The organism is Peribacillus sp. NPDC101481 (assembly GCF_044767165.1).
Taxonomy (GTDB): Bacteria; Bacillota; Bacilli; order Bacillales; family DSM-1321; genus Peribacillus.
In genome coordinates, this window is sequence record NZ_JBIWNJ010000001.1 from 1,809,365 (window position 1) to 1,897,902 (window position 88,538).

Consider the following 88,538-nt stretch of genomic DNA (forward strand, 5'->3'; position numbering starts at 1 on the left):
AAGTATGGTTAACCCCTCTGTGTTACAAAGCTGGAACCGGGCAATAACATTAACGATTAGAAAACGAAGGATTAATGACAGTGCTAAAATCCACATTAAACTATATCCATAATCTGCCCCGGCAACAGAAGAAGTCACCAGATCCCCGGCTCCAAGCCACGTCAACACGGCAAGGATCCCCGGACCATAGGATGTTTTAAACTTCGTGATGAAATTTGGTTTCTTACTTACGACCTCAGGAACAATCACAGTGGATTCAGCAAGATTTGATTGATTTTTCATGTTATTCACTCCATCCCAAAGAGTATGTATTCGCTTTCATTTTTTCTAAAGCATTAATACTTTGATAACTCTGGACAAACAGTTATTGAAATTATGACAGAGCTTTATGTCATTTCTGAAACTGACATAAAGTTTACGATGCTGTTTATGTTGTCATGCTTCATGTTGAAGTGAATCAAAAATGTTAAAAAAGCTCCCCTTCCATTTAATTGAATGTTTTGACTATTTACATTGAAATTGTAAGACAAATTAAAATGTAAGTCAATCATAATATTTAGAAGTTTTTTTTGACCCTTCGTACTTGTTGATAAATTCAAGTTGTTGCTGATTAGAAAATACAGGATTGTTGTTACTATATAAAAAAGGATAAGTACAGCGTGCGAATAGATTAATGCTATCAGCGGATAATATATAGTGAAGGAGTGAAATATATGCCACAAGATACTAACAATGATCCATTCAATAATGCCGAAAACCTTGATAGAGACCCAACTAATAATCCCACTACTAATAATGATGACAACGATACAATTGACAGACCCGTAATGATTAATGATAGTTTGAACCCCGGATTTCAAAGAGAAGAACGTCCTATGCCTAATGGTAATATCCCAACAATAGAGGGAGTTGCAAACATTAAAGAACGTTTTCCTTCGGACCATGAAAGACTTATGAGCAGAATCAATCTTGGGGATGCACTTATAAATCGGGAAAATACACATTTTGGACGGTTTGAAAGATAACCCACGAGAAAAAAGCTAAAGACCTGTATAGGCTTTAGCTTCCGTTTTTTTAGTTTTGTACAAAAATGAACCTTCCTCTCCAGGCACTCGCTTTCCGAAGGAGTCTCTCACCTTCCGTTCCAATCAACTTTGTTTAATAATTCAGATGGAACACCTTTTATCTACAAATTAAAGAGACCTTCCTATAAAAGGTCCCTCAGAATAATTCTTATTTTTCACAAGCGATCAAATCTTTGTCACGATCGCTTTTTTTATTGGCATCATATAGCGCCTTTGAAACGTGAGGTTTGTATTTCGTTTTTCCTCCTTTATTTTTAACGGAAGATGTACGAGCTACGCCTCCTTTGTAGTCTTTATTCAATGCTGTACAGTTTTTATACGTCTTCACCTTTGTTTTCGCACTGGCAACATCATTCGCGCCAAACGAGAGACCCAATACTAGACCAAAAGATAGTAAAATAGCAAATAATCTTTTCAAAATACGTACTCCCTTTCCTAAATATTAACTATTTACTAATCATAATGTATCATTTCTTTTTTTACAATAACTATATTTCTATAGTTAGAGTTTACTTGAATAAAACCCGCTCTCACTTTATCTAATCCTAAAAAAGACCGCCAATTCGGCGGTCTTCCTCTCATCTTATTATTCCTTCCCTTTCACCTTGTAATGGGCCTCCCCGGGTTCTTTGCAAAAGGTGATTCCGCTTCCCGGTTCGTAATAAAAGGTCTTTTTTCCCAATGAACGTTCATGGAAGGTAGTATGCAGATAGGACGCTTGGTCCCTTTTGAAGGCGAGCTGATTTTTGCTTAATGATACAGGAAGGCAATGTCCATAGCTTGTGTGGACCAGCGTTTCTTTTTCGTTCATTTCCTCCAAGTCACGAATGTGGATGTAGGAAAACCAGATTCCTCCTCTTTTCCGGAATGAGCGGGAGGAGAACCAGACCATTCCCTGCTGGGCGTTTATGCAGACTGGCAGCCTATATTTTCCGCCAAGCACGGATTTGGCTGCTGCTAGTCCGCCATCCAGATTCAACCCAAAGTAGTTTAACGTGTTATTCAGGATTTCCTGGCGCGATTGGGCAACATGGAATGTGTTCTCTCCCTCCACTACCGTGGACATCTCCACACCATTGGAATCGTAACGCTCCATCAATCCCACCGTTTCCTTATTCAATAAATAGTTTTTTCGTATCATCCTTCCATTCACTCCCCATTTCCCTATTCATATTTTTTGGAGTATACTGGATATAGAGGCAGGTATACTCCTGCTCGCAAGCCCTTAGGTGATGTCTTCCAGGACGTACTCACCTAGGGGTTTTTTGATTTCCGTCTATCGTCACTTTCATTTCTTGATATGTCATTCACCTCCATGCGACTATTATCCTATTTTATGATTTTTTTGTAAAATCCAGCTAATTTCACCTCTTTCAAAATTGATTCCCTTTTTTGAATGTATCGCCTGTTTGATTGGCTGACTCTTTACAAAATCCCATTAAAGGTCTATACTTTCGAATTTCCTTTTAAAATCTGCTGTTCTAAATTGCTATTTTCTTGTTAATATGTGTCCATTTAGCGAACAAACAGCCAAAATTCATATAAAAGTGAAATGAAATGACATTTTTGTGAAATTTTAAGAACACAAAAAAAGTCTATCGTGATGATAGACTTTTTTCTTGGTTATTCTGCCATCTTTATTTCAATTGCTAAATTCCGTAGATAATCCAATAAGGGTCTTACTTCCTCTGGAGCTGTTATGTCAGTGAATGAGTAAGACTGCTTCTTCTTTTCATCGGCTATATCCAGCTGGTATGAAAATGCGTCGAACCCTTGCGCTTTAGCTCCTGACATTATACTTTGGCTAGCATTAGGTAAGTCAGCTGTCTTCATTAAGTTCTGCAATTCCTCATTTTTCTCTTTCGGCAATTTCTCTGTATCGATCTGAAAATTCAAGTCGAGGTTGGCAAATCCCCCTATGCAGCTAAATTTGATATGCATGGTAGATGGAGCCTCCTATTCATGGAATATGACTACTCAGGCAGTCCAACCGCTTTAAAAGCATTTTCAATTGTCTTGATGGCTGTTTTCGTAACTTCTCCGCTATCAACAAGTTTTTGCGCTGCCTTGATGACAATTTGCACGAATTGATTGAAATTCGCCGTCGCAAATAGATTCTGCATCGCATTGAACCAGATCAATGCCGCTTTGTCTGTTCCGATTTCCATCGATACTAGATAAAAGGCCTTGTTTGGTATGCCGCTATTGATATGGACACCATGATTATCGCGTTCTCCTTTATAGAAGTTCTTCATATGATCAGGCTGAATATCTTTACCCATTAACTTATTGTCAAATGCCGTACCTGGCGCTTTCATCGAACGGAGGGCCTGCCCTTTCAGTGTTGGTCCCATTATATCAGCTCCGATTAGCCAATCGGCATCACCTGCTGTTTGCTTTAAATGAAATTGTTTTATGGCAACTCCAAACACATCTGAAAGATGTTCGTTCAATGCCCCGGACTGGCCTTCATACTCCAATCCACTTGTGAACTGCGTAACCCCATGTGTCAGTTCATGTCCTATTACATCGAGTGAATTGGCAAAATTGCTAAAAATGACCCCATCGCCATCACCAAATACCATTTCATCTCCGTCCCAATAAGCATTCGTGAATTTATTCCCATAATGAACGTTCAGAATGAGATCAAGGCCTTGGTTATCAATTGAATTACGGTGTAAGACATCCTTGAAATAATCACGCACAACTCCGCTATAATCATATGCAGCGTTAACAACAGGATCTGCACTTGATCGATCTCCTTCTTTTCTTGCCTCATTCTCCCGGAGTTTCGTCCCCCCCCTGCAATCATAAACATGGCGGGCAGATTCACCTTGACGACCAGATCCTGCATCCGTTAAAGCGACAACACCGTCAATATCGTATTCTTTCATAATTCTGCGCCTGCGCACTTGACGGCTTTTCGCTAAACTGATCCGTGCTTCTTCCACTTCATTTTGTGCCAAATTCTCAAGAATATAGTTTGGTACGATGAAACAATGACACTTCAATTTGGAACAATCTCTTTTGTGCATATCCGTCACTCCTTCATGTTTTTTACGATCTATTACGATTTCTTTTTTCAAGAGTGCTGCTTTCTTAATGCTTTTGGCTTCAACAACGGTTCATTAGCAGTTTAAATCCGTTTACATGGTTACCTTGATGCTCTTCCTATTTTCAACACATTTCTATAGATTACTTTCGCCGTAAATACCTCATTTCCCTCCATTCCTTCCTCTGACCCGTTCATTCCTTTTTTCCAGCAGTACTGTTAACTCATCAGGAATGCAACTTCAGGCAGGGGATGCAGTACTTCACCTTTGTTTATTAAATTATTCTGCTCGTGCTGCATATACTGCTTTAAACAAGGAATCTTCCTCAGAACATAAACAACCTTCAAGGGAGGGCATAGCATTGGTAACTTCACAGGGAACTGCTTCAATTAGCTTTCCATTCCCATCTGTTTGGGGTATCCACTCTTCAATAGCTGGCAGGACGATTATTTGGGGCACACTCATCATTGACTCTATTACAAATAATAGGGTGGTTGGTACGGTTAATTTTCGTGGCAGACCCATTCCGATTAATGGATTATGGAATGAAAGCACCAAACAAATCGCATTTGATTCACCCTATGCCACATTCTCTGGCAACTTGACCATAATGGATGATTTCCAGATTAGGATTCGACATTTCATTCTTCAAGGACGTTTTCTTATGAAGCCTCCCTCTCTGCAAGCAGGTGAGTCTGGATCATGGATTGCCACTACTGATATAGCTCTGAATGAATATCCTGTTAGCGGTAATGCCTATTCCGGGCAATTACCTCTTGTTGGAGCTTTTTTAACATCGAATATCCTTCATCAGCATCAGAATTTTTGAGGAAGAACAGTATAGGGTAATCCATTCTGTGTAGAAATGGTGTTTCACATTAGGAATCGTCTCTGTATTTCATAGGGACGATTCTTTTACTTAGAGGAAATTAACAAAAGTCATATTGAACTGAAAGGTTGGCTGAGAATTTAAGGTTACATTGATTTAGGTTCGCAACAAGTTGCTCCCTGGCGTTCAGCTGATCGCAATGCTTCCCCTATTGGGTACCGTTTTGCCTATCTCACTAAGTAGATATTTATAAGAGATAGTTATTTTGGTAGATAAATTATGAATCCATTAACTTAAAATGAGTACAGATGGAATATAGATTGACAGCATTTTCTCAGTACTTCATACTATTGTATTAATAGAAGTGACTGAATATTCGGTTAATTAGGAGGATGAATCAATGAAACCAGCAAAAATGACAATGGATTTACAATTATTAGCAGATGTTCTGAGGGAAAATAATTGTACAAGTTTTATAAACGCAACAGCAGAAAAGGATTTTCAAGTGGCTCAAATGCTTGATGTATTAATATTTGAGGGTAAATGGGAGGGTGGCATATGACTAAGCTCAGAATCCTTTTAACCATTCCTATATTGCTATATGGAATCTACGTATTTGTTGCCATTCAAAACGATAAGGATATTCCGCTTTATTTGCATCTTCTATTCGCACTCTACTTAATGTTGTTTGTACATTATGAAGAAAAAACGGAGGTGAAACCCTGACAGACTTTCAGTTTAATACACAAAGCCTAAAAAAGCCTCAACTCCTTAAAGGAATTGAGGCTTTCACTATTAATCATCTTTCTTCCGTTTCCAATTAGATAATACGAGTTGTAACGATGCCTTCGATTTGTTTGATTTTTTCTTCCAAGCCAGGAATGATATCGCCGTTTACTTCACCGTCAATGTCGATGATCGTATATGCATATCCCCCACGGCTTCTGTTAACCATGTCAGCGATGTTCAGATTAAAGCCAGATACAGCCAGCGTGATTTGCCCAACCATGTTCGGAACGTTTTCGTGGAAAGTTGCCACACGACGGTTTCCTGTATAAGGAATGGACGTGTTCGGGAAATTCACAGAGTTCTTGATATTCCCTGTTTCTAAAAAGCTCTTCAACTGACGAGCTGCCATGATGGCACAGTTTTCCTCTGACTCTAGCGTAGAGGCACCAAGATGCGGAATTGGAACGACATTTTTCATTTTCAACACGTTTTCATTCGGGAAGTCTGTAATGAACTTGCCTACTTTTCCGCTTTCAAGTGCAGCTTGCATATCATCTTCATTCACTAGCTCGCCGCGTGAGAAATTCAAGATATGTACGCCCGGCTTCATGATGCTGAATGTTTCTTGGTTGAACATTCCTCTTGTGTCGTCAGTTAATGGAACGTGTACTGTAATATAATCAGATTCTGCAAACAATTCTTCAATCGTCATGGCGCGCTGTACATTGCGTGACAAGTTCCAAGCTGTATCAACAGAGATGAACGGGTCAAAGCCAATGACATCCATGTCCAAATCAAGCGCATCATTCGCTACAAGTGCACCGATCGCTCCTAAACCGATTACGCCAAGTGTTTTTCCCTTGATTTCTTTACCAACGAATTGTTTCTTTCCTGCTTCAACAAGCTTCGGAATTTGTTCTCCTTCGCCTTCAAGCGTCTTTGTCCAAGCCACACCGGCAAAAAGGTTACGAGATGAAGCCATTAATGTCGTCAGCACCATTTCTTTTACAGCGTTTGCGTTAGCCCCAGGTGTATTGAAAACGACAATTCCCTGCTCGGTGCATTTGTCGACCGGAATATTATTGACTCCAGCCCCTGCCCTTGCGATTGCCTTTAACTGATCGCCGAATTCCATAGTATGCATGTTAAAGCTGCGAAGAACGATTGCATCAGGGTTTTCACTGTCATTATCAACCGTAAAATCCCCTTTGTTGAATACATTCAGTCCGCTTTCGGCAATATTATTTAACGCCTTGATCGTTTTCACTTTTTCTAAAAGAATTGTGCTCATTTTGTTTGCTCCTCTTTTGAATATGATAGTTTTGAAATTTCAAAATACTGACTTTAAACCTTCACTATCTGTTAATATACAGAAAGAGGCAAGGGATAAAATCCCTTACCTCTGCCCAGGCGAACGGCTACGACACTATGTGTTCCCTCACGGTTATCCGTGTTTCGCCAGTTGCACATAGTCTTTTTCATTTATTTCATTCTATCAAACTATTCTGCAATCTTCAATATCAAATTATATGTTTATCCCTTTTTTTGCAGAAGTCACAACTCACCACGACTGCGAATGCCGGACTCAAGCAGGTTTAATCGCTTTTGCCAAATCTTGTTCACGCCAGTATTCTTCAATTTCCTCCAATGATTTCCCTTTTGTTTCAGGAGTTTTATAGTGTATGAATACGCAAGCTACCACTGATAAGAACGCATAGATGAGAAAGACGTTATTGCCAATGACACTTAACAGTGGCGGGAACGTGTATGAAAAAAGGAAGTTCAATGTGTATTGTAAAAAGGTGATGACTCCCATTCCGATCGCTCTTGCCTGCAATGGCAGCACTTCCGGTATGAATAGCCAGAAGACAGGGCCAAGGCCGATTCCGAATGCGAAGACATATAAGAACACACAAACCATGCTGAAGATCGTATAATCCGAAAATAGTGCCAATCCGATCAGTGGCAGGACCTGACCGCCAATACTGTAGATTAGCAGCGTTTTTCTGCCTAGTTTATCAACGATGAACAACGAGATGGCAGTGGAAACGACCAAGGCCGTCCCGATTCCGAAGTTTGCTATATTGGAACCGCTCCATCCGTTGATTTCAACCCCTTCGAAAATGATCGGGGCAAAGTATACAACGGCATTGATTCCCGTGAAGACTTGGAAGAATGTTAAGATGAAATTCATATTCAATATTTTTTTATATTGGTGCACTAAATGTTTGAATCCTACGCTCTGCTGTTTAAGGGAATGATTGATATCACTTATTTCATCTTCCACTTCTTGCTTCGTTCCCCTTAGTTTCATCAAGACCATCCTTGCACGGTCTACCTTTCCTGCAGCCATGAGCCACCGTGGGCTTTCCGGTGAGATAAGCATTCCAAATGTGAAGATTGCTGCTGGAATGATCCCGATTCCGAGCATGATTCTCCAAGATCCGCTAGCGGAGAAGGAAGCCCCCACTATGTAAGCACTCAATATCCCGACGTTTACACTTAGTTGATATAAAGCGCCGATCAATCCCCTGATTTTAGGAGGAGCCAATTCCACCAAATAAATAAGTGAACACATATTGGCTATTCCGCAGCCGATTCCCAGGATGAACCGCGATGCAATTAAAACGCTTACATTTGTAGCGAAGGCACAACCTATCGACCCGACGATGAATGTGATGCCCGCTCCAATCAGGAGTGATTTCCTTCCAAGCACCTTAGATAGTGAAGTGGAAAGGACGATAGCAGGCAATGCCCCTAATAATAGGAAACTTACTATCAATCCTTGACCCGATGGGCTTAGTCCAAACTCTTCGGTGATGAATGGAATCGCTGGAGAAATGGCACCGGAATCGAAACCATATAATAGTCCGGCCAACCCGCCAAAAACCGCATAAACATACATAATATTCGGAATCTTTTGCAAAGCAATCACTCCTTTTAGTAAATTAAAGTACACCTTTTTTCAATATGAGATTTGCATACTGTGCTCGTTCACTAGTTGCGATAATGGCATAGGCCGCTTTACTTCGTTCGTAAAAGTCCATTCGTTCCATTTTTCCGATTTTGATAGGAATATCGTTCGTTTTTTTCATTATATCTTCATAACTCTTCCAGATTGCAGGGCTTTTTTCATCGCCTTCCACAGGATTCATCAATATGACGGGATGTGTCACATACGTATCGAGTGGAAAGAATGCCAATATCGCTTGCAGGAAGTCGGCCACGCCATGTCCATGGCCGTTGATGATCCGGCTTGAATGACTTGCAGCCGGATAATTCCCGTCTGCAAGTACGATTTCATCACCGTGCCCCATCTCCATCATGATCTTCATCAATTCAGGAGAAAGTATTGGCGGAATTCCTTTAAGCATTCGTCAAAGCCTCTTCGCTTTCAGCGACAAATGTGTTCGTGAGTGATCCCAGTTTTTCGATTTCAACGGTGACCACATCCCCTGGCTGAATATAAACACGCTGTTCGACCGGTAAACCCAATACGACTCCTTCAGGTGTACCTGTCAATATAAGATCGCCCGGTTCCAATGTCATATGCTTGGAAATATAACTGATGATTTCCGCACATGAAAAGATCATATCTGATGTATTGGAATTCTGTCTTAGTTCTTCATTAACATACGTTTTCAATTGCAGGTCGTTTGGATTTCCCACTTCGTCCGCTGTTACCAGGTAAGGGCCAACAGGACTGAAATCATCACAGGTTTTCCCAAGCAGCCATTGCGGCGTCCTCATTTGCAGATCTCTTGCCGACAAATCGTTGACCGTACAATACCCGAAAACATGGGAGAGTGCTGCTTCTTCGGAAACGTTTTTTGTCTTTTTGCCGATCACGATTCCGAGTTCCACTTCATAGTCCAGTTCATTCGTTACGATTGGTATGGCAATCTCACATCCGTGACCCGTTAATGTATTATCAAACTTGTTAAATAAGATTGGCACTTCAGGATACGGTGCATTGGTTTCATCTGCATGTCTTTTGTAATTCAACCCAACACAAATGATTTTATGCGGCTTTGTTACACTGGGACCGAATGTGAGCCCTTTCTCTTCAATTACTTCAGCCATTCCTTCTTTGACAGCTTCATGGACCTTATTTTCAAATTCGTCCCGTTCGGATTGGCTGAAGTTTATCACTTGCATCACATCCGACACGATTTGGTTCCATTCATTCCTCTTCGCCGTTTCTTCGATATCTATTAAATGATCCTCAACTTGAACGGCCAGTTTTTGCTGTTCGTCTTTAATAAAAGTAGCCAATTTCATCGTTTCTTCCCCCTTTTATGCATTTTTCCCAAAAACAACCCCACCATCGATATATAAAGGCGATCCCATCATGAACGCAGACTCATCCGAAGCTAGGAACAGTGCCGCTTTTGCTACATCACTAGGTCTGCCCAAATCGCCGCTCAATTGTCTTTTCTTGATCGTGCCGATGGCAACCTCAGGATCGTCATATGAAGTTTTCAAGTAATTTTCGACGAACGGTGTCAAGATCGTACCCGGCAATAAAGCGTTCACCCGAATATTATAAGGTGCATAATCCACTTGCATCGCTTTCGTTAAAGCCAGTACGGCTCCTTTCGTTGCAGAGTATGCGGCTCGTTTCACGAGACCCATTTCCGCTGCACATGATGACATATTGATAACGACCCCGCTTTTTTGTTCCATCATATAAGGAATCGTGTATTTAGAAGGCAGATAAACCCCCTTCACATTTACGCTCATGATGCGGTCCCACACATCCGGTTCCACTTCGTCCACCCTGCCTACGTTTGAGATTCCGGCATTGTTGAATAATATGTCTATTTTCTTATAGGTTTCGATTATCTGGGAGATTGCGGATTGAACCGCTTCCGGATCCGTTACATCCACCTCATAAAATGCCGCTTTCCCGCCAGCCTCCTCTATTTCAGAAACGGTGCCCTGCCCGTTTTCAGCATGAATATCGGTAATGATGACAAATGCGCCTTCACTAGCAAATAAACGGGCTGATTCCTTCCCGATCCCGCTTCCACCGCCAGTGATGACAGCGATTTTATTTTGCAGTCTCATAACGTTACCTCCTGCTCATGATTCATATGATCTTCAGGCTGCGCCGCTTTCACCGTTAAACCGCCATCCACCATTAACAGATGCCCGTTAATTTGCATGGCTTCATCGGAAGCCAAAAATACGACGGAGTCGCCAATTTGTTTTTCGGTCCCAAGTCTCTTCATCGGATTGGCTTCAATCTCTTTTGCGAGAATTTGCGGATCCTCTAAATATTCCTCACACATATCCGTCGCAACGGTGCTTGGGCCGACAGCATTCACATTGATATTGTATTTGCCTAGCTCAATCGCCAATGCCTTCGTTAAATGCGAGGCGGCTGCTTTCGATGAAATATAGTGGGGAATGACCGGACTCGTGACAAGGACGCTAGCCGTTGATGTAATATTGATGATCTTGCCATATTTATTTTCAATCATTCGCTTCGCCACTCTTTGCGTCGTCAAAAAGATTGATTTCACATTGGTTCGATACGTATCATCCCATGTCTCTTCCGAAAGGCTCAAAAAAGGCTCAAACGGTGCAATACCAGCATTATTCACTAGAATATCCACCGTTCCCAACTCTTTTTCCACTTCATTGATCATGACATCGACATCTTCCTTCACCCCAACGTTCGCTTTCACGACGATCGCTTTGATATGAAACTGGGATTCTACTTTTTCTTTTAAAGCATTCGCTTTTTCAAATGAACCTGGCGATGTATAGTTGATCGCCACATTAGCACCCTCTTCAGCCAATCTCATGACAATCGCTGCACCGATTCCCCGGCTGCCTCCTGTGACAAGTGCTGTTCGATTATTCAATTTACCCATATGAATTCTCCTCCCTTTTCCTATCTGTTTCTAAAGGCTGATGCTGATCCGGCTGATGCTAAATTCCTGATGTCCAAGAATTTCCGCCTTTGTCAGTTCACCTTGGGCTGTTTTAGCAATCGTTTCAAAAATGCGATTTCCTGCATCCTCCGTCGTTTCTTTCCCTTTCATGACTGGGCTTGTATCAATATCGATGTTATCGATCATCTTGATTGCCGTATGTTCATTTCCCGTTATTTTGATGACCGGGATAATCGGGTTTCCTGTCGGTGTCCCTCTTCCTGTCGTAAAGCAGACCATATGTACACCGGCGGCCGCCATGCCTGAAACACACTCGATATCATTCCCCGGGGAATCCATGAAGTAATAGCCATTACCCGGGATCTCTTCCGCAAATGATAAGACATCGTTCAAGGGGGCCGTACCTGCTTTACTAATGCAGCCAAGCGATTTTTCCTCGATGGTCGAGAGCCCTCCCTCAATATTGCCCGGGCTTGGGTTCCCGCCACGCATATCTGCCCCGATGCGTTCCACTTCTTTTTCGAATCTATCAACATATGCATATAGTTTATTGGCCACTTCTTCGCTCACTGCTTTTTGGGCAACAATATGTTCAGCTCCAATGATTTCCGTGGTTTCACCCATTACGATCGTACCGCCCTGTTTCAGTAGCTGATCAGCGGTTTTCCCTAAAGCGGGATTGCTGCACAGACCGGATGTAGCATCAGAACTGCCGCATTTCACACCAACTATCAATTCTGAAATGGGGGCATCCACTTGCGGCACTTTTTCGAGTTCCAGAAATAAACCCTTCGCCACTTCAGTCCCCTTCTTAATCGCGTTTATCGTCCCGCCTGCATCTTGGATATCAAGCCACTCCACCGGTTTTCCCGTTTCTTCTTCGATTTCCCGTTTCAATACTTTGGCATCAATCACCTCACAGCCCAAGCTGATCAACAGAACCGCACCAACGTTCGGGTTTTTCCCCATTCCGCCAAGAAGTTTATGGGTACGTTCTTTGTCATCACCAATCTGGCTGCACCCATGCTGATGCGGAATGGCCACTGATTGCGGTACAGCTTGCTGGATTCTGTTGGCCACATGATTGGCGCAAATGACGGTAGGGATGATCAATAGATGATTACGGATTCCAAATTTGCCATTTGAACGGCGATACCCTTTTATCCTGCTCATTGTGTTTGGTCCCCTTCCGCCTTATCTCCTCTTCCTCTGATTCCCTCAATATTATGTATGTGGACATGTTCACCAGGCTCGATATCCATCGTGGCTGCACCGATTACTTCTCCATATTTGATGACCGTCGCCGATCGCTGAATCGGTTTGATTGCGATTTTATGCCCAAAAGGAATCGAACGCTTTGCTTCCACTTCCATTTTTTGTCCATTGATGACATAGAGTAATATTTCCCCTTCTTTTACATCTTTCAATGAAGTCGCTACATTATCCTGATCAGACATGACGATGCTTGTAACGTCCTGTTCATAAGCTAACTGGCCCATTTCGCTCTCCCCTTTCTTTTAGTTTGTAAAAGGCTTCAGCATTTCCAGAAAATATCCCATCCACTTCAGCTTGTGTTAAAGTTTCCGGTAAATTCCCTTTAATGACCCTCACTGCGTCTTCATAGCCTCCAGCTGATAAACATACAGGCCAATCGCTGCCGAAAAGTAAACGGTCCGGCCCGAATGCCCGAACAATATGTTGTATGTATGGCTTAAAGTCTTCCGCCTTCCACATTGCAGGATCTGCTTGGGTCAATAAACCCGACAGTTTGCACCAAATGTTCGGAAACTGTGACAAAGTATTCATTTCTTCTTGCCATTTGTTTAATTCCCCTGCTGATATATTCGGTTTAGCCATATGGTCGATGATGGCCTTTAGGTTAGGAAGCGTTTTCATCAATGTTAAAACAGATGAAATATGTTTATGATTAATCAACAAATCCACCGGAAGATCATATCGAATTAGCTGTTTCAAATTTTCCACAACTTGTTCCTGTAAAATCCAAGCACTGTCTTCCAGATCCTGCAACATGGGACGTAAACCAACAATTCCCGGTCTTGTCATTAAAGAATCCAATTGCTCCGGGAATGATGGAGCAGATAAGTCAAGCCAGCCCACCACACCATATATCCAGTCATAGCGGTCATACAAGGATAATAGAAATAAAGTCTCTTCATAGGTTGGAGCCGCTTGCACAAGGACGGTCCCCGAAATATCATTCTTATGTATTAAGGGCGATAAATCGTCGGGAAGATAATCCTGATAAAGGACTCCCATATCATTTGTAAGCCAAGAGTAATCACCTCGGTCAATTCTCCAAAAATGCTGATGTGCATCAATCATCAGGCTGACCTCCTCTTGTTATCTTTATGTTACCGGTAACATTAAAATAACAGCAATATTTTAAATTGTCAATAAATTAAACGAAATCTTTTAAACTATCTAAAACGGAATTACCATTTTCAACTCTTGTTAATAAGAAAACTCGCCATTCCCAATTGGAACGGCGAGTTTTTAATCATTTAGAATGTTTCATTCTTTTCATGACAAATAGAAATAGAAAACTAACAAAAATCAGGATGAAAATGATCATGAACGGAATGGTCGTTGTTAAAAGGGTGACCCATCCGCTTGTCTCTGTGTCTGGGATAAACTCAATTGTTCCTATATCATGTTCCCTTATGGCGTTATTCATTCTGTCTAGCGATATTTCACTATTTGTTACAGACGCGATAAAGTATTGATCCTTTTCATACCCTACCAGCCGACCTCTAATTTCATAAACACTATTTTGTGACTCCACCTTTAAAAATGTCACTTTCCCATCCTCTAAAGTTGTAAAAAATTCATCCTCAGTTAATTTCTCAGTCGGTTCTTCGTCATTATAAAAAACTAGCACAACCCCCAAGGTAACCAAGAAGATTAATAAATAAAATACTTTACTAGGGAAATTCCGCATCATCTCATACCTTCTTCCACATTAAACAAACTATAGGAAATAGTAACACACAAAGTTAATTATTAGAAATCAAACTGTGGATACTCTTGGAATATATCAGGCCGATCAGTTGCAAAATGGATAATATTAGTAAAATATAGGGGATATAGCAAACTTAAAAAAGGAGGAACTAATATGCTAATAAGACAGGCATCGGTTGCAGATGCGGAAGGTATTGCAATAGTCCATGTGGATTGCTGGCGAACTACTTATAAAGAAATAATGCCGAGTGATTTTTTAGATAATCTGTCTTATGAGAAAAGGAAAGACATATGGATAAAGAATATTAATAGAGATGGTAATTATGTTTATGTCGCAGAAAATAACAAAGGAAAAATAGTTGGATTTATAGATGGCGGGAAAAGGGATACGAATCAAGTTGAGAATTCCGGTGATTTAACTGCTATATATATCCTCGAAAATTTTCAAAGAATGGGGATAGGTAAGAAACTCATCAAAGAGTTATTTTTAAAATTCGAGGCACTGGGATTTAAGACAATATTCGTTGAGGTGCTTGAAGACAATAAATCTCGATTCTTCTATGAGGCATTTGGTGCTGAATTGCTTAAAACCGAAAAAATCAAAATGGCTGGTGCTGAATTGAATCTATTGGTTTATGTGTGGAAGGATATTAGCCAAGTATTGTTATGAGCGACATGCCACTGGAGAGGCCACTTATTCTTTGGCCAAAAAAAAACTCCTATTATTTTATAGGAGCTCCAGATGATTTCCTGATTACCAATTCCGGCTTTAAATTGATCGTCCGATAGTCGGCAGGACCGACTTCATCCACTCGCTCGATCACTAATTGTGTTCCTAAATATCCGAAGTCGTAAGCGGGCTGTGAAGATACGGTTAAAAAGGGATCGAAATCCGAGAATAATTCTAAGTCGTCAAAGCAAACGACAGAAATGTCTTCAGGTACTTTAATCTGTTTTTCTCGTAAACTTTTTATAATTTTGATGGCAATGAAATTATTGGCGGCAAAAATTGCTGTTGGACGCTCAGAGGGCGGAACATTCATCAATCCGTCAATACCGTTCCATTGCTTTTCCTGTTTGTAATGAGTCTCTATTACGAAAGACTGATCGATGTTCAAATCATTTATTTTCAGCGTTTCAATATACGCCTGATAACGCTCTTTCGAAGTGGAAATCGTTAGCGGACCATGAACCATCGCGATTCGTTCGTGTCCAAAATCGATAAGATGCTGAAGAAGCTTTTTCGTTCCTTCATAGTTATCACCAAGCACCCGATCACATGAAACATCTTGAATTTGCCTATCTATCAATGTAAATGGAATCCTGTTTTTAATTAATTTCTTCAAATTTTTTGTCGATTGATCGCCTGTTGGGGCAATAATGACGCCATCCACCCGTTTTGAAATCAATGCATCGATATATTCACTCTCTTTTTCGTAATCCTCATCGGTATTGCATAAAATGAGCTGATATCCCATTTGATTGGCCTTATCTGCGGCCCCTCTCGCTACTTGGGTGAAAAAAGGGTTGGTGATATCGGTTATGATTAATGAAAGCAGCTTCGTTCTTTTAATATTCAAACTTTGGGCTGCGGAATTCGGTATATAGTTCAACTCTTTAATGACCGCTTCAACTTTTTCCCTTGTCTTTTCACTGATATTTCCTTTATTATTAATAACTCTCGATACAGTCATCGTTGATACATTCGCTTTTTTCGCAATATCGTAAATTGTCGTCACTTTTTGTACCCGCCTTTACATTATCCCTTATATTGTATCATAAGTATAAATGGTTATTTTATACTTTAGCACTTGGAAGATCATGTTGACCCGGATACGGCATTGAACTTCAAAAAAGGCACAGTCCTTCGTGAAGGATTGTGCCTTGCTTTTGGTTTAATTTTGGTTAAATCCGCTTTCGTCCATGTAAAATACTTCCCAAGAATGTCCGTCGATATCCAGAAAACTCCAACCATACATGAAACCATGATCAATGGCTTCGTTAAAAGGCTTTCCGCCAACATCCAGTGCCCTATTCACGATCTCATCGACTTCTTCCTTACTTTTAACGGAAAGGGCGACGATGGCTTCGGTACTCGCTGCAGAATCCGGGATCTCCTTCTTGGTAAACGTTTTAAAGTAGTCTTCCACCAATAACATGACATATATGGACTCGCTGATAACCATGCATGTCGCATTTTCATTGGTCATTTGCTCGTTAAACTCAAAGCCGACCTTTGTGAAAAATTCTACTGAGGCATCCAAATCTTTAACAGGCAAGTTTACAAAGATCTTTTCTGCTTGAACTCCCATCCAATCACCCTCACTTGATTTATTTGTTCACTCACCTACTATTCGCTGCATTTTTCGATTATCCTGCTTGCAGCAGTGATTGCATTCACATTGAACAGATACAACCTTAGTCACGGGGAACATTCTAATTCACCTACTTAAAGTATTTCAAATATTAAACAGGCTGATTCAATTTTAAAACAACCTGGGAGTTTACCTTAAGAAACTTTTAAGAAGTATATCCCTCTCCCCTTGCTACTTCAACATTGGATCGTGCATAAAAATTGAAATTCGTATACCGGATGGTTTCATAACTAAAACACTTCTTCTCTTTTTTGAAATAAAAATTATATAATTCCATGCTTTACTAAAATTAATTACTCTTAAGGAGGCATGCATATGAAAATTAGTATTAAAACATGAAGTATCCGGAAAATTTTCTGATTTCAGTTGTTTTACCAAGATTGATCCCAATCATTTCGTCCTCCAATAGCCATGCCCTATTATGCAAGTAGCGCAAATCCTCGTTTTGCAAATGCAGCACAAGTTCAAAAAATAGATGGGAAACAACATTACCCTATGGGATAGGTGGTTCATAAATGGTTACCATTCAAACATATATATCAAAAAATAGTTATGATGCCATTGTTAATAAACATTTATTTGCTAACGAAGATTTTATCCCAATCCATCACTCAAGCGCTAACCAACTGGGAAATCAACAGTTATTTACTTCAAAAGGAACTTCCTTATACGGCACAGTCATTATATCTTATCAAAATCAATTTCTCTCGAGCTTTTATGATTGGGATGAGGTTGATGGTATTTGGTTTTCAATTTTACAGGCAATGTATGATTGTTTAAATACCGATATTGGCAACTTCGGCTTTTCTGAACGCTCTATGGGTTGGCAAATGCACAGGCTAAAAGAAAAGAATCCTGCTATATTATTCACATGGTACCATGGTTTAGCTAACAAAGAATGGAATGATATTCCTAAGAAATCCACACTAAGATTCCCTGAAAATGTGCTATTGAATAATTTAATAGAAAAGGGAACCAAGTTCTTAAGATTTAGAAATGCTCTATATGATAGCGGTCCAAGCCAAAATATTAACCAGTTAATTAACGATCTTAAATCATTTAATAGTGATTTAGGACATGTGCAATTGGATTAGTGCACTGTGCTGAAGTCTTGCAGCTATATTAAAACAGTCCTTGCCGGCACTCGCCAGCAAGGACTGCTTTTCATGTACTAGAAGGCACCTGAAGTCTAATGGCCTTTTCTTGTTATTTCAAATAAACACTCATAATCTGTGTTTCTTTAATTTTTGCCTGGGTACTATTTGTTTTTTCCAGTTTTTCAACTAGCTCGCCATTCGTGATAACGATCGGAGTTACGATGCTTGGAGCTTTTGATTTTAGAAAATCGATATCAAATGTAACTAGCTTGTCTCCTGCTTTTACATTTTGCCCTTCTGCAACGTGGACTTCAAATCCCTCACCATTAAGGTTAACTGTTTCCAATCCAATATGAATCAACAATTCTATGCCATGCTTTGTGCGTAGGCCTAGCGCATGTCTAGTATGAAAAACCTGGATTACTTCTGCATCGATTGGAGATACGACCAACCCCTCCTCAGGAAGAATTGCTATTCCGTCCCCCATCATTTTACCGGAAAACACCGGATCTGGAACATCCTCAATATTTATTACTTGTCCATTAATAGGAGCAAGCAGTTGTTCGACACTCTCTTTTTTACCGAATAATTTTTTGAACATAATATTTCCACCTTTCCCTTTCGTTCTTGAATCTCACAATCAATAGTTAAATATTTGGTGAATTCCGATAATAGTTTTTGTTATTTTTTCTTTTTCAATTTCCCTTCTGCTTTCTTTTTATTCTCTTCCACTCTAAATATAACAATCTCGGTTATTAATTCATAAGGAATTGGCTTGTTTAGTGGAAACTGAACGGCCCCTTTTGAACATTTATATTCAGATAAAGCAGATTCAAAAGCAGAGATCGCGCTAGGAGTTGGATAGAATCCTATATGTTTTTTATAGGCAGCGAAATGTACCAGATTTCCAAATAAAACAAAGGTAGGCATTTGATAGCTTATCTTTTCTTCTGCATCCGGTGCTGCGTCCTTTATGACTTTTCTTAACGTTTTTAATATCTCCTGAACTTCTTCGGGAAATTGTATAATGTATTCATCAATTGAATGAAATGTATTGGTTCCTTCCATGATTTCTCCTTTCATCAATCCAAACTACAATACACTTATTATAACATTTCCCTCCCCCACCAACCCAAGCACCCGCTAGTTCGCTAACCTATATTAAGGGTCATTTTTTTAAGAACTCTTCCATTCTATTCATTACACCTTCTAGCATGATAATCGTCCTTGAGGTATCGAAAGGTTCAATATCCAATGAATGATTTGCATGTGGGATTTTATCCATGCTTATATTCGTTTTATTTTCAATCGCTTGAATTTTAGCTGGAATATAATGATGATCTTTTTCTCCTATAACTATATGTGCTGAATGATTACTGCTCAATAATCCTTCAAAAACCGAATCGAACTTCAATAGCGGAGTGAGCAGTATCACTTTGGCATTCATAAACCGCTCACTTTTTATGATTCCATTGATGATGGGTATGGTGCCAAGTGATTTGCCTAGAAATACTGTTCCTTTATATTCATGATTTTGAAGTACTTCCGTAATGACGGGATTGATATCATTAACGATCACTTTTGTGATATCTACCAATGGATGCTTGAAAATATCCTGGTCGTAAGCGTAATGAATATGTACGACATCATACTGATTTTGAAGCATGATCATCGTCGAATAATAGAATAACGGCTTCTCATACGTGTACCCCGCACCTGAAAACATAAAACAAACTGCTGGATTTCCGTTTTCAATATGTGTGTATGTAATTTCTTTTTCAATACTATTTATTTTTCTTTGGTTAACCTCCATGATAGATTCCTCCCCTTCTATCGTTTGCTTTTTATATTCATTAGCTACCTGCTGAATTCCTCCTTGATCGATACTATCTAGATAGATTCCAAGAATTAGGTTTCGTTTTTTATCAGGAATAGGTATACTTTAGCTATCAACCTATTTTATGGAAATTATTCTGATGATCGATCAATCCAGCCTTGAAGGAGAGTGTGTAATGAAAATCAAAGCGTTATGTTTCATTCTTGTCCTGCTAGTCACTGGTTCCATGAGTACGATTCATGCAAGTGCAAACGATCAAAAGGTGAAAAAACTGGATATCGGGGAGTCTTTCGATGGTGCGGAAGGTACAATGGTTCTCCAAAACTTAAAAAATGATAAAGTGTTTATCTATGATAAACAGAGAAGTAAGGTACGCTACACTCCAGAATCGACATTTAAAGTGGCGAATGCATTAATCGGCTTACAGACAAAGGCGGTAAGCGATGAATATGAAGTGAAGCGGTGGGATGGTGTAATCAGGGAATTTGAGGATTGGAACAGAGATCATACGCTGGCTTCAGCCATGAGGCATTCAGTGATCTGGTATTATCAAGCAATGGCCCGCGATATCGGGGCGGAAGATATGCAGCAATATGTGAACCTGATAGATTATGGGAATCATGATATCTCCGGGGGGATCGACCAGTTTTGGCTCGACAGCAGCATTAGGATTTCTGCCCGGGAACAAGTCCAATTCATCGAAGACCTTGTAGAAGAAAAACTGCCTATCGATAAGCAGCATATGAGAACCGTTAAGAGAATCATGATCAATGAAGAAGCAGACTCATATGTCCTCCATGGAAAAACCGGGACACGCCTTTCTGATATGGGATTGGGCTGGTATGTGGGTTACATCGAAACGGACAAAGGAAAATGGGCCTTCGCAACGAACATCGACGGCAGCGGCAGCAAAGCCAAAACGATTACGCTGGATGCCCTGAAAGAGTTGGATATCATAGAAGAATAAAAGTTCACGCATGCTCTTAATTCTTGGGCATGCGTTTTGCTTTGTCTAAAAAGATATTTAAAACCATTTTAATACCTACAAATAATCAAGTTGGCATTGAATGCTCTGAAGCCTTTTTTTGGTTTGTCCAATCAAAAAAAAGAAAATTTTCATCTAATATAGTATTGATAATATAGAAAGGGGGATTAATAGTGAAATTAACCGAAATCAAGAAATCTTATGATGTAATCATTCCTTGTGGCAGTGCTTGCACTCCCACTTTGAACCTAAGAAGACTTGGTTTAAGAAGATTCTCTTTGCCTCTTGACTGGGTCTATACTGAGTCATTTGCAGAAGTGGCCAGGCTATTTAAAAATCAGTTCAAGGAATATATGGAATTGAGGAATTTGACTTTAGTAGATGGTTCCGGTACTTATTTTGATGATGACGTGGATATAAATGCTGTAAATACCTATTTGGTCAGAGATAACCATTATAAAGTTACTTCAGTTCACGATTTCCCCATCCTGCCTGATAAAGAATGGTTTGAAACATATCCTTGTTTCAAAGAAAATTTAGATAAAAGAATTGCAAGATTCAATGAAACGATTAACAATAGTGATTCAATCCTATTTGTAAGATGGTCAACAAAATATGACCAAGCCTATTTGTTTCACCAAGAAATGCAGGACATGTTAAAAGAAAAAGAATTTAATGTATTAATATTAGTCCCCTCGGATGATGCTACAAGTATTTCTGAATTAGAATGGAACCTGGAAAATGTTTGTGTTTTAGAAGTTCCTAACCAAATTTGGGATGAGGCCATTTGGGATCATGTTTATAGTGGCATACAATTGAATAGTCTGGATTAATCACTGAGCTAATAACGCTAATGTGTTAACTATTTCAAATTGGACGATTTTAGTTATTGTCTTAAATTTTTCATCGGGTCATCAACGCCTTTTCGCATCCTTATTTAGTTTTTTTAAGCAAATATCGTTTAGGCAATCATAAATCACATTAATCGCCCTTGGTGATGGTGAATTAATTAAAAAGGTTTAAGAGAAAGGCATCTGCCAAAAGCGGATGCCTTTCTCTTCTTTAGGAGTCAAGTTAATCCTATCTCCCGTTTTCTTTTCTGTTTTAATAACGCTGGCTTTTGAACTTGCTGTGAGAGTGCGGTACATTCAGCAAATGAAAACTGTTTACACCCTTTACAACGATTCTCATCCAGTTTGGATAAAGCCATATTAATGGCATCACCCGTACTGGAAAAGAACTGCTCTTCACCAACCAGTTTAGTAAAACCGGTTTTTTCGAGCATTTCTTTAGGTTCCTGTTGAATACCGGAAATCAACACTTGTAGTTTGTGGGACTTGAATCGCTTCACAATGTCTGTGAGAAGTGCTTCTCCCGAAGTATCAATGAATGACACATTGCTCATTCTTAATAGAAGGACTTTTGGTTTAGAACGCATCATATCTTCGATTTCTTCTTGCAGCCTTTCGATTGAACCAAAGAATAAAGGTCCTTCTATCGTATAAATGTTAATCTGCGGGCAGCTTGAACCTTGTTGCACCATTTCTGGTTTAACTAATTTATCAGCTGGATCTGGTAATACCTTTGATAATTTCAATGTACCGCTCATCAGTTTAACGAACGACAGGATGGCTAATAGTAATCCGATCCCTACACCTGTTGTCAGGTCAATCAATACGGTTAACACGAAGGTAACGATCAATACGACCGAGTCCATGGTTTTTGCTTTTAAGATATGCGAAAATTCTTTGCGTTCGCTCATGTTCCAGGCGACAAACATAAGAATGGGGGCCATGCTGGCCAAAGGAATGGCCGAAGCATAAGGAGCCAAACTGACTAACACGAGCAATACCACCAGCCCATGAATCACGCCTGATATGGGGGAGACAGCACCGTTTTTAATATTCGTTGCGGTACGGGCGATGGCACCTGTAGCCGGAATGCCTCCAAATAAAGGCGTAATCATATTGGTCAATCCTTGTCCCATCAGCTCTTTATTGCTGTTATGTTTACTGTTGGTCATGCCGTCTGCAACCACAGCGGATAATAGTGATTCAATTCCTCCTAGCATGGCAATGACCAAAGCAGCCGGAAGGAGTTCAATCACCAAACCGCCAGTGATCTGGGGAAACTGAAACTGGGGCAATGCATTAGGAATGGCGCCATAGGCCGATCCAATTGTCGCTACCTGACCTGGAAAGAATAAGCTGGCGACTAGAGTTGATACAATCAATCCCAGCAATGCTCCAGGGATTTTCGGTAAATATTTTGGAGTTAATATGACGAGAGTTAAACTTATGATAGCTACCAGTACACTATAGATATTCACTGTATTGAAGTTCAATAAGATTTCCTTCATATTTAAAAGAAAGGCCTCTTCTTTTTTTAAGTTACTGAGTCCAAAGAAATTGGCAATCTGGCCAGAGAAGATAATCACAGCAATTCCAGCAGTAAAGCCGATCGTAACTGGACGGGGAATAAACTTGATGAATCTTCCCAGTTTGAGGACACCCATAAGAAATATCATGATACCTGCCACGAAGCCGGCGATTAACAGTTTTTCATATCCGTACTGCATGACCACACCTAACAAGACCGGGACAAAGGCCCCAGTCGGGCCTGCAATTTGATATTTCGATCCACCAAAAAGGGAGACCATGATTCCTGCAATAATTGATGTGTACAGTCCATATTCCGGTCTTACTCCGGAAGCAATGGCAAAAGCCATCGCTAAAGGAATTGCTACTATCCCAACTACGACCCCTGCAACCAGGTCTTTCTGAAAATGGCCTAAGTTATACCCTTCAAGCCTGCTAGAACTCATCATTTTATCGCTCCTTCTTTTATTGAATTTGTATTTCACCCTTGCTATATCCATCTATGATTCGATCCAATTTACCCGTTTCGGGATGGATGACCATACCGTGAACGGCGATGGAATCCGGTAATAATGGATGATTTTTGATCAAACGGACACTATTCGTTACACTCTCCTCAACGCATTGAAAACCCGTCAGCCACTTTGATAAATCAATACCAGAGTTTGTTAGGATATCAATTTGCTCCTGAGTGACTTTCTTCTCCTTTGCAGCATCAAGAAGTGAAGTGGATTGAAGCCCCACCATACCGCATCCGTGATGTCCGATCACACACACTTCCTCCACTTTTAGCTCATAAACAGCGACAAGGATACTGCGCATAATGCTGCCAAAGGGATGAGAAACAATAGCTCCAGCGTTTTTAATGATTTTCGCATCTCCATTTCTTAACCCCATCGCCTTTGGAAGCAATTCCAACAGACGGGTGTCCATGCATGTTATGATGACGATCTTTTTATCTGGATACTTTGTCGTTTGAAACTCTTTATATTTGTTTTGTTCGACAAACGTCTGGTTGTAATCCAGAATGCTAGAAATGACTGACATTATTTATTCTCCTTTCTCGTGTTGAAATATGATGGATATGTTCTATGTACAATAATCCAGATGCCTTTCATAAACGGTCTTATTTGGCTCTGTTTTATCATTTGGTGCTTTATTCCATGTTAGAGATATTAAATTAGAGTTAAATGATAGAAGGATTAGAAAATGGTGAGAATTATTACAGTTCCTTCTCTTTTTTTTTGCATTTTTCTTACTAAAAAAAAGGGTGATGCATAGTTAACTATGCATCACCCTTTTTTATGTTTTATACAATTATTATTCGTGGCCATCTCTATCATCCAATTCATCATCTTCCCATGTGATTGTTTTTACTTCTTTTGTGTAGCCGTCCACTTGGACGACTGCGTCTCGATCGTCCTCTAATTCAACTTCGACCAAATAATAAGGTGTCTGATCTGATGGTTGATAAAATTCTGTATCGTCACCTGTTCCTTTTACATGTTTTTCGGCAATCGCGATTGCTTCGTTTTCTGTAATGATACTATCTGCTACCATTGTCGAGTCAATTATAGCTCCTGTATATGGGTCGAGAATTAATGTGATTTTTTCATTGTTCTTATTTACCACTGCTTTATAATGGGAGTTGTCTTTCTCCTGCACAAAATCAATTTGTTCCAGATCGCCTTGTGAGGAAATACGCGCCTTTATTTCATTTTGGGTTAGTTGCTTTTGGGGTGTTTTTTCTGCCGTTTCTTCTGCTGCATGACCTATGGTTTCTTTTTTTATAGAACGAACTTCACCGCTTTTCGCATCCATACTAATAAGATATACCCCGGTTTCAAGCTGCATTTCAATCTGATATTCTTCACTTTCAGTTTTCGTTGTCTTTATAATGGTTCCAGGATATTTATCCTTTGCTGTCTGGTTCACTTCTTCTTCCGTCAAGCTTTCCGCGGATAACGATGGAGCCCACCATTGAAATCCGAAGAATAATAGCAAACCAAAAACGAGAGTTGATCCAGCTGTTATCAGCACTTTTCCATTCTTCATCATATCACCCATCCAACGTCATTCTGGCTTAATTAAATAAAAGAGTAACGTTCGTTCCCCTGCCTTCAAGACTATCCATTTCAATCCGTACATCAATTGCATCAGCAATTTCCTTTGCCACGGAAAGCCCTAAACCTGATCCGCCTTGCTTTCTGCTTCTTGCTTCATCTACACGATAGAAGCGATCGAACACTTTTGGCAATTCGGCCTGGGGAATTCCATCCCCTCTGTCTTCGATGCGGATATATGCTTCTCTACTAGTTTGTCCTATATAGACTGAGATTTGCTCGTCACTATACTTTCTTGCATTGTCTAAAAAAATAAACAATAGCTGTTTTAACTTTTGCACGTCCGTAAGTGCTTTAATTGCATCGCCACTATAAATCTCCACTGTTCGATTGTACGCATTTTTATATACTTTCGCTAAGTCTGCCATGATATCGGTCAGATTGACGTTTTCCTTCTCTATATTCCATTTTTCCTGATGCTTTGCTAGCAGGAGCATTTGCTCTGTCATCTCTCTCATTCTAATGGCTTCAGAATGAATGGCCTCTATGGATTCATCAAACAACTCAGGACGCTCCAAGCCCTTTCTTTTCAAAAGGCTTGCATAGCTTTCAATGACAGTTAGCGGTGTTTTTAATTCATGTGAGGCATTTGATACGAATTGCTCCTGTTTTTCGAAGTTAGCTTGCAGCAAATCAATCATGTGATTAAAGGTTTTCCCCATTTCCACAAGTTCATCTTTTGCCTTTTCTTCCAGGCTAAGTCGCTTAAATTGGCCGCTTGTTTGAATCTCCTTCATCGTATCAATCATCGATCGAATCGGACGGGCGATGAAGTTACTAAGAATAGTGCTTGATATCAGAACAGGTATCATGGCAATGATGGTTACAGCGATTAATACGATGCGCAGAACAGCGAGCATTTCCTCGGTTGCTGAAATGCTTTTGGTGATTTGAAGATTAACTACACTTCCATCCCCCCAAATGATCGGGTTTGAAACGAATACATACTTGTTCTGATGATAAGTGATGATCGCACTCTTCTCACCGGGATAAAAGCTGCTATTGCGATTGCTTAATTGTTTTTCAGAATTGGATGTAACAGCTGTGCCTTTTCGTTGACCCTCTTTTACAATACCAATCATGCCATCTATAGGCAGATAGGATCGAAGTAAATCACTTGGAGATATATTATTGACATTTTCACTAACATCAAAGGCAATTTTCTCTGTCTCCGCTTTCGCACGATTAAGTTCGTTCACCATCATCAGATTACTGAAAACAAAATAAATGGAAACATTCATCAATAGGAGCAGGAAAATGAATAGCACCGCTGTATATAAATTTATTTTTTTGCGAAGTCTCATTTTGCATCCTTCAGGACGTAGCCAACGCCTCTTACAGTATGGATAAGCGGCGTATCAAAGCCATATTCGAGCTTTTTGCGAACATATCGGATATACACATCCACCACGTTTGTTTCTCCATAGAAATCATACCCCCAAACCGCTTCGAGAATTTGATCCCGGTTTAGCACTTGACGCTTATTCTTCAGTAAATAAAGAAGTAAATCATACTCCTTTGGCGTTAGGTCAATTTCGCTTTCACCTCTAATGACTTCACGTGTTTTGACATTCACCTTTAAATCAGCAGTATTCAGCCATCCATCGTATTCATCTTCCATTGAAGGTGCAGCAGTCCCCATTCTTAAAACCGCACGAATTCGGGCAAGCAATTCCTCAATTTGGAAAGGTTTAGTGATGTAGTCATTCGCACCGCGATCAAGACCGGAAACTTTATCTTCAACCGAGCCCTTTGCAGTTAACAGGATGACAGGGGTGAAATTGTTTTTCGTACGAATTTTCCGAAGCAGCTCAATCCCGCTTATGCCTGGAAGCATCACATCCAATAAGATCAAATCCCACTTTCGTGATCGATACGCTTCAAGGGCTTCCTTTCCGTCCATTGCCTTTCCGACTTGGTAGCCTTCGATTTCAAGCTCCAATTCAAGCAATCTTAAGATTTTTTCTTCGTCCTCTACGATTAGTATTGATTCTTTACTCATTTGGAAGACCTCCTTTTGGGTGGGACTGTCCCCATTTTGTTTCATTCATTTTCAAATTAAATGGATTGGATTATCGGTAAGTATACCTGTTCGTTCAATAAGAAAAAGGCTGCCTCAGCAACCTTCTTTAAAGGAAACTTTCATCAGGTGTATAAATCCGAACAACATAGCCGCCATCATTTTTTGAATCAGACAAGATAAAGGCAGTTTCGGAAAAATAATCTCTTTGGCTATTAAACTTCCCCTCGTCTACTTTTTTGTTATTTTTACGAATGTACAAATTATTGCATGTAAAATTTCAAAAATAAAGACGCTATTGACCCAGTTTTCTCCATAAAAAAAAGAGCTGCCAGAGCAACTCTCATGTTAAAAGCCCTATTTACTTTAAGTATTTTCCACCCCTTAATTTACACGTCTTCACCTAAATTTATATAAGGTATACCGAAGTTATTAAAGAAAAATTCAAGAGAAAAAGGAGGCGTATTCTATATTTTTCTCAGTAAATATAAGAGATATGGAGTGCCTATTAGTGCAACGACAAGTCCAGAAGGAATTTCTTTAGGGGCTAAAACAATTCTTCCTATAAGATCAGCCGAGGTTAAAAGGATTCCTCCAAGAAAAAGACTGACTGGAATAACCTTTCCATGTTCAAATCCAACCATTCTCCTAGCTGCATGAGGTGCTAGTAAACCTATAAACCCGACTGTTCCTACAATAGATACACTGACTGCCCCCATACAAACTCCTAACATAATAGCTAAAAGCCTCGTCATAATAATATTTACTCCCAGTCCCTCAGCAACTTCATCTCCAAAGGAAATCACATCAAATGTTTTAATTAATAAAATGCTCAAAGGAATCGTAATGAGAGCGACAATGCCAGCAAGTTTCAATTCTTCCCAGCCCTTGGCATAGGTGCTTCCCGCTAGCCATGCTAGGGCAGGGGCTACGCCAATATTCGCTTTAACAATCAATATTTGTATAATGGCTGAACCAAATGCAGAAACCGCTACCCCCATTAACGCAAGTAGGATCGGCTGCCATTGAGTTTTCCATGACAGAATTAAAATGATAGTGATTGAAATACTTGAACCAACCATAGCTACAATAGGAAGAAATTGTATATAAACAGCAGGAAATAACACTAGGAAAATTAATGCCCCAGCTCCACCACCAGAAGTGATCCCTAAAACTGAAGGATCAGCTAGAGGATTTCTTAATACAGCTTGTATGAATAATCCACTTGTCGCTAATAGCATCCCAACTAGAAAAGCAGTCAATATCCGCGGAATACGGAATTGCATAACAAACGGTGAGTTAAATGACTTATCAAGCCAGTCTTGAAATGTAAAAAAACTTCCTGCTCCATATGAAACTGAAACTAATATAATCATAATGGTCAATCCAAATAATCCAAACAAGATCCAGCGATATGATATCGGGAGAAGTGAACTGCCGAGACGGCTTTCTCCCCTTGTTTGTCTTTTTCCAGTTTTATAGGCTAAATACATTAACCAAGGGGCACCAATTAAAGCCGTCATGGCCCCAACCGGAATTTCTTGTCCGGGTTGAATCCACATTGCTAATACATCTGCAGCTACAAGAAGGTTGGCTCCCCATAAGAAAGAATGAAGTATTAACAACTTGTGCCCTTGTATCCCCATTAACCGAACTAAATGTGGTGCCATTAAACCGATAAAGCCGATGGGACCGACAACACTAACGGTCACAGCAGAAAGTAAAATAGCCGTGAACCAGGCAAATGCCTTTACACGGTTTACCGATTGTCCTAACGAGGTGGCCAAGTCATCCCCAAGGGATAGGAGATCAAGTGACTTTCCTAGAACTAAAGCTATAATAAAGCCAATCAAAATGAAAAATATTGAAAATTTCACACCAGACCAATCTAGTTGTATAAGAGTTCCAGATCCCCATAAAAACAATCCATTTGTTTCATTTTCAAAAAGGAGCTGTACAGCTCCTGTAATAGAAGAAAAAAGTAAGGCAACAATCATACCTGTAAGAGCGACACGAACTGGCTCCATAACTCTTCCTACTAAAGCTATCAACAGAACAGCAGATAACCCTGCACCGAGAAAGGAAATTACAAAGGGATAATCCCCTATATATTGTGGAAAAAAGACCATAGCGATAACAGTGAGCAAGTAGGCTCCCGAATTAATTCCTAAAGTGCTGGGGGAAGCAAGAGGGTTCTTCGTTAATGTTTGTAAAAGTACACCAGCAACTGCTAATGCTCCCCCGGAAAGTATACCGATAATGACCCTGGGAAGCCTTAGCCCTAGTACTATATTCTGAACGTTTCCTTCATACCAAACCTCTGTCATCAATGTTCGTATCGTATAATCTGCTTGGCCTTGATATAAATGTAAGATACTTAGTACAAACAATAGAAGGAGGCCCCCAATGAAAAGCCAAGGGGAACTCTTTTTTATTGAACTTGCCATTTTATTCTTCCACCAATGCGTTTTCAATTTGATCTACGAGTACTTTTGCAGATAGCGGGCCCCCGAATAACCAAGTATCTTCCCCTAATGAATACGTACGATCTTCTTTAACGAACGCTATGTTTTTCCAAACGTCATTATCCTTTAATTGGTTTTCAAATATATTATCATTATCTTGAACGACATAAATGAAGTTGGCTTCTTCTAAGGCAGGAAGTGCCTCCACATTGACTGTAGAGAAACCATATACTTCAAAGTTTTCATTTTGATAAGCGTTTTGTAACCCTACCTTCTCCAAAATAACTGATGCCATTGAGTTTGGTGTAAATACCCGAAGAACAGGTACTTGATTCGAGCTATAAGCCTGAGTTAACACAAATTGATTTGTTTTTAATTTTTCTGCTTGGATTTTCTCTTTTGTTTCTTTATATTTTTCATTTAATTCATTTAAAATGATATCAGCTTGATCTTCCTTTTGAACTGCTTTTGCAATTGTTTTGAAGGTTGTTACCATTTCATCGTATTGGCTAATGGATTCATCTTGTGGATAAGGTTCAAAGAATATAGTAGGGGCAATTGATTCCAACTCTTTTTTAATTCCCTCATGACGAAACTTTGTTGTAATAATTAGATCCGGTTCCAACTGAGCGATAGCCTCAAGATTCGGTTCTTGTCTGGTGCCCACATCTGTTACATCAGTTGATAGCTCTTCATCGATTTGTACCCATTTGTTATACCCTTCTATATCTGTAACACCAACAGGCTGTATATCAAGAGCTAACAAGTCTTCTACGTATGTCCATTCTAAAACAACAATTTTTTTCGGTTTTGCGTGTAGTTCCGTGTTTCCTAATACATGCTTAATCGTTACTGGTTCATTTTCATTGGATGTTTGCCCATCAGGAGTTGTCCCATCCATTTGTGATTGGTTACAAGCTGCCAAGATAGTTGCAAATGTTACTAACAACAGCACCCTGAGTAATTTCTTCATAATTCATTCCCCCGATTTTTTCAAGAATAGTAGATACCCAATAATGAATAGCATATTACTTCCCATCACTTACTTTTCTCCCTTTGCCATATGGAATGCATAAAGGGGTCCCAAACAATGGATCGACAGTAATCTCACATTCTATTTGAAAAACCGAACGAACCATATCGGCATTTACAATATCTTCTGGTTTTCCTTGAGCAAAAACGTTTCGGTTATGAATCGCTACAATATGTTGAGCATATCGACAGGCTAGATTTAAATCATGAAGAACCATCACGATAGTACGCTGTTCTTTCTCGTTTAATTCAAACAGCAAATCAAGTATTTCGATTTGATGGGTCATGTCTAAATACGTGGTTGGCTCGTCTAAAAGAATGATGTCTGTTTCTTGCGCAAGTGTCATGGCAATCCAGGCTCTTTGTCGTTGTCCCCCGGATAGGGAGTCAACCGAACGATCTGCTAAAGATTTCATTCCTGTAGCTTCCAATGCTTTATTCACTATAATTTCATCTTCTTCCGACCATTGCTTCAGCCAATTATGATAAGGGTATCTCCCTTGCTTTACCAATTGAGTGACAGAAAGTCCTTCCGGAGCAATTGGTCCCTGTGGAAGAATAGCCAAATGTTTGGCAATTTCTTTTGTCGGCCATTTTTCAATATCTTTCCCATCGAGAATAACAGAACCTTCCTTAGGGCGTAATAGACGTGCTAAAGAACGAAGCAAGGTTGATTTACCACAACCATTACTACCTATAAAAACCGTGATTTCCCCATTTGGAATTTGTAAATTTAGTTGGTCAATAATTATTGTTTCTCCATAGGCTAACGTTAATGATCTTGCTTCCAAATGCATGTTATCACTCCTAGTATGGCTTCCGAACTTAATATAATAAATAAAAAAGGAACTCGAATGGTCCTTTTAACAACCTGTCATTACCCATTTTTTCAAGTTGTTATATGTTATGAAGGAGAGTCCTTCATTGCATGGTGACTTGTCCTAATATATGAAAATAAGCACGGCAGCATAGCAACTAGAATCGCTTTCAAGCCTTTTATATGAATTGAAAAACGGGTTTATATGCAATACGGATATACAGTGAAGGTGAATTCCAAAATTGAACGATTGAAGTCGATACTGAAGAAAATAAGGGGGCAAGTATTACACGGTGGTTGGGGTACCACAAATGTTGCTATATGAGGAAGGATTATGCCACGTTTGTTGCATAAGAAAAGGAGCTGCAGATCAGCTCCTGGCAATGAAGTATAGCACTTGTTAGATCAACAAAAAAACTGATTTCGTAGAGAAATCAGTTTTTTATTTTTTACTTCCCCGAGACCAGATTACCACTGGAATCAATAATAAAGATAATGAACCTCCAATAAATGATAATGTTGTATAACTTGAACCGGCCACAATCATTCCTGATAAGGCACCGCCAGAAGCTCCTGATAAGGCTATTAAAACATCCACTGTACCTTGAGTTTTAGCCCGGTTTGAAGTGTCAGTTGAATCAACAATAAGAGCAGTCCCGCTTATTAAACCAAAATTCCATCCTAATCCAAGTAAACAAAGGGCAATAACTAGGAGAATCATAGAATCGCCTGGTGCAATCGCTGATATTAAACCTGCCAGAAGCAGCGTAGCTCCAGAGGCAATAGCCATGGCAGTACGGCCAAACTTATCAACAAGGACACCTGTAACCAGTGAAGGAAGATACATTGCAGCTACATGAAAACCAATAACGAGACCTATTTCACCCAAGTTATGTCCATGATGTCTCATATGAACTGGTGTCATTGTCATAATAGCCACCATTACAATTTGAGTAAGAACCATAATTGTCGCACCAACCATAATACCTCTTTTGTTTTCTATTCGTTCAGTATCAATCGAATACTCAATTCGATTACTTTCCTGGTTGGACGCTTCCATTGTTCTTGCTACAACTAATGGGTCTGGGCGAAGCATAATGAAAAGTACAAGACCTGCTAAGATAAATGCTGCTGCTGATAAAATGAAAGGACCAGCTAGTGATGGAACGCCAATGGAAAGAGCAAAATCCCCCATTACATTCACTAAATTCGGACCTGCAACTGCACCAAATGTTGTAAACACCATAGTAATACTAATAGCAGTAGCGCGTTGTTTATTGTTTGCCAAGTCCGTACCAGCGTAACGAGCTTGTAAATTTGTCGCTGTTCCTGCACCATAAATAAGAAGGGAAGCAAATAAAAGGAAAACGCTATTTATTATAGCTGCGATTATGACCCCTAGCGCTCCAAGTCCCCCTATCATGAAACCAGCTGTTAGACCTGTACGACGACCGTAACGTTGAGAAAGTCTACCTACGATTAAAGCAGCCCCTGCAGACCCTAAAGTAAATAAACCAGAAGGAAGTCCAGCAAATGCATCTGTGCCAAGCATTTGTTGTGCAAGAAGTGCCCCCACCGTAATTCCAGCCGCTAACCCAGCACCGCCAAAAATTTGTGAAATACTTACAATAATTAATGTGCGTTTGTATAACATCTTTTGTTTTTCTTGAGAATCTACATAACTCTGGTTCTTTTGAAAAGCTTTACTGGACATTTGTTAAGACCTCATTTATAATTCTGTAATTTCTTCCAATCATGTACACCTTCCTCTAAACGAAATGCATTAACACCTTCGGATCTTAGAAGTTCAACAGCCTCCACTGACATTAAACAGTAACAACACGACAATAAGAAATCGCTTGTTGAACTGACCTGCCCCGTTAGACTAAGAAGAAACTCAACATAATTGTTTTAACCGATCCATTGTATAAAAAAATCCAGCAGATATATTGCTGGTATAATAGTTTTATTTAATGCTTTCTAATGCTTGCTTAACGTTTGCGAAAGAAGTAATTTCCGACATATTAATTCCGCTTTTTACAACGGTTTTGGCTAATTCAGGGCGTAGCCCTGTTGTAAGGGTTTGTATTCCTAGCAAATCAAGCATTTGTCCTATTTGATGAAGATGACGTGCAATATCTGTATCTATTTTCAATATGCCTGAGAAGTCAACAATCACATAGTTTAACCGTAGTTCAGAAATTTTTGGTACGACTTTTTCCATAATGTAATTCGCCCTATATGAATCTATAATACCAATCAATGGGAGTACCGCAATACCATCTTTAATCATTACAATGGGTGCTGAAAGCTCATCCAGTTCTCTTTGCGTTTTCTCCTTATATTCGTCGGAAAGGCGTTCGAAAGCAAAAATGGTTTCATTAAGGCTTATGTCCAACATATTGTTTATCCTCTTAATAATGAAGGAATGATCTTTTAATGAAAGCTGAAACTCTAAGCTGATTTTCGTAATAATGTCGGTAAAAATGTCCCTCGTTGGCGGATAACGAACAATTATCTCTGAAATTGCCCCTTCGGGAGATACCTGTCCAGCTGCGTTCTTATTACTCCATTCAATGAGTGTCTGTGGCACTCCCTCATCCATGACCAAAAGTGATTCACCTAAAAAATTTATAAATTCCATATACATTTTTATTGCTTGCTCTTTTTCCCACAGTGGAATATCTAATTCCATACTATGCAGAACACCTTCAACAATTTCTTCAGCTATAGATTCTGCATTATCGGTTAGGTGGTTTGAAACATTCAAAACCCAGGTCATATTAGTCCAACACCTTCTTTAAGCGAATAAACTCTTGTAGTAATAATAATCATTTACATCATTGATAGTCAATTGAATTAAAAAACACGGTCGATGTTTCCGACTTAGCTTAATACCAAATTACAAGGACGTATCTCTGCCATTTATATTCCTCATTAAATTTAATCCAATAGTTGAATTTTGATCCTTTTTTTCGTCGGACCTTTTTGTTGAATTTTCATAATGGAAAAGTCTTTAATTTCATTAGTGTTGTTGACGTGGGTTCCGCCACATGCTTGCTCATCAATATCATTTATTTGAACGATTCGAATTTCGTTAATAGAAGCTGGAAGTAAATTAATGACCGTTTTAATAACCCCTTCTTTTTGCTCTGCTTCAGCTCTGCTAATTGTATTCGTGTCAACATTATGGGGTTGGGCCAGTACCTTCTTTATCGTTTGTTCTAATTGATCGAATGGTATTTCTTGTATTATTTCAGGAGAAAAAGACAGCTCTAATCTCGCATGTTCTTTTTCAATTTGACTGCTTGTAGCTAAAGCATTGTAATGTTCATATAAATAACCTGAAATGACATGCAATAATGTGTGATACTGCATATTCTGATACCGCCAAGACCAGTCAATCTGCATTTCTACTGTTTGATCAATGTCCTGTAATGGACGTTCTAGTTCATGAGTAATTTCACCATCTACTTTTTTTACTGCTAATACATTATAGCTTTCATCACCTTGTTTAATGATCCCCCGGTCACAAGGCTGCCCACCGCCGCCAGGATAAAAAATGGTTTGATTGAACACAACAAATCGGTCTTGTATGGAAACAATATTTGCCGAACATTCTTTTAGATAACTATTCTCTACATATAACTCTATCGTGGCCATTTTTTTCTCCTTTAATTGCGTTAATATCCTCTACGAGCATATCAACATGTTCTTTTTTCGTAGCCCAACTGGTACAAAATCTCACAGCACTGTGTGTAGCATCGACTTTTTCCCAGAAGGAGAATGAATACTTTTTGCCTAATTCCAAAATTACATCTTCGGGCAAGATGGGAAACTGCTGATTTGATGTGGAGTCATATCGTAATGAAAATCCATTTTCAACAAATGCTTCTCGAATCATCATTGACATTTCCACGGCATGATTAGAAACTTCATAATATAAGCCATCTTCAAATAGGGTTTCAAACTGGATCCCCAAAAGTCTCCCTTTAGCCAGCATCCCTCCCTTTTGCTTGATGAAATAGCGGAAATCCTTTTTCAGGGCATCATTCATGATGACTGCCGCTTCACCAAACATTGCACCAACTTTCGTTCCCCCTATATAGAACACATCACATAGCCTGGCAACATCCGCCAAGGTTAAATCGCTGTCTTTCGAAGCCAAGCCATACCCTAATCTAGCTCCATCCAATACCAATGGCAAACCACATTCCCGGCAAACTTCACTCAATGCTTCCAATTCGGCTTTACTATAAGTCGTTCCATTTTCTGTAGGGTTAGAAATGTAAACCAAGCCTGGCTGTACCATATGCTCATGAGTAACATCATTCCAGTGAGCATCATATAATTCTTTCACCTGTCCAGCTTGAATTTTTCCATCATCACTCGGCAGAGTAAGCACTTTATGACCAGTGGCTTCAATCGCCCCTGTTTCATGTACCGCGATATGACCGGTAATTGCAGAAACTGCACCTTGATGCGGCCGCAAAATTGAAGCGATAATAGTTGTATTCGTTTGTGTTCCTCCTACTAAAAAGTGTATATCTGCATTTGCAGCATCACACTCTTTTCGAATGTAGGCTCTCGCTTTTTCACAGTGTTCATCCACTCCATATCCAGGTGTTTGTTCTTCATTGGTTTCTATTAACCTTTTCAGAATTCGCTTATGAGCACCTTCTGTATAATCATTTTCAAAACGTATCATCCTATAATCTCCCCAAACTATCCAATTTCTTCTGAATGAACATCATAGAAGCATGGATTTCTTTTATTTCGTTTTCTGATAATCCTTGGAATAACCTCACTAATTGTTCATCAGATCTTTCATTAAGCTGGTCAAAAAGAGTCAACCCTTCAGGAGTCAACCGAATTAGACTAGTTCTGTTGTCCAAGGCCGAATTTTCCTTCATAACCAGTCCATCTTTGCTTAACTTATTAATTATTCTGCTCATATAGCTGCGATCAATTTCCAGTTTATCAACTAAATTGTTCGCTATACACTGCTCCATCAAACCGATTTCTAAAATTACCCGTGCCTCAGTGAAAGAATATCCGGTATCCAAAATATGCTTATCCAATACACCAAGTATATTCGTATAAAATCTATTGAATTGCCGGATATCTGCAATGGTATTTTTATTTATATTCATTATAGACTTCCTTTTTAGTGGACTTTATCCACTAATACTTTATTGTGATTTGTGGACTTTGTCAACATTTTTTATAAATCTTTGAATGATTAATAGATACCCCTAGTTTAACCAATTTCAAAAAATTCACTTTTCCTGATTTAGTTTATATTCTTTAGGCTGATTGTTTCTTCTCGAGGAAGTTACAATACTTTAATTAGAAACACTTGTGCAATTTCCAACTTAAACTCCCCTCCCTCCATTGTTGAAGAAGGACATCCTTTGACCCATAACTTTTATCTATAAAATTAGAGATTATCGAACACGGGATGAGTTAAGGTGCATAAAATGGAATTGTGATATTTAACTATATTTTTTGAAAGGATGTAATATTGTGTATCCTTCTTACACTAACCCACACCAGCTCAAACAAGAGACATTGTCACAGGTTGGCCCTTGGGTACAGTATGGTTTAAACGAAGCTCAAAAAACATCTGTCCCTCATGCAATGATGGAAATTGCAGCTATTGCCTATCTGATGGGTAAAGGATATGATCCAAGGTTGGCGCATCAAATAGTCGAATCATGGGAAGTTAATGAAATGTTTTAACTGCTGTAGCTTTGAAATAAATCTAAATGTCCTCTTTAACGAGCGTAAATAAAAAAATCCATTTTGAGAAAGATGATCAAAATGGATTTTCTTGTGATTCAGTATTCAGTTTGATTATTTGAAGATATGCTTTTTGGTACTTCAACAAACGAGGTCAAAATCAGAGCTGCCTAATTGTTTTCCTTTTTGCTTAAGCTGAAAAAGGAGAAAAAACATCAAATTTGATTAATTCAACTAAAAGGTACTATAGCTTTAATGAGCTGTGACGGTCGCAAATTAGTAACCCATTACTTTGCACAAACAATGAAACCATTTAATGAATTCTCCTTTTCATTCGAATTGTTCATCAGTTCATAATAACCAGTTATCAACGTTTGCATCATGTAAGGAACTTTAATAAATTGTGCACGGATACTATTTGCATAACTTTTTTCCCATTGACCGTCTTGTAAAAATGCTGCATCTACGGTAAGTTGTTTTATCACTTCAAAATTTGCCTGCTGGAGTAGCTGGTGAATTTGAGTTTTATGAAACAAGTTTTGGATATTTCCTTCATTCTTTACGAAGTTTGAGTACAATGCCAAAATGGAAACTGCACAAAAATGGGGACGTTGAGAAATGCAGGTAAAATCGAGGTCCCATTCTGCAAAACATATATGTTCTGCCAATTTACGAATTTTTTTAAAGTATTTCAATAAATCTTCGGGTTGCTTGAAATACCATGAACAATGGGATAATACCGCCACATCAAATGGTATAGGTGATTCAAAAAAATTAAAATTCATTTCAAAATGGAAGTCAATATGCTCTCCTAATGAAGATTCCTTAATACGTTCTGCTGCTTGACCTAATGTTAACGGTGCGCCGTAATCAGGACTAGCAATATCTATTGCGACAACAGATCCGCTTTCCCCTACTGCGTCTGCTATAGCAACGGTTGTATCCCCTTGACCACAACCTATTTCCAATACACGCATTCCTTTATGAATCCCAAATGCCGATACTAATTCCAAACGGTGCTGCAACTGAACTTGTTGTATCAAATCATCTTCAAATAATTGATATTCCGATAAAAAAGATCTTGTTTTTTCGTTCAGTTGAAATGACTTCAAGTATAATTCACCCCACATTTATTGTGTATTGGTTCATCAACAAAGAAAAAGGCTGCCTAAGCAACCTCCTTTATTGAAATTACACTTCAATTTTGCAAAACCAATTTTAACATCTTACATGCTTGCGCTTAAAACCAAGCTTTCCTTTACCGACTTCCTTTTGAATACTTTCGTAAGCATTTAGAAAGCTGCTTTTTTTCTTGTCCCGTTTGACTTCTACGATTCCTATTGCCTTTGCGGTCTCGACTGCCTTTTCATGGAGCGGCAAATATGAAATCCCCACGGTGTATAGAAAATTATTCATAGCGGATTTCGTTCGTTCTGGCGAATCGTGAATCGTATTTTTCACAAGGTCAAGCATATCGGAAATTTTGCTTTCTGAAAATTCAACGTCTTTTCGATTTCCTAAAAGCCAACAATAGCAACTCCAGCCCGCTGACATTCTCAGCTCTTCACCGCTTGCAATCCATTTATCGGAAACTTCTTGTGCAATATCTGACTCTGATAAAGTTACAGCCACTACATAATCGGACAGCATATAAAAATACGCAGCATCCATCCAGCGATCATAATCAGACTCAGTCATGGCTTTTGGGTCTGCAATTATGCCTGCAAAGTACATGGCATCATAGTTACCTGTCGAATAAAGCTCTTCAGCTAAACGCTGATTTATTTTTATTTTCCTTACAATTGGTTTCATGGCGCCTGTAGCCACGCCAAAAAGCGGCTCATGCGCCCCATTGGATATGTACATTTTTTTAGTTCGTTCCTTGCCAAGGGCTTCAAGCTCCTGCATGACCATTTCTAAATTCATCGTTTAGCACTTCCTTTTTTATGGAGTTTTCCCTAATATTTTGCCCATCAATATATATCACCATTATCCTATAACAGACTGCCATTTGTCAGCACCGTCTAAGCACATGAGTGTTACGCAGGAATGCATGTTGGCACTTTGTTAACTTATGGCAAGAATCAATGCCTTCTGTTACATTTGCTTGGGATCAGGGGATTTCCCCTTTGTTTTTATTTAGCTATACTGCCCCTTTAGCTCCATAAAAAAAGAGCTGCCGAAGCAACTCCGTTAATTAAGGTTCAAAAAGCTTTTTTTCCGTACTTTTTCGGTCAATTGTCTTAATTTTTTTAATGAAATAATAATGTTTGTAGAGGGCTAGCACGACCAATAAGATTTTCACTAATAGGATGTCCACATAAAATACAGAAATTACGATGAAGAAATCGGCAATTATATTGATTCTGATTTTCTCTCTTCGGGTCATACCTTTTTTTTGCAGGAATGCTTCAACGTATTTTTCATATAATGAGGTGCTCTTGAACCAGTTTTCAATCGACTTGGAACTTTTAGCAAAGCAAAAAGCAGCAAATAAGTAAAATGGACCGCCCGGCAGAACTGGTAACACAGTTCCTGCAATACCAATCAAAAGAGATATGGATCCAAGAAGAAAAAATAGGATACTTTTTACTTTTTTAATTGTAATCACCTTTTTATTTATATTCTATTCCGTTATTACATAAAGAGGAAGTCTAATTGATTAGTATCTTCCCTTTACCTTCTTGAACTAACCTGACCCCGTTAGTTTCATATGAAACAGGATGCCGCAGCAACCTTTCTTAGTGAAGTGAAGCACCTGTTAGTTGAACAATTATCATCCTATTTTTTACCACAATTCTATCGAACTGCGATACAATAACTTTTTCTTTATTATTTTTTAGATGGAGTATCATTTTCACATAACTAAACCTATATAGATGACAGATCTGATTTACTGCTCTTGCATCTATTACTTCTATATAACGTTTGATGGAGTGTCAAAAAACCCCCTGCCAATCACATAGGAATGTACCCTTTTGTTAGATATACAAATATCATAACAGGAATAAAACTAAAGACCATAAATAAATTGCTAAAGGCTATTAATCTATTGTTTGAAAATGAACCTAATATTACTCCAATTGGGTTAAGAACAAATGTTAGCATCCCGTAAGATACTTCAATTTTAAAGACCAAATAAGGAATCCAAGAAACAATTCCACAGAGTAAAAGCGTAACAGATAGCCAGAGGTATATCTTTGTTTTTGGATTGTCTTGACTCATATTCCAACGCCTTTCAAAAATCAATACCCCAATCTTAACATAGTTTCCAAATAAAGTTACCGGATTTCCCTGCCCCTTTACCTCAATTTGAAAAAGCTGTCTTAAAGACAGCTCTGCTCGTAAACTATTAAACTGATTAATCTTGTTCATCATCAAGTTCAATAAAATAATGGTCCTTACGGTATGACACTGCCTCCATGGTCGCGATCAGGTTTTGCTCATGCAAGACGTCTATTCGATAAAATCCTGTCCGATAGTTTCGTTTGACTTCAGTTGCACGGGCTACTACATTGTCTCCGGGTTTAGCTGATTCAATAAACTGGATGGTTGTCGAAAGTCCTAATGATGTTTTTCCATAGGCATTACAGGCTGCGGAAAAAGCATGATCTGCTACAGCATAAATAACTGCCCCGTGAACAGTTCCATATGCATTTACCATAGTGCTTTGCACTTCTAACGTTGCTTCTGCAAAACCTGCCTCGAATTTTGTTAACTGAATGCCTAACGACTTTGCATACGGATCGTTTTTCACTTGCTCATGAATTTGTTCATAGTGTTTTTCATAAATTTGATATTCATCAATTTGCTTCTTCACCATTACCTGCCCCTTCCAATACCATATAATTGTGACATGAATTGGTTGAGCTGATTATTATCAATTTAAAAAACCAATTGAACCAGCATCATGTAGACAATCGTTCCCCCCGCTATGGAGAGGAGCATCATTTTCTTCCAAAGGTGAAGCAGGGCAACTACAGCCACCCCAATAAATTCAGGGATGCCGTGACTTCCGGATTGTAAGCTCACATCCTTTAAACAATAAATGACCAAAAGCCCAATTACTGCAGATGGCAGCATTTTACCAAGATACTGTACATACTTCGGTGTAGGTTTACCTGATGGGAAAACGATAAAGGGAAGAAATCTTGTAAGCATTGTGCCTAAAACAACCATCGCGATTGTAATGATTTGCTGCGTTAAAGTCATTGTCATATGGTTCTCACCTCAACTTTCTCTAACGGCTTTCTAAGTAAGGTGAGTACCCCCAAAATGGCAAACATGGCAGGGATGATGAAATTGCTTCCGCCAAAAATAATAAGGCAGACAGCTGACAGCCCAAGCCCAGCGAGAGCACTATGATGTTTTTTCTCTTTCATCCATTGTTCAATGAAAATCACTACAAAGAGAGCCGTCATAACAAAATCGAGTCCTTCTGTGTTGAATTTGACAAAAGAGCCAAAAATACCGCCAATCGTTGATCCTATCACCCAATAGCAATGATTGAGCATTGTCACGAAAAACATAAACCAGCCCTTGTCTACATTCTTCGGAACATCAACGGTACAATTGATGGAAAAAGACTCATCGCAAAGCCCAAAAATCAGATACAGCTTTTTCTTACCGGTCCCCCTATACTTATCCAGCATTGATATGCCATAAAACAAATGCCGTGCATTCACCATTAATGTTAGAAAAAGGGCGTTAATCGGATTGAACGCGACAAGCAATAAATTGGCTGCAATAAACTCCATCGATCCTGCAAATATTGTTAGACTCATCAATATCGGGTAAATCGCACTGAACCCTAATGAATTCATAAAGATTCCATAAGCGATGCCTAGAAATAAAAAGCCTGCCAAAATGGGCACTGTGTACGGAAAAGCCGCACGAAATGCAGTTAGCATTTGAGTTCTTTTTTTCATATAATTCACATCCTGATGACTAAATTTATTTAAACTTAACATACAAAATCCGTACAAAAAACAAGTTAATTGTATGGATTACAATTAAAATAAAATTCGCACATTTCATAAAACGGGCGGACTGATAGGCTTATCACCTTGTATTCGTTTAAAGCCAGCTCAAATCCATTAGAGTTCCATACAAAAAATGTTATGATTGTATGGAATATGATAGTAGAGGTGAACTATGCCCGTAAATTCATTTGACAATTATCCAATGTCTTGGAAACCTGATAAGAAAGCATTAAAGCGTCCTTTTTATAAATCTCTTGCTTCATTACTTGAACAAGATATAACAAATGGTTTTATAGCGCCTGGAACCAAGTTGCCCCCACAACGAGAATTGGCGGATTTTCTAGACTTAAACTTCACCACGATTACTCGTTCCTACAAAATATGTGAAGTAAAGGGATTGATATATGCTGTTACGGGAAGCGGAACCTTTGTGGCTCCTAATGCCACTCGTTCCATAACCATTTCCGCGGATAAAGCGGCAAACAGCATTGATCTTGGTTTTGTGGCATCTTTTGAGCAAACCAATGATATTGTTTCAGAAACTTTACAAAAAACTGTGAACAAAAGTTATTTGGAGCATCTGCTGAATTACAACGACCCGACTGGTATTCCACATCAAAAAACAGCTGCTCTAAACTGGATGGAATCTTTCGGCATTCACGCGGATCAAGAGCATATTGCAATCGTTTCCGGTGCCCAAAATGCATTGGCCATAGCCTTGGCAGCTTTGTTTGAGCCTGGTAATAGAATTGCAACCGACTTATACACATATTCAAACTTTATCGAGCTGGCAAAGATGTTTCATATTAAGTTAGTGCCCATTCCCGGAGACCATTATGGAATGCTGCCAGATGAACTTGAAAAGCAGTGTTCTCAAACAAATATTGACGGCATTTTCCTGATGCCCTCTTGCAACAATCCAACTACAGTCATGATGTCAGATTTTCGAAAGCAGGAATTAGCTGCGATCATCCGTAAGCATCGTTTAATTTTGATTGAGGATGATATTCATGCATTTCTGACTGCGGGCATTATCTCCGACTACCGGCAGCCGATGTTCCACTTGCTTCCGGAACAGAGCGTTTATATTTGCGGCACCTCTAAGTCAATATGTTCTGGATTAAGAGTTGCCTATATGGTTTATGGGGAGGCCTTTCGCGAGAAAATTGCCCAAGCCATTTTCAACATTAATGTAAAGACCTCTTCTTTTGATGCAGAGGTTATCACAGAGTTAATCCTATCAGGAAAGGCTCATGAAATTGTTTCCCAAAAGAAACAGCTTGCACAAACTGCAAATGATATTTATTCGGAATATTTTCCTTTAAGAATGGATGTTGGACATCCTCTCAGTCTTTATCGTTGGCTTCCAATTAAAGGACATAACGATGCGTTACAGCTGGAAACGGATTTGAAAAGGCGCGGTATTCGGGTATTCCATTCCAATCGTTTTCAAAGCGGGCAGACCACCCCTGATATGTATTTGCGTATTGCACTTTCTTCCACAAACTCATTCGATGAGTTAAAAATAGGATTAGAAATATTAAAGCAGTATCTAGGCTGATTCAAAAATTGATGATACTTAGATTAAATATAAAAAGCCTGACCAAATAGGGTCAGGCTTTTTTATACTTTTTTAGCAGAAGCCGCCCTTTCCCGCCTTAAAAACAACTACACCCAACAATGATTAAGAGTATAAACAAAACGACTATAAAAGCGAAACCTCCACCAAATCCAAAACCGCGGTCAAAATCATGTTCACAACCTGACATATAGAAACATCTCCTTTTTTTTAAGGAGGAATAAATGGGTAATATCATCTTATGCTCTAATCAGGAAGATGACACCAATAGTCTCCATCTCTGTTCAGAGGATAAAATGTTGGATTTATATGTATTTTCTCATATAGGCCAAAGGTACATATTCAGTTGACATCTAGGAATAAGTTATCCATGTTTAACCTTTGCATTATTATTTGAACTGGACAACATTAATAAACATATGATGGAAAACACAATTTCATTAATTTCAATCCTAAATTATAACGATAAAATGTACTGAAAGAGGAGATGTTTTTTTGTATCCGAATGATTATTATTATCGAGTAAACAACTGGGAACCTATTTTATATGTGTTACATCAAAGTTTATATGCTGAAGAAATGGTATGTGCCATGAGCAGTGAGCTTTTCCATATACCCGAAACCAAAGATTTAAAAGGAAGTCGCGAGATGCATAACCATCTAATCCCTGCTTCATATCACCGTGTAACCGCAGTGGGGTCAGCCCAAAGACTAAAAAATGGCGAGCAACAGCAAACCATTGTAGAAACAATGACAGCTTGTATAATAAACGCTGAAACCCAAGATAAAAAAGTACATGAAGGATTAAAAGTAATGGAGGAAAACGCAGGACCTGAATATATAGCCTTTATTAAAGTGATTATCAAATGGCAAGAACAAGCGGAATCCTATTTAAATCAAGCAAAAGAAGCTTTACGAACTATGGGGGTTTCATTTCCTATTGGAAGTGAACAGCAGAATTATTAATATATTATGATTCTACAAAAATCTTCAAACTAGCAAACAATATAGATTCCAAAGGATATATTCCCCCACCTTTGCTTGACCGAACTGTAAAAAGTTCGGTTTTTTCTGTATAAATGGGTAGTACCAGCGAAGCTGTCACCGCCCGCAATGAAGAAATGTCAAGATTACAATAAGTTATTTAATTTTAAAACTTCAACACATATACCCCCTTCCTGGTTTAGATGGGGGTTTCATTTCTAGCCCTTAACTATCCTGCCCCTTTAGCTCATAAGAAAAGGCTGCCTAAAGACAGCCCCAATCTTAAGCAAAACCCAATTATAAAGTGAATGTCCCACCATGATAACAATAGTAATTTACAGCTTCAAGATCTTTAATCTTTCTTAAGGACTGTTCTGCTTCCTCGACATTTAAACAAAAGTGCGGATTAGCAATGACCAATTCATGATTCTCTTTAACAGCTGCGTCACCTGCTATTACACTTTTTAAACTTGGAAAATATAATGAAATATGCCCTGAAGTATGACCTGGTGTTGCTACTACCCTGCATTCGTTATCTAAAATCAAATCACCATCATGTACCTTTTCATCAATTGAAACATGCTTCAAATTCTTTAATTGTTGTATAAACCATTTACCGAACTCGATTTCTTGATTTGGCATATTTCTCAGCATTTCTTCGGCTTGAACCAATCTCTCTGACTTCATTTCACCACTAATTAATTTTGATTCAATTTCACTGGCTATAATGTTAATCAAAGGATACTTTTCCTTGAAATCATATAAGGAGCCAATATCATAATGAGTAATGATTATATTCTTTAAATTCTTCATTTCATAACCATTTTTTATAATTTCATTTTCAATTAAAGGTAAAAAATTTGGATACCCTGTATCGACCAAAGTTAGTTCGTTCTTCAAAATAATCAAGCTAGGATTAATGTGATTTTTTTGCCCATTAAATACAAATTCAATTGGCAGTTCTATTATCTTCATTTTTCCTCCTCCTCACCTATTAAAGAGGTAATAGTAGCTCTCGTTTTAGTTCATTAAGAAACCCAGCATGGATACAAAGAAAAGAAATAATGAGACAACACCGTACCTCAAAAAACCTCCTTTTCTATCTTTTTGAGGCTCCTCTAATCCTGTAATTAACATCATTACCGCGAGAAACAACATAGAATATGGCATCAACTCAACACTTCCAGTAATTAGCTGATATGCATATAAAGCAACTACAATTATTGCTAAGATGATTTTAACTATTTTCAAGAAATTATTTCCCCTTAAGTACAATTTTTTATTTAATCATACCATTTGACAGCTTTTCATTGTATGAAAAATGGAAATTTCTTCATTAATTACCCCGCTTTTCTGCACGAAAAAGCCGACTGGTTTTTAATAAAACCAGTCGGCTATATGGGCTTTTAATTTATTTGAATGTTACGCATTTACTGCTTTACGGGCCTGACTCCCATGTAATTTTTTCATTGCAAGCCTTGCTATCGGCTGTGCGATCAGTACTTCAACCCAAAATGCGATGAAAAAGTTACGTGGCCACTCATAAAAGAACGTCTGAATCGGCTCCATACTAATTTCTCTCATGCCAATCCAAGATCCGATAACCGTCAGTAAAATGGACAGGATGGTTACGCTGAATAATATCGTGAATAACACTCTTGCATTAAAACCGTCCGTAGGTTCAATAAACTTTGTACGAGTTTATTAACCAGAGGATTTACAACAAGTGTTACTAATAAGATGACACAAATCCATACAAATGGAATTACTCGTAAGGTTTCAAAATACACTTCTTTACTGAATCCAAATTTAAATCCCATAATAAGTGGTGCAATAATGTTGACCGAAAGTATTGATATAATCGCTAAAAATAATAAAAAGTCTTTTCCATTTCGCGGTAATCTTGTTTCATCGTGCATATGATCATCCCCATTAAAAATATTTCAGATGGCAGACGTATCGTGAGACATATATTTTTGGTCAATAAAAAAGACCAATATCTCTACACACTGATATAACAATTTTATCACTTCTATTCAATGAATTTCAATGCTTAATCTTACCTATGCTGCGTCGTTTTCCCCGAAAAGGGCTGCCGCAGCAACCTTACTTACTGCAAACAAATCACGATACAGCAGGACAAGAGTTCATTTGATCTTCAATTAGTTAAAAAGCACAAAATAATATCTGAAATTTCACACTTCTTCTAATGATTCCTAAATGCGAAACCTGTATACTTTTCTCATGTTAGTTTTTATCACATCAATAGTCATATCATATAACACACTATGAATAGGAGTTGAGTGTAAATTGTCTACATATCTAGAAAGCCATGCTTTAGAAGAGGCGGAGTTCCACCATGCTGCGGATTTGGATGAATCTCTGAAGCCGAGATCAAAAGAAGATAGGACGGTTGGCCCGATATCCTATACGTTCATGTGGATCGGGGACGGCGTCAATTTAGGGAATATGACACTTGGGGCAAGCTTGGTCGTAGCGGGAACCGCTACGTTGAATATTCTTCAGACATTTACCGCAGCTGCCATTGCCATCGCTATCATTTCCGTGATTTTCGCTTTAAATGATAGGATTGGATACAGGACCGGTATCCCCTATGTTGTTCAGCTCAGAATGTCCTTCGGGATGAAAGGCTCCATCATATCATCACTTTTGCGTGGTATTCCGGCCATAATCTGGTACGGTTTTCAAAGTTGGATCGGCGGTACTGCCTTAAACGAAATCGTAAAGATCATTACGGGTGGCGCTTTTGATAATACGGTCATTTGCTTTGTCGCGATTCAATTGGTGCAAATTGTACTTTCGCTATATGGCTTCCATGCCATCAAATGGGTGGAAATGCTTGCATCCATTGTTATCATGCTGGCGCTAGTCTATGTATTTGGTATTCTTGTTACATCACATAGCGAGGTCATCGCGGAAAAATGGGTACATGCTGAAGGCTCTTGGGGCTTGCCGTTCTTTGCTTTCATCATGATGTTTTTAGGAAACTACGCGGCTATCTTTTTAAGCGCAGGGGACTATTCAAGAGAGCTTAAGTCTGGCATCAGTGATGCAAAACGAGGATTTTTGTATTTTTCGCCCATTTTACTAGCATACGGCTTCGTACTGACAATCGGTGTAATGCTCGCTTCCGCTACCGGCATTTCCAATCCAGTTAAGGCGTTTGCCATTGTGGTGGATAATCCTTATATCACAGTAGGCGTTTCAGCATTTATCGTCATAGGTGCAATTGCGGTAAATATGGTTGCCAATATTATTCCGCCAACATATGTGATTACTTTGCTTACAAAGTTGAAATATAAGGTTGCCGTTATCATAACCGGAGTTCTTGCCTTTTGCTCATTCCCTTGGGTGCTTGTACAGGATTCTTCGGCGAAGGGCCTTGGTTTATTCATTCTGATTTATTCCGCTTTTTTAGGTCCAATCGTTTCGATTTTATTAGTCGAATACTATATATTAAGAAAGCAAAAAATGAATGTTGCCGATTTGTACAGAGAAGACGGGCCATTTGCAGGATATAATCCATGCGCACTGCTCGCCATGCTTATCGGTGCCGGCGCTGCCTTTATAAAAGTCGAGCTTGCCTGGATCATCGGCGTTATTGTGGCAGGCATCGCCTATATTATTCTGATGAAGTTCGCCTTTAAGGACTCAAGATTCAAAAAGGGGACGATATTCGAGAATGAGTTTTAACTTATTGAAGGGGATACTGCTCAAAATGGCAGTATCCCTTTTTAAGTAAGGTTGATTTCAGGAATTATACATTTGACCATTTTTGTAAGTGAATGTATAGTCTCCTTCTTTTTTCATTAATACCGGCAAGTACTGTGCGACCATCTCAGCAATTCCGAGATTAAGTGGATGAAGTATCCAATCAATGGATTTCCAATCAAGAATGCCTTCCCGCGTTTTTTTCGGTGTTTCATATATTAAATCCTCATCCGCCATATACAAATATACATATATTCCATCCACTTCACCTTCTGGAGTCTCCCAGGTTACCGTTCCTTTAGAAAAAAAAGGCTCCACCTCTATCCCAGTTTCCTCAAATACCTCACGCTGTGCACCTATATCAGGCGTTTCACCTTTCTCGATTTTGCCTCCCACCCCGTTCCAAACACCCATAATTGGAGCTTTCTCCCGGTTAAGCATGAGAAGTTCATTATTCTTCTTTACAAAACAGACTGTATACTTAAACATTTATTAAGAACCCCTTTATCGTTAGTTCGTGCTGTTTACATGTGAGTTTGAGCATATACACGTGAGTTTGAGCGATATACACGTGAGTTTGCGCTGTTTAATCATGAATTTCACTGTTTTACTCGTGAATTTGCGCTATTTACTCGTGAGTTCGAGCTATTTACTTGTGAGTTTCACTGGTTTACTCGTGAGTTTGCGCTATTTACTCGTGAGTTAGATAATTCAAGTTTAACAAATCCCCTTGAATTTTGTATGATAAGAAAGGAAGATTACTAAATGGGAGATGTGATATTTTGAAAAGTCTAGCTGTATTTTGTGGATCGAGCAAAGGTGCATCTGCTGTCTATGTAGAAGAGGCTAAAAAACTGGGTGCGGAATTGGCAAAACGTAAGATTACCCTTGTCTATGGGGGCTCAAGTGTAGGGATCATGGGTGCAGTTGCAGATTCCGTTTTGGAAGCAGGCGGAAATGTAATTGGCGTAATGCCAGATTTTCTAGAAAAAAAGGAAATAGCACATAAGAATTTAACCGAACTGATCGTCGTGGAATCCATGCATGAAAGAAAAGCAAAAATGGCTGAGCTTGCAGATGGGTTCATGGCCTTGCCAGGCGGGCCAGGAACATTGGAAGAATTCTTTGAGATTTTCACTTGGGCTCAGCTTGGTCTTCATCAAAAACCTTGCGGACTCTTAAATATCAATCACTATTATGATCCTTTGGTCGCTTTATTCAACCACATGTCCGACGAACAGTTCCTGCATGAAAAATTCCGTTCCATGGCGCTGGTAGATGTTGAACCAAATGGACTTCTCGACCAATTCATTACATATGAACCGCCAACCGTAAAAACTTTCATTACCGAGAAACAAACCTGATCATTAAAAAACAGCCGGCCAAGATCAATAATGATCTTGGCCGGCTGTGATAAACTGCAGATTAGTTAAATATCCGGTTTAAATAATCTCCATGCCCTTTGATAAGTTACACTTCATGTTCGGATGAAATCCAGAAGAAATGAAATGTCAGCACCGCTTCATCTCCTCCACCCGTCGGCTGATGGTCCCATTCATCAGGAACATTCGATACACTTATTTGATAAAAATATCTATTATGTATGGCACCATCGACGTTCTCCCAAAAATCTTCTGTTATTAATTTCTCCACATGAAAATTTTCCAGACCTGTTTCTTCTTCCATTTCCCTAATCACTGCTTGGTAAGCATCTTCTTGGGGCTTCACTGTTCCCTTGGGTATCTGTATACCGGCTTCCTTAATGGGATGTTGAAAAACCAATACCTGTGTTTCCCCATTATTGATTCTTGTCACATACCCGTAAGCTTTTTTTATCGGTATCACCATCAATCTCCAAAAGCAAAAATGAGCTCTGTCTCGCATACAGTTTCCCCCTCGACAGTAGCCCTTCCTGTTCCTTTACCGATAGGACCTTTCAAGCGAATAATCTCCACTTCTAAACGTAATTGGTCCCCTGGTTTTACTTGCCTTTTAAAACGGCATCCATCGATTCCGGCCAAAAGCCCGATCCGCCCTTTATTTTCTTCTTTTGTAAGCATGACAACAGCACTTACCTGTGCTAATGCCTCCACGATCAACACACCTGGCATCACTGGGTAATCGGGAAAGTGACCAGAAAAAAACTCTTCATTTGCCGTGACGTTTTTAATGGCCACCGCCCTCTTTCCTTCTTCCAGTTCCAAAACTCTATCAACTAAAAGAAATGGATAGCGATGCCTGATAATGTCTTTGATTTCTTGGATATCAATCAATATTAAGTCCCCCATTGCGATGGATTGCTTTCACTTTATTTTACCATCAGCATCACCATTTGGATATTTTTGTATTATAAAAAAGGCTACCTGAGCAACCCTGTTTTCGCTTACAAATCCTTTGATTTTTTTTCCTTCGATTTAGTTAATGGGGACAGAACCATTTCTTCATACCTCTCATATCCCCCTAATAGTTTATGAATCACGCTTATTTTAGGAACAACAAGGTAAACCGCCAATCCTGAAATGGTGCTCAGTATTGCTCCTGCCAGCACATCCGCCGGAAAGTGGACACCTACCCAAATACGGGAAATGCCAACAAGGAAAGCCAGCATGATCCATAACAACCACCATCCTCTTTTGAAAAGCCAAAAAGATACACAAAACGAGAAAAACAAGATGGTATGGTCGCTTGGAAATGAATTATCCACTGCTTTTTCAATTAACTGATTAACATTGGCCAATTCGGCAAATGGCTGATTATTATGATGTAATCTCCCTGCCATTTTCCCCATCACTTCAGCTATTACAAACGTAATCATCCCACAAACAACCATCATCCTACTCTGTTCATTTCGAGTGAACCATATTACGATGACTGCCAAAGCTAATAAAAATACCATGTACTCGGCAATGAAAATGGCAGAAGGGTTTAAATAATCGTACTGTTTCCCTAAGTCATTGATCATTCTGAATACATTGGTATTCAACTCAAAAAAGTCCATTTCATACCCAACCTTCCTCTTTTTCTTACATATTAAAGAGAAAGGAAATATATCGCCATCGTTCTTCCTAACAGTTTAAGCTGCCGTCTTACAATATTGTCACCCGGTTAAAGAAGCTTGGTGGGGTCTTGTATATTTCCTGAACTTTCTATATAATCCAAGAAAAATACGGAGGTTAGTCAAATGAATAATGATAGGAACTCTGTTCTAATTTCATGAAAACCAAGATACGGTTTGGAATGCGATCACGAATGATGAAATCATTTCAAAATGGTATGCCCCGGGTTCAAAATGGAATATTCCTAAGCTCCAGGTTGGAGAGAAGGCAATCTTCGTATTAATGCCTAGTGCACATAACAATCTTAAAGAGAATGAAAGCATCCCAATGAGCTTTACAATCCAAGAGATAATCCCTTGCGAAAGGTTTTCTTATTCTTCGGATTCGGATAAACTCGTTTTCACTTTTGAAATATTCCCAGAATCCGAAGGCACTAGAGTATCCATTAACATGAACGGATATGAACTTAGTTTGGCTAACTTAAAAGCATGTTTAGAAGGAAAAGAACTTCCCTATACCTAATCATTCATTTGAAAGAGAACCTAGTTCATTTCCATGTTTATTAAAAAACGGTGCTATCCCCCTTCGTATATAGCGTCTGAAGGGAGACGGCTGTATTTATAATAGAAGAAATTCGCATAAGGAGGTAAAAAATGCTGCACATACAGAAAAAGTCCGATACTGTCGTCATTGTCATTCACGAAATATATGGACTGAATCAACATATGCAGGGTTATTGTGAGTTATTATCAAAACAAGGTTTTGATGTGATCTGTCCGGATTTGTTAGACCGCGAGATGCCATTTGATTATTCCCAAGAGGATGCTGCTTATCGACATTTCATGGAGAACGTAGGTTTCACGGGTGCTTCATATAAGATAAAGGATATAGTATCGGATATAAAAGATGAATACCAAAAGATTTTCATTCTTGGATTCAGTGCAGGGGCAACTGTAGCTTGGCTGTGCAGTGAGGAAGAGTGTGTCGATGGAATTGTTGGATACTACGGTTCGCGTATTAGGAATTATGCAGAATTGGCGCCACGATGCCCCGCACTGCTATTTTTCCCACTAGAAGAGCCATCATTTAATGTGGACGAGTTAATTTCAGTTTTAGAAAGAACGAATGTCGAGGTTCATAAATTCAACGGAGAACACGGATTCAGTGATCCTTACAATTCAAAATATCATGCAGAATCAGCCCAGGCTGCCGTTAGCAAAATGATGAAATTTTTCATGCAACATTGAGGTTACACATTCAACCTAATGCCGTTTTGTATTGATCCATTGTATCGAACCCGCATCACTATGGGGATGACATTCATTTTGAACCTTTTTATATTCTGTTTCCAATTCTTTTAAGGTTAACTTCATAAGCTGTTCCACAGTCTTATTTACAGTATGGATCATAAGTTTAAAGATTAATTCCTTCCGCCTTTCTTCCACACTCTTCCTCATTTCACCCTCTCCTTTTATTCTGATATTATATGAAATGTATCCTTAGACAGGGGGAATGATCGTCGGATTCCTTCTCTTCGATTTTGCTTATTTTAATATATTCATTCTCTAAATCGGTTAAGGTTAATTCAAAAAGATGGATGTCATTCTTTTTATAAATTCCCTTGTTAATCAACTTGTTTATCAGGAAGTTTCTTTTTTTCTCAATGGCTTTACGTAATAATATCCCCATGCTAAATCCTCCTTTTGATAATCTTTCGACTTGCCCATTCACAAAAAAAAACCGAAGACACCTCTTTACATGAAAGAAAAGTCTCCGGTTTTCCGGTCAATTAACCTATAATCCTTATTAAATTACTTGGTATTATTGTTTTTATAATACTAACTCTGTGATCCGCAGTCAACAATTTTTTTCGTGCATCTTATTTATTTTTGCTTCGCTTCATGAAATGCTGCTTTCACTTTATCCAACAGGTCTTTATCCGTAATCAGTTTATAACCTGTAAGTGCAAGCGCTTTTGCTCCGGTCAGGATGGCTTTGTCTCCAGCAGGAGATTTGGCACAGTCGCGGAATTCATTCGTATGGGCAATCAGCTCATCATGGCCAATTTTTATATAAGGATGTGCTGTCGGCACTACATGGCTTACATTACCTGCATCCGTCGAGCCAAAGCCACTCTCTTTTCGAGGACCCACTGCTTCCCCTAATTGAGAGAGCTCTTCGTTTAACAGTTCATCCAGAACTGGATTAATGACAAAATCGAGTACTTCATTTTGGAAACGTTCAACTTTAACCGTACTTCCTGTGGCAAGTGCTGCCCCTTCGGCAACAGCACGTATTTTATTGGATACCTCTTGGCAAAGTTTCCATGTTGTTGCTCTAATGTAAAATCTGGCTGAAGCATATTCGGGAATGATGTTAGGAGCTTCCCCGCCATTGGTGATGATTCCGTGAATTTTGACCTCGGCCGGGAGCTGCTGACGCAAAGCATTAATGCCATTGAACAGCTGAATCACCGCGTCAAGTGCATTCACGCCTTCTTCAGGTGCAGCTGCTGCATGTGCTGACTTCCCGTAAAAATGAAAATCTAGGGGGTCGACTGCCAGAAATGGACTTGTGACACGCGTTTGCCCGCCAGGATGGATAAGGATTGCCGCATCAACCCCATCAAATAGACCGTGCTTCACAAAGCTGCCTTTTGCGCTTCCATTCGGCCCGCCCTCTTCTGCCGGTGTTCCGAAAACAATCACCTCTCCGCCCGTTTCCTCCAGCACTTGAGCCAAGGAAATGCCCGCTGCAACACTCGTTGTGCCGATGATATTATGGCCGCAAGCATGGCCTAAACCCGGCAATGCATCATACTCGGCTAAAAAGGCAATTGTGGGACCATTCTTTGAAGAGGTTTTTTTGGCGATGAACCCTGTTTCATGCCCGGCAATATTGCGGGTTACTTCAAATCCTTCATTTCGAAGTATTCCGGTTAATGTATCCGAAGCGAAAAACTCTTGATTCCCAATTTCGGGTTTAGCATGAATGGCTTGACTCGTTTCGATATATAATTTGGAATTAAAGTCGATGTGATCTTCAATGATCTGCTGATGCTGCTTCTGCACTAATTCTCTCGCCATATTCTTATCTCCCCTTTTTGGTTTAAGGAACCGGATAGGCATCTTGAATCCATCCGGCATTCCTTCACTCGTTTTGAATCTGAATCATTATTTTTCATTAGCTGGTTTTGTCCAAGCATCCTGGTAATTCACTAATTCATCTACAGAAACATATGCAGGAATGGTGTTTCCTTTAAACGTTTTTTCAATGAACGCTTCCACTTTTTTCGATTGATAAAGCTCCACTAATTTTTGCAGCTCAGGACGATCGGCATTACCCTTTTTAACTGCAATGATATTAATATATGGTTTCGCCGTTTTACTCTCATGGAATAAAGAATCTTTTAAAGTAAGGCCTGCTTCGACGGCAAAGTTATTATTGATGGCTGAAGCATCGGCATCATCCAATAGACGCGGTGTATTGCCGGCAGCAACAGGTTGGATTTTCAAGTTTTTCGGATTTTCCTTAATGATTTCCAATGATCCCGATCCATTGAATTCCTCTTTCAATGTAATCAATCCAGCTTCCTGAAGAAGAAGCAGTGCACGGCCAAAGTTCGTTGCTTCATTCGGAACGGCAATCGTAGCGCCATCCGGAAGATCCTTGAGATCTTTATGTTTTTTCGAATAAAGGCCCATAGGAGCAATGACAGTCGACCCGATGGCCTCTAATTTCAGATTTTGGTCTTGAACGAATTCATCGAAGTATGCGACCGTTTGGAATGAATTGGCATCAATTTCACCTTCACTTAAAGCAAGGTTCGGTTGGATATAATCATTGAAAGTGACCAGTTCAATATTAAGCCCTTCCTCTTTCGCTATGTCGACAATGTATTCCCATGTTCTTGTATCCCCGCTGCTGACACCGACTTTTACTGTTTTCACATCATCCGAACCGCCTGATGCACCTTCTTCTTTCCCGCATGCTGCAGACAAGATGGCCAATGCCAATACTATGATCGTTAATAAGATTTTCTTCATTTCTCCTACCTCCTGTTATTTTTATCTTCTTCTGATTTTTCTTGAAACAAAATTCCCGGTGGATTGCAGTAATTGAACGATGATCACGAGCGCCGCCACTGTGACGATCATCGTCATCGTATCAAACCTTTGATAACCGTAAGCCAAAGCTAAATCTCCGACCCCGCCTGCACCGACGGCACCTGCCATGGCCGTAGATCCAACAAGCCCGATTGTCGCTGTTGTAAATGTAAGGATCAACGAACTAAGTCCCTCAGGAATCAAAAAACGATAAATGATTTGCCATGTCGTCGCCCCCATCGCCTGAGCTGCCTCGATGATCCCTTTGTCCACTTCCAACAGGGAGTTCTCCACAAGCCGGGCGATATAAGGAGCCGCGTAAAAGATTAGCGGAACAATGGCCGCATTCGTTCCGATCGCACTGCCTACAATCATTCTGGTAAACGGAATAAGTGCTACTAGCAAGATGATGAAAGGAACCGACCGCAATATATTGATGATCGGGTTCAATACATTAAAGACCCATTTATTCTCCAGGATATGGCCCTTTCTTGTAATGACAAGCAGGATACCAAGCGGAAGACCAATCAATCCGGAAAATACCAATGAGATGGCTACCATATAAAGTGTGTCACCGAAAGCTGTCGACAGCTGATCTGCCGTTATTTCCATTCCCCAAAGCGTATTACCCATTTATCTGCACCTCCTGGACGAGAATCCCCTCATCTTTAATATACTGATAAGCCTTGTCCACCTCATTTTTATTCCCGGTCACTTCGATGATCAAATTCCCGAAAGGCGTTTCCTGAATTTCAGAAATATTGGCTGATAAAACACTTAAATGAACATCATATTTCTTCGAGATGGTTGAAAGCAAAGGAGTACCCGAAGTAGTCCCAATAAAATTAATTTTCCAAATAATCGGGATATGGGACCCTATGCTTTTTAGGAAACTTTGTGGAATTTCGTCATGTATGACCGTTCTCACGAAGTTTTTTGCAATATCCGTTTGCGGCTTCGCAAAAACTTCGAAAACCGAACCTTGTTCAACGACGCATCCGCCCTCCATGACCGCTACCTTATTGCAAATTTCCCGAATGACAGACATCTCATGAGTGATTAGCAGAATGGTAATATTGTATTCTTTATTGATTTTCTTTAAGAGCTGCAGAACAGCACTCGTTGTTTGCGGATCCAATGCCGAGGTAGCTTCATCACACAATAAGATCGATGGATTGGTAGCCAATGCTCTCGCAATGCCGATCCGCTGCTTTTGACCGCCGGATAATTGTTCCGGATAACTCTTTGCTTTGCTCGATAAGCCAACGAACTCCAACAGCTCGCCTACCCGCTTTTTGATTTCTTTACCAGGGGTTCCCGATAAAATCAGCGGCATGGCGATATTATCAAAAACGGTCTTTGAGTTTAGCAAATTGAAATGCTGAAAGATCATCCCGATTTTTTTCTTTTCTGCCCGCAATTCCTTCGCGCTCAATTTGGTTAAATCCTTGCCCCCAACAATCACCGAACCATCTGAAGGATGTTCAAGCAAATTGACCAACCTGATCAACGTACTCTTCCCGGCCCCGCTATAACCGACTACACCGAATATATCCCCCTTTTCCACTGTCAAATTAATGCCCTTCAAAGCCTCGACAGTCTGTTTCTTTGTTTGATATACCTTTTTAACATTTTGAAACTCAATCATCCAATCTCCCCCCATGTTGTTTATTTGTACGAATTCATTATCCAGAGAGAAGAGCTTTGCAACAACTTCATAATGATAGGGTTAAATTCGAAACTCACGAGTAAATCTGCGAAACTCATGAGTAATTGCACCAAATTTCCTAATAACCATATACATTTTGAATAAACAAAAGAGGCCTCTTCCGTCATCAGACAGAAGAGGCCTCTTTAGACATAAAAAAGAGTAAACTCTTAAATTAATTATCTAAGAAAAGCTCCTTCTTATCTTTCAAACTTTCGTCCGTTGGAATTAGCACAGTATTTTTACAAAAGTAAAAACCCGCTGCCGAGGTATCATAGGGCCAAGTCCCTCCACATCTCTTGATAAGAATTAACGTTATATTTAATTATGTCCTTCACTATATATTCTAATTTCTCTAAAGTCAACCCTATTTTTCATCGGTTAAAATATTTTCACAGTATAGTGATTGACGCTTTTTAATTATATTAATATAGTTAAATTTTATATTCTATAATGATTTGCCCATTCTCCATACTGGGTATATTTCATTTTCTTCCCTTATCTTCATCATGCCTGAATTCTTATATAAGCGAATCGCCCTTTGATTATCCGGAGAAACCCTTAAATGATATTCGGATACATTAAATCGCCCGAAAAAGTTTTCTGCATAGCGAACCAATTCCTTGCCAAGGCCTTTACTGCGGTATCCGGGAATAAGATAAAATAAATCTACATAGCCGATCTCAGTTCCTTCATACGCCCGAATTCGAAGTTCCATTTGCCCAATCGGTACTTGGTCCTTTTCAATGATCACCTGTCCCCCCGGGAATTTGCGGACCCTTTCTTCCATTCGTTGCAGATATGTATTTTCATCTCCAAAACCTGCCTCAGATCCAAAACTTACAACAAAGGAATCTTTCCTGAATTTAACGATAATATCTTTATCTTTGTCCGTATCAATGGTACGAAAGATCAACTTCATCCTCTCCTGTCATTTTAGTGAAATAGTTTTCAAGCAAAAAAAACACATTTCACTTACGGTCTTCATGATATTTCATTATTTACTTTTTCAAGCGTCTTATTTCATTTTCTCTGAAAGGATTTTTCCTTAATCCCTATAGGAATGGCCATAATATTAAATTAAAAACAAATGCAATATTGTTTGGTGAGTTCTAGTAATGGGGATTGGATTGGCACAAACAAATCTATTTAATTTTCGAGTCTAACTTTGCAGGGTAACCCTAAGTGAATGAATGTTCGAGAGGAATTTGTTTATTAAGCTCTAACTCAACTTTTTCCCAAGCATCCTTTTTCCCTTTCATTTACATTCCAATTATAATAGGTAAGTGGAATACATTTACATGATTATCCATTATAAAAATCATTGGAGGTATTGAAGATGAAAGTTGTTGCAATAGTGGGAAGTATCCGTAAAGAGTCTTACAACCTTAAGCTTGCCAAATATATTCAATCTAGATATCAAGATCGGTTCGATCTTGAAATATTGAACATTCGGGATTTACCTTTTTATGATCAAGATATTGAAAATGACCCTCCATCAGTTGTAAAAGAATTTAAAAGCAAAGTGGCCGAAGCAGATGCAGTTTTGTGGGTAACTCCTGAATACAACGGTACGATTCCAGGTGTATTGGGCAATGCAATCGATTGGTTATCACGTGTCGATAAAGTCTTGATCGGCAAACCATCATGGATCATGGGTGCTTCAATGGGGCAATTAGGAACGGTTAAAGCTCAATTGCATTTGCGTGAAATCTTATTCGCAATAGGCATCGCCTCCCCACTCCTTCCAGGGAATGAAGTATATGTTGGTGCAGTGCATGACAAAATCGATAACGAAGGCAGGCTTACACATGAGTCGACTGTCCAGTTTATCGATACGGTCGTCGATAATTTCATTAGCTGGTATAATCATCATACTCGTTAATGCTTAAAAAAAGACTCCCAGCAGGTTTGAGCCTGCTGGGAGTCTTTTTGCATCATTAAACAAAATTCATCCTCTTCCCGCCTGGAATGCAGGGTATTTCGTCATTCCTCCGTCAGCGAATAGAGTGATGCCCGTTACATAACTGGACTCTGAAGATGCCAGCCATGCAGCAACCGCAGCAATTTCTTCAGGCTTTCCGATATACCCCATCGGAATCATGCTTTCAAGATCCTTTTTCTTTTCGGGATCTTCAAGCTTGTCGGCATTAATTGGCGTGGCGATGGCTCCAGGACCAATGCTGTTCACACGGATTCCCTTTGGTGCATATTCAAGAGCCAGTGTCTCCGTAAGCAGCTTCACCCCGCCCTTGCTTGCTGCATAGTGAACGAATAAAGGCCAGGGAATCATCTCATGTACACTGGACATGTTTATAACATTCCCTTTAATGTCGTTCTCGACAAAATACTTGATAGCTTCACGGCAGCCCAAGAAATTTCCCGTTAAGTTGGTATTGATTACCCTATTCCAGTCGCTTAACGGCATCTCGTGAGACGGAACCGGATTTTCAATTCCTGCATTATTGATGAATATATCGAGTTTCCCGAAATTCTTTATCGCTGATTGAACAAGATTAATCACATCTTCTTCAACGGTGACATCGCCTTTTACTGCAATTGCTTCCCCGCCATTTGTTTTGATTTCCTCCATTACACTATCCGCTTCCTCTGATTTAGTGCGATAATTAACCACGACCTTTGCCTTTTCCTTGGCAAAGCGAATGGCCATCGCTTTCCCTAAACCAGTGGATGAACCGGTTATAACAACGACCTTACCTTCTAAATCTGTATACATTTAATCACCCTCCAATTAACTTTTTGCCATCCCGAGCATAATCCCAGCAATGATGATCAAGATAATTCCGATTATGATTCCAATTAGTTGGCGTTTCGTTTTCTTTTCACGTAAAATGATGATCCCGCCGAGAGTTGAGATGACAATGCCCATTTGCGAAAGGGAAAAACTAGTGGCCACTCCCACACGGGGCTGGGATATGAATAAAAACATATTCCCTGCAGCCCATATCAATCCCGGAATGATATTGCGAATCGTATATTTATTAAACGGTTTATGTTTAAAAGTCAATAACAGACCGCCTATCACCATCCCTATCGCTTGAGGGAACAACGCTGACCATCCATCAACATCGAAAAGACGGGCCACGACCACATAAACCAAATAACCGAATGTCGAGATGAGGAGAATAACAATTCCTTTCTTCAAGTTTCCCGATTTGCCCTCTTTTGATTCTTTATCCTCCAGTGAGGTCAAGACGATTCCTATAATAATGAAAACTAATGCCAAGACGCCTAAAATGATCGCTTTCATTGTGGACCATTCGTTAAAAACGATGACCCCGAATAAAGTCGTTGAAATGAGCTGCATTCCAGTAGATATCGGCATCGTTTTGGATACTCCCATTAAATCAATGCTCTTAAGCTGATTAGCTTGTCCAACGGCCCAAAACAATCCAGAGACAACCCCGACTCCAAACACGAGAAATGACAACTTAATATCGGCAAAAATATAAACACCTATTGAAAAAATCAATGCGCCAATGGTTGTACCCAGTGTTTGACTATATGGCCCACCCCCGAGTTTCACATTAAATAAAACGATGCTTCCCCAGAATAGTGCCGGCAAGAGAGCTAATAATATATCCATATTCAACCCCCATATATGTAAGTTCAAAGCTAATAAATTTCATTTTGTCTTCTTTTTAATATGTTCGCTTTATTTGAATTGACCCTTGGTAATTTTATGAAGTATTTTTGCAAAAATAGTGTTCAACACAAAGAAGGCTTCCGATGCTAATAATATCGGGAGCGTTTAGTTGGAGAAAAGACAGCTGTACTGCGGTCTTTCCCTTTATAAGATTATAAAAAAAGCAAACCTTATGCAGGTTTGCTTCCAGTTATAGATATGGAACTTATTTCTTCAAATGATATGGCACTGTCGTTACAACCACATTTCTTTTATAAAGTAAGTAGGCGCGAATCAGTAAACTTGATTGGTTATGAAGTATATTGTGCCAGCCCTTCTTCGGAATGAATTGGGGGATGACCACCGTAACTTTATAATTGGATTCACTCGCCTTATGTTCAACTGTATCCACAAATTTAGTTAGTGGCTGAATGATACTTCTATAATAAGAATTCAGTGTAACGAGCCTGACATCCGGCTGCCACTTTTTCCACTTTTCTCCGAATTTCTTTTCATCTTCTCTTTCAAAAGCAACATAAACGGCAATGACCTGATTTGCTGAGAGCGATTTTGCATAATTTAAAGAGTTCTCAACCACATGAGTTATACCTGCCACAGGTACGATAATGATATTTCCTTCAATTGGTAAGATCGGCTCGCATGTTGTAATCCTTAGTTGGTCACCAACTGCTTCATAATGCTTTTTAATCCGATGAAAAATTAAAATGATGATAGGTAAAAAAATCAAAACAGGCCAAACCTGAGTAAATTTGGTTAAAAAGAATATCATCGTGACGATAAAGCTAATTATGGCACCAATTGAATTTATGGTTAATTTCATCATCCAGCCTTTTGGCTTTTCGCGAACCCATTTAACGATCATGCCAGTCTGGGACAACGTAAATGGAATGAATACCCCTACCGCATAAAGCGGAATGAGATTTTCAGTATGTCCTTCAAATGCGACAATCAAGATGATGGATGCAAGTCCCAGTATGATGATTCCATTGGAATACCCTAATCGGTCCCCTCTGATCGTAAACGCCCTTGGTATGAATTTATCCTTCGCAAGATTTACCGCAAGCAGAGGGAAAGCCGAATAGCCAGTATTGGCCGCAAGTATCAAGATCAGGGCAGTCGTACCTTGAATGAAGAAATACATGAAATTCCGTCCAAAGATCTCTTCAGCAATCTGGGAGACGACAGTTACCTCTGCGCTGGGAACAATGCTTAAATAATAGCCTAAGAATACGATTCCCGAAAATAATACAGCTAGCAATGAACCCATCGCTATTAAAGTTTTCGCAGCATTATTCGGGGCTGGATCTTTAAAGTTCGGGATTGCATTGGAAATTGCTTCTACTCCTGTCAAGGCGGAGCTTCCTGATGCAAATGCTCTTAGCAGTATAAATAAACTGATGCCCGCTACCGGAGTCCCGATTGATGTGTGCAATTCAGGTGAAACTCCTCCTGTTAAAATCTTGTAAATTCCAACACCGATCAAGATGAACAAGGCTAAAACGAATAGGTACACCGGATAGGCCAAAACAGAGGCTGACTCCGTAACCCCCCGAAGGTTCAGGATTGTAAGTAGAATCACGAATATGATGGCAATGACGACATTATAGGAATGCAGGCCAGGAAAAGCGGACGTGATTGCATCTGTACCTGCAGAGACACTTACAGCCACAGTTAATATATAATCTACCAATAAAGATCCTCCAGCTATCAGCCCTGGATTGACTCCTAAATTGTTTTTTGAAACCACATAGGCCCCCCCGCCATGCGGATAAGCGAAAATGATTTGTCTATAAGACAAAATCAAAGCAGCTAAGAGGATCAATACTCCGATCGCGATAGGGATGGAATACCAGAATGCTGCAGCACCGACCGTTATCAGGACGATCAATATTTGCTCCGGCCCATATGCAACCGAAGACAAAGCATCAGAAGATAATATCGCCAAAGCCTTTGTTTTGTTAAGCTTTTGTTCACCAAGTGCATTTGACTTTAAAGGTCTCCCAATCAAGAACCTCTTTATAGAAGATAACATCAAGATTTCACCACCATAGTTAATTTATAAGTTTATGTTACCCAGCTGTAGCAAAAAACTAGACGAAACATAAAAATGCCTACAAGTCATAGCTAAATAGACCTGTAGACATCAATTTTTTTGTCTAACAAGCTCCACCTTCCTTCTCATATAACGCTTACGAGGTTAGCTGTCGGATTCGGACCTAAGAGTAGCCCTACCTTTTTAAAAAGGATTCACCCCTTGGATTGTAAACAATCCCAATAACGGGTCCCCCGCACCATAAGGTTTAAGCGATTTAGAAATATGAAACTGTTGATTATCATACTCCCGTGAAATGGAAATGTAAATGAAAATTTTGCTCAAAAATAAATAATTCTTTGTAAGTGAGGTTTTGTTCTTGGCTTATATAACATAAGTCATGCAATGACATGATTCGAAGGTAGGAAAGGAGGTAAGTAAAGGTCAAAATCCAGGGGCATATGAACAAAAGGTGGTCCGAAAAGGAAAAAAATCACCTTCATGAAGAATGCGATGAATTAACCAGATCTGCCCCAGCTCGGATCGTCATTAAAAGGGTAAACTTGCATTAAATATCAAATTCCGCTTTTATTCCCGTCCAATAGGGGCACTATTCCACTGATTCACCTAATTAGTTCCTTCCTTCTTGAATTGGTCTCAGATTGCTTTTTTTAAAGACAAAGTATTTCTGGCCAATATAGTTAAGCACGGTATAAAAGATTGTTCCTATGAGAACAGCCAAATTTTGTTGTATGGATAAATGGACGGATCCTTCCAGTGATTCCGCAATGGCTTGGCCTATAGAATAAGCGGCGGAATAACAAATCAGGATGACGCATAAGAAACGGGCAACTCCTCGCCGCCATTCTATATCACTTTTAAAGGTAAAAGTCCTGTTCAAAAGAAAACTCGTTACTGCTCCCGTTCCATTGCCGAAAAAGGTGGAGACCCAGTAAGATAATTCAAGAACATTCATAAGAAAAAGCATGATGGAAAGTCCAACCGCTGTATTGACTATCCCAACCAATAAAAAGCGGATAAAGGAGTTAGTGTGTTTTAGATAGTTTCTCAATACTGTTCCGTTCATTATCTAGTTGCTCCCGTTTTTTTAAATCGAGCGGATTAAATAAATCAAGATCAACAATATATTTAGGCCGGCGTTTGGATTCATTATAGATTTTTCCGATATATTCCCCAATCAAGCCGACAGCAATCAACTGCAGTCCGCCGATCAACCATATGGAGGTGATTAATGAGGTCCAACCAGTTTCGGTCTGCCCATAAAACTTTAACCATAAAAAGTAAGACCCAAAGAGTAAGCTAATGAAAAAGGAAAGACATCCTAGCCATAATACAAGCCGGATCGGTGTAACTGAAAAGGAAGTAATGCCATCAAGCGCAAAAGCAACCATCTTCTTAAATGGATATTTCGTTTCCCCAGCCAATCTTTCTTTTCGGTCATAATAAACAGAATCCGTCTTAAACCCAATAAGCGGGACAATCCCCCTTAAAAAGAGATTCGTTTCATCAAATCGTTCCAACTCCGCGATTGCCCTTCTGCTCATCAGCCTGAAATCGGCATGATTATAGACAAGGTTAACCCCCATCTTGTTCATCAATTTATAAAAACCAGTTGCAGATGTCCGTTTAAAAAATGAATCAAGGTCCCTTTTCTGGCGGACACCATATACGATTTCACATCCTTCATTGAATTTCCGAATGAATTCAGGGATGACTTGAATATCATCCTGTAAATCTGCATCAATGGAAATCACACAATCCGAGGCTTCCTTGGCTGTAAACAATCCTGCCAGGAGTGCATTTTGATGTCCTGCATTCCGGGAAAGCTTTAGCCCGCGAACCAATTCATTATTGATCGTTTCCTTATAAATGATCTTCCAAGTTTGATCTTTGCTTCCATCATCAACCAGCAGGACTTTACTTTGACCAGAAACAACGTTTTCTTCGACTAATCCCCTCATCAATCCACAAAGCTGGGAAATGGTATCCTGCAAAACGCTTTCTTCGTTATAACAAGGTACAACAATCGTTACTATCGGTGAATTCATTCTATTCCCCCCTTTTCACATGACTCTGTATAAATGAATTTTCCATTTGCTTCCCTTCTTTGTGAAAACCCCATCTAGCACCAATCCGTTCTCCTTCGCGTTGTTGATTGGGATGGCAGAAAATATATATTTGCCACCTAATCCTTTAAAGGCATCCATATTAAGATCCAAATTTTCCAGCTCTTTCTTCGAGCCTTTCTTGAACATATAATGCTTCCCAAGCTCATCGGTAAATAGGTAACAACGTCCTCCCCATTCATCAAAGTAGATTCTGATGTTTTTATTCTTAGCCAATTCGTTTTCAATTATTTGACGAAATTGATGTTTGTAAGAAAGCGGATAGAAATTGTTATAGCTATCGAGCGTGTAAAATCCATTAAATTGTGCGATTGCAGGATGCAGCCCAATGCTAGCAACACGATACTCTTCCTGTGGAAGGTCAATATGATCTTTTATTTCCTGGAAAAGGCTTTCTGAATAGAACTCTTTAAAAGATGGTTTTTTATTGTAAGTGATTTCTTCATTGAAGCCCATTAAGATCATAATTTGGACGGCGATGAAAAATGAAAGGGTTTTCTTAGCATAATCGCTGTGTTCCCAAATGATTTTTATCGCGAGGGCAAAGCCCAAATAAATCACCATAGGCCTTAAAAAGTGAAATCTGGCAAAATTAAAGGTATCCAGGGTGTGAAACCTTTCCGTCAAAGGAACCCAGCCTTTATAAAACCAGAATGCGTACCATGCTGAGAGTATAAAGTTCAAGCCGAATAAAAATACATATACCTTTTCCTGTCGCCACAGTTTTTTGGTCAGAATGATATAAAGGGCAAATATTGTAATCGGCAGGATGATAAGCGCATGTACAGTCATGACATGCGTATGTCCAAGAACGAAATTTTTGAAAGTGAGCTTGATGACCCAATCGAGCGGCAGCCTTGCGTGAAAATATTCATCTCTGCTATTTGGCTCCGAATCAAAAATGAATGAAGACACCAAACGATACTCCACCAAACCAAAAATGAAGGTCATATACACGATCGAAAGAAGAAACGTTATATTCCACCCTTTTCTCCTGATCACATCCGTTAACCAAAGAAAGCCCATTGCAACAAGGAAAAAGAAAAAACCAAGCACGATGCTTGAATAAAGCGGCAAAAGTGTAAGGACCAAATAATTCTTCCACGAATGGTCCTTGCTGCGAATATTCAAAAAAGCCCAAAGTGCAAGCGGCATCCCAAGTGTACTGAGCATTCCCGACGGCCAAAATGGGGTAAGGGCAAAGGCCAAGGATGTTCCAACCCTGATCCAACCTGATTGGCTTCCTGTAACCAAATGTTTCTTTAATAAGATATACATACCAAAGAATGCAATAAATCTTGTTAATGCCTGGCTTATTGCATATGCAACCATTGTCGGAAAAAGTGCGTAAAGCCACACGATAATACTGAACTCACTGCCAAAGGCATTTCGGGGCAGACCATTCATGATCTGGGGAATTTCGGCATCTATCGCACCGAATAACTCACCGCTTTCTGAAAGGACTTTATACCAGGCAATGTTGGAATCCAAATTATCATGTACGCGAATATGCGCATTTTCTCCAAGGATGAATAAAGGAGAAAGATATAAAACAATGACGAGTAAGGCAAAAAGGATTTGTGTTCTCTCTTGTTTTTCAATTGGCAACATATACACCTCTTGACCAAATTCATATATCCATAATATTTGCTTCAAAGGTAAATCTATTCTTTTTCAGGAATTTATTTTAACCTATTTTGATATAGGTCAACCAATGGCCACATAAAATGAAGGGTAGAACTAAAAGCATATAAAAGAACCTTAAAAAGGGGCTGGGCTATGATAAAGAAAGCGGTGATTCCAGCAGCCGGTTTAGGAACACGATTTTTACCTGCTACGAAAGCTCAACCAAAGGAAATGCTGCCGATTGTCGATAAGCCGACCATTCAATATATTATCGAGGAAGCGGTTCAATCAGGGATTACAGATATTATCATCGTTACGGGTAAAAACAAACGTGCCATTGAAGATCATTTCGATAAATCCATTGAACTGGAAATGCTTCTGCAAATGAAAGGTCAAAATGAGCTGCTTAAGATCGTGGAGAACATTTCCAACATGGTGGATATCCACTATGTAAGACAAAAGGAACCTTTAGGTCTCGGGCATGCAGTATTATGTGCCAAAACTTTTATCGGAAACGAACCTTTTGCCGTCCTGTTAGGGGATGATATCGTGGATAGCCAGGTTCCAGCTTTGAAGCAGTTGATGGAACGGTATAACAAGGTTCAAGCGAGCATTATCGGATGTAAGGAAGTGTCACCTGCCGATGTCTCCAAGTATGGGATCGTAAATTTCCAAGAACGATATGAGGATTTATTTCTGGTAAGAAACTTAGTGGAAAAGCCAAAAGTGGAGGATGCACCATCAACACAGGCGATTATTGGCCGATATATTTTATCACCTGAGATTTTTGAAATCCTTGAAACCGTACAGCCCGACCGGAAGGGGGAGATCCAGCTTACCGAAGCTTTAGACCTTTTGTTAGAAAAGGAACCATTATATTCGTATATCATCGAAGGAAATCGATATGACGTCGGCGATAAATTCGGCTTCCTTCAGGCTTCAATAGATTTCGCAATGAAACGACCTGAACTTCGTGATCAGCTAATAACATATTTAAGGCAGCTGTTCCCTTAATCAAGTATATAACCCACGCCCAATTACCTAGAGGTGATTGGGCTATTTCCACATACCATCATCACTAAACTAGATATAACAGTCTTTTATAAATGCTTCCGTGAAATGTAAATGCAAGTGAAAATGTTGGACAAAGAAAGAATAATTTATTAAAAGTGAGGTTATGTTGATAACGTATACTTCATTATTTATCCAAACAACGATATCCAGAAAGGATTGTACATGCATAAAAAAACTAATAATCCAATAATATCAGATGAATTCCTAGATCAAGTGGTAAAGGAAATCAATGCAGAATTTGGCGGGCCCATTAAAGAAAAAAATGATCGCTTCCAACATAGGGACGATGAAGAAAGAAGGTAAATCCCACATCATCAAATCTAAAGCTTTCATGAAAAACTCTGGCTCTATTCAGCCAGAGTTTTTTTATGGCTTCTTATATAACCTTATTACTCCCATAGAATTATCCGCCCTTTCTTTAACGACTTGTCCAAACCAATTTAACTGATCCTCATAGAATGATTACATGTAATTATTTTAAAGAAAGGGGAAAAACCACATTGAGCCACGCTGATGATGTCTTCCGCACTTCTCCAATGGTTCCAAAAGGAAGGGTGATTTCCGGACATACAAAGGAGTTTCAAGCAGATCCCATTGGTTTTCTGACCCGATTGGCCAAGGAATATGGAGAAGTCGCTAAATTCCGTTTGGGCCCATTCCAAAATGTTTATCACGTTTTAAATCCTGATTTAATAAAACAAATACTCGTAACAAAACAAAAATCCTTCATCAAATCCAAGGACTTCAATGTTTTAAAACCGCTTATCGGTGAAGGTCTGCTTACAAGCGAAAAAGACTTTCATATGCGACAGAGAAGGCTTATCCAACCCTCTTTCAAAAAGAATCATATTAGCCAATACGCCAAGGATATGATTGATACCACAATGGATTATATATCAACTTGGCAACATGATGAAGAACGGATCATAACGAAGGATATGATGGACATCACTCTCGGGATAATCAGCAAGACGATGTTCAGCATGGAATTCAAGGATGGGTATGAAATTGTTGGAAAACCGCTGGAAACCGCTTTGAGAATTACAGTCAAAAGGATGAGAAAGATTTTCCGTATGCCATTATGGGTACCTACCAAAATCAACCGTGAATATAAAAAGGCGATACAAAGACTTGATAAAGTGATTTACGGCATTATTGAAAAACGGAAGAACGACACAGTAAAGCATGAAGACATGCTTGGGATCCTGATGGACGCACGTGATGCCGACGACGGATTGGGTATGACAAGCCATCAGGTCCGTGATGAATTGATGACTATTTTCCTTGCCGGTCATGAAACGACAGCAAATGCTCTTTCCTGGGCACTGTACGCAATTTCGAAGCATCCAGAAATTCAAGTCAAGCTTTTCAGTGAAGTGAATAGCATAATCGGTCACCGGACACCCAAGCCTGAAGACTTCATGAAATTACCATACACTCAAAATATCATTCATGAAACACTTCGCCTGTACCCGCCACTGTATATCCTATCCCGTGATGTGACGGAGGATGTCGTAATAGGAGGATATCGCTTTAAAAAAGGCGATATGATTCTAATAAGTTCTTATGTGATGCAGCATGATCCAGAGTATTTTGATCAACCGGAATCATTTATTCCTGAAAGATTTGAAAATAACTTCATGAAAAGCCTGCCTGCGTTCGCTTACTTTCCGTTTGGCGGAGGGCCGCGGGTTTGTATCGGCAATCATTTTGCGATGATGGAAGCGGTGTTTGTCCTGGCCTGCATTGCAAAGCGGTATAGGATAAAGCTTGCACATGATCATCATGAAGTAACCCCCCTTCCATCCCTTACACTCAGACCTAAGAGTGGACTGCGCATGGTGATAGAAGAAAGAGATTCAGAAGCCTTCGAACCTGGCGCATCCAATTTTTAAAGTGAAAATCTCATATAAACATAACATTTCATTGGTTCGATTACCGCCTATAACAGGCTTGCCTATTCTTTTGGAAAGGAGGGATGAAAAAATGTATATGCTCCATTCACCACGGAAGGGAATCATCCACACTGAATTGCACTATTTAGGGATGGCCTCGCAGGTATATTCCGGTTATTTGGAATTTCTAAGCGAAATTGACCCGATACAAGAAACCGAACACCTACAGCCGCCCCTTCTCCCCTTTTTAAATGAAAACGGATAGTCTCGTTAGCTTCTCCCGCTTCGTACCTTATATTAAAAGAAAAACCGACCTTGAATGGTCGGTTTTTTGTTCAGCAGTATGTTCCATAACCCCAAATCCAAAACCGCCATCACAACCTCATATTTATGGAAGGACTTGAACTGATTACATCATCTTATTCACTACCAACAAAATGTCAGAAATACTGCGATTAAACAGAATTATTTTTCTCTCTTTACAATATGTATTTATTTCATTATAGTGCCTTACGCCGATTTGTTAATTTTTCCTTTGATTTATTTCATAAAATCCAAATACTTTTAGATAATAAAAACTATTCCTGTTTTGCTGATTAGGAATCTATTCCAGTTCACCTGCCTAAATTGACATTTTTCCGATTCATGATATATTGATATAGTACTTTAGTACGTGAAAGCGTTCAATAAAAGAAGAACTTCCTAGTTTTACTTATAGACTATTTTATTAAAAGGAAAGGCATGAATAAAATGGAGAAGACTCATCAAGATTTAAAAAAGGGCCTATTGCCGAGGCATGTCCAGTTCATTGCTCTAGCCGGAATGATAGGAACAGGGATTTTTAAGGGGAGTTCCGATACATTAAATATGGCAGGTCCAAGTGTTGTAATAGCCTATTTAATAGGGGGGCTATTGTTATTTATTGTAATGGCCGCATTAGGAGAGATGGCAACCGCTTTTCCTAATTTGAACGTACAGCATCTCATTAATAAAGCTTTTGGGTTTCAACTATCCTTCATAGTCGGTTGGCTCTATTGGTTTAACTGGATTATCGTGATCATTGTAGAGATAGTCGCAGCCGGAAGCTTTCTACAATATTGGTTTCCTACAGTACCATTATGGCTGTTAAGTATACTTTGCGCTTCAGTAATTATAGGAATTAATTTGTTTCAAGTAAAATACTATGGAGAACTCGAATTTTGGTTCGCAGGAATTAAAATAATAACCTTGATTGCCTTTATTATTTTAGGAGCTTTGATCATGCTAGGACTTTTTCCTAGTACTGCTTCATTTTCTAATTACACGGAACATGGTGGTTTTTTCCCAAAAGGAATTGACGGAATGTTAAGTGCACTTTTAGTGGTAATGTTTTCATATGGTGGCGCAGAATTAATTGGTGTAGCCGTTACGGAAACAAAAGATAGTCAGCGAGTCATACCAAAAATCATTAAAGGAACAGTATGGCGGGTGATTCTTTTCTATGTCTTGCCGATATTTATTATTTGCGGGGTAATACCTTGGAACCAAGTAAGCACTGAGGTAAGTCCATTCGTTCAGGTTTTCAGCTTATCGGGTCTTCCCGGAGCCGCCGATATCATGAATTTCGTTCTTTTAACCGCTGTCTTATCAGCTGCAAATTCAGGTATATACGCTACTTCAAGGACACTGTTCACTCTTTCCCATAATGGGGAAGCGCCTAAGGCATTTTTAAAAACAACAAAAAAGGGTATCCCGCTTAATGGTATATTTTTAACTACATTATGCATATTGGCTGGTGTGTTTTTATCCTATTTGTACCCCGACCTGATTTTAAGCTACCTTATGGCCATTCCTGGATTCACAGTTTTATTATTATGGATCAGTATTTGTTCAGCGCAATTGAAGCTGCGTAAGCAATACATTGGCAAACCAGGTTTCCGGGTAAAATGGTACCCATATACAACTATATTAGCCATCACGGCATTAAGCATTATCTTTTTGGCATTTATCTTTAATAAGCAAAACATCATTGGGACTACAGTATGTCTTGTCACGTTAGTGATATTTATCCTTCTTTCCTTTATTGTCAAACAAAAAAAATAGAAATATTATCCTCCCTGACTTTAATGGGGATTTCAGACTGAAGGCAAACTCGAAGAAAGTCGAGTTTGCCTTCAGTCTTTTTAGTGCTAGTACAATTTGAACGTCGATTGGAATGTTTTTTTAAAACTATGGACCAACTGGCGGTTCCATCAATTGAAATGGTCTCACCCCTCACAATGATTTTAAACAAACTTGGGTTACGAGTTTTGGATGAAACCCACTTGGATTGAAGAATTTTGAATAACTGGCTAGTCGAGACCCCGCTAGATGCTTGCTTTGATGAGGCATGGCAAGCAGTCGGCTGAAAGGGAGCGGATTTCTGAAATTTTTTTCTGAAGAATAAAAGGAAACAAATTTGGATTTAAAATACTCGTTTGCTCCATTTTCAACATACATATGTTAAAATAGCCAATGACCCAATCATCCTACAAATTAGAGGTGTTATCTTGTCTATATCTAAAACAAATCGCTTATCACTTGTAGAGCAAGTGGTTTCCCAAATCGAATCGTTAATCGAATCAGGTGAATGGAAAATTGGAAATCAAATTCCCCCTGAAATGGACTTGATCCAACAGTTCGATGTAAGCAGAAATACATTAAGGGAAGCTGTACGATCACTTGTTTATGCAGGGCTATTAGTAACGAAACAAGGAAAGGGGACATTCGTAAGGTCATCAAGTGCCTTGGGGGCAGCATTTGAAAGAAGGATCCAGCAGTCAAGTTTATTAGAAACGTTAGAGGTCCGTCATGCCCTTGAAAGAGAGGGAGCTCAGTTAGCGGCATTAAGACGTAATCAAGAAGATATAGAACAATTGCGGTTTCATATATCAGCATGCAGTAAAGCTGCCGAAGCAAGGGATATCAAGGCTTACGAAGAAGCCGATATAAAGTTGCATAAATCGATTATGGTTTCATCACATAATGATTTATTGATTGATTTGTACGAACATATGGAACACTCCCTGCATGAATCCATCCATCAGATAGTAGAGATGAGTTCTGATGAGAACTTTCATTTGAACATTCATTGCAAACTTGTAGATGCCATCATCGAACAAGATGTGAACCGGGCAATCGAAACAGTGAATGAATACATTGCACAATTCAAAAAATCTATAGAGTAAGTAAGGAGGAGACTATGGGCATTCATCAAGCGGTAAATCAACTAGAACAAACAAAAATGGATATTAAACCCAGAGTTGGACTACTCATCATCGGAATCATTCTTCTGGGGGCAAATCTGAGGGCTCCCTTAACTTCGGTTGGCCCCCTTGTCACTTCGATCCGAGATAACTTGGGGATATCCAATACATTATCAGGTTCATTAACGACATTGCCTTTGCTTTCCTTTGCTTTATTATCACCGTTTGCACCTAGGATAGCACGGCGTTTTGGAATGGGGCTTACGCTTTTCCTTTCCTTGATATTACTAACAATCGGAATTGTTATCCGCTCAGTTGGCGGAGTGCCGACATTGTTCATTGGGACCATTTTAATCGGGTTAGCCATTGCAATCGGCAATGTATTGTTACCAAGTCTGATTAAACATAACTTTGCCAGGAACATCGGTTTGATGACAGGAACCTATGCTGTTTCCATGAATTTATTTGGCGCAATAGGTTCCGGGATCAGCATTCCCCTTGCTTCTTCCTCGGGATTGGGATGGGCTGGGGCCCTTGGATGTTGGGGAATTTTATCGCTTATTACAGTTTTCTTATGGATGCCGCAATTAAGGCGGCCATCCAAGTCAGGGAAGGATGTACAAACGGCACAAAAGGATAAAAAGATTAACTTATGGCGTTCTGGTTTAGCTTGGCAGATAACATTCTTCATGGGTTTGCAATCGTTTATTTTCTATACAGTAATTACCTGGATGCCGGAAATCCTGGAGCAAAAAGGCCTGAACGCTGATGAAGCTGGTTGGATGCTATCCATCATGCAGCTTGCAGTCATCCCAATAACATTCCTTGTGCCAATTTTAGCTGGACGCTTACAAAGTCAGCGTCAGTTAGTGGTCCCGCCTGTCGTCTTCCTTATTGCAGGGATATTCGGCATATTATATGGAAGCACTCTCTTCATACCAGTATGCATGATATTGATTGGGATTGGAGTTGGAACCATATTCAGTTTATCGATGATGTTCTTTAGTCTTCGAACACAAAGCACCCATGAGGCGACGGAATTATCAGGAATGGCTCAATCATTCGGGTACCTCTTAGCTGCCATTGGACCAGTATTATTCGGCTTGCTTCATGACATTACACACAGCTGGACAGTTCCCTTATTGATGTTGGCCGCAATATCGGCACTTATTTTCATTGTTGGAATGCGTGCAGGAAATAATGAATATGTAACTACTCAATAAAGCCAGTAAAGGTTCTAAACGGCCATGGCCCCGGTATTGTACCGGGGCCATTTACATACCAGCCACTGATAGCAGTACGACAGGTTCCTATTTCGTGATTTTAGTTTCGAATAAAGAGAATGGTCTGTGGTATAAATTGAGAAGGAATGTATGGCGTTCTCGCTTCGGTAATTTCGTGGATCCCTTACCTTAAGTAAATTATCAACCTTAAACTCTGTCAGATAAGTAAATTCCACCTTCTCCTTTTGGAGAAAAAAGAAATGACCTAGGCTTAGAAGAGGTAAAATTATTTGCTGCATATTACTGTTCGTTATCAGTGGGGTAAAGTACAAAGTGAATAAATGCCTTAAGACTGATCTCAATCAATGTCTTCTTCAAATGGATATAAAATATTTGGATTTAAACCATACCGATCAATGAAATTCTTTCGAGTGAACATCTTAATTTCTTTTAATTCAGAGGGAGTTGGAAATGAAGAAACTTTATATACAGGAATGTGTTCAATATTAATTAACTGCCCTAAATCTGTGGTTATTAAGATATCAAACCCATTTTTTCTGAAAAGTGAGTCTATATCGGAAAAATCCATAACATAAATATTTAGCTTGTTTCCGAAATGATGTTTCAATACCTCACGAATATAATCTTTCTCTACATATGATCGGCAAATTAATGCAGTCTCTATAACCATTTGGTTTTGTTTTCTTAAAATTGAAGCTTGGACCAACATGAATATCTCTAATACTTCTATATTTTCAAAAGAAATAGCAAATTCATCCGATATGTATTTTGCTATTTCTTCAATGATCACAAATAACTCATTATTCTCAAAATAAGGAACGAATTGCAAAATATTATTTATTCTCGTATCCGTTTTTAACTGTAAGTCAAACGATATCCCACGAAGAGTTTGCGCAAATTCGTACATGAAAATATCATCCTGAGAAACATCCAGCCCAATTTTCTTTGATAGATTACTTAAAAATTGACCTAAAGGCTTACCGCTATCCGAATTAAATTTGGAACGAATGTACCGAAGTTCTTGGGTACGATTTAAAGACATTTCTTCGCTCATAAAATATAAAGAAAAAAATAAAATTTCAGAAATCTGTTTCTCCCTATTTGGACATTTCACCATGAATTTAAATAGTTTCTTTGATATTTCGAATGCTGTGGATGTTTCATTTTCATCTATAACCACTTTTGGGAATGTCACAAAACAATTATGGGTTATTCGAATGTTGGAGATATGAAGGATTATCGCTAGTCTTTGTATGGCACCCATGTGTAAAGAAGTTGAATGTTCCTTCAATAGCTCCAATAAAGTGTCTTGAAACTCCTTAAGATTAAAGGAAGTAATAAAATCATTTAAATTGCCGGACATATACTCTACATACTGCATGATGAATCTTCTAATCTTTATTTCATCCCCAACAATTTTAAACGGACTATTTGATAAATGAACTTCGGCATTTTTTAATACTTCTTCTATTTTTTCTAACTGTCGGTACACTGAGGAGCGACTAATATGCACTTTTTGAGTAATATATTTTATCGTTACTCCATTGTTAAAAAGAATTAATTCTAAGGTTTGAAAATAGGTGTTTTCACTTTTAAGATGAAACCAAAGCTCTTCCAAGGTGCCGTTTTTAGGTTTCATTAACCTTACGCCCTGCACTTCATTCTTATCAATTTTCCATTCAGGTGGAAGATTTGAACTCATATGCAATATATCCCGCCATAATGTGCTTTTCGAATAACCTGTTTTTTTTGATAGCTCCGTTAAACTACACCAGTTATCCTCATAAAATAAATGATACAGCAGTTTTGAATAGCGGTCAGTAAATCGATTCATACAATCACCTTTAACTTTTGATTTTCATATCTTTTCTTACTAAAACTATTAATATATAAGTTGAGTATTAATACCTAATATTAAAAATTCCCTCACTCTTTTTTTAAAAAATAACAGAAAATATACACTACTTACTACCCAAATTTACCATAATTTTATTCCTGCGTCGTTTCATAAGTGGTATGTGAAAATCAATAATTGAAACTTATCTTTGATGTAACAAGCATGACCCGTCGAATACTATCAACAAGCTATGTATAGTTGTAAGGTTTAAAATGTAAATGCAGTTAGTAATATAACCCAAATTAACAATGAAGCATTTCATTTTAGAAACAATTTCTTTTGCTTTATCAATCGTTAAGCAATAATGGTTTTCTTTACAGCATTCATTTGTTCCGGACAAAAAAAAACACCTCATTCTTTTATAGAGGATTTAAGGGAATATACCTTAAAAGAATGCAGTGCTTACTATTTAAATGAGCAACGCCTCAAAAGCAGTGCTCCCATGTAAAAAGTCAGTAAAGAGGTTTATGAAAATGAAAAGTTAAATTCATAGAAGGCATCCATATTGAGGAAGAAAAAATTGTTCATAGGTTTAATACCTACCCCAACAAGGTTCAATAGAATATTGAAGATACATCATCTTTATAAGTTGATTGCATAAGTCAAGAAAAAGACAGTGTTGAATTGCTCGACAGACTGACCAAACGCCAGGGTGGTGTGTCATCTGCATTCTATTCAACAACCGCTCCTCAACAATTTTCATAAGGGGACACCTTTTGTAGATTCTCTACATAAGCCGGGTTAGTCTTTATCAAATGTGATATATGCGCTAATTCGAATTTCTCATGCTTAGCATCAAAGGAAAGAAGCTCGGCTTTTAAATCATTTCTATAGATGTAAATAATTTTATATTCCCTTGATTTATAAATAACTTTATCACCAATCTTCATAAGCACCCTCATTTCTAATGTGGATTTAAAAAGGCTCCCAAAAAATGAAATCATTTTTAAAACGTAAGGATGATATGGGGATTTTCATCCAGGATCTTTCTTTTTTAAAATGATGGTATGCAGTTCTATCGCTTTTATATTTTCAACCAGTCTTTTTCTTATAAGCTCAATCTCTCTGAAATTCAAACCATTTCGGTTATTGGATAAACATACTAAATTGTCGATATCTTGATAAATCTGTTTAAATGTAATTCTCATATTTTGGTTTGCCTCCTTTTCATTGTAAGAAAACGGGCTTTGGTATATCTGCTAAATGTGACTGCATGCAACAGTTCCTTTAATGAATTAACTCGTATCACACGACTAAAGAATCATTGGGCTAATTTGGACGGTTCAAGTACTTCCTTTACAATTTCCACGACCCGCTCTTGTTCTTCAAATGTCATACCCGAACCGGACGGCAAACATAAACCTTGTTCAAATAACATACTTGAAATGCTTTTATCGCCGCTTTCTGTAAAAAATGCTGCATTTTTAAAGACAGGCTGTAAATGTAATGGTTTCCACACTGGTCTGGACTCAATATTTTCTGCTTCTAACGCATTAATCACGTCACTGGATCGTACTCCATTGATTCTGTCGTCTATTGTTAATGCGGTAAGCCAGCGATTCCCCATCGTATCTTTTAATTCAGGCATGAAGGTAATGCCAGGAATGTTCCCTAAAGATTTTTTATAACGATCAAAAATTTCTCTCCGAACTTTAACACGGTCATCCAATACTTCTAATTGGGCACGGCCGATTCCAGCTAGAACATTGCTTAAACGATAGTTATATCCAATCGAGCTATGCTGATAATGAAGCGCTGCATCACGTGCTTGTGTAGATAGGAAGAGAGCCTTATGTAAGTATTCCTCGTTATTTGAAACCAGCATGCCCCCTCCAGAAGTTGTTATGATTTTATTTCCATTAAACGAATAAATCCCTATATCACCAAACGCTCCTGTTTGCTTCCCCTTGTAAGATCCACCAAGGGATTCGGCCGCATCCTCTATTAAAGCAACCTTATATTTCCCGCAAATGCTCTTGATCTCATCTACCTTTGCACTTTGTCCAAATAGGTGGACCAAAATTACAGCTTTTGGAATTCTCCGATTTTTCCTCGCATATTCCAAAGCCAGTTCCAATGCCTTAGGTGACATATTCCATGTATCAGATTCAGAATCTATAAAAACAGGCTTCGCACCTTGATAGATGATAGGATTTGCACTGGCTATAAAAGTTAATGAAGAACAGAATACAGTATCACCAGTGGTGACTCCCAATACTTGCAATGCCAAATGAATGGCCGCAGTTCCTGAACTTACTGCCAACGCTCCCTTAGTGCCCGCATATTTGGCAAATTCGTCTTCCAAAGCTTTTACGTTCGGTCCTAGTGGCGCTATCCAATTTGTCTCGAACGCTTGTCTAATGTACATTTGTTCATTCCCACTCATATGAGGAGGCGAAAGATACAATCTTTTATTCTCCATCCCACACACACTCCTTATTATATTATCCTAGCTGGGGACCCCACAGCGGTAGATGCATCAGAAATGTCTTTAATAACGGTTGACCCGGCACCAACCGTATACCATTCCCCTATCGTTATGCTTGGTATGACCGTAGATCCAGCTCCTATCAAGCTACCAGTTCCTACCTTGACAGCTCCTGTCAGGGTAGCACTTGGTGCTATATGGATATAGTCATCAAGATGGGTATCATGCTCAATGACTGAAGACGTATTAACAATGACGTGATTCCCCACTTTAGCGCCAGCGTTCAAGACGACATTAGGCATAATGACCGTTCCTTTACCTATCGAAACATTTTTACCCACTATAGCAGTTGGATGAATGACTGTCTCATAATCCATTACATCTAAATTCAGTTCGTTTACGATTTTTAATCTTAAATCGTTCCTGCCTATCGCAATAATTACCTTATATTCAAAATGAATAAATAAGCTTCTATAGCTTAAGATGGGGCCAAAATATACATTTCCTTTTCTTTTCAGCACTTCGTATTGATCATCTAAAATAGCCATGAGCCGATATTCACCCATTGCTTCAACAATATCTTGAACAACTTTTGAGTGCCCGCCCGCACCGATTATTACGATTTTCTTCAATTCAAATCACTTCTCACATCATCAAATTTGGGGTTTCCGTTTCCTCGAGATGGTAAACCTTAAATCAATATCATTCATCCCATTATCCAACAAATTTTTGGGTTGTGACATGTCCTTCCTGGGTAATGGCTTCTTGTTTACATACCTTAATCAAGGTAAGGTATAAGATCTTCATATCCAGTAAAAAGGATTGATTTTCAACGTACCAGACATCAAGCTCAAACTTTTTCTCCCACGAGATTGCATTTCGCCCATTCACTTGGGCCCACCCCGTCATTCCAGGCCGGACATCATGCCTCCTTGCTTGTTCGGAAGTATATAATGGGAGATATTCCATTAATAATGGCCGTGGGCCTACAAAACTCACATCGCCTTTCATGACATTAAATAATTGAGGTAATTCATCTAAACTTAATTTTCTAAGCAATTTCCCAAAATCAGTTAATCTCTTCTCATCAGGAATCAAATCCCCTTTTTCATCTTTTTCATCTGTCATCGTTCTGAACTTATACAGATAAAATGGTTTGCCATTAAATCCTGGCCGCTCCTGCTTAAAAATGACAGGCGAACCTAATTTTAAACGGATTAGGATGACGATAAACAGCATAAGAAGTGAACAGGATATAAGCGCCAGACAAGATATCAAAAATTCAAAAGCCCGTTTCATTTTTTCCTCCCAAATCATCATTGTGTATCGTTATCAAGTAACGAGGGAATTCTTCAGATAGCTATACAGAATTCTAGTGATTAATTGAAAATTTCTTCGCATCTATTATTCTTACTTCTCTTTAACATTTTTTAAAAGGTGAATATATTGCCCAATTTCCTTCATTGAAAAACGCAAATCATCAAAATTGTGACACTTGCTTTACTTTTTCTGTTAATTGCTAACATCACCCGGATTTGAGGCATTTTCACGGTATGGGAATTTTGTTATTCTTCCTGTAATTCGCCAAATTCAGCATTCTATCTTTTAACGTTTCTTCGCTCATGTCTTCATATGTTGTGATAATCTCTTTTATCGCTTTCCAATTTACTTCTCTTGGTTTTCCAATATGGATTTGCGGGTAAATCTGATTCAAGTAAACTTCGTCTTCCCCAAGCAATTCTTCGTATAATTTTTCACCTGGCCGGATTCCAGTATAAGTTATTCCAATTTCTTCAACGCTGTAACCTGACAGTTGGATAAGCTTTTTAGCGAAATCGACAATTTTGACCGGTTCGCCCATATCAAGTACGAATACCTCTCCTCCTTTGGCCAGGACCCCTGCCTGGATGACTAATCTTGAAGCTTCCGGAATTGTCATGAAATAGCGAATCATATCCGGATGAGTGACTGTCAAAGGTCCCCCCTTTTTTATTTGTTTTTTAAAGAGTGGGATGACGCTGCCATTGCTGCCAAGGACATTTCCAAATCGGACCGTTACAAATTTAGTATGACTAGACAAACTCTTATACCAGATCATCATCTCGGCCAAACATTTAGAGGCACCCATTATACTTGTCGGATTTACGGCTTTATCTGACGAAACCATGACAAAAATATTAACCATGCCAGCCTCTGATGCCTCGGCAACATTCATCGTGCCTATCATGTTATTTTTCACCGCTTCTTTAGGGTTGGACTCCATAAGCGGTACATGTTTATGGGCGGCTGCATGGTAGACGATATTAGGCCGATGATGGTCGATTACCTGAAACATCCTCCGGCGGTCCTGAATGTCTGCAATTTCGGTCACGATCTCAATTGTATCTGCATAAGCCTCTCGCAATTCCAACTCGATCGCATAAATGCTGTTTTCACCATGCCCGAGCAATACAATTTTAGCTGGATTATACTTCATGATCTGACGACAGATTTCCGATCCAATTGAACCGCCGGCACCGGTTACTAAAATAGCGCTATCAACAATCTTTTCTAAAATCCCTTTATCATCAAGTTGAACGGGTAAGCGACCCAATAAGTCTTCCATCTGGATATCCTGCAATTGATTAATTGGAACCTTGCCTTGAACAATCGCTTCCAGGCTAGGGACAATTTGAGTCTTTTTGTAAGTTTTGGTGCATTCCGAAAATATGGAATTTATTTCTTCTCTTTTCAAAGAAGGAATCGCAATCACGATATGTTCGATCTTGTATTGTTCAACCACTTGAGAAATATCTTTTGTTGCTGCTACAACTGGTATATTGAAGATTTCTAAACTAAGCTTCGCTTTATCATCATCAACGAATGCAACCGGGACTAAGTCTATATTGCTGGATTTTAACAACCGACTCGTTATCATCGTCCCTGCAGACCCCGCTCCAACGATCAACGTTCTTTTTTTATTGGGTGATTGCTTAATGTATCGTTCAAAATAGATCCTCCATGCCAAACGTGAGCACCCAATCATGGCAATATATAGAATACAAGTAATGAAAAGCTCTCTAATATATAGAAAATGGGTAAAGTATAGCTGAAAGGCGGCAGTAATCGTAATAGAAAAGGCCGTTACTTTGAATATATTGAAAATTTCCTTGATACTGGCGTATTCCCAAGCCTTTTTATAGAGTTTTAAATATGCAGTAAAGAAATAATGACACATAAGCAAAATAAGTGTAATTGTCATTATAAATGCCGATATTTCATTATACGGATGTAATAACCAATAACTTAAAAATACAGCCGTCACAACAATCACAGCGTCCAGTAAGACTAATGTGAAAAGCCGGTTATAATATGTCAAATCTACTTCTCCCCATATTAATATTTTTAGTCAAACAAGAGTTCTTTAACTTTCATCCCGTACAAAACATTCTCGGCATTTTCATTAAAGGCATCGACTATTTCTTGACCGAAATTCTTCTCAATCAACTTATGTGCTTCCCTGAGTTGAAAACCTCTGTTTCCAACATTATGAGCATCTGATGCAATAAAATGAGTAAGACCTGATTGAACTAAATATTTGGAAAACCTTTTTGTTCTCCAGCCGAATTTGCCCGTGATGCTCCCTGCAGTTATTTGTGAATAAGCACCCTTCCAAATCATTTCTTTTAGAAGTTGCGGATTTTTTATTATTTCCAAATTCCGCTCTGGATGAGCAATGATCGGTGTCATCCTTTTCATTTGCAGATCATAAATTAATCGTTCCGTATACACTGGCACATGGTTTGAAGGCAGTTCGAGAAGGATGTACTGCGAACCATTCAAGCCCATGATTTCATTATTGTCATAATCATCCGAAAGCTCATCGGATATCCTTATTTCCTGCCCAGGCCATACTTTTAGCGGGATATCCAGGTCATCTAGCACTAGGTTTAATTTTGCTGTTTCATTCACGACTATTTCCTTATCATTTTCATATATCCCCTTATTATAATGAGGGGTTGCTATGATGTTGGAAATTCCTTGTTCTACAGCTTTTCTCGCCATTTCTATACTTTCATGGATATCTCCAGCACCATCATCCATCTTCGGTAAAATATGGCTATGAATATCAATCATCGTTATCCCTCTTTTTCCAAACCACGAATGCTAAACTTATACAACTTCCAAACTACTTATTTTATTTACCATAGTAGTAGTATTCGTCAGGATATTTTTGTTTTTTCTTATTTAGGATTGCACCCAAAAGCTTTGCATTTGCATTCTCAAGTAATTCCTTCGCTTTTTGTGCTTGCTGTATTTCAGTGCTTCCGCTGCTCACCACCAAAACCACGCCGTCTGTCATACTCGCTAATACTTGAGCATCTGTGACTGCATTAACAGGCGGTGTGTCCAGAATTACTAAATCATAATTTAGCTTTGCTTCATCCAACACTGTCACCATTCCGTTAGACCCAAGCAACTCCGATGGGTTTGGGGGGATTGGCCCACTTGTCAGCACATCTAAATTAGGGTAAAAGGAAGGTTGTACAGCATCGAGTAATTTATTTTGCTTTGATATGATATTCGTTAACCCCAAGTAGTTCTCCATATTAAAGTTAGTATGAACACTAGGCTTTCTCAAATCTGCATCTATGATGAGAACGCGCCTCCCTTGCTGTGCAAAAACTGCTGCGACATTGATTGAAGTCGTCGATTTTCCTTCACCTGCATTTGCAGAGGTGAAAATCATCGTCTTTATGTCTTTTTCCACAGCGGAAAATTGAAGGTTCGTTCGAATTGTCCTATATTGCTCCACAACAGGAGACTTCGACTTCAACATGGAAATACTGCTTCTTTTTTTAATCTCCGTCTTTTTATGCCGTTTATCGCGTGTCAAGCTTTTCACCTCTTGAGGTTGTAATTACAGATTTATCATTTCCGTTTTTTTTTATTTTCCATTAAATTCACGATGCCTAGCATCGGAATCTTTAAATGTTCTTCAATATCAGACTCAACTTTGATTGTTTTGTCGAAAAATTCGATCATTAATGCAAGAAATAAACTTATGATTAACCCTGCAAAACATGCAACGATCGTATTCATGATCGGGTTCGGTTTTATAGGTGAGGAATTATCTCCTATAGTTGCTTTGGATAAGACGTTGACATTGTCCACATTCATAAGCGTTTTTATTTCATCTTGGAATATGTCCGTAATTGCACTGGCGACACTAACGGTAATTTTAGGGTCAGCCCCCTCAACTTTAATGGTGAAAATTTGTGAATTCCCATTACTTACAATTTTGATTTGTTCCGATAATGCTGTATTTGATATATCAAGATTCAGTCGTTCTTTGACTTTCTCTAACATCATCGGACTTTTTATGATTTCGCTGTACGTTTCAATCAATTGAATATTGGTTTGAATCTCACCTACATTGTAAAGTTCTGACTTTTCTTTAGATTGATTGACTAAGATTTGTGTAGAAGCTTGGTAAACAGGTGAAAGAATGAAAAAGCTAACGATTCCCGTCATTGCCGTTAATAAGGTTGTGATGATAATAATGAGCACGATGCGTTTTTTCACCATTTGAAAAAGATCTTTTATATTGAGTGTCTCCGCCATTCAATCAACTCCAATCCATCTTTAAACCTTTTCGTTTGTCACTTTTTTTGTTCTCGGCCTATAATTTTATGACCTTATCAGAAAGCAATCCATTTTCCTCCATCACATTTTTGGAATCGAATATTAATGAAGCATGATCATGGACACTTTTCCAGTCAAAACAATTGTGTGGTGTTCCGATGACAACTAAATCGGCTTTTTGAAGAATGGCAGCATCGTATTTTTCCACCTGTAGAACCTGTTCATTGATTCGGATTCCTTTTGCATAGGGTTCGATTACGGTTAGATTCCGGACCTTGTTTTGTAATCGTTCAAGTAAGCGGACGACCGGGCTTTCCCTTAAATCACCAATATCACTTTTGTAAGTTGCACCTAAAACCACAATATGTGAGTGTTTCATGAGCTTGTCATTGGCTGCAAGCAATTCAAGTATGCGGTTATATGAATAGTGAACCATTCCGTCATTGATATCCCCTGCCAGTTCAATCATTTTTGTCCGATGACCATGTTCTTTTGCCTTATAGAGCAAGTAGTATGGATCTACCGGAATGCAATGTCCCCCGACACCAATGCCTGGGGTGAATTTCATGAACCCGTATGGTTTTGAAGAAGCCGCATTGATCGTTTCCCATATATCAATTTCCAACTCATTGCATAGTACCGTCATTTCATTGACCAAAGCCATGTTAATCCATCGAAAAGTGTTCTCAAAGATTTTGCTTAATTCTGCAACACGAACCCCCTTAACACGATGAGCTGTCGAACCGATGAACTTGCACGCTAGGTCTGTACAGGTTTCCGTCATCCCCCCAATAACTTTTGGCGTGTTGCTTAAATTAAAACTTTTATTTCCTGGATCTATTCTTTCCGGGGAATAAGCTACAAAAAGGTTCTCACCTATCACATATCCCCTATCTGTCAATGGTGTACAGATATACTCCTCTGTCGTTCCTGGGTATGTTGTACTTTCCAAAATAACCATTGTACCTTCATTCGCATGTTCAGCGACAATGTTCCCTACATCCCTCACATACGAGATATCAGGTTCCTTCAACTTATTAACTGGGGTCGGGACACAAATCAAAAGGACATTCATGTCTCCTAGCTGCTTCATATCCGTCGTCGCTGTAAACCGCTTTTGGTTTATCAAATCTCTAAGCCCGTCATTATCTACATCATTGATATAGTTGATTCCGCTATTTAAGCTTTCCACTTTTGTCTCAGAGACATCGAATCCTGTCACCGTATAACCTTTAGATGCATAATGGCAAGCAGTCGGGAGACCAACATAACCCAATCCAATCACTCCGACTTTAGCGGTCTTGTTCTTTAATTCTCTTTGCAGAGCATATTTGTGCGAGTATTGGGCAGTATTTTTTTGTTGCTGCCTTTCTTGCGTTGTCGCTGTTATCATGATTCAACTCCTCCATTTCCTTATCAGAACATAACGAACATTTAAATTATTAGGCCACAATGAAAATTCACTACAAAAAACCAGCAAATTCCTAACGCTATCTTTCTTAATCAGCAAAGTTGACCAGATATATCATTTTTTATGATTGAAATACATACCTAGAGTTCCGCCTTGAAAAGTCGCCTTGTAAGTTTCCCGTTAATTTTTATCGTCAGCATTAATAAATTATCATAATTATTTTTGTTGCAAGTTCCAGATTTCGAATGAAGCGTTCTGTTTTTGATTCATCTACCCTATTTAACCAGAATCACCTGTTTTTTTGACGTGAGGTACAAGTGCATGGTTAGGGTAAAACTAAATCTGTTTTTAGCCAAAACACCTATATTCATAATTAATTTTTGATTCTGAACTTAATCCCACGCATTTCACATTTATAATGGACGTCCCTCAAAATAAATTAGCAATCAGCTGATAAAAACGAACATAGTCTTTTTCTATCCATACTCCATTCTTCATATCGTTCAGGAAATACAAATCCCCCGATTGATGACCTTTAACCAGGGGGCCATTCATCGGGGGAACTCCAATGTTCAGTCAAAATGTAAATAACATACTACTTTTCAGATTCGTCCTCTGTCATGTCCTTCACTTTGTTAATAGTCCATTCCTGCTTATCTTTCGTTTCAGTATTTTCATACTGCACCTTGTAAGGTCCCTTTCCTTCAATCACATAGTACCCATTACCTTTTACACTTTTTCCAGGAGCCAGTTTCGTGCCTAGATTATCTCCTGGATAGATACGTAGTTTTTTATCCTCTTGATTCCATACCGACATTTCAAAAACGTCTACAAATTTTTCTTCTGCCGTTTTATTAGTTGCCTTCAGCTGTAACTGTAAAACTTTTTTTCCTTTTTGATCTGGATGCTCGAGCTGCAATGCTTCTTCAATCCCAATACTTACGCCAGATACGGTCTTCTCTTGTCCTGTTTCTTTTTTATCCGTTTCGTCCTTAGTAGAAGTATTCGTTTGCTTTTGCATTTCTTTCTGGACTTCCTTTTCTCCTGACATGCAGCCTGTCAAAAATATACTTAATGTAAATATACAGATTCCAATACTTCTGAACCTTCTCTTCAATATCATGATTCCACTCCTTTTAAAAAATATAAACCCTTCTTAAAGAGAGATTCTTCAGTACCTTTTATCTCATTTAAAAATTGGACTTCTTTCCTTGTAACGAAAAAATACTCAAACACTTTAAGAAGCGTTTTCAAACATGTAAGAAGGACCCACTTCCAATAGGAGAGGCCTTCTTACATCATTATCGAATTGATTATTTCACTACTGTTTTTGCTATTTCTCCCCCAACTACTAGAGGTCCATTGTCAACTTCAATGACATCTCCTGCTTGCAATCTTCGAGTAACCCCATTTTCATCCACAATAAACCGGCTGTAAATTTGGTAACTTCCATCTGGATTAATGAATCCTGCCCCAGTCTGAGTTAGAGACACTGTTCTCTGCGCTATTCCATTCACTAGCAAACGGAGACTCTTAGTTCCCTCCGATGCCTTGCCCGTAACATGATCGGCATTAGGAGCTACAGGATTCACCTGCAGTTTCTCCGCTTCCTTGATTACCGTAGTATGAGCCTGTAGGTTCGATGGAGTCCGAACACCGTAGTCAACCGTTACGATATCGCCTACTTGTAGGGTTTTATTATTTCCATTCTCATCTACTCCTACATACTTACTGTATATACTGAATGTTCCATCTTCATTGACAGGTGCCGTACGCAGTGCTTCGCCATTTACCAATAAGCGAACGATAGTTGCCCCTTCAGGAGCAGTTCCAGTTATAACCTCTGCAATTGGGTACACAGGATTGATCTTTACAGGTTCACTTGGCATAAACTGTACTACCCTGACAGATGAACTCTCGCTGACATTCCCAGCCGCGTCGGTAAGGGTAACAGTAATAACCGTATGGACTGGTTGATTTGGAATCGCAACCTTGAATTTCCCTTCTGGACCTACAACTCCGGTATATTTCTTGGAATTAATGGTGACGGTCACATTTGCTTCAGGTTCACCGCTTCCTGTTACCTCTTTACTGTTTGTTGTAACCTCATTCAATTTCGGTGCATCTGGAGCCGTTATATCTTTATCCAATAAATCTTGCGCTTTGTTCAATAAGTCTTGCAGACGGTCTTTTTCTGCACCTTCCGGAAGTTTATTGACCGCTTTTTTGGCTTCGTCAATCGCCTCTTGATCCGTCGTGTCTTCCAATGTATCGAACTTATCGTCCGTGAACAGATCTTCCACTTTGTTCTTCGCATCGGTTAGATCTTTTTCTGCTTGTTCTTTTTTGTTCAATAAATCTTGCGCTTGGTTCAATAAGTCTTGAAGACGGTCCTTTTCTGCACCTTCAGGAAGCTTATTGACCGCTTTTTGGGCTTCGTCAATCGCCCCTTGATCTGTCGTTCCTTCCAATGTATCGAACTTATCGTCCGTGAACAGATCTTCCACTTTGTTCTTCGCATCGGTTAGGTCTTTTTCTGCTTGTTCTTTTTTGTTCAATAAATCTTGCGCTTGATTCAATAAGTCTTGCAGACGGTCTTTTTCTGCACCTTCCGGAAGTTTATTGACCGCTTTTTGGGCTTCGTCAATCGCCCCTTGATCCGTCGTGCCTTC

At 39.0% G+C, this 88,538-nt stretch carries 96 protein-coding genes, 2 pseudogenes and 3 riboswitches (1 of these 101 cut by a window edge); of the genes and pseudogenes, 23 read left to right on the forward strand and 75 right to left on the reverse strand.

The window, feature by feature from the left end; all coding sequences use genetic code 11:
* On the reverse strand, positions 1-282 hold the 5' end (the start) of the coding sequence (locus ACIROD_RS08705; protein ID WP_230178131.1) for an Nramp family divalent metal transporter. The gene continues 1,032 nt to the left of window position 1, outside the view; only the first 282 of its 1,314 coding nucleotides appear in the window; it begins with the start codon at positions 280-282; the stop codon falls past the left edge of the window.
* Positions 283-713: 431 nt separating this feature from the next.
* On the opposite strand from ACIROD_RS08705, the gene ACIROD_RS08710 reads away from it, so the two are divergent.
* A complete protein-coding gene (locus tag ACIROD_RS08710; RefSeq protein ID WP_402939634.1) occupies positions 714-1,025 on the forward strand; it encodes a hypothetical protein in 312 nt (103 codons plus the stop codon).
* Positions 1,026-1,233: 208 nt separating this feature from the next.
* Here the strand turns inward: ACIROD_RS08710 and ACIROD_RS08715 are convergent, their stop codons facing one another.
* The 4 genes from ACIROD_RS08715 to ACIROD_RS08730 all read right to left on the reverse strand — a co-directional run bounded on the left by ACIROD_RS08715 (position 1,234) and on the right by ACIROD_RS08730 (position 4,120).
* A complete protein-coding gene (locus tag ACIROD_RS08715; RefSeq protein WP_101223275.1) occupies positions 1,234-1,503 on the reverse strand; it encodes an excalibur calcium-binding domain-containing protein in 270 nt (89 codons plus the stop codon).
* A 168-nt stretch (positions 1,504-1,671) separates the two neighbouring features.
* Positions 1,672-2,226: a competence protein ComK gene (locus ACIROD_RS08720; protein WP_101223276.1), complete on the reverse strand. Its 555-nt coding sequence runs from the start codon at positions 2,224-2,226 to the stop codon at positions 1,672-1,674.
* Between the two features lie 482 nt (positions 2,227-2,708).
* Positions 2,709-3,026: a protealysin inhibitor emfourin gene (locus tag ACIROD_RS08725; RefSeq protein WP_101223277.1), complete on the reverse strand. Its 318-nt coding sequence runs from the start codon at positions 3,024-3,026 to the stop codon at positions 2,709-2,711.
* 32 nt (positions 3,027-3,058) lie between these two features.
* Positions 3,059-4,120, reverse strand: a complete 1,062-nt coding sequence (locus ACIROD_RS08730; RefSeq protein ID WP_260358564.1) for a M4 family metallopeptidase — start codon at positions 4,118-4,120, stop codon at positions 3,059-3,061.
* 379 nt (positions 4,121-4,499) lie between these two features.
* Here ACIROD_RS08730 and ACIROD_RS08735 point away from each other — a divergent pair, with 379 nt between their 5' ends.
* The 3 genes from ACIROD_RS08735 to ACIROD_RS08745 all read left to right on the forward strand — a co-directional run bounded on the left by ACIROD_RS08735 (position 4,500) and on the right by ACIROD_RS08745 (position 5,693).
* Positions 4,500-4,967, forward strand: a complete 468-nt coding sequence (locus ACIROD_RS08735) for a hypothetical protein (protein ID WP_402939638.1) — start codon at positions 4,500-4,502, stop codon at positions 4,965-4,967.
* 400 nt (positions 4,968-5,367) lie between these two features.
* A complete protein-coding gene (locus ACIROD_RS08740; RefSeq protein ID WP_230178127.1) occupies positions 5,368-5,529 on the forward strand; it encodes a hypothetical protein in 162 nt (53 codons plus the stop codon).
* Positions 5,526-5,693 carry a hypothetical protein gene (locus ACIROD_RS08745; protein WP_170971670.1) on the forward strand — a complete coding sequence of 56 codons (168 nt, stop codon included), beginning with the start codon at positions 5,526-5,528 and terminating at the stop codon, positions 5,691-5,693. The genes ACIROD_RS08740 and ACIROD_RS08745 overlap by 4 nt, the downstream gene beginning before the upstream one ends.
* A gap of 94 nt (positions 5,694-5,787) precedes the next feature.
* Here ACIROD_RS08745 and ACIROD_RS08750 read toward each other — a convergent pair whose 3' ends face one another.
* From ACIROD_RS08750 to ACIROD_RS08795, 10 genes are all read right to left on the reverse strand, one after another.
* Entirely contained in the window at positions 5,788-6,987 is a 1,200-nt protein-coding gene (locus tag ACIROD_RS08750; protein ID WP_101223279.1) for a phosphoglycerate dehydrogenase, read from the reverse strand.
* 106 nt (positions 6,988-7,093) lie between these two features.
* A riboswitch (ZMP/ZTP riboswitch) is annotated at positions 7,094-7,172 on the reverse strand.
* Positions 7,173-7,281: 109 nt separating this feature from the next.
* Positions 7,282-8,622, reverse strand: coding sequence for a sugar porter family MFS transporter (locus ACIROD_RS08755; protein WP_402939641.1), 1,341 nt, complete (start codon positions 8,620-8,622; stop codon positions 7,282-7,284).
* A 22-nt stretch (positions 8,623-8,644) separates the two neighbouring features.
* Complete coding sequence (locus ACIROD_RS08760; RefSeq protein WP_402939644.1) at positions 8,645-9,070, reverse strand: RbsD/FucU family protein; 426 nt, start codon at positions 9,068-9,070, stop codon at positions 8,645-8,647.
* The gene (locus tag ACIROD_RS08765) at positions 9,063-9,977 is read right to left on the reverse strand and encodes a fumarylacetoacetate hydrolase family protein (protein WP_402939647.1); all 915 of its coding nucleotides are present in this window, start codon (positions 9,975-9,977) and stop codon (positions 9,063-9,065) included. Before ACIROD_RS08765 ends, ACIROD_RS08760 begins: the two co-directional genes overlap by 8 nt.
* Before the next feature lie 15 nt (positions 9,978-9,992).
* Positions 9,993-10,766, reverse strand: coding sequence for an SDR family NAD(P)-dependent oxidoreductase (locus ACIROD_RS08770; protein ID WP_260358570.1), 774 nt, complete (start codon positions 10,764-10,766; stop codon positions 9,993-9,995).
* Positions 10,763-11,578, reverse strand: a complete 816-nt coding sequence (locus ACIROD_RS08775; protein ID WP_402939650.1) for an SDR family NAD(P)-dependent oxidoreductase — start codon at positions 11,576-11,578, stop codon at positions 10,763-10,765. The genes ACIROD_RS08770 and ACIROD_RS08775 overlap by 4 nt, the downstream gene beginning before the upstream one ends.
* Before the next feature lie 30 nt (positions 11,579-11,608).
* Entirely contained in the window at positions 11,609-12,772 is a 1,164-nt protein-coding gene (locus ACIROD_RS08780; RefSeq protein WP_402939653.1) for a UxaA family hydrolase, read from the reverse strand.
* Positions 12,769-13,098 carry a UxaA family hydrolase gene (locus tag ACIROD_RS08785; RefSeq protein WP_402939656.1) on the reverse strand — a complete coding sequence of 110 codons (330 nt, stop codon included), beginning with the start codon at positions 13,096-13,098 and terminating at the stop codon, positions 12,769-12,771. The genes ACIROD_RS08780 and ACIROD_RS08785 overlap by 4 nt, the downstream gene beginning before the upstream one ends.
* On the reverse strand, positions 13,079-13,942 hold the full coding sequence (locus ACIROD_RS08790; protein ID WP_402939659.1) for an amidohydrolase family protein: 864 nt from the start codon (positions 13,940-13,942) through the stop codon (positions 13,079-13,081). Before ACIROD_RS08790 ends, ACIROD_RS08785 begins: the two co-directional genes overlap by 20 nt.
* Before the next feature lie 175 nt (positions 13,943-14,117).
* Complete coding sequence (locus ACIROD_RS08795) at positions 14,118-14,561, reverse strand: ATP-dependent metallopeptidase FtsH/Yme1/Tma family protein (protein ID WP_402939662.1); 444 nt, start codon at positions 14,559-14,561, stop codon at positions 14,118-14,120.
* A 171-nt stretch (positions 14,562-14,732) separates the two neighbouring features.
* Between ACIROD_RS08795 and ACIROD_RS08800 the strand changes: the two genes are divergently transcribed.
* Positions 14,733-15,248 carry a GNAT family N-acetyltransferase gene (locus ACIROD_RS08800; protein WP_402939665.1) on the forward strand — a complete coding sequence of 172 codons (516 nt, stop codon included), beginning with the start codon at positions 14,733-14,735 and terminating at the stop codon, positions 15,246-15,248.
* Between the two features lie 52 nt (positions 15,249-15,300).
* On the opposite strand, the gene ACIROD_RS08805 is transcribed toward ACIROD_RS08800, so the two are convergent.
* Positions 15,301-16,317 carry a LacI family DNA-binding transcriptional regulator gene (locus tag ACIROD_RS08805; RefSeq protein ID WP_260358577.1) on the reverse strand — a complete coding sequence of 339 codons (1,017 nt, stop codon included), beginning with the start codon at positions 16,315-16,317 and terminating at the stop codon, positions 15,301-15,303.
* A gap of 156 nt (positions 16,318-16,473) precedes the next feature.
* The gene (locus tag ACIROD_RS08810; RefSeq protein WP_101223282.1) at positions 16,474-16,890 is read right to left on the reverse strand and encodes a VOC family protein; all 417 of its coding nucleotides are present in this window, start codon (positions 16,888-16,890) and stop codon (positions 16,474-16,476) included.
* A gap of 578 nt (positions 16,891-17,468) precedes the next feature.
* Between ACIROD_RS08810 and ACIROD_RS08815 the strand changes: the two genes are divergently transcribed.
* Positions 17,469-18,047: a hypothetical protein gene (locus ACIROD_RS08815; RefSeq protein WP_260358579.1), complete on the forward strand. Its 579-nt coding sequence runs from the start codon at positions 17,469-17,471 to the stop codon at positions 18,045-18,047.
* Between the two features lie 112 nt (positions 18,048-18,159).
* On the opposite strand, the gene ACIROD_RS08820 is transcribed toward ACIROD_RS08815, so the two are convergent.
* The 3 genes from ACIROD_RS08820 to ACIROD_RS08830 all read right to left on the reverse strand — a co-directional run bounded on the left by ACIROD_RS08820 (position 18,160) and on the right by ACIROD_RS08830 (position 19,863).
* On the reverse strand, positions 18,160-18,651 hold the full coding sequence (locus ACIROD_RS08820) for a PTS sugar transporter subunit IIA (RefSeq protein ID WP_230178124.1): 492 nt from the start codon (positions 18,649-18,651) through the stop codon (positions 18,160-18,162).
* Between the two features lie 80 nt (positions 18,652-18,731).
* Positions 18,732-19,118: an iron chaperone gene (locus ACIROD_RS08825; protein ID WP_402939671.1), complete on the reverse strand. Its 387-nt coding sequence runs from the start codon at positions 19,116-19,118 to the stop codon at positions 18,732-18,734.
* 100 nt (positions 19,119-19,218) lie between these two features.
* Positions 19,219-19,863: an alpha/beta hydrolase gene (locus ACIROD_RS08830; RefSeq protein WP_402939674.1), complete on the reverse strand. Its 645-nt coding sequence runs from the start codon at positions 19,861-19,863 to the stop codon at positions 19,219-19,221.
* Positions 19,864-20,062: 199 nt separating this feature from the next.
* Between ACIROD_RS08830 and blaOXA the strand changes: the two genes are divergently transcribed.
* Together blaOXA and ACIROD_RS08840 are read left to right on the forward strand one after the other, a co-directional pair.
* On the forward strand, positions 20,063-20,854 hold the full coding sequence (blaOXA, locus tag ACIROD_RS08835) for a class D beta-lactamase (protein ID WP_260358581.1): 792 nt from the start codon (positions 20,063-20,065) through the stop codon (positions 20,852-20,854).
* A 191-nt stretch (positions 20,855-21,045) separates the two neighbouring features.
* Entirely contained in the window at positions 21,046-21,705 is a 660-nt protein-coding gene (locus tag ACIROD_RS08840) for a DUF1796 family putative cysteine peptidase (RefSeq protein WP_402939678.1), read from the forward strand.
* 236 nt (positions 21,706-21,941) lie between these two features.
* On the opposite strand, the gene ACIROD_RS08845 is transcribed toward ACIROD_RS08840, so the two are convergent.
* The 13 genes from ACIROD_RS08845 to ACIROD_RS08905 all read right to left on the reverse strand — a co-directional run bounded on the left by ACIROD_RS08845 (position 21,942) and on the right by ACIROD_RS08905 (position 36,860).
* On the reverse strand, positions 21,942-23,699 hold the full coding sequence (locus ACIROD_RS08845; RefSeq protein ID WP_402939681.1) for a SulP family inorganic anion transporter: 1,758 nt from the start codon (positions 23,697-23,699) through the stop codon (positions 21,942-21,944).
* Between the two features lie 16 nt (positions 23,700-23,715).
* Complete coding sequence (locus tag ACIROD_RS08850; RefSeq protein ID WP_402939683.1) at positions 23,716-24,297, reverse strand: beta-class carbonic anhydrase; 582 nt, start codon at positions 24,295-24,297, stop codon at positions 23,716-23,718.
* Between the two features lie 273 nt (positions 24,298-24,570).
* Positions 24,571-25,305, reverse strand: a complete 735-nt coding sequence (locus tag ACIROD_RS08855; RefSeq protein ID WP_402939685.1) for a PepSY domain-containing protein — start codon at positions 25,303-25,305, stop codon at positions 24,571-24,573.
* Positions 25,306-25,333: 28 nt separating this feature from the next.
* A complete protein-coding gene (locus ACIROD_RS08860) occupies positions 25,334-26,677 on the reverse strand; it encodes a sensor histidine kinase (protein WP_402939688.1) in 1,344 nt (447 codons plus the stop codon).
* Positions 26,674-27,375, reverse strand: a complete 702-nt coding sequence (locus tag ACIROD_RS08865; RefSeq protein WP_402939691.1) for a response regulator transcription factor — start codon at positions 27,373-27,375, stop codon at positions 26,674-26,676. Before ACIROD_RS08865 ends, ACIROD_RS08860 begins: the two co-directional genes overlap by 4 nt.
* Positions 27,376-27,860: 485 nt before the next feature.
* Positions 27,861-29,840, reverse strand: a complete 1,980-nt coding sequence (fhuB, locus tag ACIROD_RS08870) for a Fe(3+)-hydroxamate ABC transporter permease FhuB (protein WP_402939694.1) — start codon at positions 29,838-29,840, stop codon at positions 27,861-27,863.
* Between the two features lies 1 nt (position 29,841).
* Positions 29,842-30,831, reverse strand: coding sequence for an ABC transporter substrate-binding protein (locus tag ACIROD_RS08875; protein ID WP_402939697.1), 990 nt, complete (start codon positions 30,829-30,831; stop codon positions 29,842-29,844).
* 55 nt (positions 30,832-30,886) lie between these two features.
* The gene (locus tag ACIROD_RS08880; RefSeq protein ID WP_402939700.1) at positions 30,887-31,687 is read right to left on the reverse strand and encodes an ABC transporter ATP-binding protein; all 801 of its coding nucleotides are present in this window, start codon (positions 31,685-31,687) and stop codon (positions 30,887-30,889) included.
* Between the two features lie 462 nt (positions 31,688-32,149).
* Complete coding sequence (locus tag ACIROD_RS08885) at positions 32,150-33,421, reverse strand: MFS transporter (protein WP_402939703.1); 1,272 nt, start codon at positions 33,419-33,421, stop codon at positions 32,150-32,152.
* Positions 33,422-33,673: 252 nt separating this feature from the next.
* Positions 33,674-34,489, reverse strand: a complete 816-nt coding sequence (locus ACIROD_RS08890; RefSeq protein WP_402939706.1) for an STAS domain-containing protein — start codon at positions 34,487-34,489, stop codon at positions 33,674-33,676.
* Positions 34,490-34,650: 161 nt separating this feature from the next.
* A complete protein-coding gene (locus ACIROD_RS08895; RefSeq protein ID WP_402939709.1) occupies positions 34,651-35,370 on the reverse strand; it encodes an alanyl-tRNA editing protein in 720 nt (239 codons plus the stop codon).
* Positions 35,339-36,415 (reverse strand): threonine aldolase family protein, encoded by a 1,077-nt coding sequence (locus ACIROD_RS08900; RefSeq protein ID WP_101223302.1) that lies wholly within the window; start codon positions 36,413-36,415, stop codon positions 35,339-35,341. The genes ACIROD_RS08895 and ACIROD_RS08900 overlap by 32 nt, the downstream gene beginning before the upstream one ends.
* A 1-nt stretch (position 36,416) precedes the next feature.
* Entirely contained in the window at positions 36,417-36,860 is a 444-nt protein-coding gene (locus ACIROD_RS08905) for a MarR family winged helix-turn-helix transcriptional regulator (protein WP_230178107.1), read from the reverse strand.
* Positions 36,861-37,233: 373 nt separating this feature from the next.
* Here ACIROD_RS08905 and ACIROD_RS08910 point away from each other — a divergent pair, with 373 nt between their 5' ends.
* Complete coding sequence (locus ACIROD_RS08910; protein WP_101223304.1) at positions 37,234-37,449, forward strand: hypothetical protein; 216 nt, start codon at positions 37,234-37,236, stop codon at positions 37,447-37,449.
* A gap of 287 nt (positions 37,450-37,736) precedes the next feature.
* Here the strand turns inward: ACIROD_RS08910 and ACIROD_RS08915 are convergent, their stop codons facing one another.
* From ACIROD_RS08915 to azlC, 7 genes are all read right to left on the reverse strand, one after another.
* Entirely contained in the window at positions 37,737-38,561 is an 825-nt protein-coding gene (locus ACIROD_RS08915; protein WP_402939714.1) for a class I SAM-dependent methyltransferase, read from the reverse strand.
* A gap of 106 nt (positions 38,562-38,667) precedes the next feature.
* Positions 38,668-39,375, reverse strand: coding sequence for a DNA alkylation repair protein (locus tag ACIROD_RS08920; RefSeq protein ID WP_402939717.1), 708 nt, complete (start codon positions 39,373-39,375; stop codon positions 38,668-38,670).
* Positions 39,376-39,646: 271 nt separating this feature from the next.
* Positions 39,647-40,060, reverse strand: coding sequence for a YbaN family protein (locus tag ACIROD_RS08925; protein WP_402939720.1), 414 nt, complete (start codon positions 40,058-40,060; stop codon positions 39,647-39,649).
* A gap of 347 nt (positions 40,061-40,407) precedes the next feature.
* Entirely contained in the window at positions 40,408-40,836 is a 429-nt protein-coding gene (locus tag ACIROD_RS08930) for a hypothetical protein (RefSeq protein ID WP_402939723.1), read from the reverse strand.
* The gene (locus ACIROD_RS08935; RefSeq protein ID WP_402939726.1) at positions 40,811-41,269 is read right to left on the reverse strand and encodes a PaaI family thioesterase; all 459 of its coding nucleotides are present in this window, start codon (positions 41,267-41,269) and stop codon (positions 40,811-40,813) included. The genes ACIROD_RS08930 and ACIROD_RS08935 overlap by 26 nt, the downstream gene beginning before the upstream one ends.
* Positions 41,270-41,334: 65 nt before the next feature.
* Entirely contained in the window at positions 41,335-41,667 is a 333-nt protein-coding gene (locus ACIROD_RS08940) for a branched-chain amino acid transporter permease (protein ID WP_137020649.1), read from the reverse strand.
* A complete protein-coding gene (gene azlC, locus ACIROD_RS08945) occupies positions 41,664-42,419 on the reverse strand; it encodes an azaleucine resistance protein AzlC (RefSeq protein WP_230178092.1) in 756 nt (251 codons plus the stop codon). The genes ACIROD_RS08940 and azlC overlap by 4 nt, the downstream gene beginning before the upstream one ends.
* 184 nt (positions 42,420-42,603) lie before the next feature.
* Here azlC and ACIROD_RS08950 point away from each other — a divergent pair, with 184 nt between their 5' ends.
* Complete coding sequence (locus ACIROD_RS08950) at positions 42,604-43,992, forward strand: aminotransferase-like domain-containing protein (protein ID WP_402939730.1); 1,389 nt, start codon at positions 42,604-42,606, stop codon at positions 43,990-43,992.
* Between the two features lie 100 nt (positions 43,993-44,092).
* On the opposite strand, the pseudogene ACIROD_RS08955 reads toward ACIROD_RS08950, so the two are convergent.
* Positions 44,093-44,200 (reverse strand): annotated as a pseudogene (locus ACIROD_RS08955) (YjcZ family sporulation protein); the annotation flags it as partial.
* A gap of 305 nt (positions 44,201-44,505) precedes the next feature.
* Here ACIROD_RS08955 and ACIROD_RS08960 point away from each other — a divergent pair.
* Complete coding sequence (locus ACIROD_RS08960; protein ID WP_402939733.1) at positions 44,506-44,976, forward strand: hypothetical protein; 471 nt, start codon at positions 44,506-44,508, stop codon at positions 44,974-44,976.
* Positions 44,977-45,291: 315 nt separating this feature from the next.
* Here ACIROD_RS08960 and ACIROD_RS08965 read toward each other — a convergent pair whose 3' ends face one another.
* The 3 genes from ACIROD_RS08965 to ACIROD_RS08975 form a co-directional block, all read right to left on the reverse strand.
* Positions 45,292-45,969, reverse strand: a complete 678-nt coding sequence (locus tag ACIROD_RS08965) for an MBL fold metallo-hydrolase (protein WP_402939736.1) — start codon at positions 45,967-45,969, stop codon at positions 45,292-45,294.
* Between the two features lie 45 nt (positions 45,970-46,014).
* The gene (locus ACIROD_RS08970; RefSeq protein WP_402939739.1) at positions 46,015-46,245 is read right to left on the reverse strand and encodes a DUF3953 domain-containing protein; all 231 of its coding nucleotides are present in this window, start codon (positions 46,243-46,245) and stop codon (positions 46,015-46,017) included.
* A 171-nt stretch (positions 46,246-46,416) separates the two neighbouring features.
* Positions 46,417-46,650, reverse strand: a complete 234-nt coding sequence (locus ACIROD_RS08975) for a DUF2798 domain-containing protein (RefSeq protein ID WP_402939742.1) — start codon at positions 46,648-46,650, stop codon at positions 46,417-46,419.
* 654 nt (positions 46,651-47,304) lie between these two features.
* Here ACIROD_RS08975 and ACIROD_RS08980 point away from each other — a divergent pair.
* Positions 47,305-48,708 (forward strand): NCS1 family transporter, encoded by a 1,404-nt coding sequence (locus ACIROD_RS08980; RefSeq protein ID WP_402939744.1) that lies wholly within the window; start codon positions 47,305-47,307, stop codon positions 48,706-48,708.
* 57 nt (positions 48,709-48,765) lie between these two features.
* On the opposite strand, the gene ACIROD_RS08985 is transcribed toward ACIROD_RS08980, so the two are convergent.
* On the reverse strand, positions 48,766-49,215 hold the full coding sequence (locus tag ACIROD_RS08985) for an NUDIX hydrolase (protein WP_402939747.1): 450 nt from the start codon (positions 49,213-49,215) through the stop codon (positions 48,766-48,768).
* A gap of 293 nt (positions 49,216-49,508) precedes the next feature.
* Here ACIROD_RS08985 and ACIROD_RS08990 point away from each other — a divergent pair, with 293 nt between their 5' ends.
* Positions 49,509-50,090 (forward strand): LOG family protein, encoded by a 582-nt coding sequence (locus ACIROD_RS08990; RefSeq protein ID WP_063594709.1) that lies wholly within the window; start codon positions 49,509-49,511, stop codon positions 50,088-50,090.
* Positions 50,091-50,196: 106 nt separating this feature from the next.
* On the opposite strand, the gene ACIROD_RS08995 is transcribed toward ACIROD_RS08990, so the two are convergent.
* The 3 genes from ACIROD_RS08995 to ACIROD_RS09005 form a co-directional block, all read right to left on the reverse strand.
* Positions 50,197-50,610 (reverse strand): NUDIX hydrolase, encoded by a 414-nt coding sequence (locus ACIROD_RS08995; RefSeq protein WP_402939750.1) that lies wholly within the window; start codon positions 50,608-50,610, stop codon positions 50,197-50,199.
* Complete coding sequence (fabZ, locus tag ACIROD_RS09000) at positions 50,574-50,999, reverse strand: 3-hydroxyacyl-ACP dehydratase FabZ (RefSeq protein WP_402939753.1); 426 nt, start codon at positions 50,997-50,999, stop codon at positions 50,574-50,576. The genes ACIROD_RS08995 and fabZ overlap by 37 nt, the downstream gene beginning before the upstream one ends.
* A 110-nt stretch (positions 51,000-51,109) precedes the next feature.
* Positions 51,110-51,724, reverse strand: a complete 615-nt coding sequence (locus ACIROD_RS09005) for an undecaprenyl-diphosphatase (RefSeq protein ID WP_402939755.1) — start codon at positions 51,722-51,724, stop codon at positions 51,110-51,112.
* Positions 51,725-51,962: 238 nt separating this feature from the next.
* Between ACIROD_RS09005 and ACIROD_RS09010 the strand changes: the two are divergent.
* Positions 51,963-52,304, forward strand: a pseudogene (locus ACIROD_RS09010) (SRPBCC family protein); the annotation flags it as partial.
* A gap of 131 nt (positions 52,305-52,435) precedes the next feature.
* Positions 52,436-53,029, forward strand: a complete 594-nt coding sequence (locus ACIROD_RS09015) for a dienelactone hydrolase family protein (RefSeq protein ID WP_402939758.1) — start codon at positions 52,436-52,438, stop codon at positions 53,027-53,029.
* A 15-nt stretch (positions 53,030-53,044) separates the two neighbouring features.
* Here the strand turns inward: ACIROD_RS09015 and ACIROD_RS09020 are convergent, their stop codons facing one another.
* The 7 genes from ACIROD_RS09020 to ACIROD_RS09050 all read right to left on the reverse strand — a co-directional run bounded on the left by ACIROD_RS09020 (position 53,045) and on the right by ACIROD_RS09050 (position 58,512).
* Positions 53,045-53,239, reverse strand: coding sequence for a Fur-regulated basic protein FbpA (locus tag ACIROD_RS09020; protein ID WP_101223327.1), 195 nt, complete (start codon positions 53,237-53,239; stop codon positions 53,045-53,047).
* 25 nt (positions 53,240-53,264) lie between these two features.
* Positions 53,265-53,471 (reverse strand): Fur-regulated basic protein FbpA, encoded by a 207-nt coding sequence (locus ACIROD_RS09025; RefSeq protein ID WP_076372309.1) that lies wholly within the window; start codon positions 53,469-53,471, stop codon positions 53,265-53,267.
* 194 nt (positions 53,472-53,665) lie between these two features.
* Positions 53,666-54,868, reverse strand: coding sequence for a M20 family metallopeptidase (locus ACIROD_RS09030; protein ID WP_402939762.1), 1,203 nt, complete (start codon positions 54,866-54,868; stop codon positions 53,666-53,668).
* An 87-nt stretch (positions 54,869-54,955) separates the two neighbouring features.
* Positions 54,956-55,828 (reverse strand): MetQ/NlpA family ABC transporter substrate-binding protein, encoded by an 873-nt coding sequence (locus ACIROD_RS09035; RefSeq protein WP_101223329.1) that lies wholly within the window; start codon positions 55,826-55,828, stop codon positions 54,956-54,958.
* Positions 55,829-55,849: 21 nt separating this feature from the next.
* Positions 55,850-56,500, reverse strand: coding sequence for a methionine ABC transporter permease (locus ACIROD_RS09040; RefSeq protein WP_053537357.1), 651 nt, complete (start codon positions 56,498-56,500; stop codon positions 55,850-55,852).
* A 13-nt stretch (positions 56,501-56,513) separates the two neighbouring features.
* Positions 56,514-57,536, reverse strand: a complete 1,023-nt coding sequence (locus ACIROD_RS09045; protein WP_230178080.1) for a methionine ABC transporter ATP-binding protein — start codon at positions 57,534-57,536, stop codon at positions 56,514-56,516.
* 257 nt (positions 57,537-57,793) lie between these two features.
* Positions 57,794-57,905: riboswitch (SAM riboswitch) on the reverse strand.
* Positions 57,906-58,044: 139 nt separating this feature from the next.
* Positions 58,045-58,512, reverse strand: coding sequence for a GNAT family N-acetyltransferase (locus tag ACIROD_RS09050; RefSeq protein WP_402939767.1), 468 nt, complete (start codon positions 58,510-58,512; stop codon positions 58,045-58,047).
* Between the two features lie 423 nt (positions 58,513-58,935).
* On the opposite strand from ACIROD_RS09050, the gene ACIROD_RS09055 reads away from it, so the two are divergent.
* On the forward strand, positions 58,936-59,481 hold the full coding sequence (locus ACIROD_RS09055) for an NADPH-dependent FMN reductase (RefSeq protein ID WP_101223332.1): 546 nt from the start codon (positions 58,936-58,938) through the stop codon (positions 59,479-59,481).
* Positions 59,482-59,547: 66 nt separating this feature from the next.
* Here ACIROD_RS09055 and ACIROD_RS09060 read toward each other — a convergent pair whose 3' ends face one another.
* From ACIROD_RS09060 to ACIROD_RS09085, 6 genes are all read right to left on the reverse strand, one after another.
* Positions 59,548-60,333 (reverse strand): glucose 1-dehydrogenase, encoded by a 786-nt coding sequence (locus ACIROD_RS09060; RefSeq protein ID WP_101223333.1) that lies wholly within the window; start codon positions 60,331-60,333, stop codon positions 59,548-59,550.
* 15 nt (positions 60,334-60,348) lie between these two features.
* A complete protein-coding gene (locus tag ACIROD_RS09065) occupies positions 60,349-61,203 on the reverse strand; it encodes a RhaT/GlcU family sugar-proton symporter (RefSeq protein WP_101223334.1) in 855 nt (284 codons plus the stop codon).
* Between the two features lie 265 nt (positions 61,204-61,468).
* A complete protein-coding gene (locus ACIROD_RS09070; RefSeq protein WP_402939772.1) occupies positions 61,469-63,295 on the reverse strand; it encodes an APC family permease in 1,827 nt (608 codons plus the stop codon).
* Positions 63,296-63,433: 138 nt separating this feature from the next.
* Positions 63,434-63,580, reverse strand: a riboswitch (cyclic di-AMP (ydaO/yuaA leader).
* 346 nt (positions 63,581-63,926) lie between these two features.
* Positions 63,927-64,382 (reverse strand): GtrA family protein, encoded by a 456-nt coding sequence (locus tag ACIROD_RS09075; RefSeq protein ID WP_402939775.1) that lies wholly within the window; start codon positions 64,380-64,382, stop codon positions 63,927-63,929.
* Positions 64,342-65,364, reverse strand: coding sequence for a glycosyltransferase family 2 protein (locus tag ACIROD_RS09080; RefSeq protein ID WP_101223337.1), 1,023 nt, complete (start codon positions 65,362-65,364; stop codon positions 64,342-64,344). The genes ACIROD_RS09075 and ACIROD_RS09080 overlap by 41 nt, the downstream gene beginning before the upstream one ends.
* A gap of 15 nt (positions 65,365-65,379) precedes the next feature.
* Positions 65,380-67,053 (reverse strand): DUF6044 family protein, encoded by a 1,674-nt coding sequence (locus tag ACIROD_RS09085; RefSeq protein WP_402939778.1) that lies wholly within the window; start codon positions 67,051-67,053, stop codon positions 65,380-65,382.
* Positions 67,054-67,221: 168 nt separating this feature from the next.
* Between ACIROD_RS09085 and galU the strand changes: the two genes are divergently transcribed.
* From galU to ACIROD_RS09120, 7 genes are all read left to right on the forward strand, one after another.
* Positions 67,222-68,082 carry a UTP--glucose-1-phosphate uridylyltransferase GalU gene (gene galU / locus ACIROD_RS09090; RefSeq protein ID WP_101223339.1) on the forward strand — a complete coding sequence of 287 codons (861 nt, stop codon included), beginning with the start codon at positions 67,222-67,224 and terminating at the stop codon, positions 68,080-68,082.
* A gap of 222 nt (positions 68,083-68,304) precedes the next feature.
* Complete coding sequence (locus tag ACIROD_RS09095; RefSeq protein ID WP_230178076.1) at positions 68,305-68,445, forward strand: hypothetical protein; 141 nt, start codon at positions 68,305-68,307, stop codon at positions 68,443-68,445.
* Positions 68,446-68,642: 197 nt separating this feature from the next.
* A complete protein-coding gene (locus ACIROD_RS09100) occupies positions 68,643-70,037 on the forward strand; it encodes a cytochrome P450 (RefSeq protein WP_402939782.1) in 1,395 nt (464 codons plus the stop codon).
* Between the two features lie 91 nt (positions 70,038-70,128).
* On the forward strand, positions 70,129-70,302 hold the full coding sequence (locus ACIROD_RS09105; protein WP_402939785.1) for a hypothetical protein: 174 nt from the start codon (positions 70,129-70,131) through the stop codon (positions 70,300-70,302).
* Between the two features lie 485 nt (positions 70,303-70,787).
* Positions 70,788-72,119, forward strand: coding sequence for an amino acid permease (locus ACIROD_RS09110; RefSeq protein WP_101223522.1), 1,332 nt, complete (start codon positions 70,788-70,790; stop codon positions 72,117-72,119).
* A gap of 446 nt (positions 72,120-72,565) precedes the next feature.
* Positions 72,566-73,243 (forward strand): FadR/GntR family transcriptional regulator, encoded by a 678-nt coding sequence (locus ACIROD_RS09115; protein ID WP_402939788.1) that lies wholly within the window; start codon positions 72,566-72,568, stop codon positions 73,241-73,243.
* 14 nt (positions 73,244-73,257) lie between these two features.
* Complete coding sequence (locus ACIROD_RS09120; protein WP_402939791.1) at positions 73,258-74,484, forward strand: CynX/NimT family MFS transporter; 1,227 nt, start codon at positions 73,258-73,260, stop codon at positions 74,482-74,484.
* Between the two features lie 358 nt (positions 74,485-74,842).
* Here ACIROD_RS09120 and ACIROD_RS09125 read toward each other — a convergent pair whose 3' ends face one another.
* From ACIROD_RS09125 to ACIROD_RS09190, 14 genes are all read right to left on the reverse strand, one after another.
* Complete coding sequence (locus ACIROD_RS09125; RefSeq protein ID WP_402939794.1) at positions 74,843-76,339, reverse strand: BglG family transcription antiterminator; 1,497 nt, start codon at positions 76,337-76,339, stop codon at positions 74,843-74,845.
* A 752-nt stretch (positions 76,340-77,091) separates the two neighbouring features.
* Positions 77,092-77,292 carry a hypothetical protein gene (locus ACIROD_RS09130; RefSeq protein WP_101223345.1) on the reverse strand — a complete coding sequence of 67 codons (201 nt, stop codon included), beginning with the start codon at positions 77,290-77,292 and terminating at the stop codon, positions 77,092-77,094.
* A gap of 84 nt (positions 77,293-77,376) precedes the next feature.
* Positions 77,377-77,550: a hypothetical protein gene (locus ACIROD_RS09135; RefSeq protein WP_402939797.1), complete on the reverse strand. Its 174-nt coding sequence runs from the start codon at positions 77,548-77,550 to the stop codon at positions 77,377-77,379.
* Positions 77,551-77,663: 113 nt separating this feature from the next.
* Positions 77,664-78,824, reverse strand: a complete 1,161-nt coding sequence (locus ACIROD_RS09140) for a DegT/DnrJ/EryC1/StrS family aminotransferase (RefSeq protein WP_402939800.1) — start codon at positions 78,822-78,824, stop codon at positions 77,664-77,666.
* Between the two features lie 17 nt (positions 78,825-78,841).
* On the reverse strand, positions 78,842-79,462 hold the full coding sequence (locus ACIROD_RS09145) for an acetyltransferase (protein ID WP_402939803.1): 621 nt from the start codon (positions 79,460-79,462) through the stop codon (positions 78,842-78,844).
* 82 nt (positions 79,463-79,544) lie between these two features.
* Positions 79,545-80,129: a sugar transferase gene (locus ACIROD_RS09150; protein WP_311735970.1), complete on the reverse strand. Its 585-nt coding sequence runs from the start codon at positions 80,127-80,129 to the stop codon at positions 79,545-79,547.
* A 247-nt stretch (positions 80,130-80,376) separates the two neighbouring features.
* A complete protein-coding gene (locus ACIROD_RS09155) occupies positions 80,377-82,188 on the reverse strand; it encodes a polysaccharide biosynthesis protein (RefSeq protein WP_402939806.1) in 1,812 nt (603 codons plus the stop codon).
* A 26-nt stretch (positions 82,189-82,214) separates the two neighbouring features.
* Positions 82,215-82,946 carry a tyrosine-protein phosphatase gene (locus tag ACIROD_RS09160; protein ID WP_402939809.1) on the reverse strand — a complete coding sequence of 244 codons (732 nt, stop codon included), beginning with the start codon at positions 82,944-82,946 and terminating at the stop codon, positions 82,215-82,217.
* A 61-nt stretch (positions 82,947-83,007) separates the two neighbouring features.
* Entirely contained in the window at positions 83,008-83,715 is a 708-nt protein-coding gene (locus ACIROD_RS09165) for a CpsD/CapB family tyrosine-protein kinase (protein ID WP_483878373.1), read from the reverse strand.
* 26 nt (positions 83,716-83,741) lie between these two features.
* Complete coding sequence (locus tag ACIROD_RS09170) at positions 83,742-84,434, reverse strand: YveK family protein (protein ID WP_402939815.1); 693 nt, start codon at positions 84,432-84,434, stop codon at positions 83,742-83,744.
* Positions 84,435-84,492: 58 nt separating this feature from the next.
* On the reverse strand, positions 84,493-85,848 hold the full coding sequence (locus ACIROD_RS09175) for a nucleotide sugar dehydrogenase (RefSeq protein WP_402939816.1): 1,356 nt from the start codon (positions 85,846-85,848) through the stop codon (positions 84,493-84,495).
* Positions 85,849-86,295: 447 nt separating this feature from the next.
* The gene (locus ACIROD_RS09180) at positions 86,296-86,421 is read right to left on the reverse strand and encodes a hypothetical protein (protein WP_402939819.1); all 126 of its coding nucleotides are present in this window, start codon (positions 86,419-86,421) and stop codon (positions 86,296-86,298) included.
* Between the two features lie 40 nt (positions 86,422-86,461).
* The gene (locus ACIROD_RS09185) at positions 86,462-86,989 is read right to left on the reverse strand and encodes a hypothetical protein (RefSeq protein WP_101223353.1); all 528 of its coding nucleotides are present in this window, start codon (positions 86,987-86,989) and stop codon (positions 86,462-86,464) included.
* A 190-nt stretch (positions 86,990-87,179) separates the two neighbouring features.
* The coding region (locus tag ACIROD_RS09190) for a toxin Cry1Ac domain D-VI-related protein (RefSeq protein ID WP_402939823.1) at positions 87,180-88,538 on the reverse strand (1,359 nt) is incomplete at its 5' end.

Bases quoted from the DNA above. Each gene is read 5' to 3' on its own strand.
- ACIROD_RS08710 (WP_402939634.1), top strand. From the start codon at position 714: ATGCCACAAGATACTAACAATGATCCATTCAATAATGCCGAAAACCTT.
- ACIROD_RS08720 (WP_101223276.1), bottom strand. From the start codon at position 2,226: ATGATACGAAAAAACTATTTATTGAATAAGGAAACGGTGGGATTGATG.
- ACIROD_RS08725 (WP_101223277.1), bottom strand. From the start codon at position 3,026: ATGCATATCAAATTTAGCTGCATAGGGGGATTTGCCAACCTCGACTTG.
- ACIROD_RS08730 (WP_260358564.1), bottom strand. From the start codon at position 4,120: ATGCACAAAAGAGATTGTTCCAAATTGAAGTGTCATTGTTTCATCGTA.
- ACIROD_RS08740 (WP_230178127.1), top strand. From the start codon at position 5,368: ATGAAACCAGCAAAAATGACAATGGATTTACAATTATTAGCAGATGTT.
- ACIROD_RS08745 (WP_170971670.1), top strand. From the start codon at position 5,526: ATGACTAAGCTCAGAATCCTTTTAACCATTCCTATATTGCTATATGGA.
- ACIROD_RS08750 (WP_101223279.1), bottom strand. From the start codon at position 6,987: ATGAGCACAATTCTTTTAGAAAAAGTGAAAACGATCAAGGCGTTAAAT.
- ACIROD_RS08760 (WP_402939644.1), bottom strand. From the start codon at position 9,070: ATGCTTAAAGGAATTCCGCCAATACTTTCTCCTGAATTGATGAAGATC.
- ACIROD_RS08765 (WP_402939647.1), bottom strand. From the start codon at position 9,977: ATGAAATTGGCTACTTTTATTAAAGACGAACAGCAAAAACTGGCCGTT.
- ACIROD_RS08770 (WP_260358570.1), bottom strand. From the start codon at position 10,766: ATGAGACTGCAAAATAAAATCGCTGTCATCACTGGCGGTGGAAGCGGG.
- ACIROD_RS08775 (WP_402939650.1), bottom strand. From the start codon at position 11,578: ATGGGTAAATTGAATAATCGAACAGCACTTGTCACAGGAGGCAGCCGG.
- ACIROD_RS08780 (WP_402939653.1), bottom strand. From the start codon at position 12,772: ATGAGCAGGATAAAAGGGTATCGCCGTTCAAATGGCAAATTTGGAATC.
- ACIROD_RS08785 (WP_402939656.1), bottom strand. From the start codon at position 13,098: ATGGGCCAGTTAGCTTATGAACAGGACGTTACAAGCATCGTCATGTCT.
- ACIROD_RS08790 (WP_402939659.1), bottom strand. From the start codon at position 13,942: ATGATTGATGCACATCAGCATTTTTGGAGAATTGACCGAGGTGATTAC.
- ACIROD_RS08795 (WP_402939662.1), bottom strand. From the start codon at position 14,561: ATGATGCGGAATTTCCCTAGTAAAGTATTTTATTTATTAATCTTCTTG.
- ACIROD_RS08800 (WP_402939665.1), top strand. From the start codon at position 14,733: ATGCTAATAAGACAGGCATCGGTTGCAGATGCGGAAGGTATTGCAATA.
- ACIROD_RS08810 (WP_101223282.1), bottom strand. From the start codon at position 16,890: ATGGGAGTTCAAGCAGAAAAGATCTTTGTAAACTTGCCTGTTAAAGAT.
- ACIROD_RS08815 (WP_260358579.1), top strand. From the start codon at position 17,469: ATGGTTACCATTCAAACATATATATCAAAAAATAGTTATGATGCCATT.
- ACIROD_RS08820 (WP_230178124.1), bottom strand. From the start codon at position 18,651: ATGTTCAAAAAATTATTCGGTAAAAAAGAGAGTGTCGAACAACTGCTT.
- ACIROD_RS08825 (WP_402939671.1), bottom strand. From the start codon at position 19,118: ATGGAAGGAACCAATACATTTCATTCAATTGATGAATACATTATACAA.
- ACIROD_RS08830 (WP_402939674.1), bottom strand. From the start codon at position 19,863: ATGGAGGTTAACCAAAGAAAAATAAATAGTATTGAAAAAGAAATTACA.
- blaOXA (WP_260358581.1), top strand. From the start codon at position 20,063: ATGAAAATCAAAGCGTTATGTTTCATTCTTGTCCTGCTAGTCACTGGT.
- ACIROD_RS08845 (WP_402939681.1), bottom strand. From the start codon at position 23,699: ATGATGAGTTCTAGCAGGCTTGAAGGGTATAACTTAGGCCATTTTCAG.
- ACIROD_RS08850 (WP_402939683.1), bottom strand. From the start codon at position 24,297: ATGTCAGTCATTTCTAGCATTCTGGATTACAACCAGACGTTTGTCGAA.
- ACIROD_RS08855 (WP_402939685.1), bottom strand. From the start codon at position 25,305: ATGAAGAATGGAAAAGTGCTGATAACAGCTGGATCAACTCTCGTTTTT.
- ACIROD_RS08860 (WP_402939688.1), bottom strand. From the start codon at position 26,677: ATGAGACTTCGCAAAAAAATAAATTTATATACAGCGGTGCTATTCATT.
- ACIROD_RS08865 (WP_402939691.1), bottom strand. From the start codon at position 27,375: ATGAGTAAAGAATCAATACTAATCGTAGAGGACGAAGAAAAAATCTTA.
- fhuB (WP_402939694.1), bottom strand. From the start codon at position 29,840: ATGGCAAGTTCAATAAAAAAGAGTTCCCCTTGGCTTTTCATTGGGGGC.
- ACIROD_RS08875 (WP_402939697.1), bottom strand. From the start codon at position 30,831: ATGAAGAAATTACTCAGGGTGCTGTTGTTAGTAACATTTGCAACTATC.
- ACIROD_RS08880 (WP_402939700.1), bottom strand. From the start codon at position 31,687: ATGCATTTGGAAGCAAGATCATTAACGTTAGCCTATGGAGAAACAATA.
- ACIROD_RS08885 (WP_402939703.1), bottom strand. From the start codon at position 33,421: ATGTCCAGTAAAGCTTTTCAAAAGAACCAGAGTTATGTAGATTCTCAA.
- ACIROD_RS08890 (WP_402939706.1), bottom strand. From the start codon at position 34,489: ATGACCTGGGTTTTGAATGTTTCAAACCACCTAACCGATAATGCAGAA.
- ACIROD_RS08895 (WP_402939709.1), bottom strand. From the start codon at position 35,370: ATGGCCACGATAGAGTTATATGTAGAGAATAGTTATCTAAAAGAATGT.
- ACIROD_RS08900 (WP_101223302.1), bottom strand. From the start codon at position 36,415: ATGATACGTTTTGAAAATGATTATACAGAAGGTGCTCATAAGCGAATT.
- ACIROD_RS08905 (WP_230178107.1), bottom strand. From the start codon at position 36,860: ATGAATATAAATAAAAATACCATTGCAGATATCCGGCAATTCAATAGA.
- ACIROD_RS08920 (WP_402939717.1), bottom strand. From the start codon at position 39,375: ATGAATTTAGAAATGGTCATGCAGGAGCTTGAAGCCCTTGGCAAGGAA.
- ACIROD_RS08940 (WP_137020649.1), bottom strand. From the start codon at position 41,667: ATGACAATGACTTTAACGCAGCAAATCATTACAATCGCGATGGTTGTT.
- azlC (WP_230178092.1), bottom strand. From the start codon at position 42,419: ATGTTAAGTTTAAATAAATTTAGTCATCAGGATGTGAATTATATGAAA.
- ACIROD_RS08950 (WP_402939730.1), top strand. From the start codon at position 42,604: ATGCCCGTAAATTCATTTGACAATTATCCAATGTCTTGGAAACCTGAT.
- ACIROD_RS08965 (WP_402939736.1), bottom strand. From the start codon at position 45,969: ATGAAGATAATAGAACTGCCAATTGAATTTGTATTTAATGGGCAAAAA.
- ACIROD_RS08985 (WP_402939747.1), bottom strand. From the start codon at position 49,215: ATGTTTAAGTATACAGTCTGTTTTGTAAAGAAGAATAATGAACTTCTC.
- ACIROD_RS08995 (WP_402939750.1), bottom strand. From the start codon at position 50,610: ATGCGAGACAGAGCTCATTTTTGCTTTTGGAGATTGATGGTGATACCG.
- ACIROD_RS09005 (WP_402939755.1), bottom strand. From the start codon at position 51,724: ATGGACTTTTTTGAGTTGAATACCAATGTATTCAGAATGATCAATGAC.
- ACIROD_RS09015 (WP_402939758.1), top strand. From the start codon at position 52,436: ATGCTGCACATACAGAAAAAGTCCGATACTGTCGTCATTGTCATTCAC.
- ACIROD_RS09020 (WP_101223327.1), bottom strand. From the start codon at position 53,239: ATGAGGAAGAGTGTGGAAGAAAGGCGGAAGGAATTAATCTTTAAACTT.
- ACIROD_RS09025 (WP_076372309.1), bottom strand. From the start codon at position 53,471: ATGGGGATATTATTACGTAAAGCCATTGAGAAAAAAAGAAACTTCCTG.
- ACIROD_RS09030 (WP_402939762.1), bottom strand. From the start codon at position 54,868: ATGGCGAGAGAATTAGTGCAGAAGCAGCATCAGCAGATCATTGAAGAT.
- ACIROD_RS09035 (WP_101223329.1), bottom strand. From the start codon at position 55,828: ATGAAGAAAATCTTATTAACGATCATAGTATTGGCATTGGCCATCTTG.
- ACIROD_RS09040 (WP_053537357.1), bottom strand. From the start codon at position 56,500: ATGGAAATAACGGCAGATCAGCTGTCGACAGCTTTCGGTGACACACTT.
- ACIROD_RS09045 (WP_230178080.1), bottom strand. From the start codon at position 57,536: ATGATTGAGTTTCAAAATGTTAAAAAGGTATATCAAACAAAGAAACAG.
- ACIROD_RS09055 (WP_101223332.1), top strand. From the start codon at position 58,936: ATGAAAGTTGTTGCAATAGTGGGAAGTATCCGTAAAGAGTCTTACAAC.
- ACIROD_RS09060 (WP_101223333.1), bottom strand. From the start codon at position 60,333: ATGTATACAGATTTAGAAGGTAAGGTCGTTGTTATAACCGGTTCATCC.
- ACIROD_RS09065 (WP_101223334.1), bottom strand. From the start codon at position 61,203: ATGGATATATTATTAGCTCTCTTGCCGGCACTATTCTGGGGAAGCATC.
- ACIROD_RS09070 (WP_402939772.1), bottom strand. From the start codon at position 63,295: ATGTTATCTTCTATAAAGAGGTTCTTGATTGGGAGACCTTTAAAGTCA.
- ACIROD_RS09075 (WP_402939775.1), bottom strand. From the start codon at position 64,382: ATGAACGGAACAGTATTGAGAAACTATCTAAAACACACTAACTCCTTT.
- ACIROD_RS09080 (WP_101223337.1), bottom strand. From the start codon at position 65,364: ATGAATTCACCGATAGTAACGATTGTTGTACCTTGTTATAACGAAGAA.
- ACIROD_RS09085 (WP_402939778.1), bottom strand. From the start codon at position 67,053: ATGTTGCCAATTGAAAAACAAGAGAGAACACAAATCCTTTTTGCCTTA.
- galU (WP_101223339.1), top strand. From the start codon at position 67,222: ATGATAAAGAAAGCGGTGATTCCAGCAGCCGGTTTAGGAACACGATTT.
- ACIROD_RS09095 (WP_230178076.1), top strand. From the start codon at position 68,305: ATGCATAAAAAAACTAATAATCCAATAATATCAGATGAATTCCTAGAT.
- ACIROD_RS09105 (WP_402939785.1), top strand. From the start codon at position 70,129: ATGTATATGCTCCATTCACCACGGAAGGGAATCATCCACACTGAATTG.
- ACIROD_RS09110 (WP_101223522.1), top strand. From the start codon at position 70,788: ATGGAGAAGACTCATCAAGATTTAAAAAAGGGCCTATTGCCGAGGCAT.
- ACIROD_RS09120 (WP_402939791.1), top strand. From the start codon at position 73,258: ATGGGCATTCATCAAGCGGTAAATCAACTAGAACAAACAAAAATGGAT.
- ACIROD_RS09125 (WP_402939794.1), bottom strand. From the start codon at position 76,339: ATGAATCGATTTACTGACCGCTATTCAAAACTGCTGTATCATTTATTT.
- ACIROD_RS09130 (WP_101223345.1), bottom strand. From the start codon at position 77,292: ATGAAGATTGGTGATAAAGTTATTTATAAATCAAGGGAATATAAAATT.
- ACIROD_RS09135 (WP_402939797.1), bottom strand. From the start codon at position 77,550: ATGAGAATTACATTTAAACAGATTTATCAAGATATCGACAATTTAGTA.
- ACIROD_RS09140 (WP_402939800.1), bottom strand. From the start codon at position 78,824: ATGGAGAATAAAAGATTGTATCTTTCGCCTCCTCATATGAGTGGGAAT.
- ACIROD_RS09150 (WP_311735970.1), bottom strand. From the start codon at position 80,129: ATGAAACGGGCTTTTGAATTTTTGATATCTTGTCTGGCGCTTATATCC.
- ACIROD_RS09160 (WP_402939809.1), bottom strand. From the start codon at position 82,946: ATGATTGATATTCATAGCCATATTTTACCGAAGATGGATGATGGTGCT.
- ACIROD_RS09170 (WP_402939815.1), bottom strand. From the start codon at position 84,434: ATGGCGGAGACACTCAATATAAAAGATCTTTTTCAAATGGTGAAAAAA.
- ACIROD_RS09175 (WP_402939816.1), bottom strand. From the start codon at position 85,848: ATGATAACAGCGACAACGCAAGAAAGGCAGCAACAAAAAAATACTGCC.
- ACIROD_RS09180 (WP_402939819.1), bottom strand. From the start codon at position 86,421: ATGAATGGCCCCCTGGTTAAAGGTCATCAATCGGGGGATTTGTATTTC.
- ACIROD_RS09185 (WP_101223353.1), bottom strand. From the start codon at position 86,989: ATGATATTGAAGAGAAGGTTCAGAAGTATTGGAATCTGTATATTTACA.